General features: G+C 72.9%; 78 protein-coding genes, 1 rRNA gene, 1 pseudogene and 1 riboswitch (1 of these 81 only partly in view). Of the genes and pseudogenes, 46 read left to right on the top strand and 34 right to left on the bottom strand.

Annotated elements, in window-relative coordinates; genetic code table 11:
• The 11 genes from rrf to ACFY8W_RS28435 all read left to right on the top strand — a co-directional run.
• A 5S ribosomal RNA gene (rrf, locus tag ACFY8W_RS28485) occupies positions 1 to 105 on the top strand; the annotation flags it as partial.
• A gap of 139 nt (positions 106 to 244) precedes the next feature.
• Positions 245 to 853 carry a CDP-alcohol phosphatidyltransferase family protein gene (locus tag ACFY8W_RS28480; RefSeq protein WP_391111016.1) on the top strand — a complete coding sequence of 203 codons (609 nt, stop codon included), beginning with the start codon at positions 245 to 247 and terminating at the stop codon, positions 851 to 853.
• Between the two features lie 115 nt (positions 854 to 968).
• The gene (locus ACFY8W_RS28475) at positions 969 to 3464 is read left to right on the top strand and encodes a sugar phosphate nucleotidyltransferase (RefSeq protein ID WP_391111013.1); all 2496 of its coding nucleotides are present in this window, start codon (positions 969 to 971) and stop codon (positions 3462 to 3464) included.
• A gap of 111 nt (positions 3465 to 3575) precedes the next feature.
• Positions 3576 to 4505 carry a DUF881 domain-containing protein gene (locus tag ACFY8W_RS28470; RefSeq protein ID WP_391111010.1) on the top strand — a complete coding sequence of 310 codons (930 nt, stop codon included), beginning with the start codon at positions 3576 to 3578 and terminating at the stop codon, positions 4503 to 4505.
• Entirely contained in the window at positions 4502 to 4834 is a 333-nt protein-coding gene (locus ACFY8W_RS28465; RefSeq protein ID WP_015032176.1) for a small basic family protein, read from the top strand. Before ACFY8W_RS28470 ends, ACFY8W_RS28465 begins: the two co-directional genes overlap by 4 nt.
• Positions 4835 to 4839: 5 nt before the next feature.
• Positions 4840 to 5763: a DUF881 domain-containing protein gene (locus ACFY8W_RS28460; RefSeq protein WP_391111007.1), complete on the top strand. Its 924-nt coding sequence runs from the start codon at positions 4840 to 4842 to the stop codon at positions 5761 to 5763.
• Between the two features lie 61 nt (positions 5764 to 5824).
• Entirely contained in the window at positions 5825 to 6787 is a 963-nt protein-coding gene (locus ACFY8W_RS28455) for an FHA domain-containing protein (protein ID WP_391111004.1), read from the top strand.
• Between the two features lie 28 nt (positions 6788 to 6815).
• A complete protein-coding gene (locus ACFY8W_RS28450) occupies positions 6816 to 7562 on the top strand; it encodes a MerR family transcriptional regulator (protein WP_391111001.1) in 747 nt (248 codons plus the stop codon).
• A 64-nt stretch (positions 7563 to 7626) separates the two neighbouring features.
• Positions 7627 to 8100, top strand: a complete 474-nt coding sequence (locus tag ACFY8W_RS28445; protein ID WP_128976543.1) for a bifunctional nuclease family protein — start codon at positions 7627 to 7629, stop codon at positions 8098 to 8100.
• Between the two features lie 186 nt (positions 8101 to 8286).
• Positions 8287 to 8919 carry a MerR family transcriptional regulator gene (locus ACFY8W_RS28440; protein ID WP_391110998.1) on the top strand — a complete coding sequence of 211 codons (633 nt, stop codon included), beginning with the start codon at positions 8287 to 8289 and terminating at the stop codon, positions 8917 to 8919.
• Between the two features lie 80 nt (positions 8920 to 8999).
• Positions 9000 to 10415 carry a DNA polymerase IV gene (locus ACFY8W_RS28435; RefSeq protein ID WP_391110996.1) on the top strand — a complete coding sequence of 472 codons (1416 nt, stop codon included), beginning with the start codon at positions 9000 to 9002 and terminating at the stop codon, positions 10413 to 10415.
• 33 nt (positions 10416 to 10448) lie between these two features.
• Here ACFY8W_RS28435 and ACFY8W_RS28430 read toward each other — a convergent pair whose 3' ends face one another.
• The gene (locus ACFY8W_RS28430) at positions 10449 to 10874 is read right to left on the bottom strand and encodes a PRC-barrel domain-containing protein (protein ID WP_391110994.1); all 426 of its coding nucleotides are present in this window, start codon (positions 10872 to 10874) and stop codon (positions 10449 to 10451) included.
• Positions 10875 to 10937: 63 nt separating this feature from the next.
• Positions 10938 to 11036: riboswitch (glycine riboswitch) on the top strand.
• Positions 11037 to 11215: 179 nt separating this feature from the next.
• Between ACFY8W_RS28430 and gcvP the strand changes: the two genes are divergently transcribed.
• The gene (gene gcvP, locus ACFY8W_RS28425) at positions 11216 to 14101 is read left to right on the top strand and encodes an aminomethyl-transferring glycine dehydrogenase (RefSeq protein ID WP_391110991.1); all 2886 of its coding nucleotides are present in this window, start codon (positions 11216 to 11218) and stop codon (positions 14099 to 14101) included.
• 85 nt (positions 14102 to 14186) lie between these two features.
• Here gcvP and ACFY8W_RS28420 read toward each other — a convergent pair whose 3' ends face one another.
• Both ACFY8W_RS28420 and ACFY8W_RS28415 read right to left on the bottom strand, forming a co-directional pair.
• On the bottom strand, positions 14187 to 14393 hold the full coding sequence (locus ACFY8W_RS28420; RefSeq protein ID WP_128976548.1) for a DUF5999 family protein: 207 nt from the start codon (positions 14391 to 14393) through the stop codon (positions 14187 to 14189).
• 311 nt (positions 14394 to 14704) lie between these two features.
• Positions 14705 to 15304: a hypothetical protein gene (locus ACFY8W_RS28415; protein ID WP_391110988.1), complete on the bottom strand. Its 600-nt coding sequence runs from the start codon at positions 15302 to 15304 to the stop codon at positions 14705 to 14707.
• 495 nt (positions 15305 to 15799) lie between these two features.
• On the opposite strand from ACFY8W_RS28415, the gene ACFY8W_RS28410 reads away from it, so the two are divergent.
• Together ACFY8W_RS28410 and ACFY8W_RS28405 are read left to right on the top strand one after the other, a co-directional pair.
• Entirely contained in the window at positions 15800 to 17317 is a 1518-nt protein-coding gene (locus tag ACFY8W_RS28410; protein WP_391110985.1) for a glutamate--cysteine ligase, read from the top strand.
• 121 nt (positions 17318 to 17438) lie between these two features.
• Positions 17439 to 18173 (top strand): type II CAAX prenyl endopeptidase Rce1 family protein, encoded by a 735-nt coding sequence (locus tag ACFY8W_RS28405; RefSeq protein WP_391111092.1) that lies wholly within the window; start codon positions 17439 to 17441, stop codon positions 18171 to 18173.
• Positions 18174 to 18273: 100 nt separating this feature from the next.
• Here the strand turns inward: ACFY8W_RS28405 and ACFY8W_RS28400 are convergent, their stop codons facing one another.
• Entirely contained in the window at positions 18274 to 19083 is an 810-nt protein-coding gene (locus tag ACFY8W_RS28400) for a PhzF family phenazine biosynthesis isomerase (RefSeq protein WP_391110983.1), read from the bottom strand.
• A 184-nt stretch (positions 19084 to 19267) separates the two neighbouring features.
• On the opposite strand from ACFY8W_RS28400, the gene ACFY8W_RS28395 reads away from it, so the two are divergent.
• On the top strand, positions 19268 to 19894 hold the full coding sequence (locus ACFY8W_RS28395; RefSeq protein ID WP_391110980.1) for a helix-turn-helix transcriptional regulator: 627 nt from the start codon (positions 19268 to 19270) through the stop codon (positions 19892 to 19894).
• Positions 19895 to 19964: 70 nt separating this feature from the next.
• On the opposite strand, the gene ACFY8W_RS28390 is transcribed toward ACFY8W_RS28395, so the two are convergent.
• Both ACFY8W_RS28390 and ACFY8W_RS28385 read right to left on the bottom strand, forming a co-directional pair.
• Positions 19965 to 20393, bottom strand: a complete 429-nt coding sequence (locus ACFY8W_RS28390; protein ID WP_391110976.1) for an SRPBCC family protein — start codon at positions 20391 to 20393, stop codon at positions 19965 to 19967.
• A 70-nt stretch (positions 20394 to 20463) separates the two neighbouring features.
• Positions 20464 to 20676 (bottom strand): hypothetical protein, encoded by a 213-nt coding sequence (locus tag ACFY8W_RS28385; protein WP_391110974.1) that lies wholly within the window; start codon positions 20674 to 20676, stop codon positions 20464 to 20466.
• 238 nt (positions 20677 to 20914) lie between these two features.
• On the opposite strand from ACFY8W_RS28385, the gene ACFY8W_RS28380 reads away from it, so the two are divergent.
• The 3 genes from ACFY8W_RS28380 (at position 20915) to ACFY8W_RS28370 (ending at position 23644) form a co-directional block, all read left to right on the top strand.
• Entirely contained in the window at positions 20915 to 21493 is a 579-nt protein-coding gene (locus ACFY8W_RS28380; protein ID WP_391110971.1) for a Clp protease N-terminal domain-containing protein, read from the top strand.
• Positions 21494 to 21534: 41 nt separating this feature from the next.
• On the top strand, positions 21535 to 22524 hold the full coding sequence (locus ACFY8W_RS28375; protein ID WP_391110968.1) for an EamA family transporter: 990 nt from the start codon (positions 21535 to 21537) through the stop codon (positions 22522 to 22524).
• Positions 22525 to 22696: 172 nt separating this feature from the next.
• Complete coding sequence (locus ACFY8W_RS28370; RefSeq protein ID WP_391110965.1) at positions 22697 to 23644, top strand: EamA family transporter; 948 nt, start codon at positions 22697 to 22699, stop codon at positions 23642 to 23644.
• Between the two features lie 21 nt (positions 23645 to 23665).
• Here ACFY8W_RS28370 and ACFY8W_RS28365 read toward each other — a convergent pair.
• The 3 genes and pseudogenes from ACFY8W_RS28365 to ACFY8W_RS28355 form a co-directional block, all read right to left on the bottom strand.
• Positions 23666 to 23803 (bottom strand): annotated as a pseudogene (locus ACFY8W_RS28365) (VOC family protein); the annotation flags it as partial.
• A gap of 10 nt (positions 23804 to 23813) precedes the next feature.
• Positions 23814 to 24485 (bottom strand): FMN-binding negative transcriptional regulator, encoded by a 672-nt coding sequence (locus ACFY8W_RS28360; RefSeq protein WP_391110962.1) that lies wholly within the window; start codon positions 24483 to 24485, stop codon positions 23814 to 23816.
• 10 nt (positions 24486 to 24495) lie between these two features.
• Positions 24496 to 25224: a pyridoxamine 5'-phosphate oxidase family protein gene (locus ACFY8W_RS28355; RefSeq protein WP_391110959.1), complete on the bottom strand. Its 729-nt coding sequence runs from the start codon at positions 25222 to 25224 to the stop codon at positions 24496 to 24498.
• Positions 25225 to 25259: 35 nt separating this feature from the next.
• Here ACFY8W_RS28355 and ACFY8W_RS28350 point away from each other — a divergent pair, with 35 nt between their 5' ends.
• The gene (locus ACFY8W_RS28350) at positions 25260 to 26591 is read left to right on the top strand and encodes an aminotransferase class I/II-fold pyridoxal phosphate-dependent enzyme (RefSeq protein ID WP_391110955.1); all 1332 of its coding nucleotides are present in this window, start codon (positions 25260 to 25262) and stop codon (positions 26589 to 26591) included.
• A 265-nt stretch (positions 26592 to 26856) separates the two neighbouring features.
• Here the strand turns inward: ACFY8W_RS28350 and ACFY8W_RS28345 are convergent, their stop codons facing one another.
• Positions 26857 to 27936, bottom strand: a complete 1080-nt coding sequence (locus ACFY8W_RS28345; RefSeq protein ID WP_391111090.1) for an EamA family transporter — start codon at positions 27934 to 27936, stop codon at positions 26857 to 26859.
• A gap of 74 nt (positions 27937 to 28010) precedes the next feature.
• Between ACFY8W_RS28345 and ACFY8W_RS28340 the strand changes: the two genes are divergently transcribed.
• On the top strand, positions 28011 to 28916 hold the full coding sequence (locus tag ACFY8W_RS28340) for a LysR substrate-binding domain-containing protein (RefSeq protein WP_391110951.1): 906 nt from the start codon (positions 28011 to 28013) through the stop codon (positions 28914 to 28916).
• A 12-nt stretch (positions 28917 to 28928) separates the two neighbouring features.
• Here the strand turns inward: ACFY8W_RS28340 and ACFY8W_RS28335 are convergent, their stop codons facing one another.
• A complete protein-coding gene (locus ACFY8W_RS28335; RefSeq protein WP_391110948.1) occupies positions 28929 to 29396 on the bottom strand; it encodes a pyridoxamine 5'-phosphate oxidase family protein in 468 nt (155 codons plus the stop codon).
• Positions 29397 to 29510: 114 nt separating this feature from the next.
• On the opposite strand from ACFY8W_RS28335, the gene ACFY8W_RS28330 reads away from it, so the two are divergent.
• Positions 29511 to 30161 (top strand): isochorismatase family protein, encoded by a 651-nt coding sequence (locus ACFY8W_RS28330; RefSeq protein ID WP_391110945.1) that lies wholly within the window; start codon positions 29511 to 29513, stop codon positions 30159 to 30161.
• Here the strand turns inward: ACFY8W_RS28330 and ACFY8W_RS28325 are convergent.
• Both ACFY8W_RS28325 and ACFY8W_RS28320 read right to left on the bottom strand, forming a co-directional pair.
• Complete coding sequence (locus ACFY8W_RS28325) at positions 30148 to 30585, bottom strand: Rieske 2Fe-2S domain-containing protein (protein WP_391110942.1); 438 nt, start codon at positions 30583 to 30585, stop codon at positions 30148 to 30150. The two genes, ACFY8W_RS28330 and ACFY8W_RS28325, sit on opposite strands and share 14 nt — an antisense overlap.
• A gap of 152 nt (positions 30586 to 30737) precedes the next feature.
• The gene (locus ACFY8W_RS28320; protein WP_391110939.1) at positions 30738 to 32057 is read right to left on the bottom strand and encodes an ROK family protein; all 1320 of its coding nucleotides are present in this window, start codon (positions 32055 to 32057) and stop codon (positions 30738 to 30740) included.
• Positions 32058 to 32183: 126 nt separating this feature from the next.
• On the opposite strand from ACFY8W_RS28320, the gene ACFY8W_RS28315 reads away from it, so the two are divergent.
• From ACFY8W_RS28315 to ACFY8W_RS28295, 5 genes are read left to right on the top strand one after another with little or no spacing between them, the layout of a single operon-like run.
• Positions 32184 to 33503 carry an extracellular solute-binding protein gene (locus ACFY8W_RS28315; protein ID WP_391110937.1) on the top strand — a complete coding sequence of 440 codons (1320 nt, stop codon included), beginning with the start codon at positions 32184 to 32186 and terminating at the stop codon, positions 33501 to 33503.
• A gap of 14 nt (positions 33504 to 33517) precedes the next feature.
• Complete coding sequence (locus ACFY8W_RS28310) at positions 33518 to 34498, top strand: ABC transporter permease subunit (protein WP_391110934.1); 981 nt, start codon at positions 33518 to 33520, stop codon at positions 34496 to 34498.
• Positions 34491 to 35363: an ABC transporter permease subunit gene (locus ACFY8W_RS28305; RefSeq protein WP_391110932.1), complete on the top strand. Its 873-nt coding sequence runs from the start codon at positions 34491 to 34493 to the stop codon at positions 35361 to 35363. Before ACFY8W_RS28310 ends, ACFY8W_RS28305 begins: the two co-directional genes overlap by 8 nt.
• Positions 35360 to 36781 carry a GH1 family beta-glucosidase gene (locus tag ACFY8W_RS28300; protein ID WP_391110929.1) on the top strand — a complete coding sequence of 474 codons (1422 nt, stop codon included), beginning with the start codon at positions 35360 to 35362 and terminating at the stop codon, positions 36779 to 36781. Before ACFY8W_RS28305 ends, ACFY8W_RS28300 begins: the two co-directional genes overlap by 4 nt.
• A 31-nt stretch (positions 36782 to 36812) precedes the next feature.
• Complete coding sequence (locus tag ACFY8W_RS28295; protein WP_391110925.1) at positions 36813 to 38993, top strand: discoidin domain-containing protein; 2181 nt, start codon at positions 36813 to 36815, stop codon at positions 38991 to 38993.
• Positions 38994 to 39277: 284 nt separating this feature from the next.
• Here ACFY8W_RS28295 and ACFY8W_RS28290 read toward each other — a convergent pair whose 3' ends face one another.
• The gene (locus tag ACFY8W_RS28290; protein ID WP_391110922.1) at positions 39278 to 40153 is read right to left on the bottom strand and encodes an NAD(P)-binding domain-containing protein; all 876 of its coding nucleotides are present in this window, start codon (positions 40151 to 40153) and stop codon (positions 39278 to 39280) included.
• 179 nt (positions 40154 to 40332) lie between these two features.
• Between ACFY8W_RS28290 and ACFY8W_RS28285 the strand changes: the two genes are divergently transcribed.
• Positions 40333 to 40662: an ArsR/SmtB family transcription factor gene (locus ACFY8W_RS28285; protein ID WP_391110920.1), complete on the top strand. Its 330-nt coding sequence runs from the start codon at positions 40333 to 40335 to the stop codon at positions 40660 to 40662.
• 47 nt (positions 40663 to 40709) lie between these two features.
• On the opposite strand, the gene ACFY8W_RS28280 is transcribed toward ACFY8W_RS28285, so the two are convergent.
• Positions 40710 to 41297, bottom strand: a complete 588-nt coding sequence (locus ACFY8W_RS28280; RefSeq protein ID WP_391110917.1) for a TetR family transcriptional regulator C-terminal domain-containing protein — start codon at positions 41295 to 41297, stop codon at positions 40710 to 40712.
• Positions 41298 to 41569: 272 nt separating this feature from the next.
• On the opposite strand from ACFY8W_RS28280, the gene ACFY8W_RS28275 reads away from it, so the two are divergent.
• The 5 genes from ACFY8W_RS28275 to ACFY8W_RS28255 all read left to right on the top strand — a co-directional run bounded on the left by ACFY8W_RS28275 (position 41570) and on the right by ACFY8W_RS28255 (position 50485).
• Complete coding sequence (locus tag ACFY8W_RS28275) at positions 41570 to 45505, top strand: amino acid adenylation domain-containing protein (protein WP_391110914.1); 3936 nt, start codon at positions 41570 to 41572, stop codon at positions 45503 to 45505.
• A gap of 33 nt (positions 45506 to 45538) precedes the next feature.
• Complete coding sequence (locus ACFY8W_RS28270; RefSeq protein WP_391110911.1) at positions 45539 to 45772, top strand: tautomerase family protein; 234 nt, start codon at positions 45539 to 45541, stop codon at positions 45770 to 45772.
• A 177-nt stretch (positions 45773 to 45949) separates the two neighbouring features.
• Entirely contained in the window at positions 45950 to 46696 is a 747-nt protein-coding gene (locus tag ACFY8W_RS28265) for an arylmalonate decarboxylase (protein WP_391110908.1), read from the top strand.
• An 84-nt stretch (positions 46697 to 46780) separates the two neighbouring features.
• Complete coding sequence (locus ACFY8W_RS28260) at positions 46781 to 48007, top strand: MFS transporter (RefSeq protein WP_391110906.1); 1227 nt, start codon at positions 46781 to 46783, stop codon at positions 48005 to 48007.
• Between the two features lie 219 nt (positions 48008 to 48226).
• A complete protein-coding gene (locus tag ACFY8W_RS28255; protein WP_391110902.1) occupies positions 48227 to 50485 on the top strand; it encodes a helix-turn-helix domain-containing protein in 2259 nt (752 codons plus the stop codon).
• 13 nt (positions 50486 to 50498) lie between these two features.
• Here ACFY8W_RS28255 and ACFY8W_RS28250 read toward each other — a convergent pair whose 3' ends face one another.
• The gene (locus ACFY8W_RS28250) at positions 50499 to 51494 is read right to left on the bottom strand and encodes an alpha/beta hydrolase fold domain-containing protein (RefSeq protein WP_391110899.1); all 996 of its coding nucleotides are present in this window, start codon (positions 51492 to 51494) and stop codon (positions 50499 to 50501) included.
• Positions 51495 to 51675: 181 nt separating this feature from the next.
• Positions 51676 to 52638, bottom strand: a complete 963-nt coding sequence (locus ACFY8W_RS28245; protein ID WP_391111087.1) for a helix-turn-helix domain-containing protein — start codon at positions 52636 to 52638, stop codon at positions 51676 to 51678.
• Positions 52639 to 52952: 314 nt separating this feature from the next.
• On the opposite strand from ACFY8W_RS28245, the gene ACFY8W_RS28240 reads away from it, so the two are divergent.
• From ACFY8W_RS28240 to ACFY8W_RS28205, 8 genes are all read left to right on the top strand, one after another.
• The gene (locus tag ACFY8W_RS28240) at positions 52953 to 53789 is read left to right on the top strand and encodes an alpha/beta fold hydrolase (RefSeq protein WP_391110896.1); all 837 of its coding nucleotides are present in this window, start codon (positions 52953 to 52955) and stop codon (positions 53787 to 53789) included.
• A 92-nt stretch (positions 53790 to 53881) separates the two neighbouring features.
• Complete coding sequence (locus ACFY8W_RS28235) at positions 53882 to 54742, top strand: HipA family kinase (RefSeq protein ID WP_391110893.1); 861 nt, start codon at positions 53882 to 53884, stop codon at positions 54740 to 54742.
• Positions 54739 to 55122, top strand: a complete 384-nt coding sequence (locus ACFY8W_RS28230; RefSeq protein WP_391110890.1) for a DUF3037 domain-containing protein — start codon at positions 54739 to 54741, stop codon at positions 55120 to 55122. The genes ACFY8W_RS28235 and ACFY8W_RS28230 overlap by 4 nt, the downstream gene beginning before the upstream one ends.
• Positions 55123 to 55329: 207 nt before the next feature.
• Positions 55330 to 56091 (top strand): 3-oxoacyl-ACP reductase FabG, encoded by a 762-nt coding sequence (fabG, locus tag ACFY8W_RS28225; protein WP_391110887.1) that lies wholly within the window; start codon positions 55330 to 55332, stop codon positions 56089 to 56091.
• Between the two features lie 25 nt (positions 56092 to 56116).
• Positions 56117 to 56884: a glucose 1-dehydrogenase gene (locus tag ACFY8W_RS28220; RefSeq protein ID WP_391110884.1), complete on the top strand. Its 768-nt coding sequence runs from the start codon at positions 56117 to 56119 to the stop codon at positions 56882 to 56884.
• Positions 56885 to 57032: 148 nt separating this feature from the next.
• Positions 57033 to 58613: an ABC transporter substrate-binding protein gene (locus tag ACFY8W_RS28215; protein WP_391110881.1), complete on the top strand. Its 1581-nt coding sequence runs from the start codon at positions 57033 to 57035 to the stop codon at positions 58611 to 58613.
• A gap of 93 nt (positions 58614 to 58706) precedes the next feature.
• Positions 58707 to 59390 carry a uracil-DNA glycosylase gene (gene ung, locus ACFY8W_RS28210; protein WP_391110878.1) on the top strand — a complete coding sequence of 228 codons (684 nt, stop codon included), beginning with the start codon at positions 58707 to 58709 and terminating at the stop codon, positions 59388 to 59390.
• Between the two features lie 85 nt (positions 59391 to 59475).
• The gene (locus ACFY8W_RS28205) at positions 59476 to 59952 is read left to right on the top strand and encodes a hypothetical protein (RefSeq protein WP_391110874.1); all 477 of its coding nucleotides are present in this window, start codon (positions 59476 to 59478) and stop codon (positions 59950 to 59952) included.
• 29 nt (positions 59953 to 59981) lie between these two features.
• Here the strand turns inward: ACFY8W_RS28205 and ACFY8W_RS28200 are convergent, their stop codons facing one another.
• The 3 genes from ACFY8W_RS28200 to ACFY8W_RS28190 form a co-directional block, all read right to left on the bottom strand.
• Positions 59982 to 60443, bottom strand: a complete 462-nt coding sequence (locus tag ACFY8W_RS28200; protein WP_391110871.1) for a hypothetical protein — start codon at positions 60441 to 60443, stop codon at positions 59982 to 59984.
• 124 nt (positions 60444 to 60567) lie between these two features.
• Positions 60568 to 61104, bottom strand: coding sequence for a DUF664 domain-containing protein (locus tag ACFY8W_RS28195; protein WP_391110868.1), 537 nt, complete (start codon positions 61102 to 61104; stop codon positions 60568 to 60570).
• A gap of 43 nt (positions 61105 to 61147) precedes the next feature.
• Entirely contained in the window at positions 61148 to 61747 is a 600-nt protein-coding gene (locus tag ACFY8W_RS28190) for a TetR/AcrR family transcriptional regulator (RefSeq protein WP_391110865.1), read from the bottom strand.
• A 127-nt stretch (positions 61748 to 61874) separates the two neighbouring features.
• Between ACFY8W_RS28190 and ACFY8W_RS28185 the strand changes: the two genes are divergently transcribed.
• Together ACFY8W_RS28185 and ACFY8W_RS28180 are read left to right on the top strand one after the other, a co-directional pair.
• The gene (locus tag ACFY8W_RS28185; RefSeq protein WP_391110861.1) at positions 61875 to 63077 is read left to right on the top strand and encodes an FAD-dependent monooxygenase; all 1203 of its coding nucleotides are present in this window, start codon (positions 61875 to 61877) and stop codon (positions 63075 to 63077) included.
• 88 nt (positions 63078 to 63165) lie between these two features.
• The gene (locus ACFY8W_RS28180; RefSeq protein ID WP_391110858.1) at positions 63166 to 64107 is read left to right on the top strand and encodes a Gfo/Idh/MocA family oxidoreductase; all 942 of its coding nucleotides are present in this window, start codon (positions 63166 to 63168) and stop codon (positions 64105 to 64107) included.
• 4 nt (positions 64108 to 64111) lie between these two features.
• On the opposite strand, the gene lnt is transcribed toward ACFY8W_RS28180, so the two are convergent.
• Positions 64112 to 65959, bottom strand: coding sequence for an apolipoprotein N-acyltransferase (lnt, locus tag ACFY8W_RS28175; RefSeq protein WP_391110855.1), 1848 nt, complete (start codon positions 65957 to 65959; stop codon positions 64112 to 64114).
• A 63-nt stretch (positions 65960 to 66022) separates the two neighbouring features.
• Positions 66023 to 66460 carry a nuclear transport factor 2 family protein gene (locus ACFY8W_RS28170; protein WP_391110853.1) on the bottom strand — a complete coding sequence of 146 codons (438 nt, stop codon included), beginning with the start codon at positions 66458 to 66460 and terminating at the stop codon, positions 66023 to 66025.
• Between the two features lie 232 nt (positions 66461 to 66692).
• Here ACFY8W_RS28170 and ACFY8W_RS28165 point away from each other — a divergent pair, with 232 nt between their 5' ends.
• The 3 genes from ACFY8W_RS28165 (at position 66693) to ACFY8W_RS28155 (ending at position 69669) form a co-directional block, all read left to right on the top strand.
• Positions 66693 to 67973: an FAD-dependent oxidoreductase gene (locus ACFY8W_RS28165; protein ID WP_391110851.1), complete on the top strand. Its 1281-nt coding sequence runs from the start codon at positions 66693 to 66695 to the stop codon at positions 67971 to 67973.
• Between the two features lie 112 nt (positions 67974 to 68085).
• On the top strand, positions 68086 to 68523 hold the full coding sequence (locus ACFY8W_RS28160) for an SRPBCC family protein (protein WP_391110848.1): 438 nt from the start codon (positions 68086 to 68088) through the stop codon (positions 68521 to 68523).
• Positions 68524 to 68589: 66 nt separating this feature from the next.
• Positions 68590 to 69669, top strand: a complete 1080-nt coding sequence (locus ACFY8W_RS28155) for a MerR family transcriptional regulator (protein ID WP_391110845.1) — start codon at positions 68590 to 68592, stop codon at positions 69667 to 69669.
• A gap of 10 nt (positions 69670 to 69679) precedes the next feature.
• On the opposite strand, the gene ACFY8W_RS28150 is transcribed toward ACFY8W_RS28155, so the two are convergent.
• From ACFY8W_RS28150 to ACFY8W_RS28125, 6 genes are all read right to left on the bottom strand, one after another.
• A complete protein-coding gene (locus ACFY8W_RS28150; RefSeq protein ID WP_391111084.1) occupies positions 69680 to 70531 on the bottom strand; it encodes a DUF1295 domain-containing protein in 852 nt (283 codons plus the stop codon).
• Between the two features lie 5 nt (positions 70532 to 70536).
• Positions 70537 to 71886 (bottom strand): class I SAM-dependent methyltransferase, encoded by a 1350-nt coding sequence (locus ACFY8W_RS28145; RefSeq protein WP_391110842.1) that lies wholly within the window; start codon positions 71884 to 71886, stop codon positions 70537 to 70539.
• Positions 71883 to 72638, bottom strand: a complete 756-nt coding sequence (locus ACFY8W_RS28140; protein ID WP_391110839.1) for a DUF1365 family protein — start codon at positions 72636 to 72638, stop codon at positions 71883 to 71885. The genes ACFY8W_RS28145 and ACFY8W_RS28140 overlap by 4 nt, the downstream gene beginning before the upstream one ends.
• Positions 72638 to 73894 carry an FAD-dependent oxidoreductase gene (locus ACFY8W_RS28135; protein WP_391110836.1) on the bottom strand — a complete coding sequence of 419 codons (1257 nt, stop codon included), beginning with the start codon at positions 73892 to 73894 and terminating at the stop codon, positions 72638 to 72640. Before ACFY8W_RS28135 ends, ACFY8W_RS28140 begins: the two co-directional genes overlap by 1 nt.
• Positions 73891 to 74526 carry a sigma-70 family RNA polymerase sigma factor gene (locus ACFY8W_RS28130; RefSeq protein ID WP_391110833.1) on the bottom strand — a complete coding sequence of 212 codons (636 nt, stop codon included), beginning with the start codon at positions 74524 to 74526 and terminating at the stop codon, positions 73891 to 73893. The genes ACFY8W_RS28135 and ACFY8W_RS28130 overlap by 4 nt, the downstream gene beginning before the upstream one ends.
• A gap of 213 nt (positions 74527 to 74739) precedes the next feature.
• Positions 74740 to 76113, bottom strand: a complete 1374-nt coding sequence (locus ACFY8W_RS28125) for an FAD-binding domain-containing protein (RefSeq protein WP_391110831.1) — start codon at positions 76111 to 76113, stop codon at positions 74740 to 74742.
• A gap of 219 nt (positions 76114 to 76332) precedes the next feature.
• Between ACFY8W_RS28125 and ACFY8W_RS28120 the strand changes: the two genes are divergently transcribed.
• Positions 76333 to 77226: an oxygenase MpaB family protein gene (locus ACFY8W_RS28120; RefSeq protein ID WP_391110828.1), complete on the top strand. Its 894-nt coding sequence runs from the start codon at positions 76333 to 76335 to the stop codon at positions 77224 to 77226.
• Here ACFY8W_RS28120 and ACFY8W_RS28115 read toward each other — a convergent pair.
• The 6 genes from ACFY8W_RS28115 to ACFY8W_RS28090 all read right to left on the bottom strand — a co-directional run.
• Entirely contained in the window at positions 77214 to 79286 is a 2073-nt protein-coding gene (locus tag ACFY8W_RS28115; protein WP_391110825.1) for an MMPL family transporter, read from the bottom strand. The two genes, ACFY8W_RS28120 and ACFY8W_RS28115, sit on opposite strands and share 13 nt — an antisense overlap.
• Before the next feature lie 202 nt (positions 79287 to 79488).
• Positions 79489 to 79977, bottom strand: a complete 489-nt coding sequence (locus ACFY8W_RS28110) for a MarR family transcriptional regulator (protein WP_391110822.1) — start codon at positions 79975 to 79977, stop codon at positions 79489 to 79491.
• A 40-nt stretch (positions 79978 to 80017) separates the two neighbouring features.
• Complete coding sequence (locus tag ACFY8W_RS28105; protein ID WP_391110819.1) at positions 80018 to 80938, bottom strand: short-chain dehydrogenase/reductase; 921 nt, start codon at positions 80936 to 80938, stop codon at positions 80018 to 80020.
• Between the two features lie 150 nt (positions 80939 to 81088).
• A complete protein-coding gene (locus ACFY8W_RS28100; protein ID WP_391110816.1) occupies positions 81089 to 82603 on the bottom strand; it encodes a DUF2867 domain-containing protein in 1515 nt (504 codons plus the stop codon).
• Positions 82604 to 82748: 145 nt separating this feature from the next.
• Positions 82749 to 83327 carry a fasciclin domain-containing protein gene (locus ACFY8W_RS28095; RefSeq protein ID WP_391110814.1) on the bottom strand — a complete coding sequence of 193 codons (579 nt, stop codon included), beginning with the start codon at positions 83325 to 83327 and terminating at the stop codon, positions 82749 to 82751.
• A 265-nt stretch (positions 83328 to 83592) separates the two neighbouring features.
• On the bottom strand, positions 83593 to 83794 hold the 3' portion of the coding sequence (locus ACFY8W_RS28090; protein ID WP_391110811.1) for an undecaprenyl-diphosphate phosphatase. It continues 701 nt past the right edge of the window; 202 of the gene's 903 nt are visible here — the last part of the coding sequence; its start codon lies beyond the right edge, outside the window; it ends in the stop codon at positions 83593 to 83595.

The raw sequence follows: 83794 nt of genomic DNA, 5'->3' as shown, positions 1-83794 counted from the left end.
AGCGTTAGGGAAACGCCCGGTTACATTCCGAACCCGGAAGCTAAGCCTTTCAGCGCCGATGGTACTGCAGGGGGGACCCTGTGGGAGAGTAGGACACCGCCGAACAAATTTTGACCTCAACCCCCGGATCCCGTCCGGGGGTTGAGGCATTTCTGCGTTCAGGAGACCCCTGTGCCGCCGGCCGTCCGGGCTGAAGGTAAGGTCATGGGGCCATCATCAGCTCGTTCCCACAGGAGGCCCCCGGGTGGAGGTCCAGGAGACCCGCGTTCAGACGGACCGGGTACTCACCATCCCCAACATCCTCAGCATGGCTCGCCTCGTCGGCGTGCCTCTGTTCCTGTGGTTGATCCTGCGGCCCGTGTTCGGCGGGCCCAACAGTGACGGCTGGGCGCTGCTCGTCCTGGCGCTCAGCGGTGTGAGCGACTATCTCGACGGGAAGCTCGCGCGGCGCTGGAACCAGATCAGCAGCCTCGGTCGACTGCTCGATCCGGCCGCGGACCGGCTCTACATCCTTTCCACCCTCCTGGGTCTCACCTGGCGGGAGATCCTGCCGCTCTGGCTGACCCTCGCGCTTTTGGCCCGTGAGTTGATGCTCCTGGTGATGGTGGGTATCCTCCGCCGCCACGGCTATCCGCCGCCGCAGGTCAACTTTCTCGGCAAAGCTGCCACTTTCAACTTGATGTACGCGTTCCCGTTGCTGCTCCTCAGTGACGGAGACGGATGGCTTGCGTCACTCGCTGAAGTTTTCGGGTGGGCCTTCGCCGGATGGGGTACAACTCTGTATTGGTGGGCAGGGATCCTCTACGTGGTCCAGGTCCGTCGACTCGTGAAGGCGGATACCACGGCCGATTGAGCCCGTCCGTCCTGTGCCTGGCAACGACGCCGGCCGGATCGAGACTCCGAAGGGCCATTGAGTGGACAGGTGAAGTCGGCAGGACCGTCGTCTCTTCAAGGAGGACGCTTCCGACATGAAGGCCGTCGTGATGGCCGGTGGTGAAGGCACTCGCCTTCGCCCCATGACATCGAGCATGCCCAAGCCTCTTCTGCCGGTCGTGAACCGGCCGATCATGGAGCATGTCCTGCGACTGCTCAAGAGGCACGGTCTCAACGAGACCGTCGTCACCGTGCAGTTTCTCGCCTCCCTCGTAAGGAATTACTTCGGGGACGGCGAAGAGCTCGGAATGGAGCTCACCTATGCCAACGAGGAGAAGCCGCTCGGCACCGCGGGCAGCGTGAAGAATGCCGAGGAGGCGTTGAAGGACGACGCCTTTCTCGTCATCTCGGGGGACGCGCTCACCGACTTCGACCTCACCGATCTGATCCGGTTCCACAAGGAGAAGGGCGCGCTCGTCACAGTCTGTCTGACCCGGGTGCCCAATCCGCTGGAATTCGGCATCACGATCGTCGACGAGGAAGGCAAGGTCGAACGATTCCTGGAGAAGCCGACCTGGGGACAGGTCTTCTCCGACACGGTGAACACGGGCATCTACGTCATGGAGCCCGAGGTCTTCGACTACGTCGAGGCGGACGTTCCCGTCGACTGGTCGGGTGACGTCTTCCCGCAGCTGATGAAGGAAGGCAAGCCGATCTACGGCTATGTCGCCGAGGGCTACTGGGAGGACGTGGGCACCCACGAGAGCTATGTGAAGGCCCAGGCCGACGTCCTGGAGGGCAAGGTCGAGGTCGACATCGACGGCTTCGAGATCTCGCCCGGCGTCTGGGTCGCCGAAGGCGCCGAGGTCCATCCCGACGCCGTGCTGCGCGGGCCGCTGTACATCGGGGACTACGCCAAGGTGGAGGCCGGTGCGGAGGTGCGCGAGCACACCGTCATCGGGTCCAACGTCGTGGTGAAGAGCGGGGCCTTCCTGCACAAGGCCGTCATCCACGACAACGTCTACATCGGGCAGCAGAGCAATCTGCGCGGCTGTGTCGTAGGCAAGAACACCGACGTGATGCGGGCCGCCCGGATCGAGGACGGGGCCGTCATCGGGGACGAGTGCCTGATCGGTGAGGAATCGATCGTGCAGGGCAATGTCCGGGTCTACCCGTTCAAGACGATCGAGGCCGGCGCCTTCGTCAACACCTCCGTCATCTGGGAGTCCCGCGGCCAGGCGCATCTCTTCGGGGCCCGGGGCGTGTCCGGCATCATCAACGTGGAGATCACGCCCGAGCTGGCCGTGCGGCTCGCCGGGGCGTACGCCACCACGTTGAAGAAGGGCGCGACCGTCACGACCGCGCGTGACCACTCCCGTGGCGCGCGGGCGCTGAAACGGGCGGTGATCTCGGCGCTGCAGGCCGCCGCCATCGACGTACGCGACCTGGAGAACGTGCCGCTGCCCGTGGCGCGGCAGCAGACGGCGCGGGGTTCGGCCGGCGGGATCATGGTGCGGACCTCGCCGGGTGCGCCGGACTCCGTGGACATCATGTTCTTCGACGAGCGGGGCGCGGACCTGTCGCAGGCGGGGCAGCGCAAGCTCGACCGGGTGTTCGCGCGCCAGGAGTACCGGCGGGCGTTCCCCGGAGAGATCGGCGACCTGTCCTTCCCGGCCAGCGTGTTCGACTCGTACACCGGCTCGCTGCTGCGGAACGTGGACACGTCCGGCATCGCGGAGGCGGGTCTCAAGGTGGTCGTGGACGCGGCCAACGGCAGTGCGGGTCTCGTTCTGCCGAGCCTCCTCGGCCGGCTCCAGGTGGATTCGCTGACGATCAACCCGGGTCTCGACGAGTCGCGGCCTACGGAGTCGGCGGAGACCCGGCGGGCCGGGCTGGTGCGGCTCGGGGAGATCGTGGCCTCGGCGCGTGCCGCGTTCGGCGTGCGCTTCGATCCCGTCGGCGAACGGCTCTCCCTGGTCGACGAGCGGGGCCGGATCATCGAGGACGACCGGGCACTCCTGGTGATGCTGGACCTGGTGGCGGCCGAGCGGCGGTCCGGCAGGGTCGCGCTGCCGGTGACGACCACGAGGATCGCCGAGCAGGTCGCCGCTTACCACGGCACGCAGGTGGAGTGGACGACGACCTCGCCGGACGACCTCACCCGGGTCGGCCGTGACGAGTCGACGATCTTCGGCGGTGACGGCCGTGGCGGGTTCATCGTGCCGGAGTTCAGCAGCGTCTTCGACGGTGCGGCCTCGTTCGTGCGGCTCATCGGTCTGGTGGCCCGTACGCAGCTCACGCTCAGCCAGATCGACGCCCGTATCCCGCGGGCGCACGTGCTGAAGCGGGACATCGCCACTCCGTGGGCGGTGAAGGGTCTGGTGATGCGCAGGGTGGTGGAGGCGGCCGGTGACCGGTCCGTGGACACCACCGACGGCGTGCGGGTGGTGGAGGCCGACGGGCGCTGGGTGATGGTGCTGCCCGACCCGGCGGAGGCCGTCACCCATCTGTGGGCGGAGGGGCCGGACGACGGCTCCGCGCAGGCTCTGCTCGACGAGTGGTCGGCCGTCGTCGACAGCGCAGGTCACTAGGCCGGGAGCGGACGGACGAGACGGCGGAGCCGGGAGGTACCCGTGGGTACCTCCCGGCTCCTCGGTGGGGCCATTCGGCGGTACGGCGTGCGACGTGCGACGATGTGCGGCATGTCGCAGCAGCCCCCCGTTCGGAGCACAGGAACGCCACCTCCGCGTCCGGACGCGTCCATGTCGCTGCTGAACAACGTGATCGACCATGCGCTGGACGACGGTTACGCGGAGGCCTCGGCCCGGCGGGCCGCCGAGGGCGGTGGTATGCCCCGTACGATTCGGGCCAAGCTCGGGCTCGCGGCGGGCCTGGTGCTCGCGGCGGCCGTCGTGACGCTGGGGGCGGCCGAGGCGCGGGTGTCCGCGCCGGTGGTCGCCAAGGAGCGGCAGGAGCTGATCGACCGGATCGAGTCGGAGACGTCCGCGGCCGACAAGCTGGAGACGGACGTCGAGCGGATCCGCGACGAGGTCGGGGAGCGGCAGCGCAGGGCGCTGGAGCAGCACGGCGGTGACCAGGCCGAGCTGGTGGCGCTGCTGTCCGGGGCGACACCGGTGCACGGGCCGGGCGTGAAGCTGGTCGTGGACGATGCCAAGGGCACCGACACGGGCGGCGGCGGTCCGCGCGAGAGCAGCGGCTTCTCCGACACCGGGCGGGTGCGCGACCGTGACATGCAGCGGGTCGTGAACGGCCTGTGGGAGTCGGGTGCCGAGGCGGTCGCGATCAACGGTCAGCGGCTGACGGCGCTGTCGGCGATCCGGGCGGCGGGCGACGCCATACTGGTCGACAACAAGCCACTGGTGCCGCCGTACACGATCCTCGCCGTCGGCGACGGACAGCGGCTGAGCACGGCGTTCCAGGACAGCGCCGACGGCCAGTACCTGCACGCGCTGCAGGAGAACTTCGGGATCCGTACGAGCATCTCGGCCGAGGGCGACGTGCGTCTGCCGGCCGCGCCGAGCCTGATCGTACGTACAGCAGAGCCGAGGGGAGCCGGGGCGGCGAAGGCCACCGGGCAGGCCACGGCCGAGACAGGGAAGGGCACATCTTGATCGCCGTACTGGGCCTGATCGTGGGAGTCGTGGTCGGACTGTTGGTCCGGCCCGAGGTTCCGGCGGTGGTCGAGCCCTATCTTCCGATCGCCGTGGTCGCCGCCCTCGACGCGGTCTTCGGCGGACTGCGGGCCATGCTCGACGGGATCTTCGTCGACAAGGTCTTCGTGGTGTCGTTCCTGTCGAACGTGGTGGTGGCGGCGCTGATCGTCTTCCTCGGTGACAAGCTGGGCGTCGGCGCGCAGTTGTCGACCGGTGTGGTCGTCGTGCTCGGCATCCGGATCTTCTCGAACGCCGCCGCCATCCGTCGGCACGTGTTCCGGGCGTGAGGCCGATGAGCGACAACGAGAACGAGAACGAGAACGCGAACGCCGACGGGCGGGACAAGGGTCCGGCGCGGGAGCCGGGCGAGGCCGGCGCGCCGCAGCCGGGGCCCCGGCCGCCGCTGCCCGGGCCCGTACCCCCGCCCGCGCCCCAGCCTCCCGCGGCGCCCGCGCCCCCACAGGCTCCCGCCGCCGCGCCTCCGTCCGGGCCGTCGGCGAGCGGGCGGCAGCGGCTGGCCGCCAGTCTGTGGCCGCCGCGGGTGACGCGGGCCCAACTCGTCGTGGCCCTGCTGCTGTTCGTCCTCGGCCTGGGGCTTGCCATCCAGGTCCGGTCGACGAGCGACAACAGCGCGCTGCGCGGCGCCCGCCAGGAGGACCTGGTGCGGATCCTCGACGAGCTCGACGACCGCACCCAGCGCCTGGAGGACGAGAAGACCCGTCTGGAGAGCCAGCGCAACGAGCTGGAGTCCAGCTCGGACCAGGCCGAGGAGGCCCGGAAGCAGACCCAGGAGAAGGAGCGGCAGCTCGGGATCCTGGCCGGTACGGTCGCCGCCGAGGGCCCTGGGATCACGCTGACGATCACGGACCCGGCCGGGGCCGTCGAGTCGGACATGCTGCTCGACGCGATCCAGGAGCTGCGGGCGGCCGGCGCGGAGGCGATCCAGGTCAACGATGTGCGCGTGGTGGCGGACAGCTACTTCTCGGGCAGCGGACGCGACATGCGGATCGATGGAACGCAGGTGGCCGCTCCGTACGTCTTCAAGGTCATCGGCAAGCCGGAGGATCTCGAGCCCGCGCTCAACATCCCCGGCGGCATCGTCCAGACATTGGAGAAGGAGCAGGCCACGGCCAGGGTGGAGCGTTCCGGGAAGATCGTCGTCGACGCCTTGCGACCTGCGAAGCGGCCTGACTACGCTCAGTCGTCCTCGCAGTGAGGCGGGGCTCGATGACGGTCGCGCAGCAAGGGCATGACCTTGCGGGGGGTCGCCGCACCACATGGGTGGTGCGTGGTGGAAACTGTCGAGTGGCTACGGACGTTGTGAAGATGTCCGGGTCGGCAGGTGTGTTCAGTCAGGGTTCGTCCTGCCCCACGGGCGGGTCTGTTTCGGTCAAGGGGAATCGCCCGTGAAGTTGTTTGCGAAGTTGTTCGGCAAGAGCGGACGCGAGGACGGCGGCAACGCCAGGCATCGCGCGCCGCGTCACGCCCAGAGCGAGGAACAGGGCGCCGAGCGCCCGCTCTTCCGCGACGAGGTCGGTGGCCACGGTGGCGACATTCCGGGCACACAGGGCGCGTCTTCTGTTGACCCTGCCGGTGCCGGGCGCATAGGTTTCGGAGAACCATCAACCTCAAGTACGGGTGGAGGGTTTGTCCCCGATCCGTACGCGACCCAGACCTCCGCGGGGCAGCCGCGGCAGGAGGACGCGTCCATGCCGGTATGTACGAGGTGCGGTCACCGCAACACGGCGGACAGCCGTTTCTGCTCCCACTGCGGCACGCCGCTGCGGGGCGGAGTGGCGCCTGAGCGTGCTTCCGAGACGACCTCGACGATCTCCATCTCGGGGCTCGAGGCCTACGACTCGGAGGTCACGGGCCAGACCGCGCTCCCGGCGCTGTCGGCCGAGGCGCTGGCGGCGGTCGAGGCCCTGCCGGCCGGCTCGGCGCTGCTGATCGTGCGCCGCGGTCCGAACTCGGGCAGCCGCTTCCTGCTGGACGGCGAGCTGACCACGGCCGGCCGTCACCCGCAGAGCGACATCTTCCTGGACGACGTGACCGTGTCGCGCCGTCACGTGGAGTTCCGGCGCCAGCCCGACGGCACCTTCACGGTGTCGGACGTCGGCAGCCTCAACGGCACCTACGTCAACCGCGAGCCGATCGACTCGGTCGTGCTCTCCAACGGTGACGAGGTGCAGATCGGCAAGTACCGGCTCGTGTTCTTCGCGAGCCAGCGGGGCGTGTGACGCCCCGGAGAACCTTCAGGGAAGGTCCATGCTGCGTACACCGACGGGCGGTGCCGGTCTCGGCACCGCCTCCGCGGGCGAGCGGCTGGTCAGCATCGGCACGGTGCTGAGCCAGCTGCGCGACGAGTTTCCCGAAGTGACCATCTCCAAGATCCGGTTCCTGGAGGCCGAGGGGCTCGTCGAGCCCCGCCGGACGGCCTCCGGCTACCGGAAGTTCAGCCCGCAGGACGTGGAGCGGCTCGCCCAGATCCTGCGGATGCAGCGGGACCACTACCTCCCGCTCAAGGTCATCCGCGAGCATCTGGACGCCCTCGCCCGCGGTGAGCAGGTCAGGCTGCCCTCGCCCGCGGGTCCCTCGCGGGACCTGCTCGACGGCGCCTGGGACGGCGAGGGCGAGCGTCCCACCGCGGCCCGGGTCGGCCGGGCCGAGCTGCTCGCCGCCGCCGAGGTGACCGAGGCCGAGCTGGCCGACTGGGAGTCGTACGGGCTGATCGCCCAGGCCGAGGGCGGGGGCTACGACGCCGAGACCGTCACCGTCGCCAAGCTCGTGGCGGATCTGGGGAGATTCGGTCTGGAACCCCGCCACCTGCGGGCCGTGAAGGCCGCCGCCGACCGGGAGGCCGGTCTCGTCGAGCAGGTCGTCGCGCCGCTGCGCCGGCACCGTAACCCGCAGACCAGGGCCCATGCGGAGGCCACCGCGAAGGAGCTGGCGGGACTCTCCGTGCGACTGCACGCGGCACTGGTCCAGACCGCTCTCGGGCTCCGGCTGCAGTGAACCGGGGACGGCCTTCGGACGGCCCGACTACCCAAACCGGTCGGGCACGTCCTAGGGTTGCTGTGTGAACGAGCTCGACGTTGTGGGTGTCCGGGTGGAAATGCCCTCCAACCAGCCGATCGTGCTCCTGCGTGAAGTGGGAGGCGACCGGTACCTCCCCATCTGGATCGGACCGGGGGAGGCGACCGCGATCGCCTTCGCCCAGCAGGGCATGGCCCCGGCCAGGCCGCTGACGCACGACCTCTTCAAGGACGTGCTCGAGGCCGTGGGGCAGGAGCTCACCGAGGTCCGCATCACGGACCTGCGCGACGGCGTCTTCTACGCCGAGCTGGTCTTCGCCAGCGGCGTCGAGGTGAGCGCCCGGCCGTCCGACGCGATAGCGCTCGCCCTGCGCACCGGGACGCCGATCTACGGCAGTGACGGGGTGCTCGACGACGCGGGGATCGCGATTCCGGACGAGCAGGAGGACGAGGTGGAGAAGTTCCGCGAGTTCCTCGACCAGATCTCGCCCGAGGACTTCGGGACGAGCAACCAGTAGTCCGCCGGCCTCGCCCGCGGCCGGAGGGCGGCCCTGAGGCATTCGAGTAGCCTTTCCCCGACACGGGGCACGGGAAACCACTCTTCGGGTGATTATCACTCGGCGTGCCGAGTGTGGCGATCGTTGACGCACCCCGAGTGACTGCCTACCTTCGTGTGGGCAGGTCAAGGACGGAGGGTCGGCGTGATGAGCAGCGGCGACGGTACGGCAGGGGGCTTCCTGGGGCGCGCCCCCGGGGAGAAGGGCCCGTATCCGCTTCACGGCAGTGTGGGCGACCTCGGTACGGACGCGGGCACGGGCCCGACGGCCACGGGCGAGGCCCAGGAGACCGTCGGCTACCGGGGCCCCACGGCATGTGCGGCGGCCGGCATCACCTACCGGCAGCTGGACTACTGGGCGCGCACCGGCCTCGTCGAGCCGAGCGTGCGGCCCGCGTACGGCTCCGGCACGCAGCGGCTCTACAGCTTCCGTGACGTCGTCGTCCTGAAGATCGTCAAGCGTTTCCTTGACACCGGGGTCGCGCTGCAGAACATCCGGGCCGCGGTGCAGCACCTGCGGGCGCGGGGATTTCGCGATCTCGAGCGCATGACGCTGATGAGCGACGGCGCGACCGTGTACGAGTGCTCCTCGCCGGACGAGGTCGTCGACCTGCTCCAGGGCGGGCAGGGCGTCTTCGGCATCGCCGTGGGTGTGGTCTGGCGGGACGTGGAGGCGGCACTGTCGCAGCTCCACGGCGAGCGCGTCGACACCGGCGAGACGCTGATCGGGCACAACCCGGCCGACGAGCTGGCGCGGCGCCGCCGCGACCGGGCCGTCTGACCCGCGGCTCCGCGCCCGGCGGAACCGGCTCGTACGCGCGTACGAGCCGATTGTCAGTGGTGTGGGGCAGCATCGGAACCGTGAGAGCCGCGCCCACGATCCTGCATCTCGACATGGATGCCTTCTTCGCCGCCGCCGAGCAGGCGTCGAAGCCCAGCCTGCGCGGAAAGCCGGTGGTCGTGGGCGGGCTCGGGCCGCGCGGCGTGGTCGCGACCGCTTCGTACGAGGCACGGCGCTTCGGCGTGCACTCGGCCATGCCGATGGCGCAGGCGCGGCGGCTCGCGCCGAACGCGGCCTATCTCGTTCCCCGCTTCGCCTTCTACCGGGCGATCAGCGGCCAGGTCATGGAACTGCTCGGGCGGCTCTCGCCGCTCGTCGAGCCGCTCAGCCTGGACGAGGCCTTCGTCGACCTGGAGGCCGGGGGAGTCGCGGACGACGCCGCGAGCGCGCGGGCCGCGGGAGAGCTGCTCCGCCGGGACATCCTCACGACCACCGGTCTCACCGGGTCGGTGGGTCTCGCCGGCTCGAAGATGCTCGCGAAGATCGCCTCGGAGGAGGCCAAGCCGGACGGGCTCGTGCTGATCGAGCCGGGCACGGAGCGGGAGCTGCTCGGGCCGCGTTCGGTGCGGATCATCCCGGGCGTCGGGCCGGCCACCGGTGAGCACCTGCGGCGGGCCGGGATCACGACGGTGGCCGAGGTGGTGGAGGCCGGCGAGGACGAGCTCGTACGGCTGCTCGGGAAGGCGCACGGGGCCTCGCTGTATCTGATGGCCCTCGGGCACGACGACCGGCCGGTGGTGGCCGAGCGGGACGCGAAGTCGGTGTCCGTCGAGGACACCTTCGACGTGGACCTGCACGACCGGCTGCGGATCCGGCTGGAGGTGGAGCGGCTCGCGGAGCGGTGCGTGGCGCGGCTGCGCGGATCCGGGCACTCGGGGCGGACGATCGTGCTGAAGGTGCGGCGTTACGACTTCTCGACGCTGACCCGTTCCGAGACGCTGCGCGGGCCCACGGACGACCCCGTGGTGGTGCGGGAGGCGGCGGCGCGGCTCCTCGACCTGGTGGACACGACCGGTGGCGTGCGGCTGCTCGGCGTCGGGGTGAGCGGCCTCGCGGACTACACGCAGGAGGATCTGTTCGCCCAGGCGGAGGCCCGGGCGGAAGCGGAGGCGCAGGCGGAGGCCGGTGCCGCCGACGGCGTGGGCGAGGAGCGGCGGACCGAGGACGGCGCGGTCGCCTCCTCGGTCGTCGCGGCCGCGCCTCCGACGGCCACGGAGCGGGTCGAGCGGCGCTGGGCCCCCGGGCTCGACGTCCGGCACGCCGTGCACGGGCCCGGGTGGGTGCAGGGCAGCGGCATCGGCCGGGTCACGGTCCGCTTCGAGGAGCCGACCTCGGCGCCCGGCCGCGTCCGCACCTTCTCGGTCGACGACCCGGAGCTCGAGCCCTCCGACCCGCTGCCCCTCGTCCCGGGCGGCGCGACGGGCGCGGCGGCGTAGTCCTGACGGGACGGGCGCGGCGGGAAGGGCGCGTCAGGACTCCTCCTGGCCCGCCAGACGGCCGAAGTCGCGGGGCGAGGTGTCCGGGGGCGGGGGCGGCAGGGCGAGGCTGTAGTGGCGGTAGAGCTGGAGTTCCTGTTCGGGGGAGAGGTGGCGGCCGACGCCGAAGTCGGGGGCGTCCTTGATGAGCGCGCGCTCGTACGGGATGTGGAGGCCGTCGCCCGCCAGCTCGCTCGGCTCCAGGGGGACGAACGCGTCCCGGCTGAACAGGCCGGTGCGGACGGCGGCCCACTCCGGGACGCCCGTCGCGTCGTCCAGGTACACCTCGTCCACGGTGCCGATCTTGTGTCCGTTCCGGTCGAACGCCTTGCGGCCGATCAGGCTGCGCGGATCGATGTCGGTCTGCACGGTCCCTCCAACTGGTCGCAACTGCTCTACAAGCACTACGAAAGTGCACATCTGGGATGTCGGCCACTTGAGCGATGGGAGAAGGAACGGCGCTGGTAGGCTGGCTGTGGCTGTGGACCCCGCGCGGGAGAGTCCTCCGGAGAAAGCTTTCGGAGGCGCCGAAGGAGCAAATCCTCCCCGGAATCTCTCAGGCACCCGTACCGCGCGGACGAGGTCACTCTGGAAAGCAGGGCGGGCGTCGACGGCATCCGCTCTCACCGACGGTGAAAGCCGGCCTGCCCTCAGGGCACGGCCGGTGAAGCTCTCAGGTTGAGATGACAGAGGGGGAGGCCGTCCGGGCACCCGCGCCGAGGTGCCCCTCGCAGGTCGTGACGACCAGGAGGCCCCCGTACATGACCGCCAACCGCATTCCGCTCTCCGAGCTCGAGCAGGGAATCCCCTTCGAGCAGCGGCACATCGGGCCCGACGCCGAGGCGCGGGCCAAGATGCTCGCCCAGGTCGGTTACGGCTCCCTCGACGAGCTCACGGCCGCCGCCGTGCCGGACGTCATCAAGAACGCCGAGGCGCTGGCCCTGCCGGGTGCCCGCACCGAGGCCGAGGTGCTGGCCGAGCTGCGCTCCCTCGCCGACCGCAACCAGGTCCTCGCCCCGATGATCGGTCTCGGCTACTACGGGACCTTCACCCCGCCGGTCATCCTGCGCAACGTCATGGAGAACCCGGCCTGGTACACGGCGTACACGCCGTACCAGCCGGAGATCTCGCAGGGCCGCCTGGAGGCGCTGCTCAACTTCCAGACCGTGGTCGCCGACCTCACCGGTCTGCCCACCTCCGGCGCGTCGCTGCTCGACGAGGGCACCGCCGCCGCCGAGGCCATGGCGCTGTCCCGCCGGGTCGGCAAGGTCAAGAACGGCGTCTTCCTGGTCGACGCCGACGCGCTGCCGCAGACGATCGCCGTCATCGAGACCCGCGCCGAGCCGACCGGTGTCGAGGTCGTCGTCGCCGACCTGTCCGCCGGCATCCCGGCCGAGGTCGCCGAGCGCGGTGTCTTCGGCGTGCTGATCCAGTACCCGGGCGCCTCCGGTGCCATCCGCGACATCAAGCCGGTCATCGACCAGGCCCACGAGCTCGGTGCGATCGTCACCGTCGCCGCCGACCTGCTCGCCCTGACGCTGCTGGCCTCGCCCGGCTCGCTCGGCGCGGACATCGCCGTCGGCACCACGCAGCGCTTCGGCGTCCCGATGGGCTTCGGCGGTCCGCACGCCGGCTACATGGCCGTCCAGGACAAGCACGCCCGCTCGCTGCCCGGCCGCCTCGTCGGCGTCTCCGTCGACGCCGACGGCAACAAGGCCTACCGCCTGGCCCTGCAGACCCGCGAGCAGCACATCCGCCGCGAGAAGGCCACCAGCAACATCTGTACGGCCCAGGTCCTGCTCGCCGTCATGGCCGGCATGTACGCCGTCTACCACGGCCCCGAGGGCCTGAAGGGCATCGCGCGGCGGACCCACCGCTACGCCGCGATCCTCGCCGCCGGTCTGCGGGCCGGAGGGGTCGAGCTGACCCAGGGCGCCTTCTTCGACACCCTCACCGCCCGCGTCCCGGGCCGCGCCGACGCCGTCGTCGCCGCCGCCCGCGAGGCCGGCGTGAACCTGTACCGCGTCGACGCCGACCAGGTGTCCGTGTCCTGCGACGAGACCACCACGCGGGCGAACCTCGCCGCCGTCTGGGCCGCCTTCGGCGTCGAGGCCGACATCGAGGCCCTGGACCCGGTCACCGAGGACGCGCTGCCCGTCGACGCGCTGCGCACCGACGCGTACCTGACCCACCCGGTCTTCCACGCGCACCGCTCCGAGACCGCGATGCTGCGCTACCTGCGCAAGCTGGCCGACCGCGACTACGCGCTCGACCGCGGCATGATCCCGCTCGGCTCCTGCACCATGAAGCTGAACGCGACCACCGAGATGGAGCCGGTGACCTGGCCCGAGTTCGGCCAGATCCACCCCTTCGCCCCGGTCGAGCAGGCGCAGGGCTACGTCACGCTCATCACCGAGCTCGAGGAGCGCCTCGCCGAGGCCACCGGCTACGACAAGGTGTCGATCCAGCCGAACGCCGGCTCGCAGGGCGAGCTGGCCGGTCTGCTCGCGGTCCGCGCCTACCACCGGGCCAACGGCGACACCCAGCGCACGGTCTGCCTCATCCCGTCCTCCGCGCACGGCACCAACGCCGCCTCCGCGGTGATGGCCGGCATGAAGGTCGTCGTCGTCAAGACCGCCGAGGACGGCGAGGTCGACGTCGAGGACCTGCGCGCCAAGATCGAGCAGCACCGCGACGAGCTCGCCGTGCTGATGATCACCTACCCGTCCACGCACGGTGTGTTCGAGGAGCACGTCTCCGAGATCTGCGGCCTGGTGCACGAGGCCGGCGGCCAGGTGTACGTCGACGGCGCCAACCTCAACGCCCTGGTCGGCCTGGCCAAGCCGGGTCACTTCGGCGGCGACGTCTCGCACCTGAACCTGCACAAGACCTTCTGCATCCCGCACGGCGGCGGCGGCCCCGGCGTCGGCCCGGTCGCGGTGCGCGCGCACCTCGCGCCGTACCTGCCGAACCACCCGCTGCAGCCCACCGCCGGCCCGGAGACCGGCGTCGGCCCGATCTCGGCCGCTCCGTGGGGCTCCGCGGGCATCCTGCCCATCTCGTGGTCGTACGTCCGCCTGATGGGCGGCGAGGGCCTCAAGCGCGCCACCCAGGTCGCGGTGCTCGCGGCGAACTACATCGCCAAGCGCCTGGAGCCGCACTACCCGGTGCTCTACACCGGCCCGGCCGGCCTGGTCGCGCACGAGTGCATCATCGACCTGCGTCCGCTGTCGAAGAGCACCGGCGTGAGCGTCGACGACATCGCCAAGCGTCTGATCGACTACGGCTTCCACGCGCCGACCATGTCGTTCCCGGTGGCCGGCACGCTGATGATCGAGCCCACCGAGTCCGAGGACCTCACCGAGATCGACCGCTTCTGCGACACGATGATCGCGATCCGGGCCGAGATCGAGAAGGTCGGCTCCGGCGAGTGGCCGGCCGAGGACAACCCGCTGCGCAACGCCCCGCACACCGCCGCGGCGCTGGGCGGCGAGTGGAACCACGCGTACACGCGCGAGGAGGCGGTGTTCCCGGCCGGCGTCTCGGCCGCGGACAAGTACTGGCCGCCGGTCCGCCGGATCGACGGCGCGTTCGGCGACCGCAACCTGGTCTGCTCCTGCCCGCCGCTGGACGAGTACGACAACTGAGCATGACGAGAGGGCCGGTTCGGAGCGTGTCTCCGGGCCGGCCCTCGGCTTTTCCCGTGCCCCGTACGGTGCGGGTGGACGGCCGTCAGGCCGCCGTCGTCACCCCGGCCGCGGTCAGCGGGCGGTGCGGGGCGATGATCTGCCCGTCCGGCAGCAGCTCACCGGTGTCCTCGAAGAGCAGGACGCCGTTGCACAGCAGGCTCCAGCCCTGCTCCGGGTGGTGCGCCACAGGGCGGGCGGCCTCCCGGTCGGCGGAGTCGGCGGTGGGACAGGCGGGCTGGTGCTGGCACATGGAGGGATTCTTTCGCTGCGTCGTGGTGGATGTCCTGCGGCTCTTCGTCGGCATGGCCGCCCCCGTCGGTCGGTTCGGTTCCGGTCCCCAGTCTTGCCCTACGGACGGCATTCCGCAGGGATTTCGCGGCAGCTCGTCCTCTCCTGGGAAGACGCATCACCCGCAGGGGCGGTTCAGGTCAACCGCCCCGTCACTTAGGGGGGTTCGGGGTGGTCCCAGTGGGCTAGTCCGAACGGGACCCGCCTCGGACAGCAGTGCGCCCCGGGACCCGAAGGCCCCGGGGCGCACTGCTGTCCGGACCGGTCGCGCGCTCAGGCGGTCGCGCTCGCGGCGGAACCGAGCAGCGGCGGCGGGGTGAGCCGCAGGCCGATCACCGGGAGCAGGTCGGCCACCCCGTAGGGGCGGTTGGCGGCGATTCCCGGCGGTGCGGGCGCGAGCGGCACGAGCAGGTCGGCTGCCCCGGGCTCGGTGGTGGCGCCGTCCGCCTCGGTGTCGGCGTGCAGCCACAGCGTCAGCATGTAGAGCTCCGGCACGGAGAGCAGCCGTGGCTGGTACGGGGTGACCAGCGCCTCGGCCTGGATCAGGGCCCGCTCGGTGGCCGCGACGTAGGGACCCTCGAAGAAGTGCGAGAAGGACCAGCCGTCGGGGGTGAACATGGTGTCGGCGGCGGCGATCGCCCGGTCCCCGTTCCGGATGAGGAAGCGCCAGCCGGCCAGCCGGGTGCGCGGTGGCCGCTGTCCGGCCGCGTCGGGCACGCCGAGCACGTGGACGGGCAGGGGCAGTTCGGGGCTCAGCGGTCCCTGTGCGGTCCGCAGGGCCGGTGTACGCGGTTCTCGTACCGCCGAGGGCGAGCCGAGGGCCGCGAGGACACTGCGGAGGGCCGGCGCGGGGGCCGGGGAGGGTCGGAGCATGATGGGTCGCCTCTCACTCAGGAGACACGGTGAAGCGTGGGCAGGTAACGACGGCGCTGTCAGCGACGGGGCCAGAGAGGGGGGCCATGGGTACATGGCCGTGCGCCAACACTCTGCCTCGTGCGCGGAGTTTATACGACACGTGTTCACACAGTGTTTCCGCTAGGCGCCGCTGATATTCCTGACAAGGCGTCATTCGGTCGTATTCCCCCGGTGATTCGGTGGAATGCATGGCTCCGGGGAACGACTGCCTGCGATTTCCTCGCCGGGCCGGTCGGCCGAATCTTGACCCACGCTGCGCCGGTGCAGTGCGGACAATATGACATTGGTATATGTCGATTGCTCTTTGCCCGCGGAGACTGCCTCCGGAGAAAGCCCGCCAAGAGTAACGGCTCACACCTGCGTTCCGCAGGCGTTGTCGATCAGCCGACGGGGCATCATCGTCCGTGACGCTCGCGGCCGTCGCGGCGGCCGCCCACTCGGGAGGGACGCTCGATGGGGGAGAAGGTCGTGGCCGACGGGTTCGGCCCGTCCGACCGGCAGCGCTACCGTCGAAAGCTCCAGCAATGCCTCGCGGCGCTCGCGCGGCTGCTCGCGGAGAAGCGGTTCGACCGGCCCCGCAATCTCATGGGCCTGGAGATCGAACTCAATCTCGCGGGCGACGACGGGCTGCCCAGGATGCTCAACGCGCCGGTGCTCGACCGGATCGCCAGCCCCGATTTCCAGACCGAACTCGGAATGTTCAACCTGGAAGTGAACATCGCCCCGCACCGGCTCGACGGACACGTATTCGACCGGCTCGCGGAGGAACTCCGTACCGGACTCGGTTACGCCGACCGCAAGGCCCGGGAGCTGGACGCGGGCGTCGTGATGATCGGCATACTCCCGACGCTCACCCAGGACGACGCGGTCCACGCCAACCTCTCCGCGGCCGACCGCTACGCGCTCCTCAACGACCAGATACTCGCCGCCCGCGGCGAGGACTTCACCCTCGACATCCACGGCGTGGAGCGGCTGCTCTGCACCGCGGCCTCGATCGTGCCCGAGGCCGCCTGCACGTCGGTGCAGCTGCACCTCCAGGTGACCCCGCCCCGCTTCGCCGCCCTGTGGAACGCGGCCCAGGCGATCGCCGGCGTGCAGATAGCGGTGGGCGCCAACGCGCCCTTCCTCTTCGGGCACGAGCTGTGGCGCGAGTCCCGGCCGCCGCTGTTCACCCAGGCCACCGACACCCGGCCGCCCGAGCTGCAGGCGCAGGGTGTGCGTCCGCGCACCTGGTTCGGGGAGCGCTGGGTGGACTCGGTCTACGACCTGTTCGAGGAGAACCTGCGCTACTTCCCCGCCCTGCTGCCGATCTGCGAGGACGAGGACCCGCTGCGCGTCCTGGACGAGGGCGGGGTGCCCAGGCTCCAGGAGCTGGTCCTGCACAACGGCACCGTCTACCGCTGGAACCGGCCGGTCTACGGCTGGGTCGACGGCGTCCCCCACCTGAGGGTGGAGAACCGGGTGCTCCCGGCCGGGCCGACGGTCACCGACGTCGTCGCCAACGCGGCCTTCTACTACGGGCTCGTCCGCTCGCTCGCCGAGGAGTCCCGGCCCGTCTGGAAGCGGATGGACTTCGCCGACGCCGGCCACAACTTCGACACCGCGTGCCGCCACGGCATCGAGGCGGAGCTGCGCTGGCCCCGCCCGGGCCGCGCCGGCGGCGTGTCGACCGTGCCCGCGGTTCGGCTGGTCCTCGACGAGCTGCTGCCGCTGGCCGCGGCCGGGCTCGACGCCTGGCACGTCGAGCCGCGCGACCGCGACTTCTACCTGGGTGTGATCGAGGAGCGCTGCCGGCGGCGGGTGAACGGCGCCTCCTGGCAGGCGGACACCTTCCACCGGTTCCTGGAGTCGGGTCTCGACCGTCCGGCGGCCCTGGCGGCCACCACCCGGCGCTACCGCGAGCTGATGCTCACCGGGGAGCCGGTGCACACCTGGCCGGTGGGGGCCGGGAGCGCTTCCCCGGCCCCGTAGGTAGGGTTCCCGTTACCCGGAGAGCGATGGGGAATGGGAGACAGGTGTGGTGTCGGAGCAACGAGTGGTGGACGCTTCCCTGCCCCCCGACGGGCTGCCGCGCCGGATCCTGCGCTCCGAGATGCTCATCGTGCTCGCGCTGTCGCTCGGCGCGAGCGCGCTCTCCTCGCTCATCAGCTTCATCGGCTCGCTGACCAAGCCCGGCGCGCTCAAGGAGCAGGCCGCCACGCTCAACGGCTCGTACGCGCCCGGGCGGCCCTGGCTCGACCTGGCCTGGCAGCTGTTCGGCATCGCCACGGCGCTCGTACCGGTCGTGCTCGTCGCCCATCTGCTGCTGCGCGAGGGCGCCGGGGTGCGCGGGCTGCGGGCGATCGGCTTCGACCGCACGCGGCCGTGGCCGGACCTCGGCCGCGGGGCGCTCGTCGCGGCCGGCATCGGCAGCGCGGGCCTCGCCTTCTACCTGGCGGCGCGCGCCTCCGGGTTCAACCTCACGGTCGTGCCCGAGTCCCTGCCCGAGGTGTGGTGGAAGTACCCGGTCCTGATCCTCTCGGCGATCCAGAACTCCGTCCTGGAGGAAGTGATCGTCGTCGGCTATCTGCTGCGCAGGCTCGACCAGTTGGGCTGGTCCCCGAAGGCCTCGTTCGCGGCGAGCGCGGTGCTCCGCGGCTCGTACCACCTGTACCAGGGCATCGGCGGATTCGTCGGCAACATGGTGATGGGCGTGGTCTTCGTGTGGCTGTACCGGCGCTGGGGCCGGGTGGGGCCGCTGGTGGTCGCGCACGCGCTGCTCGACATCGTGGCCTTCGTCGGCTACGGGCTGCTCGCGGGGAAGGTGGGCTGGCTGCCCACTCCGTGAGCGGAGGACGACGGGCGAGGGGCGTACGGCCGGTGCCGTACGCCCCTTCTTCGTGTGCCCCGGGCTCGTGGGCCCGTCCGCCGGAGTGCTCGCGCCGGGCTCAGGCGTGCAGCTCGCCGTCGATGACCGTGACCGCGTGGCCGTTGAGGTGGGTGCGCTCGCCGCGCAGACGGGTGCGGACGACGCCGGTGCGCGCGCCGCCCTGGAAGCCGGTCAGCTCGTCGCGGCCGAAGCGGGCCGACCAGTAGGGCGCGAGCGCCGTGTGGGCGCTGCCGGTGACCGGGTCCTCGTCGATGCCGACGGCCGGGAAGAAGCCGCGCGAGACGAACTGGTACGCGCCCTCCGGCTCGTCGGCGACTGCCGTGGCGATGATCCCGCGGTCGGACAGGGTGCTCAGCAGCGCGAAGTCCGGGGCGAGGGTGCGCACGGTCGTCTCGTCGGCCAGCTCCACGACCAGGTCGCCGATGTGGGCGGCGGTGTCGTGGACGGCGACCGGCTTCGCGCCGAGCGCCTTCTCCAGGCCGTCGGGCGCCGGCACCGGGGTGAGCGAGGAGGTCGGGAAGTCCAGGGTGATCGTGCCGTCCGGCTCGGCCGTGGCGATCAGGACGCCGCAGCGGGCGGCGAAGCGGACGGTGCCGGTGGCGATGCCGGTGCTGTGCAGGACGTGGGCGGTGGCCAGGGTGGCGTGGCCGCACATGTCGACCTCGGTGGTGGGCGTGAACCAGCGCAGCGCCCAGTCCGCCTCGCCGCCCGGCGGCAGCGGGTGGGCGAAGGCGGTCTCCGAGAGGTTGACCTCGGCGGCCACCTTCCGGAGCCAGTCGTCCTCGGGGAAGGAGTCCAGGAGCAGGACTCCGGCCGGGTTGCCGGAGAAGGGCCGGTCGGTGAAGGCGTCGACGATTCGAATCCGCATGGGACGGGACCGTACCGGAGCGGCAAAACCGCAGACCAAGGCCAATTCGGGATGGCTGGACCGCTCGGGCGTCGGTCCGGGCGTCGCCAGTGGTTCGTCCGGGTGTTGCCGAACGAACTGTTCCGATATATCGTTGAAGCATCGCGACAGTTCAACGATGAGTCTCGATGGAAGGAGCGTTGCGATGCGTACCTACGGACATGAATTCGGACACGGAAACGGACCCGGTGCCGGACGCGGGCACTGCGGTCCTGGCCCTCGTGGTGAATTCGAGGGGCGGCGCGCGGCCTTCGGGCAGTTCGGCCCGGGCTTCGGCGGACCGTGGGGCGGAGGCCCCTGGGGCGGGAGGGGTCGCGGCGGCGGTCGCGGCCGGGCGCGGCGCGGCGATGTGCGCGCCTCGATCCTGGCCCTCCTGAAGGACCGCCCGATGCACGGCTACGAGATGATCCAGGAGATCGTCGAGCGCACCGGCGGAGCCTGGAAGCCCAGCCCCGGCTCGGTCTACCCGACCCTCCAGATGCTGGAGGACGAGGGGCTGATCGCCAGCGAGAGCGAGGGCGGCAAGAAGCTGTTCACGCTCACCGACACCGGGCGCGGCGAGGCGGAGACGGGGCCGGAGGCCCCGTGGGAGGAGGTCGGGCGCGGCGTCGACTGGGACGCCGTGAACGAGATCCGGCAGGCCGGCTTCGGCCTGATGGAGGCCTTCGGGCAGGTCTGGAAGACCGGCAGCGCCGACCAGCGGCAGAAGGCCGTGGAGGTCATCAACGAGGCCCGCAAGAAGCTGTACCTGATCCTGGCCGACGAGCGCTGAGCGCTACGACGGCGACGAGGGGCCCCGCGGCGACGTACCGCGGGGCCCCTTCGCGTACGGAGCGGGCCGGTCAGGCGACCAGGCCGGAGAGCTTGCGCAGCGATTCGGTCAGCGCAGCCGTCGCCGAGTCCTTGAGCTTGCCCGCCATCAGGGACACGGCCGCACCCGTGAACTCCCCGTCGATCCGTACGGTGGTGGCCTCGCCGTCGGCGGTGAGGGAGTAGCGCGTGCCGACGTCGACGCCCATCGGGCCCTTGCCGCGGATCGCGAACACGCGCGCGGTCTCCAGCTCCTCGACCGTCCAGGTCACCTCGGCGGGGAAGCCCATCAGCTTCATGTTCTCCGCGAAGGTCGCGCCGGCCTCCAGGGTGGCCGGGCCGCCGTTCGGGAAGTTCGTGTGGGTGGCGTTCCACTCCCCGTACGAGCCCCAGTCGGTGAGCTGCGCCCACACCTTCTCGGCCGGTGCCTCGATGCGTGCCTCCGCGCTGACTTCGGCCATGGGACCACCCCTTCACGCGTACCTGTCGGCAGTTCGGTGTCGCGGAACGTAGCCGCCGGGGCGTGAACATTCAATACTGATGAACCGTCAGTTCTGCGGTCTCGCCGTCCATCCACCACATCTGCGCGGAGTCGAACCAGTCGGACGCGCGGGGCCCGTCGCCCTCGTCGTGGCAGTGGAACGCGGCCCAGAAGAGATCGGCCGGCAGTGCCTCCCGCGGTGCGTAGACGCGGTAGACGTACTGCAGCCCGTCCTGCGCCAGCAGGGCCACCATCCAGAACATGCCTGGAGGACGTCACGGGACGGGCCTGTGGTTGCGTAGAGGGCGTATGGCAAGGCGGCGCGCGCCCCTGGGGAAGAACTCGCAGGATCTCATCCGCAAGGAGGAGGAACCGCCCGCCCGTGCCCGACTGCGGTGGGATGCGCACATGCTCCTCGCCGGGGATGCCCAGGCCCGCCGGGGCTGATGAGGTGGAAGGGTGCATGCTCCTGTCCCTCCGGTCCCGCCCTCGCTCCCGCCCGTGCCGTCCTCACGGCCGTCCCTGCCGTCCTCGCCCGGCCGTGCGCCCGCGCCCCGGGTCCCCGGGCTCCTGCCCGCCGCGCGCCGCGCCGACATCGAGGACGCGCTGGCCCCGGAGCTCGTGACGGCGGTCGCCGGCGCGCGGCGCCGGGCCCTGCGGGACGGCGACCGGCAGATCGACACCGCCCACCTGCTGCACTCCCTCGTCGAGTCCGACCCCGAGACCGCCGCCGCCCTCGCCGAGGGCGGCCGGCTCGCCCGGGTCCTCGGCTACCTCGTCCAGCGCTCGATCGGCTACGGGCTGCGCTGGCAGCGCGACGTCGAGGACACCGGCTCCGCACTGCCCGTCGTGCGCGGCTGCGAGAACGCCGCCGCCGGCTGGTCGCCCGCCGCCGCCACCGCCCTCGCGGGCGCCTTCGACCGCGCCGCGCGCCGCGGTGACCGGCGGGTGTGCGGCCTCGACCTGCTCGCGGCCCTCGCCGCCGACCCCGACAACCGGGCCGCGGAGGTGCTGCGCCGGGCAGGCGTCGATCCCCTCGCTCTGAACGCCCGGATCGAGGCGCCGTCTCAACAGGTGTAACGGCCCTTACGCTGCTGTCCCGGTCCTGCCATGATGGCCCGATGCACGCGTCTCAGGGGAGAAGCGCCGGCCTGGGAATCGCCCTGGCCTCGGCCTTCGCATTCGGTGGTTCGGGAGTGGCGGCCAAGCCGCTCATCGAGGCAGGACTCGATCCGCTCCATGTGGTGTGGCTCCGGGTGGCCGGTGCCGCCCTCGTCATGCTGCCCGTGGCCTGGCGCCACCGGGACCTGCTGCGCCGCAAGCCCGGTCTGCTCGCCGGCTTCGGCCTGCTCGCCGTCGCAGGCGTCCAGGCGTTCTACTTCGCCTCGATCTCCCGGATCCCCGTCGGCGTCGCCCTGCTCGTCGAGTACCTGGCGCCCGCCCTGGTCCTCGGCTGGGTCCGTTTCGTCCAGCGGCGGCCGGTGACCCGCGCCGCGGCGCTCGGCGTCGTCCTCGCCGTCGGCGGACTCGCCTGCGTCGTCCAGGTCTGGTCCGGCCTCGGCTTCGACCTCCTCGGGCTGCTCCTCGCACTGGCCGCCGCCTGCTGCCAGGTCGGCTACTTCGTCCTGTCCGACCACGGCGGCGACGAGGCCGACCCCGCCGACCCGCTCGGCGTCATCGCGTACGGGCTCCTCGGCGGCGCCGTCGTGCTCACCGTCGTCGCCCGCCCGTGGGGCATGGACTGGTCGGTCCTCGGCGGCACCGCCGACCTCGACGGCACCGCGACCCCGGCCTGGCTGCTGCTCGGCTGGATCGTGCTGATCGCCACCGTCCTCGCGTACGTCACCGGCGTCGTGTCCGTACGCAGGCTCTCGCCTCAGGTCGCCGGAGTCGTGGCCTGCCTGGAGGCGGTCGTCGCGACCGTCCTCGCCTGGGTACTGCTCGGCGAGCACCTGGCGGCGCCGCAGATCATCGGTGGGGCCCTGGTCCTGGTCGGCGCCTTCATCGCGCAGTCCTCGACGCCCAAGGCGGCACCCGCCGAACCGGTGGCCGCCTCGGCGGAGCCGGCCGCCGAAGGGGCCGGGTTGTCCGGCGAGCGGGTCTCCTCGTAAGGTCCTGATCATGCACGCGACCGTTCTTCCGCCTCCCGCCGCCTAGCGCGGGCGGCACCTTCCGCTGACGAAGACCGGGCTCGGGCGCGCCGTAAAGGCCCCCGAGCGGTCCGTCGCCGCCCGCCCGCGGAGCCGAGCGACCACCACCCCTGTCTTCCCACGGAGAACGCACGTGTCGAACACCGTCGGTTCCGCCCTGTCCACCGGGCGGAGCCTCACCTATCTGATCGTCGCCGGAATCGCCTGGGGCACGGCCGGAGCCGCCGCCTCGCTGGTCTTCCGGACCAGCGACACCGGCCCCCTCGCCCTCTCCTTCTGGCGCTGCGTGGGCGGCCTCGTGCTCCTGCTCGGCGTCCTCGCGCTGCGGCGCGGCCCCCGGGCCGAGGCACGCACCGCCGCTCCCGAGCCCCGTCGGCGCAGGCTCGTCCGGATCCTCGGCACGGGCATCGGGCTCACCGTCTTCCAGAGCGCCTACTTCGCCGCCGTGCAGGCCACGGGCCTCGCGGTCGGCACCGTCGTCACCCTCGGCGCCGGGCCCGTGCTCATCGCGGTCGGCGCCCGCGTCCTGATGGGCGAGCGGATCGGGGCCGGGGGCGCCGCCGCCGTCGGCGGGGCGCTCGCCGGGCTCGGCGTCCTCGTCCTCGGCGGCGGCGGAGCCGAGGTCCGGCCGCTCGGCATCGTCCTCGCCGTCCTGTCCGCCGCCGGATACGCGGCGATCACCCTGCTCACCCGGTGGCTCGGCCGCACCGGCGGCAGCGGGGACGCGCTGTCCACCACGACCTGGTCCTTCGCCGTCGGCGCCGTCGGGCTGCTGCCCATGGCGGCAGCGGAAGGACTCGTCCCGCACACCGACGCGCCGCTGCGGATGCTCGCCCTGCTGCTGTACGTCGCGGCCGTGCCGACCGCCCTCGCGTACGCCCTGTACTTCGCCGGCGCGGCCGTCGTACGCGCGGCGACCGTCTCGGTGATCATGCTCCTGGAGCCGGTCAGCGCCGCGCTCATCGCGGTCACCCTGCTCGGCGAGCAGCTGACCGCCGCGACGGTCACGGGCACCCTGCTCCTGCTGCTCGCCGTGACGGGCCTCGCCCTCGCCGAGGCCCGGGCGGCGGCCACGGCCTAGGATCCTGCCCGGCCGTGCTCGGTCGAGACAGAACTCGTTGCCCTCGATGTCCTGCGTCAGGATGCACGAGTCGTGTCCGTCGTACAGCAGCCGCACGCGTACGGCGCCGGGCGGGATCAGGCGGGCGCACTCGGCCTCGGGCGCGGCCAGGCGCTGCCCGTGCCGGGGATCAGCCGCGGGACGGTCCTCGGGGCGTGGTCCCGGCGGCGTCGCGGCGGGCCTTGTGGGACAGGGCCGCCGTGTCGCCGGGGCCGCTGCGGTCGGCGAGGCGGGTCGTGACGCGCTCGCGGATCTCCGCCGGCTTGTTGCCGCCGTACTTGAACTTGGCGCGGACGTCGGTCACTTCGAGGCGGAGGACCCGGATGCCGGACAGCATCCGGCCGAACGGTGCCTCGCCCGGGGCCGCCGGGGCCGTGCCGCCCTCCGGCTGGAAGTGGGCCACCTGACGGTTGAGCAGGAGTGCCTTCTCCTCCGGGTCGTCCACGACGCGGGCGGTGCAGCGGAGTTGGACCGCCGCGTAGAAGGAGGTGGGCGTGCCGTGCTCGGCGGGCGCGCCCTCCGGCGCCGTCCAGTGGCCGGGCACGTACACGTAGTCGTCGACCACGCTCAGGAGCACGGCGGGGCGGTCCTCCAGGTCGCGCCAGAGCGGGTTGGGGCGGGCGAGATGGGTGATCACCTGACCGTACGGGCCGGGCTCGGGCTCGTAGCGGAAGTGCATCGGCTGCACCCACGGCGGTTCGCCGGCGGGGCCGTTGACCGCGAGCTGCCCGAAGTCGTGGGCGGTCAGCCAGTTCCGCCACTCGCCCTCGTCGTGCGCGGCGTCCCAGGGGTGGATCAGCATGGCGGTTCCCCTACAGCGCGGCGAGGTAGTCGGGCAGCGGCGTGCTCGCGGGCTGGTCCGCGGCCGGGACCGGGGTGCCGTAACCGCGCTGTACGGGGACGACGCCGGCCCAGTGGGGCAGCGCCGCGTCCTCGGGGTCGTCGTTGGGGCCGCCGGTGCGGACCTTGGCGGAGACCTCGCGCAGGTCGAGGCGGAGCACCGCGGTGGCGGCGAGCTCCTTGGCGTTGGCCGGCCGGGAGTCCTCGGAGCGGCCCGGGACCACGTGGTCGACGAGCGCGTCGAGGGCGGTGCGCAGCTCCTCGGGATCGGTGACCTGGTGGGCGGTGCCGTGCACGACCACCGAGCGGTAGTTGATGGAGTGGTGGAAGGCGGACTTGGCGAGGACCAGACCGTCCACGTGGGTCACGGTCAGACAGACCGGCAGGCCCGGCGCGTCCTCGCCCTTCCCCGCCGACCGCAGCGGACGGGAGCCGGTCGAGCCGTGGACGTAGAGCGCCTCGCCTATCCGGCCGTACAGGGTCGGCAGGACGACCGGCGCGCCGTCGCGGACGAATCCCAGGTGGCAGAGGTAGGTCTCGTCGAGGATCGCGTGCACGAGCTCGCGGTCGTACGAGGCGCGCTCGCGGGAACGGGTGGGCACGGTCCGCTCGGTGGGCGCGTAGGCGCCGGAAGGAGCGGAGGCCGTGGACGCCTCGGTGTGCGTGCCCGCCTGCTCCGTCTGCTGCGTCTTCACCGTCATTGCGGACTCCATTGCACTAGTGCATAATTAGCTTTGTGCTAGGAGAGTATCGGATCGAAGGTCGTCGCGCATCGGAGATCGCCGCCAGCGTCGAAGGCGGCGTCGGAGCCGGGCTGCTCAAGCCCGGGCAACTACTGCCTCCCATGAGGGAGTTGGCCGCCACGCTCGGAGTGAATCCGAACACCGTGGCCGCCGCCTACCGGACCCTGCGCGAGCGAGGAGTCATCGAGACCGACGGCCGGCGGGGCAGCCGGGTGCGCTCCGCGCCCGCGACGACGGCGCGCGGCTCGATCCGGGTCGAGGCCCCCGAGGGCGTGCGGGACGTGAGCAACGGCAGCCCCGATCCGGAGCTGCTGCCGCCGCTCGGCTCCGTGCTCGCGGCGGTCGCCGTCGAGTACGCCGAGCGGCCGCCGATGTACGGGGAGGCGCCGGTGGACGAGGAGTTCGCCCGGCTCGCCAGGGCCTCCTTCGACGAGGGCGGGGTGCCTGCCGGGCCGGTCGGCGTCGCCTCCGGTTCGCTCGACGCGATCGAGCGGGTGCTCGCCGCGCATCTGCGGCCGGGCGACGCCGTCGCCATCGAGGACCCCGGCTGGGGCAGCCTGCTCGACCTTGTCCCGGCGCTCGGGCTGCGGCCAGTGCCGGTCGCCGTCGACGACGAGGGGCCGCTGCCCGACGCGGTGGCCCGGGCGCTGCGGGGCGGCGCCCGCGCGGTGATCGTCACCGACCGGGCGCAGAACCCGACCGGGGCGAGCATCACCGCCGAACGGGCCGCCGCGCTGCGGGCGGTGCTCGACGCGCACCCGGACGTGCTGCTCGTCGAGGACGACCACGGGCACGGGATCGTCGCACAGCCGCTGTACCCGCTCTCGACGGGCGAGGGGAAATGGGTGTTCGTCCGCTCGGTGGCCAAGGCGTGGGGCCCGGACCTGCGGATCGCCGCCTTCACCGGCGACGCGGAGACCGTCGACCGGGTGCTCGGTCGCCAGCGGCTCGGACCCGGCTGGGTCAGCCGGCTGCTCCAGAGGGCCGTGGTGCACCTGTGGCGGACCGGAGCGGTCGACCCCGCGGCCGTGGCGGCGTCCTACGGCGTGCGGCGTGACGGCCTCGTCCGCGCGCTCGCCCGGCGCGGGGTGGAGGCGCACGGGCGTAGCGGCATGAACGTGTGGGTGCCGGTGGCCGACGAGACCGGCGCCGTCGCCCGGCTCCTGGCGGCGGGCTGGGCGGTCGCGCCCGGCGCCCGCTTCCGCATGGAGGCCGGACCGGCCGTCCGGCTGACCGTCTCCGGACTCACCCGGGCGGACCTGGAACCGCTGGCGGACGCGGTCGCGTACGCGGCCGGGCCGGCGCCCGCCCGCAGCTACGGCTGACGGGGGGCGCCGGCCTTCCCGCGCGGTTGTCTCGGTGCCGGTCTCCCGGGGCGGCCGGCCCTCTCGGTGCCGGTCTCCCGGATGACGGCCCTCTCGGTGCCGGTCTCCTGGAGCGGCCGGCCCTCTTGGTGCCGGGCTCCCGGATGACAGCTCTCTCCGCACTGGCCCCCTGGGGCGGCGATCCTCTCCGTACCGGCCTCCCGGGCGAGGTCCTCTCGGCGTAGGCCGCCCGGGCGGCCCGGGCCTCCTCTGCGCCGCAGGCCCGCTAGCTGCGGGCCGCCTCCGCCGTGGCCCGGTGCTCGGGCTGGGTCCGCGCCTGTGCCTGTGCCTGTGCCGGTGTCTGGGCCTGGGCACCCGCCGGTGCCTGCGCTCGTGCTCGCCCCTGTGTCCGTGCCTCTGCCGGGGCGGGCGGGGGAGTGCGGCGCGGGCCGCGGGTCTGGGTGAGGGCCGCGCCCGCGAGGACCACGACCGCGCCCACCGGGGTGTTCCAGGTGAGCTGTTCGCCGAGCACGGTGACGCCGGCCGCGGTCGCGATGACCGGGATGAAGTACGTGACCATGGCCGCCGTCGTCGGGCCGACCTCGGCCACCACGCCGTACTGCAGCAGCATCGCCCAGCCCGTGCCCAGCGCGCCCAGCGCGATCACCGACAGCAGCGGAAGGATCTCGACCGAGTCCGGAAGCGTGGTGAACAGGGGTGTCACGAAAGCCAGTTGGAGGGTGGCGACACCGACCTGGCCGGTGGCGAGGGACAGGTTCGACGCGCCCGTGCCGGAGAGCGTGCGGCGCACGTAGATCCAGCCGACCGCGTAGCTGAACGAGGCGAGCAGGGCCAGCGCCGTGCCCGTGACGTCCAGGCCCGAGAAGCCCTGCCACGCGCCGAGCACCGTCAGGACGCCGACGAAGCCGATGCCGAGACCTGCCGCCCGCACCCGCGTCGGCCGGTCCTCGGAGAGCGCGACGAGCGACAGGACCATGCCCCACAGCGGGGTCGTCGCGTTGCAGATGCCCGCCAGGGTCGAGGGGATCGTCAGCTCCGCGTAGGAGAAGAGCGAGAACGGCAGGGCGTTGAGCAGGAAGGCCGCCACCGTCAGATGGCCCCAGGTGCGGGCGCCGCGCGGCAGCCGGTCGCGCTTGACGAGCAGGGCCAGGGCCAGCACGGCCGTACCGAAGAAGAGGCGGCCGAAGGTCACCTGGAACGGGGCGAAGCCTTCCGTGCCGACCTTGATGAAGAGGAAGCTGAAGCCCCAGATCAGGGCGAGGACGCCGAAGCGGACGCGCCAGTCGACGGTGCGCGACGGGCGGGGCGCGGGGGAGGACGGCGGCGGGGTGGCGGGGCTGCTCATGGTGTTCAGGTTGACCGAGCCCACCTCGTAGTACAAGCGAGAATTCCTGCAGTCGATCTCTTAGAATCGCTTACATGTTGAATCTGGAGCGCCTGCGGACCCTGGACGCCGTCGCGCGGCACGGATCGGTGAGCGGCGCCGCCGACGGCCTGCACGTCACCACCTCCGCCGTCTCGCAGCAGCTCGCCAAGCTGGAGCGCGAGATCGGCCAGCAGCTCCTGGCGAAGAGCGGCCGCGGGATCCGGCTCACCGACGCCGGGCTGCTGCTCGCGGAGCACGCCGCCCGGATCCTCTCCCAGGTGCAGCTCGCGCAGGCGGACATCGAGGCGCAGCGGGGCCAGGTGGTCGGCGAGGTGCGCATCGCGGCCTTCCCCACCGCCATGCGCGGCCTCTTCCCGGCGGCCATCCGGGCGCTGCGCACGGCCCACCCCGATCTGCGGGTGCACACGGCGGAGCTGGAGCCGGACTTCGGCGTGCGGGACGTGCTGCGCGGGGACAGCGACCTCGCCGTCGTCCTGGACTGGAACAACAAGCGGGCGCCGGTCCCGGCCGGGCTCGAGCGGGCGCACCTGCTCGACGACTCCGCCGACGTCGCGCTGCCCGCCGACCATCCGCTGGCGGGAAGGGCCACGGTGGACCTGGAGGACTTCGCGGACGAGGAGTGGGTCTCCTGGCCCGCGGGCGAGTTCTGTCACGACTGGCTGATGTTCACCCTCCGCTCCAAGGGCGTCGAGCCCCGGATCGCGCACGTCGCCGGCGACCACCACACCCAGCTCGCGCTGGTCGCCGCCGGCCTCGGCATCTGCGTCGCTCCCCGGCTCGGCCGGCCGGCGACCATGGACGGGGTGGCCTTCGTGCCCGTACGGCAGCCGGTGCGCCGGCACATCTACGCGACCTGGCGCACCGACGCCGGCCGCAGGCCCTCCATCCGCGCGGTCGTCGAGGCGCTGCGCGCGGCGGGGGAGCGGACGGCCTCCTGAACGCGGCCCGCCTCAGAGCGCCCCGAGTTTGCGGAAGTCCCAGGAGGCGACGGCGTCCGGGGTGAGCCGCATCCAGGCGTGGCGGCCGTCGTGCGGCATGGCGTCGAGACCGAAGTTCTTGGCGGCGAAGAGCCGCTCGGGCGCCTCCAGTTCGGGGCAGGGCTCGCCGGTGCGCGGTGCCTCGCCGACGAACTCCACGCTGCCCGAGAGCTCCACGCCGCGCAGTTCCCCGTACTCCTCGCCGTCGTCGATCACGACCGCGATCCGGGGACGGGACCGCAGCTCGGCCCAACGGCGGCTGCGGGTAAGGGAGTAGAGCCAGAGCGAGGTGCCGTCCCAGGCGAACCAGAGCGCGCTGACGTGCGGGCGGCCGTCGGCCGACACCGTCGCCACCCGGCAGGTCCGCTGTTCGGTGAGGAAGGAGTCGAGCTCCGCCGGGGTCATCATGATCCGGCGTCCGCGGCGCTGCGCGACGGTCATCGTCCGCACCCTTCTGGATTTCTGATGAGGTGTCAGAAATCATGGGGCCTGCACCGCGGAGGTGCAAGGTGGTGGCGCGGGTGACCACGGGGAGGACGACATGGGGAGGACACCGTGAGGCGGTCGGACCAGCTCAGGGAACTGCTCGCGCCCGACGGGGCCGTGCTGCTCACCGTCGAGTGCCAGGAGGGCGTCGTCGGCCGGGACAGCGCGCTGCCCGAACTCGCCGCCGTGGCCCGCGCGTCCGGAGCCCTGCGCAACGTCGCCCGGCTCGTCGCCGCCGCCCACGAGGCCGACGTCCAGGTCCTGCACGCCGTCGCCGAGCGGCGCCCCGACGGGCGGGGCGCCAACCGCAACGCCCGGCTCTTCCGCGCCGCCGCCCGGCTTCCCGTACAGCAGCACACCGGCAGCACCGCCGTACGGATCGCCCAGCCCATCGAGGTGGCCGAACAGGACCTGGTGGTACGGCGGTTGCACGGCCTCTCGCCGATCGCCGGGACCGGCGTCGACGCCCTGCTGCGCAACCTGGACTGCCGGACCCTCGTGGTCACCGGCGTCTCCGCCAACGTGGCGATACCCAACGCCGTCTTCGACGCCGTCAACCTCGGCTACACGGTCGTCGTCCCGGGCGACGCCATCGCGGGAGTGCCGGCCGACTACACGCCCGCGATGATCCGCCACACCCTCGCCCTGGTCGCCACCGTCGCGACCACGGACGACGTCCTCGGCTGCTGGAAGGCGCCCCGGTGGGTCAGCCGAGCCTGATCGCCTCGCCGACCACCTCGATCGGCGTCGGCTCCAGGGGCTGCGTCGCCGGCCCCTGCTTCACGCTGCCGTCGTTGGCGTCGAAGCGGCTCTGGTGGCAGGGGCAGACGATCACGCCGTCGGCCACGCTGCCGACGTGGCAGCCCCGGTGCGTGCAGCGCGAGGAATAGGCCTTGAACTCGCCCTTCTTGGGCTGGGTGACGACCACACCCTTGTCGGCGATCACTTTTCCGCCGCCGACCGGGATGTCGGCGGTCATCGCGAGCGGCGCGTTCTCCTCGACGACCTCCGTGCCGCCGTCCGCACCACCCGAGCCGTTCTTCCCGCCGTCTCCGTCGCCGTCGCCACCACAGGCGGCCAGGGCCACCGTCAGACCCGCACCGCCCGCCGCCGCCACGACCGTCCTGCGCGCCACACCGCTCATATCGCTCCCCTTCGACCGAGACCGTCACGATCGCCGTCGTCCGTCTTTACGTGCGTCATCGTGTCGGATCCGACGGCGCCGCGCCACGGTTCACGGACGACGGAACGCGGCACCGGCCGAGTCCGGTGTGCGCCGGCCCCACGCCGTCCCCCTCAGTGGGCCGTCCGCTCGCGGACCGTCGTCGTCCAGGCCGGCTGGGTCTCGGCCGGCCCGGGCTCTGCCTCGGTGCGGCGGCCGCCGCGGGCGAAGAAGTCGGCGAGCGGGAGGATCGCGGCGCCGATGGTGACGGCCTCCGGTCCCAGGGTGCCCAGGCCGATGGTGACGCGGTCGGCGGGATAGCGCAGCGCGTAGTCCCGCGCGTGGCCGCGGACGCTGTCGAGGAAGCGCTCGCCGAGCTGGAGTCCGGCCCAGCCGCCGACGAGGATCCGCTCCGGCTGGAAGAGGTTGACGAGATCGGCGAAGCCGGCGCCGAGGTACTCGGCGGTCTCCTCCAGGACGGCGAGCGCCGTGGCGTCCGGCACGCGCCCGGAGCCGGACTCCGGGTACGCGGCGGCGAGCAGCGCGGTGAGCGCGGTCTCCTCGTCCGCGCCGGCCGGCGGGCGGCCGCCCGCCTCGCGCCAGCGTTCGAGCAGCGCCTCGGCGCCCGCGTACGCCTCCAGACAGCCCAGGGCGCCGCAGCGGCAGCGCCGGCCCCGTACCCGTACCGTCAGGTGACCCCACTCCAGCGCGCGGCCGGGGCCCAGCGGATCGGTGGCGACACAGGCCCCGACGCCCGAGCCGAAGAGCACGAAGACGGCGCTGTGGGCGCCGCGGCCCGCGCCGAACCACAGCTCGGCCTGGCCGAGGGTGCGGGCGCCGTTGTCGATCCGGTACGGGACGGTCGCGGGCAGGTCGACGGTCTCGCGCAGCAGCCGTTCCAGCGGCACGGCGTCCCAGCCGATGGTCTGGCCGTGGACGACGGCGCCGTCGGGGCCGCCGTGGGCGACGATGCCGGGCACTCCCACGCCGACGCCGAGCAGCCGGCCGGGGTCCGTGGCGGCGGTGCGCAGCACCTCGGCGATGCCGTCGCGGATGTGGCCGACCACCAGCCCGACCTCGTAGCGGTCGTGGCGCTCGCGACTGTCGACGGCCAACGGCCGTTCGGTGCGGGCCAGTTCGGTGAGGGTGAGGTCGAAGAGCTCGATCCTGATCCGGGTCTCGCCGACGTCCACGCCGATCATGCATCCGCTGCCGGGACGGACCCGCAGCAGGGTGCGGGGCCGTCCGCCCGCCGAGTCGACGCTGCCGGCCTCCTCGACCAGGCCCTCGGCGGCCAGTTCGGCGACCACGTTGCTGACCGAGCCGGAGCTGAGTCCGGTCGCGGGACCGAGTGAGAACCGGCTCATCGGGCCGTCGAACCAGAGCCGGCGCAGCACCGCCGTCCGGTTCTCCCGTCGCAGGTCGCGCACCGTACGGCCGTTCGTTGCTCGCACCTCAACCCCCGCTTCCTCAGAGCCTGTTCCGCAAGATACACCCGGCGCGAAGCCTTGACGCGCCCTTCCCTTGGAGTTTAACTCACGTCCTAAATTAAGCCTCCCTCGAAAGGGTTCCGAGGAGTCATGCGCAGAATCAGAGCCGCGCTCACCGGCGTCGTCGCCCTCTCCCTCGCCCTCACCGCCACCGCCTGCGGCGGCGGCACCGCCGACGGCGCGGGCGGTTCCGGCTCGCAGCCGAAGACGCTCACCTACTGGGCCTCCAACCAGGGCCCGAGCATCGAGGCGGACAAGAAGGTGCTCCAGCCGGAACTCGACAAGTTCGAGAAGGAGACCGGCATCAAGGTCAAGCTGGAGGTCGTGCCCTGGTCCGACCTGCTCAACCGGATCCTCACCGCCGCCACCTCCGGCCAGGGCCCCGACGTCCTCAACATCGGCAACACCTGGAGCGCCTCGCTCCAGGCCAGCGGCGCGCTGCTGCCCTGGGACGAGAAGAACCTCGCCGCGGTCGGCGGCAGGGACCGCTTCGTCGCGTCCGCGCTCGGCTCCACCGGCGCGCCCGGCAAGGACCCGGCCGCCGTGCCGCTCTACTCCATGGCCTACGCGCTCTACTACAACAAGAAGATGTTCGCCGACGCGGGCATCACCAAGCCGCCGGCCACCTGGGCCGAACTCGAAGAGACCGGCCGGAAGCTCGCCAAGGACGGCAGGTCCGCCATCGGCGTCGAGGGCGGCAACCTCGCCAACAACATCCACCAGGTCTTCGTGCTCGGCAAGCAGCACGGCGCCGACTTCTTCACGCCCGACGGCAAGGCCGACTTCACCTCCGACGGGGCAGTCGCCGCCGTCAAGCAGTACGTCGACCTCATGGCCGCCCAGAAGATCGTCGCGCCCGGCAACGCCGAGTACGCCCAGAACCAGTCCCTCGGCGACTTCGCCAAGAACCGCACCGCCATGGTCCTGTGGCAGACCGCCGCCCAGACCTTCGCCGCCCAGGGCATGAAGCCCGACGAGTGGGGCGTCGCCCCCGCGCCCGTCCCCTCCGGCACACCCGGCCAGGGCACCCAGGTCAACTCCATGGTCGCCGGCATCAACATCGCCGTCTTCGGCAACACCAGGAACCGTGAAGGCGCCCTGAAGTTCGTGAAGTTCATGACCGGCGACGCCGAGCAGAAGATCCTCAACGAGGCCTACGGCTCCGTCCCGCCGGTCAAGGCCGCCCAGGCCGACCCCGCCTTCTCCGGACCCGCGCTCGCCGTCATCCGCGACACCCTCGCCAAGAGCGCCGCCGCCCTGCCCCAGGTCCCGGAGGAGTCCCAGTTCGAGACCGTCGTCGGCACCGCCGTCAAGGAACTCTTCGCCGACGCCGCCGCGGGACGCCCGGTCACCACCGAGTCCGTACGCGCCAAGCTCGACGAGGCGCAGCAGCAGATGCCGAAGAAGTAGGCACGGCACCCGCCATGACCGCCACCGTCACGCCCCGGGTCGACCCCGGGGCCGCCAACCGCGCCGCCCCCACGGCCCGCGCCGGCCGCGGGCACCGCACGCTGCTGCCGTACCTGCTGCTCCTGCCCGCCCTCCTGCTCGAACTCCTCGTCCACCTGGTGCCCATGCTCATGGGCGCCGTCATGAGCTTCAAGGAGCTCACCCAGTTCTTCATCCGCGACTGGACCACCGCGCCCTGGGCCGGGCTCGACAACTTCGCCGTCGCCGTGGACGTCGACGCGCCCGTCGGCGCGGCCCTGCTCGGCTCCTTCGCCACCACCTGCGTCTTCACGCTGGCCTCGGTCGCGCTGTGCTGGCTGCTCGGCACCTCCGCGGCCGTCCTCCTCCAGGAGGGCTTCCGCGGCCGCGGCCTGCTCCGCACCCTCTTCCTCGTCCCGTACGCCCTGCCCGTCTACGCCGCCGTCATCACCTGGGCGTTCATGTTCCAGCGCGACAACGGCCTGATCAACCACGTCCTCCACGACCAGCTCGGCATCGGGGAGAGCCCCGCCTTCTGGCTCATCGGTGACAACAGCTTCTGGGCGCTGCTCGTGGTCTCCGTCTGGAAGGGCTGGCCCTTCGCCTTCCTCACCGTCACGGCCGGGCTGCAGAACATCCCGCGCGAGCTGTACGAGGCGGCCGCCCTGGACGGGGCCGGCATTCCGCGGCAGATCCGGCACATCACGATGCCCGCGCTGCGCCCGGTCAACCAGGTCCTGGTCCTCGTGCTGTTCCTGTGGACCTTCAACGACTTCAACACGCCCTTCGTCCTGTTCGGCAAGGCGGCGCCGGAAGCGGCGGACCTGATCTCGCTGCACATCTACCAGTCCTCCTTCCAGACCTGGAACTTCGGCACCGGATCGGCCATGTCCGTGCTCCTGCTGCTCTTCCTGCTCGTCGTCACCGGCCTCTACCTGGTGCTCACCTCGCGCGGAAGGAGGACCGGCCGTGCCTGACCCGACGACCGCGCCGCACCGGGCGGGCCGCCCGCCCCGCTCGTTCCTCTGGACCCGGCGGACCGTCCTCACCCTGCTCACCGGCTTCGTCCTGCTGCCGGTGTACGTGATGGTGTCCAGCTCCCTCAAACCGCTGGAGGACGTCTCCGGGAAGTTCCGCTGGTGGCCCAGCGGGCTCACCCTGCGCCCCTACGCCGACATCTGGCGGACCGTCCCGCTCGCCGACTACTTCCTGAACTCGCTGGTCGTGGCGGGCGCGGCCACCGTCTGCTCGGTCACCGTCGCCGTCTTCGCCGCCTACGCCGTCAGCCGCTACGACTTCCGCGGCCGCCGGGTCTTCACCGTGACCGTCCTGTCCACCCAGATGTTCCCCGGCATCCTCTTCCTGCTGCCGCTCTTCCTGATCTACGTCAACATCGGCAACGCCACCGGCATCGCCCTCTTCGGGTCGCGCGGCGGGCTGGTCCTCACCTATCTGACCTTCTCGCTGCCGTTCTCCGTCTGGATGCTCGTCGGCTACCTCGACTCGATCCCGCGCGAGCTCGACGAAGCGGCCAAGGTCGACGGCTGCGGCCCGGTCGGCGCCCTGTTCCGGGTGATCGTCCCCGCCGCCCTGCCCGGCATCGTCGCCGTCGCCGTCTACGCCTTCATGACCGCCTGGGGCGAGGTCCTCTTCGCCTCCGTCATGACCAACGACACCACCCGCACCCTGGCCGTCGGCCTCCAGGGCTACGCCACCCAGAACGACGTGTACTGGAACCAGGTGATGGCCGCCTCCCTCGTGGTCAGCGTCCCCGTCGTCGCGGGCTTCCTGCTCCTCCAGCGCTACCTCGTCGCCGGACTCACCGCGGGCGCCGTCAAATGACCACCCATCAGATCCCGTACCAGGAAAGGGACCTCGTGTCCGAGCCCGACAGCGCACGCCTCGACCTCGACGCCTTCCCGGCCGGCTTCGCCTGGGGCACGGCCACCTCCGCCTACCAGATCGAGGGAGCCGTCGCCGAGGACGGCCGCGCCCCCTCCATCTGGGACACCTTCGCCCACACACCCGGAGCGATTGACAACGGCGACCACGGCGACACCGCCTGCGACCACTACCACCGCTGGCCCGAGGACATCGCCCTCATGAAGGAGCTCGGCACCGACGCCTACCGGATGTCCGTGGCCTGGCCCCGCGTCCTGCCCGGCGGCGACGGGCAGGTCAACACCGCCGGACTCGACTTCTACGACCGGCTCGTCGACGGCCTGCTCGACGCGGGCATCACGCCCTCCGTCACGCTCTACCACTGGGACCTGCCCCAGGCACTCCAGGACCGCACCGAGACCGCCCGCGGCGGCTGGACCGAGCGCGCCACCGCCGAGCGCTTCGCGCACTACGCCTCCGTCGTCGCGGCCCGCCTCGGCGACCGGGTCGGCCAGTGGGCCACCCTCAACGAGCCGCTGTGCTCGGCGTGGATCGGCCACCTGGAAGGGCGGATGGCGCCCGGCTGGACCGACCTCACCGCCGCCGTCCGCGCCTCCTACCACCTGCTCCTCGGCCACGGCCTCGCCACCGCCGCCGTGCGCGCCGCCGCGCCCGGCGCCCGCATCGGCCTCGTCACCAACCACTCCACCGTCGAGCCCGCCTCCACCCGGCCCGAGGACGTCGCCGCCGCCGTCCGCGCCGACGGCCACACCAACCGCTGGTGGCTCGACCCGGTCTACGGCCGCGGCTTCCCGGCCGACCTGCGCGAGCTGTACGGCGTCGAACTGCCCGAGCGGCCGGGCGACGCCGAGACCATCGCCGCGCCCCTCGACTGGCACGGCCTCAACTACTACTTCCCAGTGACCGTCGCCCACGACCCGGCCGGCCCGGTCCCTTACGCCCGCGAGGTACGGCTGCCCGCGGTGCCCCGCACCGGCATGGACTGGCAGATCGACGCCGGCGGCCTGGAGGCCTTCCTGCTCCGGCTCACCGAGGAGTACGGCGTCCCCCGGCTGTACGTCACCGAGAACGGCTCGGCCTTCCCCGACACCGTCGCGCCGGACGGGCGGATCGACGACCCCGAACGCACCCGTTACCTGGAACAGCACCTCGCGGCCTGCGCCCGCGCCCTGCGCAAGGGCGCTCCGCTGGCCGGCTACTACGCCTGGTCCCTGCTCGACAACTTCGAGTGGGCCTACGGCTACGACAAGCGGTTCGGCCTGGTGCACGTCGACTACGCGACCCAGCGCCGGACGGTCAAGGCGAGCGGCCGGCGGTACGCGGACATCATCCGCGCCCACCGGACGCGGACCGGCTGACCCGCACCCCCACATCCGACAAGGAGCCGCCATGTTCCGCCACGCGCCACGCACGGCCCCGCCCCGCTCCCGACCCCGCAGTCCCCGCACCGGGGCGCTGGCCCTCGTCACCGCCCTGCTCGGCGCCCTGCTCGCGCTCGCACCCGCCGCGGAGGCGGCGGCCGCGCCCGTCCTGCTGTCCCAGGGCCGGCCCGTCACCGCCTCCAGCCAGGAGAACGCCGGCACCCCCGCCGGAGCCGCCGTCGACGGAGACCTCGGCACCCGCTGGTCCAGCGCCTTCGCCGACCCGCAGTGGATCCGGGTCGACCTCGGCGCACCGGCCTCCCTCAGCCGGATCGACCTGCACTGGGAGACCGCCTACGGCACCGCGTACCGCATCGAGACCTCCCTCGACGGCACCTCCTGGACCACCGTCCACGCCACCACGAACGGCCGGGGCGGCACCGAGTCCCTGCCGGTCTCCGGCACCGCCCGACACGTCCGGCTCACCGGTCTGACCCGCGCGACCGGCTGGGGCTACTCGCTCTGGGAATTCCGGGTGTACGGCACCTCCGACGGCGGGACGACCCTCCCGGGCGGCGGTGACCTCGGGCCGAACGTGCACGTCTTCGACCCGTCGACGCCCGGCATCCAGGCGACCCTGGACGAGGTGTTCCGGCAGCAGGAGTCGGCGCAGTTCGGCACCGGCCGGCACGCCTTCCTCCTCAAGCCCGGCAGGTACGACGGCCTGAACGCGCAGCTCGGCTTCTACACCCAGATCGCCGGCCTCGGCCTGCGTCCCGACGACACCACGATCAACGGCGACGTGACCGTCGACGCGGGCTGGTTCAACGGCAACGCCACCCAGAACTTCTGGCGTTCGGCGGAGAACCTTGCCCTCGCCCCGGTCAGCGGAACCGACCGCTGGGCCGTCTCCCAGGCATCCTCCTTCCGCCGCATGCACGTGAAGGGCGGACTGAACCTGGCACCCACCGGCTACGGGTGGGCGAGCGGCGGCTACATCGCCGACAGCCGGATCGACGGGCAGATCGGCAACTACTCCCAGCAGCAGTGGTACACCCGGGACAGCTCCGTCGGCGGCTGGTCCAACTCCGTGTGGAACCAGGTCTTCTCCGGAGTCGAGGGCGCGCCCGCGTCCGCCTTCCCCGAGCCGAAGTACACCACGCTCGACACCACGCCCGTCTCCCGGGAGAAGCCCTTCCTCTACTACGAGGGAGGGGAGTTCAAGGTCTTCGCCCCGGCGAAGCGCACCGCCGCCCGCGGCGTCAGCTGGGCCGGCACCCCGCAGGGCGAGTCGATCCCGCTGAGCCGCTTCTACGTGGTGAAGCCCGGCACGACCGCCGCCACGATGAACCAGGCCGTCGCGCAGGGCCTCCACCTGCTGTTCACACCGGGCGTCTACCACGTCGACCGCACGGTCGAGATCGACCGGCCCGGCACCATCGTGCTCGGACTCGGCCTCGCCACGATCGTGCCGGACAACGGCGTCACCGCCATGCGGGTCGCCGACGTCGACGGCGTCCGGCTCGCCGGCTTCCTGATCGACGCCGGCCCGGTCAACTCGCCCACGCTCCTGGAGATCGGCCCGCAGGGCGCCTCCGCCGACCACGCCGCGAACCCGACCACCGTCCAGGACGTCTACATCCGCATCGGCGGCGCCGGCCCCGGCAAGGCCACCACCAGCATGGTCGTCAACAGCGACGACACCATCGTCGACCACACCTGGGTGTGGCGCGCCGACCACGGCGAGGGCGTCGGCTGGGAGACCAACCGCGCCGACTACGGCGTCCGCGTCAACGGCGACGACGTGCTCGCCACCGGCCTGTTCGTCGAGCACTTCAACAAGTACGACGTCGAGTGGTTCGGCGAGCGCGGGCGCACGATCTTCTTCCAGAACGAGAAGGCGTACGACGCGCCGAACCAGGCGGCCATCCAGAACGGCACGGTCCGGGGCTACGCCGCCTACCGGGTCGACGACTCCGTGACCACCCACGAGGGCTGGGGACTCGGCAGCTACTGCTACTACAACGTGGACCCGACGATCCGTCAGGGCCACGGGTTCCGTGCGCCGGTGAAGCCAGGTGTCCGCTTCCACAGCCTGCTCGTCGTCTCGCTCGGCGGAAACGGCCAGTACGACCACGTCATCAACGACACGGGGGCACCGACCTCGGGTACGGAGACCGTCCCGTCGACGGTCGTCTCCTTCCCCTGAGCACGTGGGTCCCCGGTCCCGGCCGGTGACCCGGCCGGACCCAGCCGGCGCGCCGGTTCCGCGGCGAGCTCGGCCGGGTCCGGCTCCCTCGTGCTCGCCGCCCGTGCCGGACAGCCGTCCGGGCGGCACAGCGCCGCGTGCCGGCCGAGCGCGGCGCCGCCCGCGTCGACGCGCCTGACCCGTACCGCACGCAGCCGGTCCGGCCGGCCCGCGAGCAGCAGGGCCACCGGGCCGCCGCCGACGAGGACGCCCGTGCGTTCCCGGATGACGGCCGGCGTTCGCGGTCAGGCGTCGAAGCCGGCGAACCACCCCGCGGCCATGTCCTTGTCGCCGTGGCCCTGTTCGACGGCGCGCCGGAAGCGGCGGTGGCCGGCCTCGGTGGCATCGAGGCGGACGCCGACGCGCTCGGCGGCCTCCAGGACCAGCCGGGCGTCCTTCTCCGAGTTGTCGACGGAGAACTGCGGTGTCCAGTCCCGGTTCAGGATCGCGGCGGACTTGCCCTGGAAGAAGCCGCTGTCCATGGGGCCGCCGGAGACGACGTCCACGAAGTGCTCCGGGGCGACGCCCAGCCGCTCGGCGAGCGCCAGGGCCTCGCCGACGCCGTGGGTGAGGGCGCCGACCCAGACGTTGAGCACCAGCTTGAGCCGGCTCGCCGCGCCGCTCGTGCCGTCCTCGCCGACCCAGACCGTGCGGGCGCCGATGGTGTCGAACAGCGGCTGCACGGTGGGCCGCACGCTCTCCGGGGCGGCGGCCAGGACGACGAGCCTGCCCAGTTCCGCGGGCTGGCGTGAGCCCTGGACGGGGGCGTCGACGAAGACCAGACCGGCCTCGTCGGCGAACACGGCGAGTTCGTCGACGGCCTCGCCGACGGTGGAGACCTGCACCCAGACGGTGCCCCGGGCGAGCTTCGGCGCCGCGGCCCGGACGGCCTCCAGGACGCGGGGGCCGTCGTTGAGGACGGTGAGGACCACGTCGGCGCCGTCGACCGCCTCGGCCGGCGTGTCGGTGACCTGGACGCCGTCGGCGGCGAGCGCCTCGGCCTTGGTACGGGTGCGGTTCCACGCGCGGACCGCGAGTCCGCTCCGGGCGAGGTTGCGGGCGACGGGGGCGCCGATGATGCCGGTGCCGAGGACTGCGATGACCGGCTGTGCGGTGGTCATGTCCGGACTCCTAGAAGGTGGTTCGGGTGCACGTGCCGGCCCGCGCGGGAGGCGGCGGCACCGCGAGTGGTTCGAAAATTTTCGTACCCGGTTACCTTAGGCAGGCGGGTGACGCGCCCACAACGTTTCGCGGCGCGTCGGCACGCATATGTCAAGTCGTCGCGACGAAGAGGTTCCCGATGCCCGTCGAGCTGTTCCATCCCGCGCTGGACACCGTCGAACTCGACGCGGTGTACGCGGCGTTGGCCGACCGGCACCGCCGTGGCGTGGTCGTCAGGCTGGCCCGCAACCCGGACGCCGAGGTGGCCTGTACGGCCCTCGACCTGCCCGGCGCCAAGTCCACCCGCTCGTACCACTGGAAGGTGCTCCGCGAGGCGGGCCTGATCCTCCAGCGCAGCACCGGTACGGGCATGCTGCTGCGGCTCCGGCCGGACTTCGAGCAGCGCTTCCCCGGACTGCTCGCCAACCTCCTGCACCTGACGGATGGTCACGGACGGCCCGCCTCCTGACGGGTCGGCGGCCGGCGTGCCGCGGGAGCGCGCCGGCCGGGACGGGATCAGGGCTGCGGCGACAGGATCCGGTCGACCAGGGGGGTGAGCGTCGCGCGGTCGCCGACCTTGCCGAGCACCCGCAGTCCGTACATGGAGTTGAGCAGGTAGAGGGCGAGCGACGGCGGATCCGTGGCCTCCGGCATCGAGCCGTCCCCCTGTCCCTGCTCGATGCAGACGCGCAGGGCCGTCCGGACGCGGGCGAAGGTCCTGCGGACGTGCTCGGTGATCTCCGGGTCCTGGCCGGCCAGCTCCATCGCGGTGTTCACGACCAGGCAGCCGCGGTGTGCGGGCGTCTCTGCGGTCTCCTCTTCGACGACGCTCGTCAGGACCGCGCGGATCCGCTCCCGCGCCGGGCCCTCGCCCTCCTCGAGCAGGGCCACCAGCTTTCTGGTGCACTCCTCGTCGTACCGCCGCAGCGCCGCGTCGAACAGGCCGCGCTTGCTGTTGAAGGTGTTGTAGAGGCTGCCGCGGCCCAGTCCCGTGCTGTCCACGAGGTCCTGGGCGGACGTGCCGGCGTACCCCTTGTCCCAGAACGTGGCCATCGCCGCGTCCAGTGCGTCGTTGAGGTCGAAGCCTCGGGGGCGAGGTGACATGACGACAGGTTAGCGGTTCTGGAACGATTGTTAAAATTCCGTAGCCTGGCGTGACTGCCCGCCGGAAGGTGTGCTTACCTCGAGTCGTCGACGCGGCACTGAGTGTCTCGGGCACCACATCGAGCCACTCGTGCACCGCCATCCGGCACGGGATCTCCGACCGTCGTCCCGCCGCCGGTGTCGCCGCGAAGGCCCCGCGTCCGTCCCGCACGACGGACGCCGGGGAGAGCCCGACCACCGGGCATCAACATCATTCGCATGGGGGAATCACCGTGGCACCCGTTCAGTCCGTCGCGCCCGTCTACGGCTTACGTCTGGAAAACGGAGCCTGCCTGCCCGGTCTGCTGGAGCAGCAGGCTGTGGCGCGGCCCGAGGCCGTGGCGGTCGTCGCCGACGACCGCAGTCTGACCTACCGCGAGCTGACCGACTCCAGCGGCCGGCTCGCCGTTCACCTCCACGGGCTCGGCGTCTCGGTCGACGACTGCGTCGGCCTCCACACCGAACCGTCGCTGGACCTGATGACAGGAGCATGGGGAATCCTGTTCGCCGGGGCCGCGTACCTGCCGCTGTCCCCGGAGTACCCGGAGGACCGGCTCCGCTACATGATCGAGAACAGCCGCACCCGGGTGATCGTCACCCAGGAGCACCTGCGCGAGCGGCTGGCCGCCATCGCTCCGGCCGGCACCCGGATCGTCACCCTCGCGGACGTCCCGGACGCCCCGCTCGACGGGGTCGCGCACTGCGGGACGGGCGGCGCGGTCGGCGCGGCGCCCGCCGACGGTCCGGCCGCGCGGGTGCCGGCGCAGCGGAGCGCACCCGTGACGGGTCCGCGCCCGGACTCCCTCGCGTACGTCATCTACACCTCGGGCAGCACCGGCAGGCCCAAGGGCGTGATGATCGAGCACCGGAGCATCGTGTCCCAGCTGCGCTGGATGCACTCCTTCGGCCACCTCGGCAGCCACGTCACCGTCCTGCAGAAGACCCCGATGAGCTTCGACGCGGCCCAGTGGGAGATCCTCGCGCCCGCCGCCGGGGCCAGGGTCGTGGTCGGCGCTCCCGGCATCTACCGCGATCCCGAGGCGCTGATCGCCGCCGTCAACCGCCATCGGGTCACCACCCTGCAGGGCGTGCCCACGCTGCTCCAGGCCCTGGCCGACCTGGAGGAGTTCCGCTCCTGCACCACCCTGCGCCGGGTGTTCTCGGGCGGCGAGGCGCTCTCGCAGCGGCTCGCCCGCACGCTCCTCACCGAGCTGCCGTGGATCTCGCTGGTCAACCTGTACGGACCGACCGAGACGACCATCAACGCCACCGCCTGCCTGGTCGACCCGGACTCGCTGGGCGACGGCGCCGGATCCGTCCCGATCGGGGTGCCCGTCGACAACACCCCGTGCTTCATCCTCGACGAGGAGCTGAGACCCGTCGACATCGGCACCACGGGCGAGCTCTACATCGGCGGCGTCCAGCTGGCCCGCGGCTACCTGCACCGGGACGACCTGACGGAGGAACGATTCATCCCGTCACCCTTCGTCCCGACCGAGCGCCTCTACAAGACCGGTGACCTCGCCTACTGGAACGAGGACGGCACCATCACCTGCGCCGGCCGCGCCGACAACCAGGTGAAGCTGCGCGGCTACCGCGTCGAGCTCGACGAGATCTCGCTCGCCATCGAGGAACACGCCTGGGTCCGGCGCGCCGCCGCCGTCGTCACCGACGACCCGCGCACCGGCTTCCAGAACCTCGTGGCCTGCATCGAACTGAACCCGCGCGAGGCGGCCCTGATGGACCAGGGCAACCACGGCAGCCACCACCAGTCGAAGTCCAGCAAGCTCCAGGTCAAGGCACAGCTGTCCAACCCCGGTCTGCGCGACCCGGAGGAACTGGCCGGCCGCACGGTCCTCGACCTGCCGGGCCGCGAGGCCTCCGAGCGCCAGCGCCGGGAGACCTTCGCCCGCAAGACCTACCGCTTCTACGACGGCGGCGAGGTCACCCGCGAGGACCTCCTGGAGCTCCTCGCGCCGCCCGCGGCCGACGGCCACAGCCGAGGACTCGACGAACTCACGCTCTCCCAACTGGGCGAGATCCTCCGCTGGTTCGGCGCGTTCCGGTCCACCGAGCGCCTGCTGCCCAAGTACGCGTACGCCTCGCCGGGCGCCCTCTACGCCACCCAGACCTATCTGGAGCTCAGCGGCATCGCGGGCATCGAGCCGGGCGTCTACTACCACCACCCCGTCGACCACACCCTCGTACGGATCGCCGGCACGGACCTGACGGGCCCCGCCCTGAACGTCCACTTCCTCGGCAAGAGGCGGGCCATCGAGCCCGTCTACGCCAACAACATCCAGGAGGTCCTGGAGTTCGAGGCCGGGCACATGCTCGGCGTCCTCGAGGAGGTGCTCCCCGAGTACGGACTCACCGTCCGGCCCGCGGGCTTCCTCCCGGCGGTCAAGGACCGGCTCGACGTCGCCGACGAGGACCACTACCTGGGCACCTTCGAGGTGTACCCGAACGACGGCGAGCCCCGCCAGGACCCCACCGAGATCTACGTCCAGGCCCACCCGGGCCGGATCGCCGGTCTGCCGGGCGGCCACTACCGCTACCGCGACGGCGAGCTCGAGCACGTCTCGGACGAGCTGATCCAGCGCCGGCACGTCATCGCCATCAACCAGTCCGTGTACGACCGGGCCTCGTTCGGCATCACCGCGATCAGCCGCGCCGAGGAGCCGTGGCTGGAGTACGTGGCGATGGGCGCCAAGCTCCACCGGCTGCAGCGCAACGGGCTCTCCCTCGGCTTCATGTCCTCCGGATACAGCTCCAAGTCCGGCAACCCGCTGCCCGCCGCGCGCCGGATCGACGAGATCCTCGCCTCCTCCGGTACCGACAGCGGCCCGTCGTACTTCTTCCTCGGCGGCCGGGTCAGCGAGGAACAGATCCTCAGCGAGGGCATGAACGAGGACGCGGTGCACACCAAGGGCCCGGCCGAGATCATCAAGGAGGAGCTCGCCGGCTTCCTGCCGGACTACATGATCCCCAACCGGGTCCTGGTCGTGAACGACCTGCCCCTGACCGCCAACGGCAAGGTCGACGCCAAGTCCCTCGCCGCGAGCGAGCAGGTGCGCGCCGCGGGCAGCGGCGCCCCGTACGTCGCTCCGGCGACCGCGCACGAGCGGTGGCTCGCCGAGGCCTGGGGCGCGGCCCTCAAGTACGAGGACGTCTCCACCGAGGACGACTTCTTCGCGGCCGGCGGCAACTCGCTGGTCGCCGTCGCCCTGGTCAACCGGATCAACCGGGAGTTCGGCACCGAGCTGCCGCTCCAGGTCGTCTTCGAGGCGCCGAGGCTCGGCGACCTCGCCGCCCGGATCGCGGACGGATCCGGCGGCGCTCCCGTCTCGCGCCTCGTCCGGCTGCACGACGACACGCCGAAGGGCGCCGAGGGCGTCACCACGCCGGTGTTCTGCTGGCCCGGCCTCGGCGGCTACCCGATGAACCTGCGGCTGCTCGGCCGCGAGTCCGGCCTCGGCCGGCCGTTCTACGGGGTCCAGGCCCACGGCATCAACGAGGGCGAGCAGCCCTACCCGACCGTCCAGGAGATGGCGGCGGCCGACGTCGCCGAGATCCGGCGGATCCAGCCCGAGGGCCCGTACCTGCTGTGGGGCTACTCCTTCGGTGCCCGCGTCGCGTTCGAGGCGGCCTGGCAGCTGGAGCAGGCCGGCGAGAAGGTGGAGCAGCTGCTGCTGCTCTGCCCCGGCAACCCGAAGGTCCGGGCGGCCGACGCGGAACGCCACGGCCGGGAGGCCTCGTACGCCAACCCGGCCTACGTCACCATCCTCCATTCGGTGTTCGCCGGCTCGGTCAGCGGCCCCGAGGTCGAGGACTGCCTGGCGGCCGCCCACGACGAGGACTCCTTCGTCGACTTCGTCCACGAGCGCATACCCGCCCTGGACGAGCGGCTGATCCGCCGGATCACCCGCATCGTCGGCGAGACCTACGAGTTCGACTACAACTTCCGCGAACTGAGCGAACGTCAGCTCGACACCCCGGTCACGATCTTCAAGGCGACCGGCGACGACTACTCGTTCATCGAAAGCAGCTCGGGATACTCCGCCCGTCCGGCCACCGTCGTGGACCTGGCCGGCGACCACTACGGCGTCCTCAAGGAGCACGGCGTCGCCGAGCTGGTGGGCGCCATCCGCGCCCGGCTCGACGCGTAACGCAAGCCAACCGCCCCGCACTTGGAGCCCCTCGTGCCGCACCTGGACATTTCCTACTACGGCCGGGAATTCACCGACGAGCAGAAGGACCGGCTGGCCAAGGCCCTGTCCGACGTCGTCGTCGAGCACTTCTCGACCTACGACGGAGCCGTCTCGATCTCCCTGCACCCCGTGGACCAGCAGGACTGGCAGGACCGGGTCTTCGCACCCCGGATCACCGCTCTGGCCGACCGGCTCATCAAGCGACCGGACTACCGCTCCGCCTGAGCCGGCCCGCCCGGGCCTCTGCTCCGGCCGGCCCGGATCCGCCCTGCGCACCGCGTATCGGTCATCCGAACCACCGGCCGTCCGAGCCGCCGGTCCACCACCCGCACCGCCGCCCGGTCATCCGAACCGACGGTGCACCAACCGAACTTACGAGAACCCTGCTGAGAGGCACCCGCCATGACCGACTCCCTCGGCCCCCGACTCAAGGTCGGCGTCGTCGTCCCCTCGACCAACACCTCGGCCCAGCCCGAGCTGGAGGCCCTGCGCCCGCATCAGGTCACCAACCACATCGGCCGGATGGTGATCGGCGACGACTCCATGGTCGACGAGCCCGGCTTCGACCACGTCATGCACAGCATCCGCAACTCGACCCACCCGGCGATCAAGAGCGTCGTCAGCTGCAACCCCGACACCGTGATCATCGGCGTCTCCCCGGAGAGCTACTGGGACGGACCCGACTCCCACGACCGCGTCCTCGCCTCCATGCGCGAGGCCGCCGGCGGCCTGCCCGTCATCATGAGCCCCGACGCCATCAAGGCCGCGCTCACCGCCTACGAAGCCCGCAGAATCGCCGTCATCACGCCCTACCTGCCCGTCGGCGACGACTCCGTCAGCCGCTTCTTCAAGGACAGCGGCTACGACGTCGTGCGCATCCAGGGCCTCGGCATGCCGAGCCCCGCGAGGATCTCGCACGTCTCCGAGACCGAACTGCGCGACGTGGTCCGGCAGATCGACGGCCCGGACGTCGACGCCATCGTCCAGGTCGGCACCAACGTGGCCATGGCGCGCGTCGCCGCGGTCGCCGAGTTCTGGACCGGCAAGCCCGTGATCTCCAACAACACCGTCCTGTACTGGCACGCGCTGCGGCAGAACGGCATCCAGGACCGCGTCCACGGCCACGGCTCCCTGCTCTCCGAGCACTGAGCCGAAGGCCCTCCCTCCCTCCGACCGACCGACGGCCGGGGCCCGTCCCGACACCGACGGGCCCCGGCAAACTGGAGAACTCCCGTGACCAGCACTGGCAGTAGCGAAGCGACCGCGACCGCACTGCGCCCCCAGCCGGCGCCCACCGAGGAGCGGCTACCCATCCTGAAACTCCTCGCGTTCACCGCGGCGGGTTTCCTGGCGATCATGACCGAGACGATGCCCGCGGGTCTGCTCCCGCAGATCGGGCGGGGGCTCGACGTGTCGGACGGCCTTGCGGGACAGCTCGTCACGCTCTACGCCATCGGATCCGTGATCGCCGCGATCCCGGTGATCGCCGCGACCCGCAGCGTGCGGCGCAGGCCGCTGCTGCTCAGCGCCGTCGGCGGTCTCTTCGTCTTCAACACCGTGACCGCCCTGTCCACCGACTACGCCGTCACGCTCGGCGCCCGTTTCGTCGCCGGCATGGCCTCCGGCGTGATCTGGGGCCTGCTCGCCGGCTACGCGCGCCGCCTGGTGCCCGAGAACCTCCAGGGCCGCGCCCTCGCCGTCGTCGGCGTCGGCCAGCCCATCGCGCTGACCGCCGGTGTCCCGCTCGGTACCTGGCTCGGCTCGGTCTTCACCTGGCAGGGCGTCTTCTGGGTGATGTCCGCCGTCGCGCTCGCCCTGATGATCTGGGTGCGCGTCCTGGTGCCCGACTTCCCCGGCCAGGCCGCCGAACAGCGCCGGCCGATCCGCGAGATCTTCGTGACGCCCGGCATCCGCCCGATCCTCGCGGTGATCTTCCTGTGGATCCTCGCCCACAACATCCTCTACACCTACATCTCGCCGTTCATGAGCGAGGCGGGCCTCGGCGAGCGCGTCGACGTCATGCTCCTGGTCTTCGGTGCCACGGCCATCGCGGGCATCTGGCTGACCGGCCTGTTCGTCGACCGCAAGCTGCGCCTGCTCACCCTGGTCAGCCTCGCAGGCTTCGCCGCCGCCTCCCTGGTCCTCGGCATCGGCCACTCCTCGCCGGCCGCCGTGATCGTCGGCGTCGTCGCCTGGGGCCTCACCTTCGGCGGTGCGCCCACCCTGCTCCAGACGGCCATCGCGGACGCCGCCGGCGACGGCGCCGACGTGGCCCAGTCCATGCTCGTCACCATCTTCAACCTGGCCGTCGCGGGCGGCGGCGTGGTCGGCGGTCTGCTCCTGGAGTCCTCCGGCCCCGCCTCCTTCCCGTGGGTCCTGCTCGCGCTCGCCGCCCTGGCCTTCGCGGTCGTCGGCTCGGCCAAGGCCGGCTTCAAGCCCGGCACCCGCGGCGCCGCCTGACGGCGCCGACAGGTCCCCGTACGAAAAGGAGCCCGGCCCTCTCGTGTGAGAGGGCCGGGCTCCGGGGCTCCGAGCGATCCGGACGCCGAGCGATCCGGAATCCCGGGATCCGGGCCGTCGGCGGTCCGTGGCCGGGACCGGTCATCGGCACGCTGGCCTGCGGTTTTGTCCGAACTGGCACGCCGTATCCTCTTCTCGGGGTGGGAGGAAAGAGGAGTCGTGTTCGAGGAAAGGCCGTTCGGGGCCCTTCTGCGCGGCCTGCGGCAGCAGGGCCGGTTGACGATGGAGGAGCTGGCCGAGGCGTCGGGTGTGAGCGTCCGCGCCATAGGCGACATGGAGCGAGGGCGCAGCCGGGTTCCGCAGCGGCGCACGGTGGTGGCGCTCGCGGAGGGCCTCGGGCTCGCGGACGCGGAGCGGGAGGAGCTCCTCGCCGCGGCGCGGACGGCACGTCCGACGCGCGCGGTCGCGGCGGCCGGGACGGTCGTCCCGCCGCGGTCGGTGGGCGACTTCACGGGGCGCGAAACGGAACTGTCGCTCCTGCGGGAGGCGGCGGAACGGGCCCGTGCCGGCGGGGAGGTGTCGGTGTGGGTCGTCTCGGGTCCTCCGGGGTGCGGGAAGACGACGCTGGCGCTGAAGGCGGCGGCGGACCTGGCCGAGGAGTTCCCCGACGGGCGTTTCGTGGTGGACCTGCACGGGGTGGAAGGCCCCGTGGACACGGGTGAGGCGCTGCTGAAGCTGCTGAAGGCCCTCGGGGTGTCGGACCGCCGGCTGGCGAAGGAGGAGCCGCAGGGCCACGCGGGGCTGCTGCGCGCGCTGCTGCGCGAGCGCCGGTGCCTGGTGGTCCTGGACAACGCCCGCGACGAGGGACAGGTCCGTCCGCTGCTGCCCGCCGGCGGGCGGAGCCTGGTCCTGGTCACCAGCCGACGGCCCTTGACCGGACTCGAGGACGTCGACCGCCTGGCACTGTCGCAGATGGCACGGGCGGACGCGGTCGAGCTGCTGCGCCGGATCCTGGGTCCGGAGCGGGCCGACGCGGAGGCCGAGGCCGTGGCGCAGGTGGCGGAGCTGTGCGGGCACCTGCCGTTGGCGCTCCGGGTCGCCGGCAACTGGCTGACGATCCGTTCGGGGTGGAGCGTGGCCCACCTGGTCCGCCGCCTGGCCGACGAAGAACGCCGACTGGGTGCCCTGGCCGCGGGCGACGTGAAGGTGGAGGCCGCCTTCGAGCTGTCCTACCGGCAACTGACCGGCCAGGCCGCCCGGTTGCTGCGGCTGCTGAGCCTGGTCCCGGGGCCGACCATGACCGCCGCCTACGGCGCCGCCCTCACCGCGACCGGTGTCTTCGACGCCGAGGACGTGATGGAGGAGCTGGTCGAGGCCGGCCTGCTCCAGACCACCTTCACCGGCCGCTACCAACTGCACGACCTGTTGCGGCTGTTCGCACGTGCCCGGCTGTCCGTCGAGGAGGAACCCGGCGAGCGCGAAGCGGCCGACGAGCGGCTGCGCACGTGGCTGCTGGAGACGGCCGTGGTCGCGGGCCGCTGGTACAAGCCCGCGTACGGGGCCCCGCCGCCCACCTGGCAGGGCCTCGTGCCGCTGGAGAGCGCCGACGAGGCCCGGGCCTGGCTGGACGGCGAGGCGTTCGCCTGGTTCGCCGCCCTGCGGGGCGCGGCGGAGCGGGGGGAGCACACCAAGGTCGTCGAGACGGCCGACGCCCTGGAGTGGTACTGCGCCCTCTCGCTCTTCTGGGGGCACTGGACGGAGGTCTTCCGCCTGTCCAGCGAAGCCGCCGCCGCCCTCGACGACCCTTACCTGCAGGCCGTCCACCTCAACCACTACGCCGTCGTCCTGGGCCCGACCGAACACCGGTACAGGGAAAGCATCGAACGGGCGGACGAAGCGCTGGAATACGCCCGCCGCGCCCAGGACACCTCCCAGCAGGCCTGGGCACTCGTCAACGCGGTGCTTCCCCACCGGCGGCTCGGCGAGTTCCAGCAGGCCTTCGAGAAGGCGCGTGCCGCCGCCGACCTGTTCGAGGCCGCCGGCGAGCACGAGGGCTGGATCGAAGCCATGGGCCCCCACGGCGTCACCCTGCGCGAACTCGGCCGTGCCGAGGAGGCCCTGACCCAGCACCACCGCATCATCGCCTTCCTCGACGAAGCCGACTGCCCGGTGAGCGGGCACGCGGCCGACACCTACCGCGCCTACGCGTACGGTGCTCTCGGCGACGACTACGCCGCTCTGGGGCGGTGGCGCGAGGCCGCCGACCACCTCCGCAAGGGGCAGCAGCAGTTGCACAGCATCGGCATTCCGCACGTCGAGGGCATGACGCTGCTGCGCCTGGCCGAGGCCCTGGTCGAACTGGGGGAGACCGAGGAGGCCCGCTCCCGCCTGCGGCAGGCGCTCGCCCTCGGTGACGCGGTCGACAGCAAGGAGCTGGAGGCCGCGCGGAAGCTCCTGGACTCGCTCCCCGTGGACTGACGACGGGGGCGGCTCAGCCGCCGTGCCGGTGCAGGGCGACGTGCACCGTGTCGAGGGCCTGGACGAGAGCGGCGCGGGCGGAGTCCGTGTCGCGCAGCGCATCGAGCACCATGAAGCCGTGGACGGTGCCGTGGTAGCGCATGGACACCACCGGTACGCCGGCCGCCCGGAGCTTGGTCGCGTACGCCTCGCCCTCGTCGCGCACCACGTCGGCCTCGCTGGTGACCACCAGTGCCGGAGGGAGTCCGGTGAGCTGATCCAGGGACGCCCGCAGCGGTGACGCGGTGGCCTGGCTCCGCTGGCGTACGTCCGGCAGGTACTGGTCCCAGAACCAGCGCATGGTCTCGCGGCCGAGGAAGTAGCCGCTCGCGAACTCCTCGTACGAGGCGGTGTCGCAGCCGGCGTCGGTGACCGGGCAGAGCAGCACCTGCTGCAGCAGCCGCACCCCTCCGCGCTCCTTCGCGAGCAGGGTCAGCGCCGCCACGAGGTTCCCGCCCGCCGAGTCGCCCACGGCGGCCATCCGGCTGCCGTCCAGGCCGATCTCTCCGCCCTGCTCGCATATCCACTTCGCGACCGCGTAGCACTGCTCGACGGCGACCGGATAGCGGGCCTCCGGGGCGCGGTCGTACTCGACGAAGACCACGGCCGCGTCCGCGCCGAGCGCGAACGCGCGCACCAGGCGCCGATGGGTGTCGGCGTCGCCCAGGGCCCAGCCGAGACCGTGCAGGAACAGCACGACGGGGAGCTCGCCGACGCTGTCCGCCGGCCTGACCACCTGCACCGGTACGTGACCGGTCGGGCCGCCCGGCAGGGCCAGCCACTCCGTGGAGGTGGCCTCCTCCTCCGCAGGATCGGGGACGTCCTCCCTCTGGAGCCGTGCGAGGTCCAGACGCGCTCGTCGCAGATCCGCGCCGTCGGCCGACGGCGGGCAGGTGTGCCGGGCCACGAATGCCCGGGTCGGCTGGTCCAGGACCGGGTGCCGGGCGGACGAAGGGACGAAGTCGGTCACACACGGTCTCCTGCCGGGAGGGCCTGAAGCGAAGGGGAGGTTCGGTGCACCGGTTCGCCAAATGGGGCGGCGGAACGCCGGGCGACGGCGGTCGGGCCGGGCACCGCGCGCCGCGGGCCCTGGGCGGCCCGCGCGGCTCCGAGCGGGGACCTTACCCGCTGTGCGGCGGGAGGTCAGCCCCTCACCGGTCCCGCGGGGCGGCGCGCAGGTCGCGCCATTCCCGCGGGGAGACGCCGTAGGCGGCGCGGAAGGTCCGGCTGAAGTGGGCCGGGTTGACGAAGCCCCACCTCTGGGCCACGGCGGACACGGTGGGGGCCGTCCTGCCCCGGCGGGCCAGTTCCCGGCCGCACTCCTCCAGGCGCCGTTGCCGGATGAGCCGGCCGACGGTGGTTCCCTCGCCCTCGAACAGCCGGTGCAGGTAGCGGACGGAGATCCGGTGCGTCCGGGCGATGCTCTCGGGTGACAGGCCGGGGTCGCCCAGGTTCCGGTCGATGTGGTCGCGGACCCGCAGCATCAGGTGGTTCCGCGCGTCCGCGTCCGCGTCCGTGTCGGCCGGGTGGGCCCGCTCGGCGATCAGCGTGGCGAACAGGTCGACCACGTTGCCGGCCAGCCGGTTCGCGACGGCCGGCGGGTAGCCGTCGGCCGAGGAGGAGGCCAGGCCCGCCAGGAACGGCAGGAGCATCGCGCCGAAACCGTCGCCGGTGCCGATGGCGTTGCCCGTGACCTGCCGGATGTCCTCGTCCGCCACGCCCAGCGTGCGGCGCGGGAGTTGGAAGACGTGGGTGGCGAACCGCTCCGGGTAGTCGAAGGAGTACGGCCTGGTCGTGTCGTACACCACCAGGTCACCCTCGCCCACCTCGGCCCGTCGGCCGTCCTGGACGAAGGTGGCCGTGCCGGACACCTGGACACCGACCCCCACCAGCGCCTCGGACGACCGGGCGATCAGGGCCGGCGTGCGGCTGACGCGCTCCGCGTCGGCCTCCATGGTGGAGACCTGGAGGTATCCGAGGCGGGCGGTGGAGATCCGGCCGTCGAACGGTCCGTCGCCCCGTGGGGCCACCGTCATCGGCACCAGCGCCCTGCTCACCGCGTCGTTCCAGTACGCGACCTTGTCACCGTCCGGGACGGAGGCGGTCGTCAACACCAAGCTCACACTGTCTCCGCTCAGGGGGAGTGACTCCGGGGCAGCGAGGGGAGCGCGACCGGGCCGCTTCGGCGGGGCCCGGGCTCCTGCCCGCACCCACAGCCAAGCAGCGGGCGGGTCCTGCCTCCAGGCAGAACCACAGGCAGGAATCGCGGGAGCCGACGGGCGGTCCGGCGGCGGTGCGCTCAGGGGCAAGACGTCGTGCGTCGTACGACAACACGCGGCGTTCCCGCGGCCGTAGCGTCACGGCGCCGCGTGCCGCACACAGCCGCGGACCAGTTGCTTCGCATCCCTCAGCACCAAGGAGTCGACCCGTGCCGTACATCACCGTGGGCCAGGAGAACACCACCGCCATCGACCTCTACTACGAGGACCACGGCACCGGGCAGCCGGTCGTCCTCATCCACGGCTTCCCGCTCGACGGCCACTCCTGGGAGCGCCAGAGCGCCGCCCTGCTCGACGCCGGCTACCGCGTGATCACCTACGACCGCCGCGGGTTCGGGCAGTCCTCCCAGCCGACGACCGGCTACGACTACGACACCTTCGCGGCCGACCTGAACACCGTGATGGAAACCCTCGACCTGAAGGACGCCGTCCTCGTCGGCTTCTCCATGGGCACCGGGGAGGTCGCCCGCTACGTGTCCGCGTACGGCTCCGCCCGCGTCGCCAAGGTCGCCTTCCTGGCCTCGCTCGAGCCCTGCCTGCTGAAGAGCGACGACAACCCGGACGGCGTGGCCCCGAAGGAGTTCTTCGACGGCGTCGTCGCCGCCGTCAAGGCCGACCGCTACGCCTACTACACGGCCTTCTTCAACGACTTCTACAACCTCGACGAGAACCTGGGCAGCCGCATCAGCGAGGAAGCCGTCCGCAACAGCTGGGACACCGCCGCCGGCGGCGGCTTCTTCGCCGCTGCGGCCGCCCCGGCCACCTGGTACACCGACTTCCGCGCCGACATCCCGGCCGTCGACGTGCCCGCCCTGATCCTGCACGGCACCGCCGACCGCATCCTCCCGGCCGAGGGCACTTCGCGCCCCTTCCACAAGGCGCTGCCGTCGGCCGACTACGTCGAGATCGAGGGCGCCCCGCACGGCCTGCTGTGGACCCACGCCGAGGAGGTCAACAGCGCCCTCCTCGCCTTCCTGGCGAAGTGACGCCCCCGCCCGCCGGTCCACCGGACCGGCGGGCGGAAAGGCCCGTCAAGTGCCTGTGCTCCGCAGCTCAGCCGGGCCGATAGCCTGGGAAAATGCTTACCGAAGTGACAGCGACCCGCTATGTCACCCCCTTGCGTGAGGGCGGCTCGCTCCCCGGGATCGTCGAGGCCGACGACCTCGGCACCTACGTCATGAAGTTCACCGGCGCCGGGCAGGGGCGCAAGACCCTCGTCGCCGAGGTCATCTGCGGACAGCTGGCCCGGCGGCTCGGGCTGCGGGTGCCGGAGCTCGCCGCGATCCAGCTCGATCCCGTCATCGGGCTCTCCGAGCCCGACCAGGAGGTGCAGGAGCTCCTCAAGGCGAGCGGCGGGCTCAACCTCGGCATGGACTTCCTGCCCGGGTCGCTCGGCTTCGACCCGCTCGCCTACGAGGTCGACCCGAAGGAGGCCGGACGCGTCGTCTGGTTCGACGCGGTGATCAACAACGTCGACCGCTCCTGGCGCAACCCGAACATGCTCGTCTGGCACGGCGACCTGTGGCTCATCGACCACGGCGCCACCATGATCTGGCACCACAACTGGCCCGGCGCCCAGGCCTCCGCCGCCAGGCCGTACGACGCCTCCGACCACGCCCTCGCGCCCTTCGGGCCCGACGTCGCCGCCGCGGCCGCCGAGCTGGCCCCGCTCGTCACCCGGGAGCTCCTGGAGGAGGTCGCCGCGGACGTGCCGGACGAGTGGCTGGTCGACGAACCCGGCTTCACGAGCACCGACGAACTGCGCACCGCCTACGTCGAGGCGCTGCTGCCGCGCGCCGCGACCATCCACGAGCGCGTCACCCTCGGCCCGCGCACCGAGCGCCGCCCCCAGCAGCCCCCGGGCTGGCTCGCCGAACGCCTCGCCCCCCGGCCGCACGCCGCCGAGCCGCACGCCACCGAGAAGGACGGCACCACGTGACCGACCGCGATGTCTTCGAGTACGCGCTGCTGCGCGTGGTGCCGCGCGTCGAGCGCGGCGAGTGCTTCAACGCGGGCGTGGTCGTCTACTGCCGCGCCCGGTCCTTCGTGGCCGCCCGCACCCACCTGGACGAGGCCAAGCTGGCCGCGCTCGACCCGCGCGCCGACGTCACCGGCGTCCGGGCCGCGCTGCACGCGGTCGAGGGAGTCTGCGCGGGCGGCGAGGCCGCGGGCCAGGCGGCCCGCGACGACGCCGGCCGGCGCTTCCGCTGGCTGATCGCCCCGCGCTCGACGGTGGTCCAGCCCGGCCCGGTGCACACCGGCCTGACCGCCGACCCCGAGGCCGAGGTGGAACGCCTGCTCGACCTCCTCGTGCGCTGACTCGTTCCGCGCGTCTCGCTGGGCGGCGCGCGGTGATCCTGTGCACCCGGTGGGCCGTTGACACCGGGTGCCAGGGCTTCTAGCGTCTCGTCCTACGGGCGATACTAAGCGGTCGCTCACCTCTCCTGGGGCGGTTCTCCGGGGGAGCGGTCGGGCCGCGGGGTAGGGACCGTACACAGGGACGTTCCAAGGGCGAGGAGAACAAGCATGTCCACCACCGAGCAGCGCGTAGCCGTCGTCACCGGTGCGGCGCGGGGCATCGGAGCCGCCACCGCGATCCGGCTCGCGGCCGAGGGCCGCGCCGTGGCCGTACTCGACCTCGACGAGGCGGCCTGCAAGGACACCGTCGAGAAGATCACCGCCGCGGGCGGCACGGCGCTCGCCGTCGGCTGCGACGTCTCCGACGGCGCCCAGGTGGAGGCCGCCGTCGCGCGGGTCGCCGCCGAGCTCGGCGCGCCCACCATCCTCGTCAACAACGCCGGCGTGCTCCGCGACAACCTGCTCTTCAAGATGACCGAGTCCGACTGGGACATCGTGATGAACGTGCACCTCAAGGGCGCGTTCCTGATGGCCAAGGCCTGTCAGAAGCACATGGTGGACGCGGGCTTCGGCCGGATCGTCTCGCTCTCCTCCTCCTCGGCGCTCGGCAACCGCGGCCAGGCCAACTACTCGGCCGTCAAGGCCGGTCTGCAGGGCCTCACCAAGACCCTCGCCAAGGAGCTCGGCAAGTTCGGCATCACCGCCAACGCGGTCGCCCCCGGCTTCATCGTCACCGAGATGACCGCACAGACCGCCGAGCGCGTCGGCATGGGCTTCGATGAGTTCCAGGCCGCCGCCGCCTCCATGATCCCGGTCCAGCGCGTCGGCCGTCCCGAGGACGTCGCCAACGCCATCGCCTTCTTCACGGGCGACGACGCCGGCTTCGTCTCCGGCCAGGTCATGTACGTGGCCGGCGGCCCGCTCAACTGACCCGCGGCGCGGAGGAGGCACAGTCATGAGCGCGAAGGAACTGCCCGAGCTCTCGGGCAAGGTGGCGCTGGTCACCGGCGCGAGCCGGGGCATCGGCTACGGCATCGCCGAGGCCCTGGTGGCCCGCGGCGACCGGGTCTGCATCACCGGGCGGGGCGAGGAGGCCCTCAAGGAGGCCGTGGAGCGGCTCGGCGCCGACCGGGTACTCGCGGTGCCCGGCAAGGCCCACGACGAGGCCCACCAGGCCGCGGCGGTCGAGGCCACCATGGAGGCCTTCGGCCGGGTCGACTTCCTGGTCAACAACGCGGGCACCAACCCGGTCTTCGGTCCGATCGCCGACCTGGACCTGAACGTCGCCCGCAAGGTCTTCGAGACCAACGTGGTCTCGGCCCTCGGTTTCGCCCAGCAGACCTACCGTGCGTGGCAGAAGGATCACGGAGGGGCGATCGTGAACATCGCCTCGGTCGCCGGAATCGCCGCGTCGCCGTTCGTCGGCGCATACGGAATCAGCAAGGCGGCCATGATCAATCTCACTCTCCAGCTGGCGCACGAATTCGCGCCCATGGTCCGGGTGAACGCGATCGCACCGGCCGTGGTGAAGACGAAATTCGCCGCCGCGCTCTACGAGGGCCGGGAGGTCGAGGCGGCCGCCGGGTACCCCCTGGGCCGGCTCGGCGAGCCGCGGGACGTCGGCGGTGCCGCCGCCTTCCTCACGTCCTCCCAGTCGGACTGGATCACCGGTCAGACGCTGGTCGTCGACGGCGGCATTTTCCTGAACGCCGGTGTCGGGTGACCGGTATCCGGACACCCTGCTGAATTCTTGACCGGTTTGGACCCGGTTATACGAGAAATGCCTCGAGTGCCCCGCCAGGGCAGCGCATTGACCTGGCGGGGCGCTGCGGTATGGTCGGCCGACCCCAGGCTGAACGAGGAGCGTGCACGTGTTCAACCGGACCAGTCTGCAGGCCGCTGCAGCCCTTGCGTCCATATCCCTCCTGTCCGGATGCAGTGTGTTTTCGGACAGTGAATCCGCAGCTGACCAGAGAATCGTCGTGGGGACGACGAGTTCTCCCACGACCCTCGATCCGGCGGCCGCCTGGGACAATTCCTGGGAACTCTTCCGGAATGTCTTCCAGACCCTTGTCGCGTTTCCCACCGGCAGCACCATCCCCAAGCCGGACGCCGCGGACTGCGCCTTCAAGCAGGGCTCCTCGAGCCGGGTCTACGAGTGCCGCATCCACGACGGTCTGACCTTCTCCAACGGTCACAAGCTGGACGCCGAGGCCGTCAAGCACTCGATCGAGCGGATCCGCACGATCGACGTCGAGGGCGGCCCCAACGGCATGCTGGGCTCGCTCGACAAGATCGACGTGGTCGACCCCCAGACGGTGGTCTTCCGGCTCAACCAGCCCGACGCCACCTTCCCGTTCGTCCTCGCCACCCCGGCCATGTCGCTCGTCGACCCGGCCGAGTACCCGGCGGACAAGCTCCGCGAGGACGGCAAGCTGGTCGGCTCCGGCCCGTACGTCCTCGACTCGTACACCGAGGGCGAGAAGGCCGAGCTCAGCCGCAACCAGAGCTACAAGGGCTTCGCCGACCGCAAGAACGGCGGCGTGACCATCCGGTACTTCAAGGAGTCCGAGCCGATGGTCGCCGCCCTGAAGAAGAAGGAGATCGACGCGACCTACCGCGGTCTGACCGCGGAAGAGGTCGTCGACCTCCAGGCCGACAAGCCGGAGAACCAGGGCCTCCAGCTCGTCGAGTCCACCGGCGCGGACATCCGCTACCTGGTCTTCAACACCAAGGACTCCTCGGTCGCGAAGCCCGCCGTCCGCAAGGCCATCGCCCAGCTCGTCAACCGCGACGAACTGGTCAACAAGGTCTACCAGGGCACCGCCGAGCCGCTGTACTCGATGGTTCCCAAGGGCATCGCCGGCCACACCACCAAGTTCTTCGACCGCTTCGGCTCGCCCGACGCCGCCAAGGCCAAGAGCATCCTGCGCTCGGCCGGCATCACCGAGCCGGTGAAGCTGGACTTCTGGTACACCACCGACCGCTACGGTTCCTCCACCGGGCCCGAGTTCGCCGAGCTCAAGCGCCAGCTGGAGGCCTCCGAGCTGTTCGAGGTCACCCTCCACGGCAAGCCGTGGAAGGAGTTCCAGGCGGGCTACCAGAAGGGCGAGTACCCGGTCTTCGGCCGCGGCTGGTTCCCCGACTTCCCGGACCCGGACAACTTCATCGCCCCCTTCGTGGGCAAGAAGAACGTCCTCGGTACGCCCTACGTCAGCCCCGAGATCACGGAGGAGCTGCTGCCGAAGTCCCGGCGCGAGAGCGACCGCGCGGCCGTCACGGACGAGTTCACGCAGGCCCAGGAGATCATGGTGCAGGACGTCCGGCTGCTGCCGCTGTGGCAGGGCAAGCTGTACATCGCGGCGAGCGAGGACATCGCCGGCGGCGAGCGGGCCCTCGACCCGCAGACCGTCATGCAGATGTGGGAGCTGAGCCGCCGCACCAGCTGGTAGCACCCCACGGGACCCGGGCGGCGGGCGGCGTTGTCAGTGGGCACCGGTAGGTTCTCGTTCGGAGTAAACGAACGTCCACCGGAGGATCCTGACGTGACCGACACCGACCTGCTGCCCGAGTCCTGGCGCGGCGTTCTCGGCGAGGAGCTGGAGCAGCCCTACTTCAAGGAGCTCACCGAGTTCGTCGAGGAGGAGCGGGCCAAGGGGCCGGTCTTCCCGCCGCGCGAGGAGGTCTTCGCCGCCCTCGCCGCCACCCCGTTCGACCAGGTGAAGGTCCTGATCCTCGGCCAGGACCCGTACCACGGCGAGGGCCAGGGCCACGGCCTGTGCTTCTCCGTCCGCCCGGGCGTCAGGACGCCGCCCTCGCTGCGCAACATCTACAAGGAGATGCAGGCCGAGCTCGGCCACCCGATCCCGGACAACGGCTATCTGATGCCGTGGGCCGAGCAGGGCGTCCTGCTGCTCAACGCGGTGCTCACGGTCCGCTCCGGCGAGGCCAACTCGCACAAGGGCAAGGGCTGGGAGAAGTTCACCGACGCCGTCATCAGGGCCGTCGCCTCCCGTCCCGACCCGGCCGTCTTCGTGCTGTGGGGCAACTACGCCCAGAAGAAGCTCCCGCTCATCGACGAGGAGCGGCACGTGGTGGTGAAGGGCGCCCACCCCTCGCCGCTGTCGGCGAAGAAGTTCTTCGGCTCCCGGCCCTTCACGCAGATCGACGCGGCCGTCGCCGCCCAGGGCCATGCGCCGATCGACTGGCGCATCCCGAACCTCGGCTGACCTCACCGGATCCGGCGCGCCGTGTGCGGCCACGGGGCGCCGGATCCGGCAGGCTCGGAGGGGGACCGAGCGCGTGGAGGCCGTGATGACCGGGCAGCAGGTGTCGGACGACGCCGTCATGACCAGGATCGGGCAGGCGATGATGCTGCTCCACGGCGGCGACCGTGAGGAGGCCCGGAACCGCTTCGGCGCGATCTGGGACCAGCTGGGGCCGGACGGCGATCCGCTGCACCGCTGCACGCTCGCCCACTACATGGCCGACGCCCAGGACGACCCGGACACGGAGCTCGCCTGGGACCTGCGGGCGCTGACCGCCGCCGAGGGCCTCGACGAGGACCGGCTCGCCCGGCACGACTCGGCGGCGGCGCTGCGCGCCCTCTACCCGTCGCTCCACCTCAACCTCGCCGCCGACTACGTGAAGCTCGACCGCCTCGACGCGGCCCGCGTCCATCTGGACCGGGCCCGCGCCGCCTCCGTCGTCCTGGACGACGACGGGTACGGCAACGGGGTGCGGGCCGCGATCGAGCGGCTCGAGCTACGGCTCCGGGAGCGGCGCTCGTAAGGGTCCGCCGTGGCGTTCGGGGTGCCGGCTCAGCGCCCGTGGTGGCCGCGGCACAGCTTCGCCTGCGGGCTGTCCGGGCTCCAGCCCCCGTACGCCTGGCCCAGGGCGCACACCTCGCCCCGGTCGCGCGGAACCCGCGGCACTCCCGGCGGTTCGGCGACCGGGTGCCGTGGTTTCTGCTGCTTCGGTACGGAGGAGGGGCGGGGCCGTTCGTCATGGCGGGGCCGGGCGGGGGCCCGCCCGTCCTCGGCCCGGCGCCGCTCCACGGCCGAGCGCGCCTCGGGCGTCGCGGGATCGGGCATCGCCGCCTCCAGGGCCTCCCGGGCGGGGCCCTGGACGATCTGCGGGGCGACGTCCTGGCCGGCGGTAGCGGCCGGACTGCTGGGGGCGGGTGCGGGGACCGAGGGCGGCGGTTCGACCGCCATGCAGCCCGAGAGGGCGGCCATCGCCACCCCGGCGAGCAGGGTCACTGTGGTTCGGGTTTTATGCACCCGCGCAACTCTGCAGCTCGGGCCGCCTCCCGCGCGCCCCTACTCGCGGGGAATGCCCCGCATGAGTGATCATCGCGCGCAGGCTGACCGCGGCCACCGGCGCGGGGCAGCGGTGGCCGGTCGTTCAGTCGCCCGTGGCGCCGTCGATGCGCTCGCGGATGAGGTCCGCGTGACCGTTGTGGCGCGCGTACTCCTCGATCATGTGGAGGTAGATCCAGCGCAGGTTGAACATCTCGCCGGAGCGGTGCTTCCCGGCGCCCAGGTCGTCGAGTCCGTGCCCCGCGGCGAGGGTCCTGGCCCTGGCGATCTCGGCCTGCCAGGTGACGTGGGCGTCCGCCCAGGTGTCCTCGTCGGTGACGCGGATGTCCCGGTCGAAGTCCTCGTCGGTGCTGTAGATCCAGGGCGCGTCCTCGCCCGCGAGGACCCTGCGGAACCAGCCGCGCTCGACCTCGGCCATGTGCCGGACCAGGCCGAGCAGACTGAGGTCCGAGGGCGGGGCGGAAGCCGTGCGCAGCTGGGCCTCGTCGAGCCCGGCGCACTTCATCTCCAGCGTGGCCCGGTGGTAGTCGAGCCATTGCTCCAGGGCCGCGCGCTCACCGGTGAGGGTGCCGGGCTCGACGCGGAGGGCGGTTTCGGTGCGGTCGGCAGTCATGAGCGGCATCCTGACCGAAGATTGCCGCCGCGACCAGGGGTCTGACGCCCGGTCACCCGCCCAGCATGCCGCGCAGCAGCTCGTCGTAGCCGGTCCGCAGCTCCGCGCGGCTCGGCACGGCCGCGTGGAAGGAGCCGGCCGCGCAGGAGAACATCAGGCCCTCGCTCCAGGCGATGAGGGAGAGGGCGTGGCGCTCGGGGGAGGCGGAACCGGCCGCCCGCATCATCGCGATCAGCGGGCCGTGGAAGACGGCTCCCGCGGAGTCGAAGAAGGAGCGCAGCTCGGGACGGCGGGTGGCCTCCAGAGCGAGCTCGTAGCGGGAGACGAGCAGCGCACGGTGGTCCGTCAGATAGCGGTGCAGGGCGAGGGCGAGCGCGTCGACCAGCGCCTCGGCCCCGGCGTCCGAGGCGGGCAGTTCGTGCGGGGCGAGGACGGCCGCCTCCCGCTGGACCTGCCGCCGTACGGCGGTCTCCAGGAGGGCCTGCCGGGTGCGGGCGTGGTTCGAGGTGGAGCCCTGGGGGAGGCCGGCCCGCTCGTCGACGGCGCGGTGGGTGAGCCCGCGCATCCCGCGCTCGACGAGCAGGTCGAGGGCGGCGTCGCCGATGCGGTCGGCGCGGGTGAGCGGGGCGTCGTGGGCCGGTGCTGCGGTCATGGGGACCAACCTATGCGACCTGCCCTGCCCCTTCGACTACAGCTGTAGTACGGTGAAGGTGTCACTACATCTGTAGTTCGGGTGGGTGGCCGTCGTTCTCGTGTCCCGTCGTCCCCGAGGGGGAGTCATGGAACAGCACCGTGCGGTCGTCGTCGGAGCCGGCATCGGCGGTCTCACCGCCGCCGTAGCCCTGCGCGGACGCGGCTGGGACGTCACCGTCCTCGAACGCGTCGCCGACCTCGCGCCCGTCGGCGCCGGCATCGGCCTCGCCCCCAACGCCCTGCGCGCCCTCGACGTGACCGGCCTCGGCGACCGGATCCGCGAACTGGCCGCCTGGCAGGGCGACGGCGGCATGCGGCGCCCGGACGGCCGGTGGCTCGCCCGCACCGACGCCCGCGCCGCCGCCGCGCGCTTCGGCGGCCCGCTCGTCCTGCTGCACCGCGCGACCCTCGTCGACCTGCTCCTCTCCGCCCTGCCCGAAGGCACCGTCCGCACCGGAGCCCCGGCCGCCCTCGCCGACCCCGGCGACACCCGGCGGCCCGCCCGGGTCACCACTCCCGACGGCGAGCTCGAGGCCGAACTCCTGGTCGCCGCCGACGGCATCCGCTCTGCCGTCCGCACCGCCCTCTTCCCCGCGCATCCCGGCCCGCGCTACTCCGGCTTCACCACCTGGCGCACCGTCATCCCCGCGCCCGAGCGGCCCTTCGCCCCGCACGAGACCTGGGGTCCGGCGCGCCTCTGGGGCAGCCAGCCGCTCAAGGACGGCCGGGTCTACGCGTACGCCATGGCCGCGGCCCCGGCCGGCGCCCACGCGCCGGACGGCGAGAAGGCCGAACTCCTGCGGCTGTTCGGCGACTGGCACCACCCCGTGCCCGCGATCCTCGACGCCGCCGACGGGACCACCATCCTGCGCCACGACGTCCACCACCTGATCGACCCGCTGCCCGCCTTCCACGCCGGCCGCACGGCCCTCCTCGGCGACGCCGCCCACGCCATGCAGCCGACCCTGGGCCAGGGCGGCAACCAGGCCATCGAGGACGCGATCGTCCTGGCCCACCATGTCGGCGGCGGCCCTGCGGGCGGCGGCCTGCCCGTACCGGACGCGCTGGCCGCGTACACCGCCGACCGGCTGCCGCGCACCACCGCCGTGGTGCGCAGGGCCGCCCGCACCGGCCGCCTCGCGCTGCTGTCCGCCCGCCCGGCCGTCGCCCTGCGCGACGCCGCCGTGGCCGCCGTCTCCCGGTTCGGACCCGGCCTGGTCCTGCGCGGCTTCGACGGCATCGCGGACTGGCGGCCGCCGACCTCCGCCCAGCCGTCCCGCGTAAGCTGACCGGCGCGAACGCCCGCACCGCGCACACCTGATCCGCGGACGCCCGCAGCAGGAACGTCCGCACCGCGACGAACAAGAAGGAGACCCCGTGAAGGTCGGCTGCATCGGACTCGGCGACATCGCGCGGAAGGCCTATCTGCCCGTCCTGGCCACCCTTCCCGGGGTCGAACTCCACCTCCAGACCCGCACGCGCGCCACCCTCGACGCGGTCGGCGACAGCCTCCACGTGCCCGCCGACCGGCGCCACCACGACCTCGACTCGCTCGTCTCCGCCGGCCTCGACGCCGCCTTCGTGCACGCGCCGACCTCCGTGCACGCCGAGATCGTCACCCGGCTCCTGGAGGCCGGCGTGCCCACCTACGTCGACAAGCCGCTCGCCTACGAGTACGCCGAGTCCGAGGCCCTGGTGGAGCTCGCCGAGAAGCGCGGCGTCGGCCTCGCCGTCGGCTTCAACCGCCGGCTCGCGCCCGGCTACGCCCAATGCCTCGACCACCCGCGCGAACTGATCCTCATGCAGAAGAACCGCATCGGACTGCCCGAGGACCCGCGCACCTTCGTCCTCGACGACTTCATCCACGTCGTCGACACCCTGCGCTTCCTGCTCCCCGGCGAGGTCGAGCACACCGACGTGCGCGCCAGGATCCGCGACGGGCTGCTGCACCACGTCGTGCTCCAGCTCTCCGGCGACGGCTTCACCGCCATCGGCATGATGAACCGGCTGAACGGTTCCACCGAGGAGATCCTGGAGGTCTCGGGCCAGGACACCAAGCGCCAGGTCCTCAACCTCGCCGAGATCGTCGACCACAAGGGCCAGCCGAGCGTGCGGCGGCGCGGCGACTGGGTGCCGGTGGCCCGTCAGCGCGGCATCGAGCAGGCCGTGCTCGCCTTCCTCGACGCCGTACGCCAGGGACGCACGCCCAGCGCGCGCGACGCGCTGCGCACCCACGAGCTGTGCGAGCACGTGGTGCGCGAGGTGCTGTCCCAGGACCGGTCCCAGTACCCGCCCCGGGACCGGTCCGAGGCCTCCTGAGCCGTCACCGCGCAGCGGGACCCGGGCCCGGGTCCGTGCCGGGAGACCCGTCCGCGTCCAGGTCCCGCCGGAACCGCCCGGACCCGCCGCCCCACGGGAGGCACATGAGGACGACCACGACGACCACGGCCACCGCTCCGTACACCGCCCAGTCGCCGAGCCGTTCGTACGGCGTGCCACCCCGGGCGAGCGGCAGCTCGTAGACGACGACGGTGCTGCTGCCGGTGCCGAGCGCCGGGCCGATCCGCCGCCCGTCCGGCCCGTACGCGGCGCTGACCCCGGACAGGGTCGCGTGCACCACCGGCCGCCCCGTCTCCGCCGCCCGCAGCGCGCCGAGCGAGGCGTGCTGGGCCGGCGCCCAGCTGTCCTGGAAGGTCGAGGTCGACGACTGCGCGACGATCACGTCGGCGCCGTCCCGGGCGAGCCGGCGGCTCATGTCGGGGAACGCGGTCTCGAAGCAGATCAGCGGCCCGATGCGGAGCCCCGCCGGCCCGATCCGCGGCCCCGCCGGCCCGATCCGCGGCCCCGCCGGCCCGGGGCCGGCCGTGCCGGGCAGCGTCATCACGACCGGGGCCGTGCCCCGCCGCCGGTCCTCGCCCGCCGCCTTGCCGACCGACGTGGCCCAGCCGAGCACGGCACGGGCCGGGACGTACTCGCCGAACGGGACGAGCCGCATCTTGTCGTAGCGCTCCCCGGTCGGCCCGTCCGGACCCACCAGGATCGCGCTCTTGAAGATCCCCGGCCGGTCGGACCGGCGGGCGTCCACGTTCACCAGGAGCGGCGCGTCCACCTGCCGCGAGAGCGCGGCCAGCCGGGCCGCGAAGTCCGGCCGGGCCACCAGGTCCGCGCCGACGCTGCTCTCGCCCCACACCACCAGGTCGAGCCGCTGCCCGGCGAGCGGACGCGTCAGCTCCTCGCCCCGGTCGAAGCGCGCGCCCGGCGGGCCGACCACTCCGGGCTGGACCACCGCGACCCGCACCGAGCCCGCGCCGCGCGGCGGCGCCCCGGCCCACCAGGCGAGGCCCGCCACCAGGGCGGAGCCGACCAGACCGGCCACCGCGACCTGCCGCAGCCGCGGTACGGCCACGAGGAGCGCGACGGCCGTGTTCACGGCGACCACCAGCAGGGTCACCAGCCACACGCCGCCGACCGCGGCGATCCTGAGCCCCGCCGGCACCTGCCACTGGCTCGCCCCGAGCAGCCCCCAGGGACCGCCGAGGCCCTGCCACGAGCGGACCAGCTCGATCAGGAGCCAGCCGGAGGGGACGACGAACAGGGCGGCGGCCGCCCGGCGCGGCGACGGCGTGCCCCGCAGCATCGCCCGCACCAGCCGGGCCCACGGCAGCCACAGCAGGCCGAGGAGCGCGGCGATCACCGGCAGGAAGACGTGCAGGCTCGGCAGCAGCCAGTGGTGCACGGCCAGCATGAAACCGAAGCCGCCGCACCAGCCGTCGTACCCGGCCCGGCGCGGGTCCGGGGCGCTGCGGATCAGCAGCAGCCACGGCACGAGGGCGAGGAACGCCCACCACCACAGTCCGGGCGCGGGGAAGGCGAGCGCGGGCAGCGCACCGAGCACGAACGCGGCGGCGGACCGCCCGACGCCCCGGGCCCGCCGCCGGGCGCGCGGGTTCCGCCCCTCCTCCGGTCCGCCTCCGCCCCTGCTTCCGTCCCGCACCGCGGCTTCGCCGCCCGCCGCGTCGGCGCGGCCGCGTCCGCGGCCCGCTCCGGCGCCGCCGCCGGCCTCGGTCCCGTCCTCGGTTTCGTCCCCGGCCCCGCTCTCGGCTCCGGCCTCCCTGACGGGCGCCGTCGTCGTCCCGGCCGCGGCCGGCCGGCGGGCGAACGGAATCCGCATGCCCTGCCTCCAGGTGTCGCCTCCAGTGTGCGCGCGACCGGGCCCGCTCGCGGGCCGACGCCCTCACATCCGGCGCCACTTCTCCTCGACGACCACCGAACGGAGCCGCCATTCGCGGTCCACCCGGCGCACGGCGAAGCCGTACCTGCCGCCGCACACGAAGTCCTCGCCGGACTCGAACCGCATCGGGTTCACGTAGTCGGCGCGCACGGTCGCGGTGTCTCCCGGAGAGCCGTCGACGTCCTCGATGCGGATCCTGCGGTTGACGATGAGGTGCTGGCGTACGGGAAAGAGCCGCATCGTCTCGGCGAGCCACTCGGCGACCTCGGCGGCGGGGCCCTCGATGCCGCCCGAGCCGCGGTAGTCGGCGCGCCCGTCCGGGGCGAACAGCGCCCGGTACGCCGTCCAGTCGGAGTCGTCCACGGCCACGGCGTAGCCGGTGACCAGGTCGTCGATGGCGAGCCGGTCCATCACTGTCGCGAGATCCACGCGCTGCGTCATCGGTTCAGTGTCGGGCAGCGGACGCGCGGCGCCAAGGGCCGTGCGGGCGGAGCTCACGGAATCGGCCGCGGCGCCCGCTCCGTCATCGGCCGCCCCTGCCGGTCCGGCCGGCGCATCCGTACCGCATCCACGGCCGGAAGCCACTGGCAGACGGGTCCGGCCGGACCGGCGCACACGCGCGCCGGTGCGCGGAGGCGAACGCCACCGGACCCCGCGCGACGAGGAGGGTGCCATGGCTGCCAGGGACGGGTCGGATTCCGGACGGTACGACGTGGTCGTCGTCGGAGCCGGGGCCGCGGGGCTCGCCTGCGCGGCCGACCTGTGCGCGGCCGGCCTGCGGGTGCGGCTGCTGGAGGCCGACGGGACGGTCGGCGGGCGGATGCGCACCGATCACGTGGCGGGCTTCACCGCCGACCGGGGCTTCCAGGTCTTCAACACCTCCTATCCCCAGGTACGGCGACGGCTGGATCTCAGGGCGCTCCGACTGCGGCCGTTCACACCCGGGGTCCTCGTGCACACCGACGACGGTCCGCGCCGTTTCACGGACCCGACCCGCCGGCTCCGGGAGAGCCGCGACCTGCTTCCCGGGAGGCTCGCGTCGACGCGTGATCTGGCGGCGGTGGCCGCGCTCAGCGCCCGGGACGCGCTGGCACCGGCGTCGGTGCTGCGGCGGGGCCGCGACGGCACCACGCGGACGGCGCTGGCCGACGCAGGCGTGTCACCGGAGCTGGTGGAGACGTTCTTCCGGCCCTTCCTCTCCGGGGTGTTCCTGGAGGACGAGCTGGAGACCTCGGCCCGCTTCTTCCACCTGGTGTGGCGGAGCATGCTCCGCGGCACCCTCTCCCTGCCGGCCGACGGGATCGGGGCCGTTCCCGCCCAGCTCGCCGCGCGGCTGCCGGCGCGGGTACTGAGGACCTCCTGCCCCGTCACGGCCGTGACGCCCGACGGCGTCACCGTCGGGAGCGGCGACGCGCTGCGGGCCCGCGCCGTCGTCGTCGCCACGGGGCAACGGGCGGCGGCCGACCTGCTCCCGGGGCTCCGCGTGCCGGACGGCCGGACCGTCACCACCCTCTACCACGCGACGGCCGAACCGCCGTCGACGGAGCCCGTGCTCCACGTCGACGCCCGGCGCAGGTTCCTGAACACCTGTGTCCTCACCGCCGTCCAGCCCCGGTTCTCGCCGGACGGCCGGGCCCTGGTGTCCACCTCGGTGCTGGGTTCCCCGGGCCCGGAGGAGACGGCGGCGGTGCTGCGCGCGCTGGGGGAGGTGTACGGCTCGGACACGGCCGCCTGGGAGCCCGTCCACCGGGTCACCGTGCCCGACGCCCTGCCTGCGATGCCCGGCGCCGGGCCGCTGTCCCGGCGCACCCGGTTCGCGCCCGGCCGGTACGTGTGCGGAGACCACCGGGCCACCGGATCGCTCCAGGGCGCGCTGGCCTCGGGCGCGCGTGCGGCCCGCGAGGTGCTCGCCGACCTCGGGGACGGCGGACCCCGGGGCCACGGCGGGTCGTGAGGAAGGCGGGGGCCGGGGGACCGCGGGCGCATCCGCCGGGCCCGCTCGGCCGGAAGCACAGGAGCCGGGGACGGACCGCGAACCCGGTGGAACGCAGGAGGAGGACCGTACGGTGATCAGTGTGGAGCGCGTCATCGTGGTACGCCGGCCCCTGGCCGAGCTCGTGGCCTACCTGGCGGACTTCTCGCACACGGAGGAATGGGACCCCGGCACCGTCCGCTGCGTGCGGCTCGACGACGGGCCCGTCCGGCCGGGCGCCCGCTGGCGCAACACCTCGCGCTTCCGGGGCCGTGAGACCGAGCTCCACTACGAGCTCGCCGTGCACGAGCCCGAGCGACTGGTGTTCACCGGCGAGAACCGGACGGTGAGCGCGACCGACGACCTCCGCTTCGCCGACGAGGGGACGGCCACCCGGCTGACGTACCGGGCGTCACTGCGGTTCAAGGGCTTCGCCCGCCTCGCCGAGCCCTTCCTGCGCGCGGAGTTCGAGCGGCTGGGCGACGCGGTGGCCACGCGCCTGCCGCTCGCCGCCGGGGCACGGGACGCGTGACACCCGCTCCGGAGCGGACCGCACCTCGCGCGCATCGTTTCCGCATCGCCTCGTAAGGTGGGTGGCATGTCGGATCCGGCTCACGGGATCACCACCGGCGCCGTCGCACGGCGGCTGGGCGTTTCCCCCACCACGGTGCGTTCCTGGGACCAGCGGTACGGCATCGGCCCGGCCGTACGCGCGGACGGACGCCACCGGCGGTGGAGCCCCGCGGACGTCGCGATGCTCGACGAGATGTGCCGTCTCACGGCCTCGGGCGTCCCGCCGGCCGAGGCCGCGAGGGCCGCCCGGCAGGCCCGGCCATCGGCGGGGCCGACCCTTCCCGGTGCCACCCGCGACGCCCCTCCGGCCGTTCCCGGTGCCACCCGCGACGCCCCTCCGGCCGGGCCCGGAGCCGCGCCGGAAAGACCCGCGTCCCCCGCGGGCGTGCCTCCCGGGAGGACCCGCCGGGCGGGACCCGGAAGCGGCCTGCCGCTGGGCGGCGACGTGCGGCAGGAAGCCCGCGGGCTGGCCCGCGCCGCCGTTCGGCTCGACGGCCCCGCCATGGAAGGGCTGCTCCAGGAGGCGCTCGCCGAGCACGGTCTGGTCACCGCGTGGCAGGAGATCATGGTCCCGACGCTTCACGCCGTGGGCCGCAAATGGGAGTCGTCCGGCGACCGTTACGTCGAGGTGGAACACCTGCTCTCCTGGCACGTCTCCACCGCGCTGCGCCGGGCCGCCGTGACCGGCCCGGCGACCGCCTCCCCGGCCGCCCCGGTCGTGCTCGCGTGCGTCCCCGGGGAGCAGCACACGCTGCCCCTGGAGGCACTCGCTGCGGGACTCGCCGAGCGGGGCCTGCCGACCAGGATGTTCGGCGCGGCGGTGCCCGCGGAGGCCCTCGACGCGGCGGTGCGAAGGTCGGGGCCCGCCGCCGTCGCGCTCTGGTCCCAGGCGAGGTCCACCGCTGACCACGCCCTGGCCCGGCACGTCGCGGGGACGGCGTTCGGGGTACGGGGAGCGCGCACGGTCCCCCTGGTCCTGCTCGCGGGCCCCGGCTGGCTCGGCCGGCCCCCGGCTCCCGGCACGGTCCGTCCCACCGGGCTGCGCGAGGCGATCGGCGTCATCTCCCGGCTGTACGGGGAACCGGCCGGGAGCGCGGAGTACTGACACCGTCGCCTCAGGGGCGGGCCGCCCCGCGCCGCCGGCCCGGGTCCTCGCCCGGCCGCTCCGTGTCCGTCCGCCGCCGGGGCGGCCGGGGCACGAAGCCACTGGTGCGCGCCCGGTAGGCCGCGTAGCCGGGACGGTCGGCCATGTGGGCCTCCAGGAGCCGCTTGCCGCTGCCCCAGACGAGGAGGCCGCTCATGACGAGCGGGGAGACGAGGGTGGACAGGGCCGTCTGCCAGGTGGCGCAGGCCGTCAGGTACAGGCCCCACCAGACGAGGAAGTCGCCGAAGTAGTGGGGATGGCGGGTCCAGCTCCACAGCCCCTGGTCCATGATGCGGCCCCGGTTCGCCGGATCCGCCTTGAACCGGGCGAGCTGGCGGTCGCCCACCGCTTCGAAGGCGAACCCCACCGCCCACACCGCGAGGCCCAGCCACACGGTCGCGTCCGGCGGGCCGGGCAGCAGGACCGCGACCTGGACGGGAAGGGACACGAGCCACACCAGGGCGCCCTGGAGGAGGTAGACCTTCCGCAGCGCGTACAGCGTGCGGTTGCCCCGGGCGCGGGCGAGCATCCGGGCGTACCGGGGGTCCTCCCCGCGGCCGCGTCCGCGCCGGGCGATGTGGGTCGCGAGCCGCAGTCCCCAGACCACGGTGGCGAGCGCGACCGCGGTCCGGCGCGCGTCGTCGCCGTGCCCGGCGGAGAGGAACCAGGCCACGACGGCGACGGCCGCGAAGGCGGCCCCCCAGGCGACGTCCACGATCCGGTGCAGCCCCTTGGCGGTGCCGGTCGCGAAGGCCGTCAGCATGACGGCGAAGGCGGTGGCGGCCGAGGCGCCGAGAACCACGGTGAGGGCCCCGGGGTCCACGGCGCTCACGACGCCTCCCCGCGCCGGCCGGCGGGCACGGTGGCCTCACCGGGGTCGTCGGCGGTGAGCAGCAGTTGGCGGACGTCGAGGTAGCGGGCGCGGAACCCGGCCTCCGACCAGGCGAGGTAGAACTCCCACATCCGCCGGAAGACGTCGTCGAAGCCCAGTGCCGCGACGGCGGTCTCCTGACGGAGGAAGCGGGTGCGCCACTGGCGGAGGGTCTCGGCGTAGTGGGCGCCGTATCCCCGGTCGTGGTCGATGCGCAGGCCCGCGGCGGCGCTCTCGCGCGCGAGGGCCTCCGGCGAGGGGATGAGACCGCCCGGGAAGACGTACTTGCTGATCCACGTGTGGGTGCGGGCGGTGGCGAGCATCCGCTCGTGCGGCATGGTGATGGCCTGGAGCGCGACGCGGCCGCCGGGGGCGAGGAGGCGGCGGAGCGCGGCGAAGTAGTCGGGCCAGAACTCGGCTCCGACGGCCTCGATCATCTCGACGCTCACGACGGCGTCGTAACGGCCGCGGACCTGCCGGTAGTCGAGGAGCTCGACGGTGACGCGGTCGGCGAAGCCGGCCTGCGCCACGCGTCGGCGCGCCAGCGCGAGCTGTTCCCCGGAGAGGGTGACGGTGCGGACGCGGGCACCCCTGGCGGCGGCGCGGATCGCGAGTTCGCCCCAGCCGGTGCCGATCTCCAGGAGCGCGGTGTCCGGTCCGGTCCCGGCGAGGTCGAGGAGCCGGTCGATCTTGCGGTGCTGGGCCGCGGTGAACGCCGCGTCGGAGAGGGAATCCGGCCCTGCCGGGAGGGGGTCGAAGATCGCCGAGGAGTAGCTGAGACCCGGGTCGAGGAAGAGGGCGAACAGCTCGTTGGACAGGTCGTAATGGCGGTGGACGTTCTCTCGCGCCCCGTCGGGGGTGTTGCGGTCGGCCGGCGGCCTGCGCCGCACCCAGGCGCCCCGGAAGCGGTGCAGCGGCGCGGGGACGAGGTCGTCGACGTGCAGCGCGAGCACGGTCAGGACGCCGACGAGGTCGTCGGCGTCCCATTCGCCGGCCATGTACGACTCTCCGAAGCCGATCAGCCCGTCGGCGCCGATCCGGCGGTGGAACGCGTCCGGCTCGTGGAGCGTGAGGGTCGGTACGGTGCCGTCCCCGGCGGACCGCGCGGGGCCCGGGAGCGGTGCCCGGCCGGTCCGTATCCGCAGGGGCAGCCGGGCGAGGGCACGTTCCACGAGCCGGCGGGCGACGGCCGTGCGCAGGGCGGAGGCGCGCGGTGGCCGGGCGACGTCGGGCCAGCGTTCCGGGTCCACCGGAAGGGGGCCGGGACGGGCGGCGGACGGCGCGGTGGGAGGAGGCGGGAGAGTCACGGTGTGCCTTCCTGGGCGGGGGAGCTACGCGGCGGCCGGGGCCGGACGCGGAGCCCCTTGAGGAAGAGGTGGATGCCGTGGCGGCGGATGCCGAGGGACACGGCGGCGGTCGACCAGGGGTGGCGGAGGGCGGCGGCGATCAGGGTGCCGGGGCGGGCGGGGCCGCGGGCGCCGCGGACCGTGGCCGTCAGCGGGCGCGAGCCGTCGGTGTGGCGGAGCTGGACGGTCAGGTCGAGTCGCTCGCCCGGGAGCGGCAGCCGCATGCGGTAGGTGCCCTCGACGTCGAGGAACGGCGAGACGTAGAACTCCTTCGCGGTCTCGGCCCGGCCCCGGGCGTCGGGGCGCAGCAGGTAGCAGTGGCGTCCCCCGTAGGTGTTGTGCACCTCGGCGACCACGCACACGCGACGCCCGGCGCGGTCGTGGCACCAGTACAGGGTGAGCGGGTTGAAGACGTACCCCAGGACGCGTGCGTGGGCGAGCATCAGCACCCGCCCGTCCGCGTCCCGGACGCCCTGCGCGGCCAGGTACGCGTCGAGTCCGGCGCGCAGCGAGGCGGCGGTCCCGTCGAAGTGGTCGCGGGGGTCGAAGCGGGCGAGGGGGCGCAGCGGCCGGGGCAGGACGGGCAGGTCGTCGATGTCGACCAGCCACAGGTAGGTGCGATGGCGCAGGGCGTGGCGGACGGGCGTGACGCGGGTGTGGGCGATCTCGGTCGCGTACAGGGCGGGAACGGGCGGCGGGGCCGGGCCGGGCATCACCACGTCACCCCCAGGTGGCGGGCGGCCTCGACGCCGGAGCGGCAGCCGTCCTCGTGGAAGCCCCAGCCGTGGTAGGCGCCGGCGTAGGCGGTGACGGGGCTGCGGAGGGCGGGCAGGAGACGCTGGGCGGCCACGGACTCCGGGGTGTAGACGGGGTGTTCGTACGTCATGCGGGCCAGGACGGCGGACTCGTCCACGCCGTCGCCGGGGTTGAGGGTGACGATGTGGGGCTCGTGGGCGGGGAGCCGCTGGAGCCGGTTCATGTCGTAGCTGACCTGGACCGCCCCCGGCCGGGCGCCGCAGGACGGCAGCCGGTAGTTCCACGAGGCCCGTGCGTGCGGCGAGCGCGGCAGCAGGCTGGTGTCGCGGTGCAGCACCGTCGGGTTCCGGGAGTACGTGAAGGCACCGAGGACGCGCCGCTCGTCCTCGGTGGGGTCGGCGAGGAGACGCAGGGCCTGGTCGGGGTGGACCGCGATCACCACGGCCGCGTGCTCGGCCGACTCGCCGTCGTCGGTGACGACGGTCGCCCGGTGGGCGCCCCGCACGACGGCGCGGACGGGCGTCGTGGTGCGCACGGAGGACAGGCCCTTCGCGATGCGTTCGACGTAGGTCGCGGAGCCGCCGGTGACGGTCTTCCACTGCGGCGAGCCGGTCACCGAAAGCAGTCCGTGGTGGTCGAGGAAGCGGAACAGGTAGCCGGCCGGGTAGCGCAGCGCGGTGTCCGGGGCGCAGGACCAGACGGCGGAGACGAGGGGGACGGCGAAGTGGCTGACGAAGTGGGCGGGGAAGCGGTGGGTCCGGAGGAAGTCGGCGAAGGTCGCGCCGTCGTCGCCGGAGGACAGCAGGCGGCGCGCGGCGCGGTGGAAGCGCGGCACGTCGGCGAGCGTCCGCAGGTGGCGGCCCCGAAGGGCGTTGCCGCCGCCGAGGAGGCCGCGTGGCCCGCGGGCTCCCGCGTACTCGAGGCCGCAGCCGTCGCAGCGTACCGACATGCTCATCTCGGAGTCCTGTGTGGTCACGCCGAGTTCGCGGAAGAGCCGCAGGAGGTGGGGGTAGGTGCGCTCGTTGTGGACGATGAAGCCGGTGTCGACGCGCAGCGTCCCGCCCCCGGCGGCCGGCAGTTCGTGGGTGTGCGCATGCCCTCCGAGTCGCCCCTCGGCCTCGTACAGCACCACGTCGTGCACGCGGTTCAGGAGGTGCGCGGCGGTGAGCCCCGCCACCCCCGCCCCCACCACGGCGATGCTCCGTGGGTTCATCGTTCCCTCCCGTCGTGCTGCGGCCGCGGCCGGTCGAGGCTGTGGCGCATGCGCTGGAGGCCGCGGCGGGCGTGGCTCTTGACCGTGCCGAGCGGCATGCCGGTGCGGTCCGCGATCTGCGTCTGGGTCAGGTCGGCGAAGTAGGCGAGCTCCAGGACGTCGCGCTGGACGCGCGGCAGCCTGGCCAGCTCCTCGGTGACGACGAGCCGGTCGATGATCCGCTCGGGGCCTTCGGGGGGACCGCCGGTGTGCTCCAGGGTCGCGCCGAGGGCCGCGGTGAGCTCGGTGCGCCGGGTGCGGGCGGTCAGCGCGTCGGCGATCTTCCGGCGGGTGATGCCGGTGAGCCACGCCGGCAGGGTCCCCCGGTCGGGACGGAAGTTCGCGCGGCCCCGCCAGGCGGCGACGAACACCTGCTGGGTGACGTCCTCCGCCTCGCGCGGGTCCCCCAGGGCGCGGGCCGCGAGCGTGTGCACGAGTCGTCCCCAGCGGTGGTACGCCGCGTCCAGGCAGCGTTCGTCCCCCTGGACCAGTCCTCGGGCGATCCGGTCGTCGTCGGCCGCCGTGTCGCGCGGCCCGCGGGCGTGGGGCTCCGCCGGGGTGGCGAGGTGGCAGGTCATCCGGTGCACGGTCATGACGGTTCCTCCTCCGGGCGGTGGCGCGGGTGACCACCGGGACTTCCGGGACGTACGACCGCCGTGCTGGATCGGCCGTGCGGCGGAACCGCGTCGGTTCCGTGCCTTCACGTTCCGGCGAAAGCCCCCCGGGCCTCAACTCGCATCGTTTCCGCAGCGAAATTGGGAGGCGATGTGCGTCGGTTCACCCCGGATGCGGAGGCACGGCCCGGCTCAGGCGCCCTCCCGACCGCGTCGGAAGCGCGCCAGCCCCTCGGACAGCTCGACCAGCGGGTCCGGGTAGTCGTAGGCGGCCCGGTCGAGGCCGGTGAGGCGCCACGGCTCGTGGACGGCCGGCCCGTCGAGGCCGGCGAGCTCCGGCACCCAGCGCCGGACGTAGGCGCCGTCCGGGTCGTACCGCTTGCCCTGGAGCACGGGGTTGAGGACGCGGTTGGGGCGGCTGTCCGTCCCCGTGCCCGCCACCCACTGCCAGTTGAGCTGGTTGTTCGCCACGTCGCCGTCCACCAGCAGGTCGAGGAAGTGACGGGCGCCCTCCCGCCAGTCGATGTACAGCGTCTTGGTGAGGAAGGAGGCGGTGAGCAGCCGGCCTCGGTTGTGCATCCAGCCCTCGTGGGCGAGCTGCCGCATGGCGGCGTCGACGACGGGATAGCCGGTCCGTCCCTCGCGCCACGCCGCGAGGTCCGCCTCGGCCCCGGCTCCCCGGCGCCAGCGGTCGTGGCGCGGACGGTAGTCGGCGCCCGCCGCCCGGGGCCGGGCCGCGAGCACCTGGCGGTGGAAGTCGCGCCAGCACAGCTGGCGCACGAAGGCCTCCGCTCCGGCGCCGCCGCGCTTCCTCGCCCGCTGCACGGCCTCCAGGGCGGAGACGGCCCCGAAGTGGAGGTACGGCGAGAGGCGCGAGGTGGCGTCGCCCGCCAGGTCGTCGTGGCGCTGCTCGTACGCGTCACCGTGCGCCGTCAGCCAGGAGGCGAGCCGCTTGCGCCCCTCGCCCTCCCCTCCCGCGGCGAGGCCCGGCGACACGTCCGCGATGCCGGAGCGCCCGGGCATCCGCTCCGACCGCACCCCCGTCGGCACGCGCACCGCCTTGGGGGCGGACAGCGGGGTGCGCAGGGGCTCGCCCGTCCAGCGCCTGTAGTACGGCGTGAAGACCGCGAAGTGGTCCGAGCCCTGCGGGGTGACGTCACCGGGCGGCACCACGTCCACCACGCCGTCGTGCACGTACAGCCGGCAGCCGTCATCCTCCAGCACCTTGCGCAGGTGTTCCTCCCTCGCCCGGGCGAAGGACGTCACACCGCCGGCCAGGTGGACCTCGTCGGCCTCGGTCTGCCGCACCACCGCCCTGACCTCGGCCACCGTGTCGCCCTTCCGCACCACCAGCCGGCCGCCCCGTTCCTTCAGCGCCCGGTCGAGGTCCGCCAGGCAGTCGGCGAGGAAGGCCAGCCGGTTGGGTGCCGCGAAACCGGCCCGGTCCACCGCCGGGTCGCGCACGAACAGCGGCACCACCTCCTGCGCCCCTTCGAGCGCGGCCCTCAGCGGCGGGTGGTCGTGCACCCGGAGGTCGGAGGTGTACAGAACGACGGCGACGGTCATCGCGTCCTCCCTGCTCGGCCGCCGGTCGCGAACGCGCCGCCGGCGTACTGGTCCCACATTCCTACCTCCGCGGTTCCCCGCTGCCGCGCATGCCGGATGCGCGCGGCGGCCGCCTTCGCCGGCGCCGGGTCCGACGCCGGAGGCCCGCCCCCGCCGACGGGGCCCGGGCGGGCATGGGCAGGGGGCGCGAGGGGTAGGTGAGGCGAGGAGGCGGTTCCCGTGTCCCTGGTGCTGATCGACAGGCTGCGTGGAAGGGCCGGGGAAGCGCTGCTGCTGCGGGTGGCCGGGCCCACGGCCCATCGGAAGCGCGCCCGGATCCACGGCACCCCGGGTCCTCGCTGGTTCGCTCCGGACCGGCCGATCCGGGTCGTGCACGCGGACGCCTCGATGTACGTCGGCGGGCTCGCGGCGCTCCTCCTGCAGTCCCTCCACCCGCTCGCCATGGCCGCCGTCTGGGCGCACTCGGGGTTCCGCGGCGACCCCTGGGGACGCCTCCAGCGCACCAGCACCTTCCTTGCGGAGACGACGTTCGGGCCGGCGGAGGACGCCGAGCGTGCGGTCCAGCGGGTACGCGGGGTGCACGCGCGGGTCACCGGGACGACGTCCGGCGGGGTGCCCTACCGGGCCTCGGACCCGGCACTGCTCGCCTGGGTGCACATCGCCGAGACCTTCTGCTTCCTGCAGGCGTACCAGGAGTACGGCCGGTCCCCGCTCACCGGGGCCCGCCGGGACGCCTACGTCGAGGACATGGCATCGGTCGCCCGGCGGCTGGGCGTGCCCCGGCCACCCGTGACCGAGGCCGGTCTCGCCGAGGCGCTCGAGCGCCGGCGCCCCGAACTGGCGGCCACGGACGAGTCGGCGGCCACCGCCCGCTACCTGCTGGCGACGCCGCCGCTGCCGTGGCCGGTCCGTCTTCCCTACGCGCTCCTCGCCGCCGCGGCCGTGGACCTCCTGCCCTCCTGGGCCAGGGAGTTCCTCGACCTCCCGGTGAGCGTCCGGCTGCTCATGCCCTTCGCACGGCGGGGCGGCGTCACGGTCACCGCGCTGATCCGCTGGGTGATGTCCCCGGCGCCTGCCCCGCCGGTCACGGGCGCCGCGGGTCAGGGCCGGTGACGGAGCGCCCCGGGCCACCAGACGGCCGGGCCGATGTCCCGGACGAGGGCCGGCACCAGGAGCGAGCGGACCACCAGGGTGTCGAGCAGGACGCCGAAGGCCACGATGAAGGCGATCTGGACCAGGAACGCCAGCGGGATGACCCCGAGCGCGGCGAACGTGGCGGCGAGGACGACTCCCGCCGAGGTGATGACCCCTCCCGTGGCGACCAGCCCCCGGCGCACGCCCTCGCGCGTCCCGTGCAGCGCCGTCTCCTCGCGCACCCGTGACATGAGGAAGATGTTGTAGTCGACGCCGAGGGCGACCAGGAAGACGAATCCGTACAGGGGGACCGCGGCGTCGGTTCCGGTGAATCCGAAGACGTGGCGGAAGACGAGGGCGGAGACGCCCAGCGTGGCCACGAAGTTGAGCGCGACCGTCGCCACCAGGAGCACGGGCAGCAGCAGGGAGCGCAGCAGGCCGGCCAGGATCACCAGGATGATCCCCAGCACCACGGGGACGATGAGCCTCCTGTCGTGTGCGGCGGTGACCTGGGTGTCGTACTGCTGGGCGGTGAAGCCGCCGACGAGGGCGTCGGCGCCGGGCACGGCGTGCAGGGCGCCGCGCAGGGAGGCGACGGTGTCCTTGGCGGCATCGGAGTCGGCGGCGTCCGCGAGGGTGACGTCGATCCGTACCCGCCCGTCGGCGACGAGCGGCTGCAGGCTGCCGGGCGGGGCGAAGAGGGTCGCGGAGTCCACACCGTCGACGGACTCCGCGGCGGTCCTGACCCTCTCCGCCGCGTCGGCGTCGGCGATGACGACGGCGGGGTTCCCGGCGCCGCCGGGGAAGTGCTCGCCCAGACGTGCCTGTGCGGCCACGGAGGGGGCGTCCTTGACGAAGATCTCGTCGAGCGGGACGCCCTTGGAGCCGAGCGTGAAGGAGAAGGCGGCGCAGGCGAGCAGGGCCGCGAGGGAACCGGCCCAGACCTTGCGAGGGGCCCGGTCCACCAGCGTCGCGACCTTGCGCCAGACGGGGTGCGCCTCGTCCCCTGCGGTCGGCTCGGGGCGGGCCGGCCAGTAGGCGGCCCGTCCGAGGAGGACCAGGACGGCGGGGAGGAACGTCACCGCGCTGAGGACGGCGCAGCCGATGCCGATGGCGCCGACGGGGCCGAGCGCCCGGTTGTTGGTGAGGTCGCTGAGGAGCAGGGCGAGCAGGCCGAGCGCGACCGTGGCGGCGCTGGCCAGGATCGGGCCGAACGACTGCTTCAGGGCGGCCCGCATGGCCGGCGCCCGGTCGCCGTCACGTGCGCCGAGCTCCTCCCGGTAGCGGGCCGCCAGCAGCAGGGCGTAGTCGGTCGCCGCGCCGATGACCAGGATGGACAGGATGCCCTGCACCTGCCCGTCGACGCGCACGACGTCATGGTCGGCCAGGACGTACACGAGGGCGCAGGCCAGACCGAGTGCGAAGACGGCACCGATGATGATCACCAGCGGCAGCAGGACGCTTCGGTAGACCAGCAGCAGGATCACCAGGACGGTCACCAGGGCGACGACGAGCAGGAGGCCGTCGATGCCCGCGAACGCGTCCCGGAGGTCGGCCTGGGAGGCCGCGGGCCCTCCCAGCCACACCTCCGTCCCCGGTACGGCGGAGAGCGCCGCCCCGACCCCGTCCAGCGCGGCGGGCAGCCGGTCTCCGAGGTCGGGGCGGAGCTGGACGACTCCCCGCAGGGCCTCTCCGTCCTCGGAGGGGAAGGCCGGCGAGGGGGCGCCGACCACGCCTTCGGCGCCCTTCAGGGAGGCCAGGGCACGGGTGGCGTCCGTCCGTGCGGACGGACCGAGGGCGCCGCCGTCCTCGGCGGTCCAGACGGCCAGGACCGGGAGGGTCTCCTCCTGGCGGAACGCCTCCTGGGCCCGGAGGACCCGGGTCGACTCCGCGCTGCGGGGCAGGAAGGCGGCCTGGTCGTTGGTCGCCACCTCGCCGAGCCTGCCCGCGTAGGGACCGAGCCCTCCTCCGACGGCGAGCCAGACGACGAGCACCAGCAGCGGCAGCATTCTGCTCGCCCGCCGCAGGGGTGTGGACATGGCAGGACCCCAAGTCTCTCGACGATCAATTATCTCGATGATTGAAACAAACTGAACCACGGCCCGTCGCGAGGCTCGCAACCGGGTGGGGTGTCCACGCTCGCTCCCACGCCCACGGCCATCCCTTCCGCGCACCGGCACGGCATGGATGCACCGACGCGGAAGGACCCTCCTGGCGGCGAGCGCGTCTCGCCGGACGGCGTCAGCGGCGGGGAGCGCGCAGCTCGCCGAGCTCCTCGTTCAGCGCGTCCAGGTACCGCAGGACGACCGCGAGCTCGTCCTCGGTGAACCGGTCGCGCGCACGGTCCGCCGCCTGCGCGAGCGGCATGAAGTGGGCCCGCGCCACGGCCCGGGCTCCCGGCACGTAGTGGATGCGCACCACCCGCCGGTCGTCGTCGGCCCTGCTGCGCCGGATGTGGCCGGCCTTCTCCAGCCGGTCGAGGCAGGCGGTCACCGCGCCCGAGGACAGGCCGAGGTGCTTGCTCAGCAGTCCGGGGGTGGCCGTGTCGGGGTGGTCGAGCACGAACGCGAGCGCGTGGACGTCGGTGGAGTGCAGCCTCTCCGCGGCGGCGAAGCCGTGCACCAGCCGGTTCGCCTCACCGATCGTCCGGCGCAGGGCGACCGCGAAGGCCTGCAGATCGGTCCCGGTCCCGTTCTCCGTCACGCTCTTCCCCGCCTGCCCGTCGCCCACGCCGCAAGCCTATGCGGACGCCCCCGGGGACACGGAATCATCATGTCCGCCGGTGGCCGTCACCCCCCGCCGGACCGGTGGCGGAGCGGCCGAGCGACGCCTCCTCGATGCGACCGCCAGGGCCGAGCAGGCCGGTCTGGTCGAACGCGTACTCGTCCATGAGGCGCGGCAGTTCACGACGCGACAGGAAGTCGACGGCGACGGGGAAGACCGGGCGTCCGGCCTGGGCCAGCCGGAGCCACGGGGGCGCGTAGACGGAAGAGGAGCGCCGGTCGATCCCCCGGCCGATCCAGGCCGCGACGCGATCCACCGGGTAGACCCGGCGCGCGGGGGCGGGCATGTGGGCGCGCAGTTCCCGCAGGACCGTATGGCGGTCGACCCCGCGGACCATGTCGGTGTCCGTCCAGTGCAGGTAGGCCACGCCCACGGCGACGCCCACGTGCGCCACCTCGGCTCGGAGGGAACGTGCGAAGGCCTCGGCCCCGGCCTTGGAGGCGCAGTAGGCGCTCATCATGGGGGCCGCGCCGAAGGCGGCGGTCGAGGCGATCTGCAGGAAGTAGCCGCGCGTGGCCCGCAGTCCGGGCAGGAAGGAACGTGCGGTCGCGGCGCTTCCGACGAGGTTGACCTCGACGACCCGGCGCCAGGTGTCCGGATCGGAGGTCTCGAAGGGGCCGCCCTCGGCCACGCCGGCGTTGGCGATGACGACCGACGGCGGGCCGAGACGCCGGGCCACCTCGTCGGCGGCCCGGCGCAGGCCGGCGTCGTCGGTGACGTCCACCTCGACGACGTGGCTCCGGGTGCGGAGCGTCGTGGCGACCGCCTCCAGGGTGGCGGCCTCCCGGCCGAGCAGGGCCACGTCCATCCCCCGGTCGGCGAGCCGGCGGGCCAGGCCGGCGCCCAGCCCCCGGGCGGCGCCCGTGACGACGGCGGTACGTCCCTGCAGGTCCCATGATCGGCTCACGGCCGCAGCCTCCTTGTGTCGGTGTGTGCGCCGCGGAGCGGCGACGGGTGCGTTCGCGGCATCCGGGCGCACGCGGTGGTGGTCGCGGTCCGTTCGCGGCTTGCTCCCGTTCGCGGCACCCGGACGCACGCGGTGGTGGTCACGGTCCGTTCACGGCGTGCCCCGACGCCCGCTCTCCGCCTCGGCGGTCCGCGCGATGTTCCGGGCCATGCCGCCGAAGACCACGGCGTGGAACGGGGAGACGCTCCACCAGTACGCCTGGCCCGCGAGGCCCCTCGGATGGAAGAGGGCCCGCTGCCGGTAGCACGTGCGGCCCGCCTCGTCCCGTTCGACGGCCATCTCCAGCCACGCGAGGCCGGGCAGGCGCATCTCGGCCTGGAGCCGCAGCAGGCGTCCGCGGTCGATCTCCTCCACGCGCCAGAAGTCCAGGGCGTCGCCGACCCGGAGGCGCTTCGCGTCCCGGCGGCCGCGCCGGAGTCCCACCCCGCCGACGAGCCGGTCGGCCCATCCGCGCACGGCCCAGGCCAGCGGGAAGGAGTACCAGCCGTTCTCCCCTCCCACGCCCTCGATGACCTGCCACAGCGAGTTCGGGCCGGCGTCGACGGGCCGTGACCGTTCGTCCGTGTAGAGGCTGCCGCCCGCCCAGTCCGGGTCCGTCGGCAGCGGGTCGCTCGGTGCGCCGGGCGGCGAGGCCGAGGACCAGCGGGTCGTGACCTGCGCGTCGCGCACCCGCCGGAGGGCGAGACGGAGGGATTCCTCGAACGGGACGGGCCGCCCGGGGCCGTCGGGAACGTACCGGGCGATGTCGTGCTCGCGGCACACCACCTCGTGCCGGAGCGACTCGGTGAGGGGCTTGGCCAGGGAGGCCGGCACCGGTGTGACGAGACCGATCCACTGGCTGGACAGCCGCGGGGTGAGGACGGGCACGGGGACGATGAGGCGCCTGCGCAGGCCGGCGACCTCGGCGTACCGCACCATCATCTCCCGGTAGGTGAGGACGTCGGGTCCGCCGATGTCGAAGGTCCGGTTGACGTCGGCGGGCATGCCGGCACTCCCCACCAGGCACCGCAGCACGTCGCGCACGGCGATGGGCTGGACCCTGCTGCCGACCCAGCTGGGCGTGACCATGACCGGCAGCCGTTCGGTCAGGTACCGCAGCATCTCGAAGGAGGCCGATCCGGAACCGATGACGACGGCGGCCCGCAGCACGGTGGTGGGGACGCCCGAGTCGAGCAGGATGCGGCCCACCTCGGTACGCGAGCGCAGGTGCGGCGAGAGCTCCTCGTCCGGCACTCCGCGCGGGGTGAGACCGCCCAGGTAGACGATCCGCCGCACTCCGGCGGAACGGGCCTCGGCGGCGAAGGTACGGGCTGCCAGGCGGTCCCTGTCCTCGAAGTCCGCCGTCGAGCTCATGGAGTGGACGAGGTAATAGGCGACGTCGACGCCGTCGAGCGCCTTGCGGAGGCTCGCGGCGTCGGTGACGTCACCGCGCACCGTCTCCACACGGTCGACCCAGGGGAAGTCACGGAGCTTGTCCGGATGCCGGGCGAGGCAGCGCACGCGGTGACCGCTGTCGAGGAGCTCCGGCACCAGGCGGCCCCCGATGTAGCCGCTCGCGCCGGTGACCAGGCAGCGGGCGCCTCCGGCCGGACTGGGAGTGTTCATGCGCTGATCCGTTTCACCGATCGCCTTGGCGTACACGCCCTGCGGCCGTTCTTCGGCGGAGCGGGTCCACGCGGATGCGGCCCGCGGCCCGGCCGGCGTCGGCCGGGCCCGGCGGCCCGCCCCGCGTGCACCCGTCGCCCTTCCCTCACCGCGGCATGAGCACGGTGTCGATGACGTGGACGGTCGCGTTGGAGGTGCGGACATCGCCGCAGACGACGGAGGCGGTGCCGTTCACCTCGTACGCGTCCCCTGATCCGGCGGTGGTCAGCGTGCCGCCCTGCAGGGTCCCGAAGGAACCGTCGGCGAGGTCCGCCTTGTGCACGGGCTCGTCGACCACGTGGTAGGTGAGGATCTCGGTGAGGCGGTCCTTGTCGGCGAGGACCTTGTCCAGGTCCGCCTTCGGGATCTTGGCGAAGGCCTCGTTCGTCGGCGCGAACACCGTGATGTCCTCGGCGTTGTTCAGGGTGTCGGCCAGGCCCGCCTTGTTCACGGCGGTCACCAGCGTCGACAGGGCCGGGTTGTGCGACGCGGCGGTCGCCACCGGGTCGTCGGCCATCCCGGCGAACGAGCCGGCCCCCTCCTTCGGCACCGAGGCGCAGCCCGGGCCGAACGGAGCGGTGCCGTCGTCGGCCGACGCCTGCGGGGCGAGGGCGCCGAACGAGACCGCGAGGGCCGAGGCGGCCAGGGCGACGGAGACGCGGCCGCGCGTGGACGTGGGGTTCATGACGTGCTCCTCCCACCGGCCGACACCGAGGGGCCACGGCCGGGGCTCGGTTGTGCTCCCACCCAGACCTTCGGGGCGGACCGGGCCCGCGGATGAGGTTGGCGGCACTTTTCCCCGCTCGTCCGACGGGCGTCGGCCCGGCCAGGGGGAGGAGGGCGCGTCGCCCGCCCTCGCCCGGGCCGTGCGGGCGCAAGCCCCCCGGAAACGGCCGAGGCGCCCGCCATGACGGCGGACGCCTCGGAGAAGCACGGCTCGTACGGACCGGTCACTCGTGCTGGGAGGTCCCTACCGGGTTCTTCACGCTCTCGCCCGCGTGCGGGCTGAGGACGCCTGCTCCCACCAGCACGAACAGCAGGACGCCGAGCAGGATCCGGTAGATCACGAACGGCATGAAGGACTTCGTGGTGATGAACTTCATGAACCAGGCGATCACCGCGTAGCCGACGCCGAAGGCGATGACCGTCGCG

Origin of the sequence: Streptomyces sp. NPDC012637, from assembly GCF_042954805.1 — a bacterium.
Lineage (GTDB): Bacteria > Actinomycetota > Actinomycetes > Streptomycetales > Streptomycetaceae > Streptomyces.
Note: the sequence above shows the minus strand (reverse complement) of the source record. Positions and strands in the feature narration are given on the sequence as shown.

Bases quoted from the DNA above. Each gene is read 5' to 3' on its own strand.
- ACFY8W_RS28300 (WP_391110929.1), top strand. From the start codon at position 35,360: ATGACCACCCATCAGATCCCGTACCAGGAAAGGGACCTCGTGTCCGAG.
- ACFY8W_RS28325 (WP_391110942.1), bottom strand. From the start codon at position 30,585: ATGAGCGGTGTGGCGCGCAGGACGGTCGTGGCGGCGGCGGGCGGTGCG.
- ACFY8W_RS28440 (WP_391110998.1), top strand. From the start codon at position 8,287: ATGAGCAGCGGCGACGGTACGGCAGGGGGCTTCCTGGGGCGCGCCCCC.
- ACFY8W_RS28315 (WP_391110937.1), top strand. From the start codon at position 32,184: ATGCGCAGAATCAGAGCCGCGCTCACCGGCGTCGTCGCCCTCTCCCTC.
- ACFY8W_RS28400 (WP_391110983.1), bottom strand. From the start codon at position 19,083: ATGCGGATTCGAATCGTCGACGCCTTCACCGACCGGCCCTTCTCCGGC.
- ACFY8W_RS28335 (WP_391110948.1), bottom strand. From the start codon at position 29,396: ATGACCGTCGCGCAGCGCCGCGGACGCCGGATCATGATGACCCCGGCG.
- ACFY8W_RS28265 (WP_391110908.1), top strand. From the start codon at position 45,950: ATGACCGACTCCCTCGGCCCCCGACTCAAGGTCGGCGTCGTCGTCCCC.
- ACFY8W_RS28135 (WP_391110836.1), bottom strand. From the start codon at position 73,894: ATGAACCCACGGAGCATCGCCGTGGTGGGGGCGGGGGTGGCGGGGCTC.
- ACFY8W_RS28355 (WP_391110959.1), bottom strand. From the start codon at position 25,224: ATGACGGTGAAGACGCAGCAGACGGAGCAGGCGGGCACGCACACCGAG.
- ACFY8W_RS28170 (WP_391110853.1), bottom strand. From the start codon at position 66,460: ATGACGCAGCGCGTGGATCTCGCGACAGTGATGGACCGGCTCGCCATC.
- ACFY8W_RS28420 (WP_128976548.1), bottom strand. From the start codon at position 14,393: ATGTGCCAGCACCAGCCCGCCTGTCCCACCGCCGACTCCGCCGACCGG.
- ACFY8W_RS28375 (WP_391110968.1), top strand. From the start codon at position 21,535: ATGCACGCGTCTCAGGGGAGAAGCGCCGGCCTGGGAATCGCCCTGGCC.
- ACFY8W_RS28395 (WP_391110980.1), top strand. From the start codon at position 19,268: ATGCGTACCTACGGACATGAATTCGGACACGGAAACGGACCCGGTGCC.
- ACFY8W_RS28205 (WP_391110874.1), top strand. From the start codon at position 59,476: ATGACCGGGCAGCAGGTGTCGGACGACGCCGTCATGACCAGGATCGGG.
- ACFY8W_RS28100 (WP_391110816.1), bottom strand. From the start codon at position 82,603: ATGAACACTCCCAGTCCGGCCGGAGGCGCCCGCTGCCTGGTCACCGGC.
- ACFY8W_RS28455 (WP_391111004.1), top strand. From the start codon at position 5,825: ATGGGTGGTGCGTGGTGGAAACTGTCGAGTGGCTACGGACGTTGTGAA.
- ACFY8W_RS28140 (WP_391110839.1), bottom strand. From the start codon at position 72,638: ATGCCCGGCCCGGCCCCGCCGCCCGTTCCCGCCCTGTACGCGACCGAG.
- ACFY8W_RS28280 (WP_391110917.1), bottom strand. From the start codon at position 41,297: ATGTCACCTCGCCCCCGAGGCTTCGACCTCAACGACGCACTGGACGCG.
- ACFY8W_RS28095 (WP_391110814.1), bottom strand. From the start codon at position 83,327: ATGAACCCCACGTCCACGCGCGGCCGCGTCTCCGTCGCCCTGGCCGCC.
- fabG (WP_391110887.1), top strand. From the start codon at position 55,330: ATGTCCACCACCGAGCAGCGCGTAGCCGTCGTCACCGGTGCGGCGCGG.
- ACFY8W_RS28165 (WP_391110851.1), top strand. From the start codon at position 66,693: ATGGCTGCCAGGGACGGGTCGGATTCCGGACGGTACGACGTGGTCGTC.
- ACFY8W_RS28460 (WP_391111007.1), top strand. From the start codon at position 4,840: ATGAGCGACAACGAGAACGAGAACGAGAACGCGAACGCCGACGGGCGG.
- ACFY8W_RS28295 (WP_391110925.1), top strand. From the start codon at position 36,813: ATGTTCCGCCACGCGCCACGCACGGCCCCGCCCCGCTCCCGACCCCGC.
- ACFY8W_RS28470 (WP_391111010.1), top strand. From the start codon at position 3,576: ATGTCGCAGCAGCCCCCCGTTCGGAGCACAGGAACGCCACCTCCGCGT.
- ACFY8W_RS28405 (WP_391111092.1), top strand. From the start codon at position 17,439: ATGCTCATCGTGCTCGCGCTGTCGCTCGGCGCGAGCGCGCTCTCCTCG.
- ACFY8W_RS28115 (WP_391110825.1), bottom strand. From the start codon at position 79,286: ATGTCCACACCCCTGCGGCGGGCGAGCAGAATGCTGCCGCTGCTGGTG.
- ACFY8W_RS28345 (WP_391111090.1), bottom strand. From the start codon at position 27,936: ATGAGCAGCCCCGCCACCCCGCCGCCGTCCTCCCCCGCGCCCCGCCCG.
- ACFY8W_RS28410 (WP_391110985.1), top strand. From the start codon at position 15,800: ATGGGGGAGAAGGTCGTGGCCGACGGGTTCGGCCCGTCCGACCGGCAG.
- lnt (WP_391110855.1), bottom strand. From the start codon at position 65,959: ATGCGGATTCCGTTCGCCCGCCGGCCGGCCGCGGCCGGGACGACGACG.
- ACFY8W_RS28390 (WP_391110976.1), bottom strand. From the start codon at position 20,393: ATGGCCGAAGTCAGCGCGGAGGCACGCATCGAGGCACCGGCCGAGAAG.
- gcvP (WP_391110991.1), top strand. From the start codon at position 11,216: ATGACCGCCAACCGCATTCCGCTCTCCGAGCTCGAGCAGGGAATCCCC.
- ACFY8W_RS28415 (WP_391110988.1), bottom strand. From the start codon at position 15,304: ATGCTCCGACCCTCCCCGGCCCCCGCGCCGGCCCTCCGCAGTGTCCTC.
- ACFY8W_RS28185 (WP_391110861.1), top strand. From the start codon at position 61,875: ATGGAACAGCACCGTGCGGTCGTCGTCGGAGCCGGCATCGGCGGTCTC.
- ACFY8W_RS28190 (WP_391110865.1), bottom strand. From the start codon at position 61,747: ATGACCGCAGCACCGGCCCACGACGCCCCGCTCACCCGCGCCGACCGC.
- ACFY8W_RS28290 (WP_391110922.1), bottom strand. From the start codon at position 40,153: ATGACCACCGCACAGCCGGTCATCGCAGTCCTCGGCACCGGCATCATC.
- ACFY8W_RS28340 (WP_391110951.1), top strand. From the start codon at position 28,011: ATGTTGAATCTGGAGCGCCTGCGGACCCTGGACGCCGTCGCGCGGCAC.
- ACFY8W_RS28475 (WP_391111013.1), top strand. From the start codon at position 969: ATGAAGGCCGTCGTGATGGCCGGTGGTGAAGGCACTCGCCTTCGCCCC.
- ACFY8W_RS28195 (WP_391110868.1), bottom strand. From the start codon at position 61,104: ATGCCGCTCATGACTGCCGACCGCACCGAAACCGCCCTCCGCGTCGAG.
- ACFY8W_RS28235 (WP_391110893.1), top strand. From the start codon at position 53,882: ATGCTTACCGAAGTGACAGCGACCCGCTATGTCACCCCCTTGCGTGAG.
- ACFY8W_RS28430 (WP_391110994.1), bottom strand. From the start codon at position 10,874: ATGTGCACTTTCGTAGTGCTTGTAGAGCAGTTGCGACCAGTTGGAGGG.
- ACFY8W_RS28360 (WP_391110962.1), bottom strand. From the start codon at position 24,485: ATGCTGATCCACCCCTGGGACGCCGCGCACGACGAGGGCGAGTGGCGG.
- ACFY8W_RS28385 (WP_391110974.1), bottom strand. From the start codon at position 20,676: ATGTTCTGGATGGTGGCCCTGCTGGCGCAGGACGGGCTGCAGTACGTC.
- ACFY8W_RS28220 (WP_391110884.1), top strand. From the start codon at position 56,117: ATGAGCGCGAAGGAACTGCCCGAGCTCTCGGGCAAGGTGGCGCTGGTC.
- ACFY8W_RS28285 (WP_391110920.1), top strand. From the start codon at position 40,333: ATGCCCGTCGAGCTGTTCCATCCCGCGCTGGACACCGTCGAACTCGAC.
- ACFY8W_RS28310 (WP_391110934.1), top strand. From the start codon at position 33,518: ATGACCGCCACCGTCACGCCCCGGGTCGACCCCGGGGCCGCCAACCGC.
- ACFY8W_RS28130 (WP_391110833.1), bottom strand. From the start codon at position 74,526: ATGACCGTGCACCGGATGACCTGCCACCTCGCCACCCCGGCGGAGCCC.
- ACFY8W_RS28125 (WP_391110831.1), bottom strand. From the start codon at position 76,113: ATGACCGTCGCCGTCGTTCTGTACACCTCCGACCTCCGGGTGCACGAC.
- ACFY8W_RS28450 (WP_391111001.1), top strand. From the start codon at position 6,816: ATGCTGCGTACACCGACGGGCGGTGCCGGTCTCGGCACCGCCTCCGCG.
- ACFY8W_RS28155 (WP_391110845.1), top strand. From the start codon at position 68,590: ATGTCGGATCCGGCTCACGGGATCACCACCGGCGCCGTCGCACGGCGG.